The sequence below is a fragment of the Modestobacter sp. L9-4 genome, from assembly GCF_019112525.1.
Taxonomy (GTDB): Bacteria; Actinomycetota; Actinomycetes; order Mycobacteriales; family Geodermatophilaceae; genus Modestobacter.
This window is the reverse complement of the sequence record NZ_CP077800.1, coordinates 2,391,876-2,505,113: the sequence shown is the minus strand read 5'-3', so window position 1 is coordinate 2,505,113 and position 113,238 is coordinate 2,391,876. Positions and strand designations below refer to the sequence as shown.

The 113,238-nt window shown below is 75.2% G+C and carries 109 protein-coding genes (2 of these 109 running past the window's edge); 57 read left to right on the top strand and 52 right to left on the bottom strand.

The genetic code is table 11. The annotated features are described in order from the left end of the window. Positions 1-175, bottom strand: the 5' portion of a protein-coding gene (locus tag KUM42_RS11805; RefSeq protein WP_237492490.1) for a cysteine desulfurase-like protein. 1,043 nt of this gene lie to the left of the window's left edge; the window shows 175 of its 1,218 coding nt (coding positions 1-175); the start codon lies at positions 173-175; the stop codon falls past the left edge of the window. Between the two features lie 76 nt (positions 176-251). On the opposite strand from KUM42_RS11805, the gene KUM42_RS11800 reads away from it, so the two are divergent. Next, entirely contained in the window at positions 252-788 is a 537-nt protein-coding gene (locus tag KUM42_RS11800; RefSeq protein ID WP_237492488.1) for a bacterial proteasome activator family protein, read from the top strand. A 41-nt stretch (positions 789-829) separates the two neighbouring features. Here the strand turns inward: KUM42_RS11800 and KUM42_RS11795 are convergent, their stop codons facing one another. From KUM42_RS11795 to serS, 5 genes are all read right to left on the bottom strand, one after another. Beyond that, positions 830-2,365, bottom strand: coding sequence for a chemotaxis protein CheW (locus KUM42_RS11795; RefSeq protein WP_237492486.1), 1,536 nt, complete (start codon positions 2,363-2,365; stop codon positions 830-832). A gap of 4 nt (positions 2,366-2,369) precedes the next feature. Further along, positions 2,370-5,189: a PAS domain-containing methyl-accepting chemotaxis protein gene (locus tag KUM42_RS11790; protein ID WP_237492484.1), complete on the bottom strand. Its 2,820-nt coding sequence runs from the start codon at positions 5,187-5,189 to the stop codon at positions 2,370-2,372. A 275-nt stretch (positions 5,190-5,464) separates the two neighbouring features. Then, the gene (locus tag KUM42_RS11785) at positions 5,465-6,274 is read right to left on the bottom strand and encodes an HAD family hydrolase (protein WP_237492482.1); all 810 of its coding nucleotides are present in this window, start codon (positions 6,272-6,274) and stop codon (positions 5,465-5,467) included. Continuing rightward, positions 6,267-7,265, bottom strand: coding sequence for an HAD family hydrolase (locus KUM42_RS11780; protein ID WP_237492481.1), 999 nt, complete (start codon positions 7,263-7,265; stop codon positions 6,267-6,269). The genes KUM42_RS11785 and KUM42_RS11780 overlap by 8 nt, the downstream gene beginning before the upstream one ends. Beyond that, entirely contained in the window at positions 7,262-8,566 is a 1,305-nt protein-coding gene (gene serS, locus KUM42_RS11775; RefSeq protein ID WP_237492479.1) for a serine--tRNA ligase, read from the bottom strand. The genes KUM42_RS11780 and serS overlap by 4 nt, the downstream gene beginning before the upstream one ends. 192 nt (positions 8,567-8,758) lie before the next feature. On the opposite strand from serS, the gene KUM42_RS11770 reads away from it, so the two are divergent. The 4 genes from KUM42_RS11770 (at position 8,759) to KUM42_RS11755 (ending at position 11,356) form a co-directional block, all read left to right on the top strand. Then, the gene (locus tag KUM42_RS11770; protein WP_237492477.1) at positions 8,759-9,145 is read left to right on the top strand and encodes a cupin domain-containing protein; all 387 of its coding nucleotides are present in this window, start codon (positions 8,759-8,761) and stop codon (positions 9,143-9,145) included. 34 nt (positions 9,146-9,179) lie between these two features. After that, entirely contained in the window at positions 9,180-10,610 is a 1,431-nt protein-coding gene (locus KUM42_RS11765) for a GuaB1 family IMP dehydrogenase-related protein (protein ID WP_237492475.1), read from the top strand. Beyond that, positions 10,607-10,954: a metallopeptidase family protein gene (locus KUM42_RS11760; RefSeq protein ID WP_237492473.1), complete on the top strand. Its 348-nt coding sequence runs from the start codon at positions 10,607-10,609 to the stop codon at positions 10,952-10,954. Before KUM42_RS11765 ends, KUM42_RS11760 begins: the two co-directional genes overlap by 4 nt. Before the next feature lie 78 nt (positions 10,955-11,032). Then, positions 11,033-11,356 (top strand): co-chaperone GroES, encoded by a 324-nt coding sequence (locus KUM42_RS11755; protein WP_237492471.1) that lies wholly within the window; start codon positions 11,033-11,035, stop codon positions 11,354-11,356. Here KUM42_RS11755 and KUM42_RS11750 read toward each other — a convergent pair. From KUM42_RS11750 to pheA, 4 genes are all read right to left on the bottom strand, one after another. After that, positions 11,347-11,838, bottom strand: a complete 492-nt coding sequence (locus KUM42_RS11750; RefSeq protein WP_237492468.1) for a MerR family transcriptional regulator — start codon at positions 11,836-11,838, stop codon at positions 11,347-11,349. The genes KUM42_RS11755 and KUM42_RS11750 overlap by 10 nt on opposite strands. Positions 11,839-11,855: 17 nt before the next feature. Further along, complete coding sequence (locus KUM42_RS11745; protein ID WP_237492466.1) at positions 11,856-12,878, bottom strand: NAD(P)-dependent alcohol dehydrogenase; 1,023 nt, start codon at positions 12,876-12,878, stop codon at positions 11,856-11,858. A gap of 42 nt (positions 12,879-12,920) precedes the next feature. Beyond that, positions 12,921-13,856 (bottom strand): NADP-dependent oxidoreductase, encoded by a 936-nt coding sequence (locus tag KUM42_RS11740; protein WP_237492464.1) that lies wholly within the window; start codon positions 13,854-13,856, stop codon positions 12,921-12,923. Between the two features lie 198 nt (positions 13,857-14,054). Beyond that, positions 14,055-15,038 (bottom strand): prephenate dehydratase, encoded by a 984-nt coding sequence (pheA, locus tag KUM42_RS11735; protein ID WP_237492462.1) that lies wholly within the window; start codon positions 15,036-15,038, stop codon positions 14,055-14,057. 125 nt (positions 15,039-15,163) lie between these two features. Between pheA and KUM42_RS11730 the strand changes: the two genes are divergently transcribed. The 5 genes from KUM42_RS11730 (at position 15,164) to KUM42_RS11710 (ending at position 21,753) form a co-directional block, all read left to right on the top strand. After that, positions 15,164-16,930 (top strand): diguanylate cyclase, encoded by a 1,767-nt coding sequence (locus KUM42_RS11730; RefSeq protein ID WP_237492460.1) that lies wholly within the window; start codon positions 15,164-15,166, stop codon positions 16,928-16,930. A 25-nt stretch (positions 16,931-16,955) separates the two neighbouring features. After that, positions 16,956-19,934, top strand: coding sequence for a diguanylate cyclase domain-containing protein (locus tag KUM42_RS11725; protein WP_370629311.1), 2,979 nt, complete (start codon positions 16,956-16,958; stop codon positions 19,932-19,934). A gap of 218 nt (positions 19,935-20,152) precedes the next feature. Further along, positions 20,153-20,752, top strand: a complete 600-nt coding sequence (locus KUM42_RS11720; RefSeq protein ID WP_237492457.1) for a TMEM165/GDT1 family protein — start codon at positions 20,153-20,155, stop codon at positions 20,750-20,752. Positions 20,753-20,777: 25 nt separating this feature from the next. Beyond that, positions 20,778-21,041 (top strand): hypothetical protein, encoded by a 264-nt coding sequence (locus KUM42_RS11715; RefSeq protein WP_237492456.1) that lies wholly within the window; start codon positions 20,778-20,780, stop codon positions 21,039-21,041. Between the two features lie 124 nt (positions 21,042-21,165). Then, positions 21,166-21,753 carry a GGDEF domain-containing protein gene (locus KUM42_RS11710; RefSeq protein ID WP_237492455.1) on the top strand — a complete coding sequence of 196 codons (588 nt, stop codon included), beginning with the start codon at positions 21,166-21,168 and terminating at the stop codon, positions 21,751-21,753. 80 nt (positions 21,754-21,833) lie between these two features. Here KUM42_RS11710 and KUM42_RS11705 read toward each other — a convergent pair whose 3' ends face one another. Then, positions 21,834-22,742 (bottom strand): haloalkane dehalogenase, encoded by a 909-nt coding sequence (locus KUM42_RS11705; RefSeq protein ID WP_237492454.1) that lies wholly within the window; start codon positions 22,740-22,742, stop codon positions 21,834-21,836. 98 nt (positions 22,743-22,840) lie between these two features. On the opposite strand from KUM42_RS11705, the gene KUM42_RS11700 reads away from it, so the two are divergent. From KUM42_RS11700 to KUM42_RS11690, 3 genes are all read left to right on the top strand, one after another. Continuing rightward, a complete protein-coding gene (locus KUM42_RS11700; protein WP_237492453.1) occupies positions 22,841-23,602 on the top strand; it encodes a MerR family transcriptional regulator in 762 nt (253 codons plus the stop codon). 152 nt (positions 23,603-23,754) lie between these two features. Then, positions 23,755-25,002: an MFS transporter gene (locus tag KUM42_RS11695; RefSeq protein WP_237492452.1), complete on the top strand. Its 1,248-nt coding sequence runs from the start codon at positions 23,755-23,757 to the stop codon at positions 25,000-25,002. Between the two features lie 46 nt (positions 25,003-25,048). Then, complete coding sequence (locus KUM42_RS11690) at positions 25,049-25,381, top strand: TfoX/Sxy family protein (RefSeq protein ID WP_237492451.1); 333 nt, start codon at positions 25,049-25,051, stop codon at positions 25,379-25,381. Between the two features lie 162 nt (positions 25,382-25,543). On the opposite strand, the gene KUM42_RS11685 is transcribed toward KUM42_RS11690, so the two are convergent. Then, positions 25,544-26,359: a methyltransferase domain-containing protein gene (locus tag KUM42_RS11685; RefSeq protein ID WP_237492450.1), complete on the bottom strand. Its 816-nt coding sequence runs from the start codon at positions 26,357-26,359 to the stop codon at positions 25,544-25,546. Between the two features lie 89 nt (positions 26,360-26,448). On the opposite strand from KUM42_RS11685, the gene KUM42_RS11680 reads away from it, so the two are divergent. After that, positions 26,449-28,125 carry an FAD-binding oxidoreductase gene (locus KUM42_RS11680; protein WP_237492448.1) on the top strand — a complete coding sequence of 559 codons (1,677 nt, stop codon included), beginning with the start codon at positions 26,449-26,451 and terminating at the stop codon, positions 28,123-28,125. 37 nt (positions 28,126-28,162) lie between these two features. Then, the gene (locus tag KUM42_RS11675; protein WP_237492446.1) at positions 28,163-28,507 is read left to right on the top strand and encodes a lipid asymmetry maintenance protein MlaB; all 345 of its coding nucleotides are present in this window, start codon (positions 28,163-28,165) and stop codon (positions 28,505-28,507) included. A gap of 33 nt (positions 28,508-28,540) precedes the next feature. Here the strand turns inward: KUM42_RS11675 and KUM42_RS11670 are convergent, their stop codons facing one another. Continuing rightward, positions 28,541-29,398: an SDR family NAD(P)-dependent oxidoreductase gene (locus KUM42_RS11670; protein WP_237492444.1), complete on the bottom strand. Its 858-nt coding sequence runs from the start codon at positions 29,396-29,398 to the stop codon at positions 28,541-28,543. Between the two features lie 104 nt (positions 29,399-29,502). Between KUM42_RS11670 and KUM42_RS11665 the strand changes: the two genes are divergently transcribed. After that, complete coding sequence (locus KUM42_RS11665) at positions 29,503-30,165, top strand: TetR/AcrR family transcriptional regulator (protein ID WP_237492442.1); 663 nt, start codon at positions 29,503-29,505, stop codon at positions 30,163-30,165. Positions 30,166-30,229: 64 nt separating this feature from the next. Here KUM42_RS11665 and KUM42_RS11660 read toward each other — a convergent pair whose 3' ends face one another. After that, a complete protein-coding gene (locus tag KUM42_RS11660; RefSeq protein ID WP_237492440.1) occupies positions 30,230-30,481 on the bottom strand; it encodes a hypothetical protein in 252 nt (83 codons plus the stop codon). A 241-nt stretch (positions 30,482-30,722) separates the two neighbouring features. On the opposite strand from KUM42_RS11660, the gene KUM42_RS11655 reads away from it, so the two are divergent. Both KUM42_RS11655 and KUM42_RS11650 read left to right on the top strand, forming a co-directional pair. Continuing rightward, positions 30,723-32,222, top strand: a complete 1,500-nt coding sequence (locus KUM42_RS11655; protein WP_237492438.1) for a DUF3352 domain-containing protein — start codon at positions 30,723-30,725, stop codon at positions 32,220-32,222. 93 nt (positions 32,223-32,315) lie between these two features. Then, a complete protein-coding gene (locus tag KUM42_RS11650; protein WP_237492436.1) occupies positions 32,316-33,557 on the top strand; it encodes an arginine deiminase in 1,242 nt (413 codons plus the stop codon). A gap of 12 nt (positions 33,558-33,569) precedes the next feature. Here the strand turns inward: KUM42_RS11650 and KUM42_RS11645 are convergent, their stop codons facing one another. Beyond that, entirely contained in the window at positions 33,570-34,358 is a 789-nt protein-coding gene (locus KUM42_RS11645; RefSeq protein ID WP_237492434.1) for a zf-HC2 domain-containing protein, read from the bottom strand. Positions 34,359-34,406: 48 nt separating this feature from the next. On the opposite strand from KUM42_RS11645, the gene KUM42_RS11640 reads away from it, so the two are divergent. Next, on the top strand, positions 34,407-34,961 hold the full coding sequence (locus KUM42_RS11640; RefSeq protein WP_255557499.1) for a sigma-70 family RNA polymerase sigma factor: 555 nt from the start codon (positions 34,407-34,409) through the stop codon (positions 34,959-34,961). A gap of 113 nt (positions 34,962-35,074) precedes the next feature. Here the strand turns inward: KUM42_RS11640 and KUM42_RS11635 are convergent, their stop codons facing one another. Both KUM42_RS11635 and KUM42_RS11630 read right to left on the bottom strand, forming a co-directional pair. Then, a complete protein-coding gene (locus KUM42_RS11635) occupies positions 35,075-36,073 on the bottom strand; it encodes a cytochrome c oxidase assembly protein (protein WP_237492432.1) in 999 nt (332 codons plus the stop codon). Between the two features lie 190 nt (positions 36,074-36,263). After that, positions 36,264-37,199, bottom strand: coding sequence for a DUF5926 family protein (locus KUM42_RS11630; protein WP_237492429.1), 936 nt, complete (start codon positions 37,197-37,199; stop codon positions 36,264-36,266). Positions 37,200-37,275: 76 nt separating this feature from the next. On the opposite strand from KUM42_RS11630, the gene KUM42_RS11625 reads away from it, so the two are divergent. The 3 genes from KUM42_RS11625 to KUM42_RS11615 all read left to right on the top strand — a co-directional run bounded on the left by KUM42_RS11625 (position 37,276) and on the right by KUM42_RS11615 (position 40,079). Further along, positions 37,276-38,487, top strand: a complete 1,212-nt coding sequence (locus KUM42_RS11625) for a cytochrome P450 (protein WP_237492427.1) — start codon at positions 37,276-37,278, stop codon at positions 38,485-38,487. A gap of 84 nt (positions 38,488-38,571) precedes the next feature. Further along, positions 38,572-39,105 carry a SigE family RNA polymerase sigma factor gene (locus KUM42_RS11620; protein WP_237492425.1) on the top strand — a complete coding sequence of 178 codons (534 nt, stop codon included), beginning with the start codon at positions 38,572-38,574 and terminating at the stop codon, positions 39,103-39,105. Beyond that, a complete protein-coding gene (locus KUM42_RS11615; protein WP_237492423.1) occupies positions 39,102-40,079 on the top strand; it encodes a hypothetical protein in 978 nt (325 codons plus the stop codon). The genes KUM42_RS11620 and KUM42_RS11615 overlap by 4 nt, the downstream gene beginning before the upstream one ends. A 75-nt stretch (positions 40,080-40,154) precedes the next feature. Here the strand turns inward: KUM42_RS11615 and KUM42_RS11610 are convergent, their stop codons facing one another. Further along, positions 40,155-40,742, bottom strand: coding sequence for a TetR/AcrR family transcriptional regulator (locus KUM42_RS11610; protein WP_237492421.1), 588 nt, complete (start codon positions 40,740-40,742; stop codon positions 40,155-40,157). A 140-nt stretch (positions 40,743-40,882) separates the two neighbouring features. Between KUM42_RS11610 and KUM42_RS11605 the strand changes: the two genes are divergently transcribed. Continuing rightward, a complete protein-coding gene (locus tag KUM42_RS11605) occupies positions 40,883-41,245 on the top strand; it encodes a DUF4267 domain-containing protein (RefSeq protein ID WP_237492419.1) in 363 nt (120 codons plus the stop codon). Positions 41,246-41,359: 114 nt separating this feature from the next. Continuing rightward, on the top strand, positions 41,360-41,803 hold the full coding sequence (locus KUM42_RS11600) for an ester cyclase (RefSeq protein ID WP_237492417.1): 444 nt from the start codon (positions 41,360-41,362) through the stop codon (positions 41,801-41,803). 175 nt (positions 41,804-41,978) lie between these two features. Here the strand turns inward: KUM42_RS11600 and KUM42_RS11595 are convergent, their stop codons facing one another. After that, positions 41,979-42,974, bottom strand: a complete 996-nt coding sequence (locus KUM42_RS11595; protein ID WP_237492415.1) for an SDR family oxidoreductase — start codon at positions 42,972-42,974, stop codon at positions 41,979-41,981. 204 nt (positions 42,975-43,178) lie between these two features. On the opposite strand from KUM42_RS11595, the gene KUM42_RS11590 reads away from it, so the two are divergent. From KUM42_RS11590 to KUM42_RS11580, 3 genes are all read left to right on the top strand, one after another. Next, positions 43,179-44,057, top strand: coding sequence for a helix-turn-helix transcriptional regulator (locus KUM42_RS11590; RefSeq protein WP_237492413.1), 879 nt, complete (start codon positions 43,179-43,181; stop codon positions 44,055-44,057). 61 nt (positions 44,058-44,118) lie between these two features. Continuing rightward, positions 44,119-44,505, top strand: a complete 387-nt coding sequence (locus KUM42_RS11585; protein ID WP_237492411.1) for a hypothetical protein — start codon at positions 44,119-44,121, stop codon at positions 44,503-44,505. Then, positions 44,502-45,170 (top strand): hypothetical protein, encoded by a 669-nt coding sequence (locus tag KUM42_RS11580; RefSeq protein WP_237492409.1) that lies wholly within the window; start codon positions 44,502-44,504, stop codon positions 45,168-45,170. The genes KUM42_RS11585 and KUM42_RS11580 overlap by 4 nt, the downstream gene beginning before the upstream one ends. Before the next feature lie 116 nt (positions 45,171-45,286). Here the strand turns inward: KUM42_RS11580 and araA are convergent, their stop codons facing one another. From araA to KUM42_RS11530, 10 genes are all read right to left on the bottom strand, one after another. Further along, entirely contained in the window at positions 45,287-46,789 is a 1,503-nt protein-coding gene (araA, locus tag KUM42_RS11575; RefSeq protein ID WP_237492407.1) for an L-arabinose isomerase, read from the bottom strand. 17 nt (positions 46,790-46,806) lie between these two features. After that, a complete protein-coding gene (locus tag KUM42_RS11570) occupies positions 46,807-47,481 on the bottom strand; it encodes an L-ribulose-5-phosphate 4-epimerase (RefSeq protein WP_237492405.1) in 675 nt (224 codons plus the stop codon). Then, a complete protein-coding gene (locus KUM42_RS11565) occupies positions 47,478-49,118 on the bottom strand; it encodes a xylulokinase (protein ID WP_237492403.1) in 1,641 nt (546 codons plus the stop codon). Before KUM42_RS11565 ends, KUM42_RS11570 begins: the two co-directional genes overlap by 4 nt. A 117-nt stretch (positions 49,119-49,235) precedes the next feature. Further along, on the bottom strand, positions 49,236-50,273 hold the full coding sequence (locus tag KUM42_RS11560; RefSeq protein WP_237492401.1) for a LacI family DNA-binding transcriptional regulator: 1,038 nt from the start codon (positions 50,271-50,273) through the stop codon (positions 49,236-49,238). Between the two features lie 90 nt (positions 50,274-50,363). Next, positions 50,364-51,620 (bottom strand): multiple monosaccharide ABC transporter permease, encoded by a 1,257-nt coding sequence (mmsB, locus tag KUM42_RS11555; protein WP_237492399.1) that lies wholly within the window; start codon positions 51,618-51,620, stop codon positions 50,364-50,366. Beyond that, positions 51,617-53,155, bottom strand: coding sequence for a multiple monosaccharide ABC transporter ATP-binding protein (mmsA, locus tag KUM42_RS11550; RefSeq protein ID WP_237492398.1), 1,539 nt, complete (start codon positions 53,153-53,155; stop codon positions 51,617-51,619). Before mmsA ends, mmsB begins: the two co-directional genes overlap by 4 nt. Positions 53,156-53,322: 167 nt before the next feature. After that, the gene (gene chvE, locus KUM42_RS11545; RefSeq protein ID WP_237492396.1) at positions 53,323-54,456 is read right to left on the bottom strand and encodes a multiple monosaccharide ABC transporter substrate-binding protein; all 1,134 of its coding nucleotides are present in this window, start codon (positions 54,454-54,456) and stop codon (positions 53,323-53,325) included. Between the two features lie 238 nt (positions 54,457-54,694). Continuing rightward, the gene (locus KUM42_RS11540; RefSeq protein WP_237492394.1) at positions 54,695-57,220 is read right to left on the bottom strand and encodes an ABC transporter permease; all 2,526 of its coding nucleotides are present in this window, start codon (positions 57,218-57,220) and stop codon (positions 54,695-54,697) included. Continuing rightward, positions 57,217-58,035 (bottom strand): ABC transporter ATP-binding protein, encoded by an 819-nt coding sequence (locus KUM42_RS11535; RefSeq protein ID WP_237492392.1) that lies wholly within the window; start codon positions 58,033-58,035, stop codon positions 57,217-57,219. The genes KUM42_RS11540 and KUM42_RS11535 overlap by 4 nt, the downstream gene beginning before the upstream one ends. A 186-nt stretch (positions 58,036-58,221) precedes the next feature. After that, positions 58,222-59,625: a glycoside hydrolase family 5 protein gene (locus KUM42_RS11530; RefSeq protein WP_237492390.1), complete on the bottom strand. Its 1,404-nt coding sequence runs from the start codon at positions 59,623-59,625 to the stop codon at positions 58,222-58,224. A 14-nt stretch (positions 59,626-59,639) separates the two neighbouring features. Here KUM42_RS11530 and KUM42_RS11525 point away from each other — a divergent pair, with 14 nt between their 5' ends. Continuing rightward, entirely contained in the window at positions 59,640-61,289 is a 1,650-nt protein-coding gene (locus KUM42_RS11525; protein ID WP_237492389.1) for a long-chain fatty acid--CoA ligase, read from the top strand. 48 nt (positions 61,290-61,337) lie between these two features. Here the strand turns inward: KUM42_RS11525 and KUM42_RS11520 are convergent, their stop codons facing one another. The 6 genes from KUM42_RS11520 to KUM42_RS11495 all read right to left on the bottom strand — a co-directional run bounded on the left by KUM42_RS11520 (position 61,338) and on the right by KUM42_RS11495 (position 68,941). After that, on the bottom strand, positions 61,338-63,206 hold the full coding sequence (locus tag KUM42_RS11520; RefSeq protein ID WP_237492387.1) for a hypothetical protein: 1,869 nt from the start codon (positions 63,204-63,206) through the stop codon (positions 61,338-61,340). After that, the gene (locus KUM42_RS11515) at positions 63,203-64,513 is read right to left on the bottom strand and encodes a lipopolysaccharide assembly protein LapB (RefSeq protein ID WP_237492385.1); all 1,311 of its coding nucleotides are present in this window, start codon (positions 64,511-64,513) and stop codon (positions 63,203-63,205) included. The genes KUM42_RS11520 and KUM42_RS11515 overlap by 4 nt, the downstream gene beginning before the upstream one ends. Position 64,514: 1 nt before the next feature. After that, positions 64,515-65,312 (bottom strand): class F sortase, encoded by a 798-nt coding sequence (locus KUM42_RS11510; RefSeq protein ID WP_237492383.1) that lies wholly within the window; start codon positions 65,310-65,312, stop codon positions 64,515-64,517. 81 nt (positions 65,313-65,393) lie between these two features. Further along, a complete protein-coding gene (locus KUM42_RS11505; protein WP_237492381.1) occupies positions 65,394-67,178 on the bottom strand; it encodes a DUF4331 domain-containing protein in 1,785 nt (594 codons plus the stop codon). A gap of 316 nt (positions 67,179-67,494) precedes the next feature. After that, the gene (locus KUM42_RS11500; protein ID WP_237492380.1) at positions 67,495-68,343 is read right to left on the bottom strand and encodes a hypothetical protein; all 849 of its coding nucleotides are present in this window, start codon (positions 68,341-68,343) and stop codon (positions 67,495-67,497) included. Positions 68,344-68,608: 265 nt separating this feature from the next. Continuing rightward, positions 68,609-68,941: a rhodanese-like domain-containing protein gene (locus tag KUM42_RS11495; protein WP_237496671.1), complete on the bottom strand. Its 333-nt coding sequence runs from the start codon at positions 68,939-68,941 to the stop codon at positions 68,609-68,611. Between the two features lie 83 nt (positions 68,942-69,024). Here KUM42_RS11495 and KUM42_RS11490 point away from each other — a divergent pair, with 83 nt between their 5' ends. Both KUM42_RS11490 and KUM42_RS11485 read left to right on the top strand, forming a co-directional pair. Continuing rightward, positions 69,025-69,540, top strand: a complete 516-nt coding sequence (locus KUM42_RS11490) for a PH domain-containing protein (RefSeq protein WP_237492378.1) — start codon at positions 69,025-69,027, stop codon at positions 69,538-69,540. Then, the gene (locus KUM42_RS11485; RefSeq protein WP_237492376.1) at positions 69,537-71,024 is read left to right on the top strand and encodes a PH domain-containing protein; all 1,488 of its coding nucleotides are present in this window, start codon (positions 69,537-69,539) and stop codon (positions 71,022-71,024) included. Before KUM42_RS11490 ends, KUM42_RS11485 begins: the two co-directional genes overlap by 4 nt. A gap of 148 nt (positions 71,025-71,172) precedes the next feature. Here KUM42_RS11485 and KUM42_RS11480 read toward each other — a convergent pair whose 3' ends face one another. Continuing rightward, entirely contained in the window at positions 71,173-71,814 is a 642-nt protein-coding gene (locus KUM42_RS11480) for a response regulator transcription factor (RefSeq protein ID WP_237492373.1), read from the bottom strand. Between the two features lie 115 nt (positions 71,815-71,929). On the opposite strand from KUM42_RS11480, the gene KUM42_RS11475 reads away from it, so the two are divergent. Then, positions 71,930-72,646: a sensor histidine kinase KdpD gene (locus tag KUM42_RS11475; RefSeq protein ID WP_237492371.1), complete on the top strand. Its 717-nt coding sequence runs from the start codon at positions 71,930-71,932 to the stop codon at positions 72,644-72,646. 100 nt (positions 72,647-72,746) lie between these two features. On the opposite strand, the gene KUM42_RS11470 is transcribed toward KUM42_RS11475, so the two are convergent. After that, positions 72,747-73,337, bottom strand: a complete 591-nt coding sequence (locus tag KUM42_RS11470; protein WP_237492369.1) for a TetR/AcrR family transcriptional regulator — start codon at positions 73,335-73,337, stop codon at positions 72,747-72,749. Positions 73,338-73,404: 67 nt separating this feature from the next. On the opposite strand from KUM42_RS11470, the gene KUM42_RS11465 reads away from it, so the two are divergent. From KUM42_RS11465 to KUM42_RS11455, 3 genes are all read left to right on the top strand, one after another. Then, positions 73,405-73,950, top strand: coding sequence for a hypothetical protein (locus KUM42_RS11465; protein ID WP_237492367.1), 546 nt, complete (start codon positions 73,405-73,407; stop codon positions 73,948-73,950). Positions 73,951-74,061: 111 nt separating this feature from the next. Then, on the top strand, positions 74,062-74,925 hold the full coding sequence (locus tag KUM42_RS11460) for a manganese catalase family protein (RefSeq protein ID WP_237492365.1): 864 nt from the start codon (positions 74,062-74,064) through the stop codon (positions 74,923-74,925). A gap of 111 nt (positions 74,926-75,036) precedes the next feature. Further along, complete coding sequence (locus KUM42_RS11455; protein ID WP_237492363.1) at positions 75,037-75,327, top strand: hypothetical protein; 291 nt, start codon at positions 75,037-75,039, stop codon at positions 75,325-75,327. A 192-nt stretch (positions 75,328-75,519) separates the two neighbouring features. On the opposite strand, the gene KUM42_RS11450 is transcribed toward KUM42_RS11455, so the two are convergent. Together KUM42_RS11450 and KUM42_RS11445 are read right to left on the bottom strand one after the other, a co-directional pair. After that, positions 75,520-77,172 carry a cation acetate symporter gene (locus tag KUM42_RS11450; protein WP_237492362.1) on the bottom strand — a complete coding sequence of 551 codons (1,653 nt, stop codon included), beginning with the start codon at positions 77,170-77,172 and terminating at the stop codon, positions 75,520-75,522. Further along, positions 77,165-77,545 (bottom strand): DUF485 domain-containing protein, encoded by a 381-nt coding sequence (locus KUM42_RS11445; protein WP_237492360.1) that lies wholly within the window; start codon positions 77,543-77,545, stop codon positions 77,165-77,167. Before KUM42_RS11445 ends, KUM42_RS11450 begins: the two co-directional genes overlap by 8 nt. Before the next feature lie 168 nt (positions 77,546-77,713). Here KUM42_RS11445 and KUM42_RS11440 point away from each other — a divergent pair, with 168 nt between their 5' ends. Next, entirely contained in the window at positions 77,714-78,988 is a 1,275-nt protein-coding gene (locus KUM42_RS11440; RefSeq protein WP_237492358.1) for a Rieske 2Fe-2S domain-containing protein, read from the top strand. A 46-nt stretch (positions 78,989-79,034) separates the two neighbouring features. Further along, a complete protein-coding gene (locus KUM42_RS11435; RefSeq protein ID WP_237492356.1) occupies positions 79,035-79,505 on the top strand; it encodes a universal stress protein in 471 nt (156 codons plus the stop codon). Between the two features lie 3 nt (positions 79,506-79,508). On the opposite strand, the gene KUM42_RS11430 is transcribed toward KUM42_RS11435, so the two are convergent. Beyond that, on the bottom strand, positions 79,509-80,750 hold the full coding sequence (locus tag KUM42_RS11430) for an MFS transporter (protein WP_237492354.1): 1,242 nt from the start codon (positions 80,748-80,750) through the stop codon (positions 79,509-79,511). A gap of 179 nt (positions 80,751-80,929) precedes the next feature. On the opposite strand from KUM42_RS11430, the gene KUM42_RS11425 reads away from it, so the two are divergent. From KUM42_RS11425 to KUM42_RS11400, 6 genes are all read left to right on the top strand, one after another. Continuing rightward, positions 80,930-82,630 (top strand): sensor histidine kinase, encoded by a 1,701-nt coding sequence (locus tag KUM42_RS11425; RefSeq protein WP_237492352.1) that lies wholly within the window; start codon positions 80,930-80,932, stop codon positions 82,628-82,630. Beyond that, positions 82,627-83,331: a response regulator transcription factor gene (locus KUM42_RS11420; protein ID WP_237492349.1), complete on the top strand. Its 705-nt coding sequence runs from the start codon at positions 82,627-82,629 to the stop codon at positions 83,329-83,331. The genes KUM42_RS11425 and KUM42_RS11420 overlap by 4 nt, the downstream gene beginning before the upstream one ends. 259 nt (positions 83,332-83,590) lie before the next feature. After that, the gene (locus KUM42_RS11415; RefSeq protein ID WP_370629360.1) at positions 83,591-84,346 is read left to right on the top strand and encodes an ABC transporter ATP-binding protein; all 756 of its coding nucleotides are present in this window, start codon (positions 83,591-83,593) and stop codon (positions 84,344-84,346) included. 5 nt (positions 84,347-84,351) lie between these two features. Further along, entirely contained in the window at positions 84,352-86,811 is a 2,460-nt protein-coding gene (locus tag KUM42_RS11410; protein ID WP_237492344.1) for an ABC transporter permease, read from the top strand. Positions 86,812-86,948: 137 nt separating this feature from the next. Next, positions 86,949-88,142: an MBL fold metallo-hydrolase gene (locus KUM42_RS11405; protein ID WP_237492343.1), complete on the top strand. Its 1,194-nt coding sequence runs from the start codon at positions 86,949-86,951 to the stop codon at positions 88,140-88,142. 143 nt (positions 88,143-88,285) lie between these two features. Continuing rightward, entirely contained in the window at positions 88,286-89,410 is a 1,125-nt protein-coding gene (locus KUM42_RS11400) for a hypothetical protein (protein WP_237492341.1), read from the top strand. 42 nt (positions 89,411-89,452) lie between these two features. Here the strand turns inward: KUM42_RS11400 and KUM42_RS11395 are convergent, their stop codons facing one another. Continuing rightward, positions 89,453-90,322, bottom strand: coding sequence for an Fpg/Nei family DNA glycosylase (locus KUM42_RS11395; protein ID WP_237492340.1), 870 nt, complete (start codon positions 90,320-90,322; stop codon positions 89,453-89,455). Positions 90,323-90,457: 135 nt separating this feature from the next. On the opposite strand from KUM42_RS11395, the gene KUM42_RS11390 reads away from it, so the two are divergent. Next, complete coding sequence (locus KUM42_RS11390; protein WP_237492338.1) at positions 90,458-90,742, top strand: DUF6412 domain-containing protein; 285 nt, start codon at positions 90,458-90,460, stop codon at positions 90,740-90,742. 141 nt (positions 90,743-90,883) lie between these two features. Continuing rightward, entirely contained in the window at positions 90,884-91,669 is a 786-nt protein-coding gene (yidC, locus tag KUM42_RS11385) for a membrane protein insertase YidC (protein WP_237492336.1), read from the top strand. A gap of 9 nt (positions 91,670-91,678) precedes the next feature. Here the strand turns inward: yidC and KUM42_RS11380 are convergent, their stop codons facing one another. Together KUM42_RS11380 and KUM42_RS11375 are read right to left on the bottom strand one after the other, a co-directional pair. Continuing rightward, positions 91,679-92,158 carry a DUF309 domain-containing protein gene (locus KUM42_RS11380; RefSeq protein WP_237492334.1) on the bottom strand — a complete coding sequence of 160 codons (480 nt, stop codon included), beginning with the start codon at positions 92,156-92,158 and terminating at the stop codon, positions 91,679-91,681. A gap of 1 nt (position 92,159) precedes the next feature. Beyond that, positions 92,160-93,119 carry an anti-sigma factor RsbA family regulatory protein gene (locus KUM42_RS11375; protein ID WP_237492332.1) on the bottom strand — a complete coding sequence of 320 codons (960 nt, stop codon included), beginning with the start codon at positions 93,117-93,119 and terminating at the stop codon, positions 92,160-92,162. A gap of 138 nt (positions 93,120-93,257) precedes the next feature. Between KUM42_RS11375 and egtE the strand changes: the two genes are divergently transcribed. The 5 genes from egtE (at position 93,258) to KUM42_RS11350 (ending at position 97,431) form a co-directional block, all read left to right on the top strand. Then, positions 93,258-94,400: an ergothioneine biosynthesis PLP-dependent enzyme EgtE gene (egtE, locus tag KUM42_RS11370; protein WP_237492330.1), complete on the top strand. Its 1,143-nt coding sequence runs from the start codon at positions 93,258-93,260 to the stop codon at positions 94,398-94,400. A gap of 208 nt (positions 94,401-94,608) precedes the next feature. Further along, positions 94,609-95,430: a DUF4397 domain-containing protein gene (locus KUM42_RS11365; protein ID WP_237492328.1), complete on the top strand. Its 822-nt coding sequence runs from the start codon at positions 94,609-94,611 to the stop codon at positions 95,428-95,430. A gap of 24 nt (positions 95,431-95,454) precedes the next feature. Further along, a complete protein-coding gene (locus tag KUM42_RS11360; protein WP_237492327.1) occupies positions 95,455-96,123 on the top strand; it encodes a class F sortase in 669 nt (222 codons plus the stop codon). After that, the gene (locus KUM42_RS11355) at positions 96,120-96,758 is read left to right on the top strand and encodes an RNA polymerase sigma factor (protein WP_237492324.1); all 639 of its coding nucleotides are present in this window, start codon (positions 96,120-96,122) and stop codon (positions 96,756-96,758) included. Before KUM42_RS11360 ends, KUM42_RS11355 begins: the two co-directional genes overlap by 4 nt. After that, on the top strand, positions 96,739-97,431 hold the full coding sequence (locus KUM42_RS11350; protein WP_237492322.1) for an anti-sigma factor: 693 nt from the start codon (positions 96,739-96,741) through the stop codon (positions 97,429-97,431). The genes KUM42_RS11355 and KUM42_RS11350 overlap by 20 nt, the downstream gene beginning before the upstream one ends. Positions 97,432-97,626: 195 nt before the next feature. Here KUM42_RS11350 and KUM42_RS11345 read toward each other — a convergent pair whose 3' ends face one another. Beyond that, positions 97,627-98,397: an SDR family oxidoreductase gene (locus KUM42_RS11345; protein WP_237492321.1), complete on the bottom strand. Its 771-nt coding sequence runs from the start codon at positions 98,395-98,397 to the stop codon at positions 97,627-97,629. 110 nt (positions 98,398-98,507) lie between these two features. On the opposite strand from KUM42_RS11345, the gene KUM42_RS11340 reads away from it, so the two are divergent. Continuing rightward, positions 98,508-98,909, top strand: a complete 402-nt coding sequence (locus KUM42_RS11340; protein ID WP_237492318.1) for a universal stress protein — start codon at positions 98,508-98,510, stop codon at positions 98,907-98,909. A gap of 77 nt (positions 98,910-98,986) precedes the next feature. On the opposite strand, the gene KUM42_RS11335 is transcribed toward KUM42_RS11340, so the two are convergent. Beyond that, positions 98,987-99,526: a CGNR zinc finger domain-containing protein gene (locus tag KUM42_RS11335; protein ID WP_237492315.1), complete on the bottom strand. Its 540-nt coding sequence runs from the start codon at positions 99,524-99,526 to the stop codon at positions 98,987-98,989. 74 nt (positions 99,527-99,600) lie between these two features. Between KUM42_RS11335 and KUM42_RS11330 the strand changes: the two genes are divergently transcribed. Then, entirely contained in the window at positions 99,601-100,551 is a 951-nt protein-coding gene (locus KUM42_RS11330; protein WP_237492314.1) for a DMT family transporter, read from the top strand. A 6-nt stretch (positions 100,552-100,557) separates the two neighbouring features. Here KUM42_RS11330 and KUM42_RS11325 read toward each other — a convergent pair whose 3' ends face one another. Next, positions 100,558-101,412 carry a DMT family transporter gene (locus KUM42_RS11325; RefSeq protein WP_237492313.1) on the bottom strand — a complete coding sequence of 285 codons (855 nt, stop codon included), beginning with the start codon at positions 101,410-101,412 and terminating at the stop codon, positions 100,558-100,560. A 113-nt stretch (positions 101,413-101,525) separates the two neighbouring features. Here KUM42_RS11325 and KUM42_RS11320 point away from each other — a divergent pair, with 113 nt between their 5' ends. Next, positions 101,526-102,413 carry a LysR family transcriptional regulator gene (locus KUM42_RS11320; RefSeq protein ID WP_237492312.1) on the top strand — a complete coding sequence of 296 codons (888 nt, stop codon included), beginning with the start codon at positions 101,526-101,528 and terminating at the stop codon, positions 102,411-102,413. Positions 102,414-102,690: 277 nt separating this feature from the next. Here KUM42_RS11320 and KUM42_RS11315 read toward each other — a convergent pair whose 3' ends face one another. After that, on the bottom strand, positions 102,691-104,061 hold the full coding sequence (locus KUM42_RS11315) for an 8-oxoguanine deaminase (RefSeq protein WP_237492311.1): 1,371 nt from the start codon (positions 104,059-104,061) through the stop codon (positions 102,691-102,693). A 105-nt stretch (positions 104,062-104,166) separates the two neighbouring features. Between KUM42_RS11315 and KUM42_RS11310 the strand changes: the two genes are divergently transcribed. From KUM42_RS11310 to KUM42_RS11295, 4 genes are read left to right on the top strand one after another with little or no spacing between them, the layout of a single operon-like run. Next, positions 104,167-105,003: a xanthine dehydrogenase family protein subunit M gene (locus KUM42_RS11310; protein WP_237492310.1), complete on the top strand. Its 837-nt coding sequence runs from the start codon at positions 104,167-104,169 to the stop codon at positions 105,001-105,003. Then, positions 105,000-105,548, top strand: coding sequence for a (2Fe-2S)-binding protein (locus tag KUM42_RS11305; protein ID WP_237492309.1), 549 nt, complete (start codon positions 105,000-105,002; stop codon positions 105,546-105,548). Before KUM42_RS11310 ends, KUM42_RS11305 begins: the two co-directional genes overlap by 4 nt. Further along, positions 105,548-107,893, top strand: coding sequence for a xanthine dehydrogenase subunit D (pucD, locus tag KUM42_RS11300; protein ID WP_237492308.1), 2,346 nt, complete (start codon positions 105,548-105,550; stop codon positions 107,891-107,893). The genes KUM42_RS11305 and pucD overlap by 1 nt, the downstream gene beginning before the upstream one ends. Before the next feature lie 21 nt (positions 107,894-107,914). Continuing rightward, complete coding sequence (locus KUM42_RS11295) at positions 107,915-108,283, top strand: VOC family protein (RefSeq protein ID WP_237492307.1); 369 nt, start codon at positions 107,915-107,917, stop codon at positions 108,281-108,283. 75 nt (positions 108,284-108,358) lie between these two features. Here KUM42_RS11295 and alc read toward each other — a convergent pair whose 3' ends face one another. Further along, entirely contained in the window at positions 108,359-109,492 is a 1,134-nt protein-coding gene (gene alc / locus KUM42_RS11290; RefSeq protein WP_237492306.1) for an allantoicase, read from the bottom strand. 95 nt (positions 109,493-109,587) lie between these two features. Here alc and KUM42_RS11285 point away from each other — a divergent pair, with 95 nt between their 5' ends. Further along, positions 109,588-109,743 carry a hypothetical protein gene (locus tag KUM42_RS11285; protein ID WP_237492305.1) on the top strand — a complete coding sequence of 52 codons (156 nt, stop codon included), beginning with the start codon at positions 109,588-109,590 and terminating at the stop codon, positions 109,741-109,743. Positions 109,744-109,788: 45 nt separating this feature from the next. Here the strand turns inward: KUM42_RS11285 and allB are convergent, their stop codons facing one another. The 4 genes from allB to KUM42_RS11265 all read right to left on the bottom strand — a co-directional run. Beyond that, a complete protein-coding gene (allB, locus tag KUM42_RS11280; RefSeq protein ID WP_237492304.1) occupies positions 109,789-111,114 on the bottom strand; it encodes an allantoinase AllB in 1,326 nt (441 codons plus the stop codon). Continuing rightward, complete coding sequence (locus KUM42_RS11275) at positions 111,111-111,827, bottom strand: urease accessory protein UreD (protein WP_237492302.1); 717 nt, start codon at positions 111,825-111,827, stop codon at positions 111,111-111,113. Before KUM42_RS11275 ends, allB begins: the two co-directional genes overlap by 4 nt. A 73-nt stretch (positions 111,828-111,900) precedes the next feature. Next, the gene (ureG, locus tag KUM42_RS11270; protein WP_237492300.1) at positions 111,901-112,578 is read right to left on the bottom strand and encodes an urease accessory protein UreG; all 678 of its coding nucleotides are present in this window, start codon (positions 112,576-112,578) and stop codon (positions 111,901-111,903) included. Between the two features lie 18 nt (positions 112,579-112,596). After that, positions 112,597-113,238, bottom strand: the 3' portion of a protein-coding gene (locus KUM42_RS11265) for an urease accessory protein UreF (RefSeq protein WP_237492298.1). Its footprint extends 21 nt past the window's final position; only the last 642 of its 663 coding nucleotides appear in the window; its start codon lies beyond the right edge, outside the window — the gene reads right to left on this strand; its stop codon occupies positions 112,597-112,599.

Here is a 113,238-nt window from a genome sequence, read left to right as displayed (position 1 = left end):
CGAACACCCCGCCGCGGTCGGCGATCGGCACCCGCATCGCCTGCGAGACCGCCCGCACCACGCTCTCGGGCACCAGCGAGCCACCGGGCCCGTCGGCGTGCACCAGGCCGTCGGACAGCCCTGGGAACAGCCCCCGGACCCGGGCCACGTCCAGCAGGCCCTCCCCCGACGCCATGCCGGGAGCGTAGTTCGGCCGGGGGCCGCTCCGGGCGCCTCGGCGTGTCCGTCGCGGCGCGGGGCAGGATGGGGGCATGACAGCACCCGGCAGCGGTGACCCCCGCGCGCAGCAGGTCCTGGTCGTGGGCCCGGACGGCCAGCCCGTCGGGGAGTCGCAGATGTCCTACGACGACCACGACGGCGACGGCACCGGCGGCATCGGCGACCTGGTCGAGCAGCCGGCGAAGGTCATGCGGATCGGCACGATGATCAAGCAGCTGCTGGAGGAGGTGCGCGCCGCGCCCCTGGACGACGCCAGCCGCAACCGGCTGCGCGACATCCACGCCTCCTCGATCCGCGAGCTCGAGCAGGGCCTGGCGCCGGAGCTGCGCGAGGAGCTGGAGCGGATCGCGCTGCCGTTCAACGAGGACGAGACGCCCTCGGACGCCGAGCTGCGGATCGCCCAGGCCCAGCTGGTCGGCTGGCTGGAGGGGGTCTTCCACGGGATCCAGACCGCGCTGTTCGCCCAGCAGATGGCCGCCCGCGCGCAGCTGGAGGAGATGCGGCGCAAGGCGCTGCCCGGCGGCCCCACCGGCGCTGAGACCCGCCCGGGCGGCGGCCAGTACCTGTAGTCGTCCTGACCACCGGCCGGGGCTCGGCCCCCGGCCGGTGGTCAGCCGGCGACCAGCTCCGCCGTGACCGGCGAGAGCGGGACCGGGACGACGACCGGCCCCCGGACGGCGCGGGCCACCCGCTGCAGGTCCAGCCCGGGCAGCAGCCGGGTCTCCCCGCCCACCTGCACCAGCGGCGAGGTCTGCAGCACCCGCTCGAGCTGGTCGGCCCCGCGGTCGCGGACCTGGTCGGGGTCGGTCCAGGTCAGCGGTTCGATGCTGCGCAGCGCGTCCACGGAGAAGGCGACCTGCTCACCGTCGACGTCCACCAGCAGCAGACAGGTCTCCGCCGTCAGCGTGCGGCTCGGCAGACCGATCAGCGTGGCCAGGCACAGCACCGGCACCACCGAGCGGCGGTGCGTCACCAGCCCGAGCAGCCCGTGGACCGACGTCCGGGTGAGCGTCCCGGGGAACGGCAGGATCTCGCTGACCTGCTCGAGCGGCGTGGCGACGTCCAGCCCGATCGAGTAGGTCAGGTACGCCGGCGCGCCGCTGGCGGCGGCGGTCGCCGCGGACGTCGTCGGCTCGTCGCCGGTGCTGCTGGACGCCAGGGCGGTGTTCACCGACGCGAAGCCGGACAGCTGCGGGTCGGCCAGCAGCATCTCCCCGTCCAGCACCAGGCAGTCACCGAACCCCTCGACCTGCACCATCCCGCCCAGCAGGTCCGGCCGGGGCAGCGCGAAGGACGGCGTGGGCAGCACGTCCCCGGGGCCGACGTGGGCCAGCTCGAGCAGCTCGCTGAGCGCCAGCACCACGTAGCCGTGCCCGAGGTCGAGCACCAGCCCCGCGCCGGTGTCGGCGCGGGCGAGCTCCCCCAGCCCGAGCAGGACCAGCGGGTCCACGACCGGCACCTCCCGGTCGTCGTACTCGACCGTGCCCGGGCACATCCGGCTGGTCAGCACCGAGGAGCGCAGGTCCGGTGTGGGGATCGTGGTGTGCACGTGCTCGGCGTCGATCGCCAGCCGGTACTCCCCGCACCGCAGCACCGTGAGGGTGCGCCGGCCGGCGGCCGGGCCGCCGTCCCGCACCGCGGCGGGCGCCCGGGTCACGTCGCTGACCGTGGGCACGCCGGGCAGGGCCAGGACCGCGGCGGCGTCCAGCACGCTGTAGGCCCGCCCGGTGTCGGGGTGGCGGAAGGTGTGGGAGAACAGCAGCCCGCCGCCGTGCGCGTGTGCGGCGACCAGGCTGTCGGCGGCGACCGGGCAGATGCCCTGCACCTGGTCGGCCAGCAGCCCGAGGACCCGGTCGCCCGAGGCGACCACGACGACGACCTGGTCCGGGCGCCGTTCCTGGCCGCGGCCGGTGACCGCCTGCAGGTCGAGGACGGGGAGGACCAGCCGGCGCAGCTCGATCGCCCCGAGCAGCCCCGGCGCCACCGCGGGCAGCCCGGCCAGCTCGGCCGGGCACGGCACGACCTCCCGCAGCGCCGACAGCGGCAGGGCGACGTCCATCCCGGCCAGCCGCAGCAGGCCGTGGACGACGTCCCCGCCGGCGTCGTCCACGGACGCGGCGCGCAGGTCCTCCAGCGAGGTGGTCACCGCGTCAGTCCGCGGAGGCGAGCTGGGCGATGAGCTCGTCGACCTCGCGGGAGGCGGCCTGCTGCAGCTGCGTGGACTCCGAGATCGACAGGATCGTGTCGTTGGTGCGGGTGACGCTGCTGACGATCCGCTCGAAGGCGTTCTCGGCCCGCTTGGACACCTCGGAGCCCTGCGCGACCCGGTCGGCGGACTCCTCGATGAGCTTCCCGATCTGCTGGGAGGCGGTGAAGGAGCGTTCGGCGAGCTTGCGCACCTCGCCGGCGACGATGGAGAAGCCCACCCCGTGCTCACCGGCCCGGGCCGCCTCGATCGAGGCGTTGAAGGCCAGCAGGTTGGTCTGGTTGGCGATCTCGCCCATGACCCGGACGATCTCGGTGATCGAGTTCGACGACTTCTGGATCAGCGCGATGGCCTCGAGCGAGGCACGCAGCGCCTCCACGCCCTGCCGCGCGTTGTCCTGGGTCTCGGCGGCCAGCCCGGTCGCGGTCTGGGAGCTGCGGGCGATGTCCTCGATGGACGCCGACAGGTGCCGCACCGAGGCGGTCATGTCCTTGGTGCCCAGCGCGATCCGGCGCTCCCGCTCGACGTCGGCGGTGACGTCGTAGGCGAACTTGACCACCTTGAACGGGTTCCCGGTCAGGTCGAGGATCGGGTTGTAGGTGGCCTGGATGTGCACGTCGCGGCCGTACTTGCCCTTGCGGTGGAACCGCCCGGCCAGCACCTCGCCCGCGCCGAGCCGGATCCAGAAGTCCCGGTACTCCGGTGAGCGGATGTAGGCGTCGTCGCAGAACTCGCTGTGGTGGTGGCCGACCACCTCGCGGCGCGAGTAGCCCATGGTCCGCAGGAAGTTGTCGTTGGCGGCGAGGACGTTGCCCTCGAGGTCGAACTCGATGACCGCCTGGGCCCGGTCGACGGCGTTGACCCGCGCCTCGATCTCGGCGCTGCGCAGCTTGGCCGTGGTGACGTCGCTGGCGAACTTGACCACCTTGAAGGGCCGGCCGGCGTCGTCGAGGATCGGGTTGTAGGTGGCCTGGATCCACACGTCGCGGCCGCTCTTGTGGATGCGCCGGTACTCACCGGTGTGGAAGTCGCCGCTGCCCAGCTTCTCCCAGAAGTCCCGGTACTCCTGGCTGCCGGCGTACACCGGGTCGCAGAAGACCCGGTGGTGCTTGCCCTGCACCTCCGACAGCGTGTAGCCCAGCGCGTCGAGGAAGTTCTGGTTCGCGGTGAGGATCGTGCCGTCGAGGTCGAACTCGATCACGGCCTGGGCGCGCTCGATCGCGGTCACCTTGCCGGTGAACTCGGCGTTCTGCCGCTTGGCCCGGGTGATGTCGGAGGCGAACTTGACCACCTTCACGACGCGGCCGGAGTCGTCGAGGATGGGGTTGTAGGTGGCCTGCAGCCACACCTCGCGCCCGTCCTTGTCGCGCCGCTTGTACTCACCGGCCTCGTAGTGGCCCTGGCCGAGGCGGGCCCAGAACTCCGCGTACTCGTCGGAGGCGGCGTAGGCGGGCTCGCAGAACATCCGGTGGTGCTTGCCGCGGATCTCGTTGAGCGGGTAGCCCATGGTGTCGACGAAGTTCTGGTTGGCGGTGAGGACGCGGCCGCTGAGGTCGAACTCGATGACCGCCTGGGCGCGCTCGATCGCGGCCACCTTGCCCCGGGCCTCGGCACCGGCGAACTTGGCGTCGGTGATGTCGCTGGCGAACTTGACGATCTTGATCGGCTTGCCGGTGTCGTCGAGGATCGGGTTGTAGGTGGCCTGCAGCCACACCTCGCGGCCGTCCTTGGCCAGCCGCTTGAACTCGCCGGACTCGTACGCGCCGCTGGCCAGCCGCGCCCAGAACTCCTCGTACTCGGCGCTGGCGGCCAGGGCCGGCTCGCAGAAGACCCGGTGGTGCTTGCCCACGATCTCGTGCAGGGCGTAGCCCATGGTCTCGAGGAAGTTGGCGTTCGCGCCGAGCACCGTGCCGTCGATCTTGAACTCGATGACCGCCTGGGCCCGGTCGATGGCGGCGACCTTGCCGCGGGACTCGGCGTCGGCCAGGCGCGCGACGGTGATGTCGCTGGCGAACTTGACCACCTTCACCGGGTGGCCGTCGTCGTCCAGGATCGGGTTGTAGGTGGCCTGCAGCCACACCTCGCGGCCGCCCTTGGCCAGCCGCTTGTAGATCCCGCCCTCGAACTGGCCGGTCCCCAGCCGCTGCCAGAACTCGGCGTACTCGGCGCTGGCGGCGACCGCGGGCTCGACGAACATGCGGTGGTGCTTGCCGCGCACCTCCGGGAGCGTGTAGCCCATCGCGTCGAGGAAGTTCCTGTTGGCGGTGAGCACGGTGCCGTCGGGGGCGAACTCGATGACGGCCTGCGACCGGTCGAGGGCCACGGCCTGGCTCTGCCGCTCGAGCGCGGCCACCTTGCCCTCGGTGATGTCGGTGGCCAGCACGACGACCTTCACCGGCCGGCCCGAGGCGTCGGGCATCGGGATGTAGGAGCCGCGCAGCCACACCTCGCGACCGCCCTTGCCCCGCCGCTTGACCACCACGCCCGCGTCGACCTCGCCGGCGGCCATCCGTTCCCAGAACGCGGTGTACTCGGGGGACGCGGCGTGCACGGGGTCGCAGACCATCCGGTGGTGCTGGCCGATCAGCTCGGCGGCCGTGTACCCCATGACGTCGAGGTAGTGCTGGTTCGCCGTCAGCACGGTCCCGTCCAGCGCGAGCTCGACCATCGCGGACGAGTCCCGCATGGCGACCGCGATCCGGCGCAGTTCGACGTCGTCGGGCACTGCGGCCGACGTACGGGCCGGGACGGGTCGATCGGGCACGAGGAGCCTCCGGGCTGGCACAGGGGTGTCGGGGTCCGGCCGCGTCGCCGACCGGTGTCCCCCTCCTCATCGGCAGTGTCACCGCCCGGATGACCGGTACCGGCCAGTCCGGTCGCCCACAACCGGACGGGGCCCGGGTGGGTGCGGACGCAGGTCGTCGCTCACCCGGGACGGCGCGGACGCGAGCGCCGGGGGCCGGCGACCGCTGGTCGACCCGCGCCGACCCGGCGGCCGTCCGGGTGAGGTGCCCGGCCGGACGGGGTCGTCCCCCGGTCTCAGCGCGGCAACGACGCCAGGAAGGCCGCGACCCCGTCGGCGGTGTGCGCGTCGGTCACGTCGGTGGCCGCGGCGAGCACGTCCGGGTGGGCGTTGGCCATGGCCACGGCCCGGCCGCCGCCCTCCCGCACCCAGTCGAAGGCGGCCAGGTCGTTGGGCATGTCGCCGAAGTAGACGACGTCGGCCGGGCCCAGCCCGCGCTCGGCGGCGACCCGGGCCAGCCCGGTGGCCTTGGTGACCCCCCGTGCGGAGATCTCGGCCAGCGCGTCGGTGGAGGAGTTGGTGACGGTGGCGGTGTCGGCGACCACCTCGGCGACCAGCTCGACGAACACCTCGCGCGGGACGTGCTCGTGACGGGCGAGCAGCTTGGCCACCGGCTGGGCGACCATCTCCTCCAGCGTGGCGACCGAGACGCCGGGGGCGTCGACGTCCCAGCGCGGCTGGTACACCGGCTCGTGCCGGAACTGGTCGCCGTACTCGACGGCGAACCAGGTGCCCGGCTCGCGGCGGCGCAGCTCACCGGTGACCGCCCGGAGCACCTCGGTGGTGACCGGGTGCTCCTCCAGCACGGTGAACGGGTCGAGGTCCAGCAGCACCGCGCCGTTGCAGCAGATCGCGAGGCCGCTGCCCAGCTGCTCGCGGATGCCGTGCATCCACCGCGGCGGCCGGCCGGTGGCGAGCACCAGCGGCACACCGGCGTCGGCCCAGCGGCCCAGCTCGGCCAGGGTGTGGTCGCTGATGACCTCGTCGCGGCCCAGCAGGGTGCCGTCGATGTCGCTGGCGATCAGCGAGGGGCGCCAGTCAGCCACGGTGCACCCCCAGTGCGCTGTCGTCGAGCGCGAGGAGGGCCTCGAGGTAGCGGGCGACCCCGTCGGCGTCGTGACCGCTGGTGCGGTCGTCGGCCGCGGCGCGCACGGCGGGGTGCGCGTTGGCCATGGCGACCGACCGCCCGCCGGCGGCGGTGACCGCCTCGATCATCGGCAGGTCGTTGGGCATGTCGCCGAAGACCAGCACGTCGGACAGCTCCAGGCCCAGGTCGGCCAGGACGACGGCGAGGCCGGTGGCCTTCGTGACCCCCGGCGGCAGCACCTCGATGAACCCCAGCCCGGCGTGGGTCAGCTCGGCGACCTGCGGGTCGACCACGGTTCGGGCCAGGGCGACCAGCTCGTCCTCCGCCAGCCGGGGCGAGCGCAGGAACACCTTGAGCACGGCCCCGACCGGGAAGACCTCGTCCCGGGGCAGCAGCTGGGCCGGCTCCGGGTAGGGCCAGTCGAAGCCGTGCTGGACCCGCAGCGGGCGCAGCGCCTCGACCTGCTCGGCGGCGTCCTCGACGGCCACGACCAGCTCGCCGGTGACCTCCTCGATCGCGGCGATGACCCCGGTGGCGACGTCCCGGGGCATGCCCACCGTGCGCAGCACCTCGTCGGGCGCCCCACCGGTGCCGAACCGGACGACGTACCCGCCCTGGGCCAGGACGGCGAGGCCCTCTCCGGCGAGCGCCTCCCGGACGCTGTCCAGCAGTCGCGGGCCGCGGCCGGTCGCCCCGACCACCGGCAGCCCGGCGGCCCGGCAGGCGGCGACGGCGGCGTGCGTGCGCGGGCTCACCACGCCGGCGCCGTCCAGCAGGGTCCCGTCCATGTCGCTGACCACGACCCGGGGCCGCCAGCCGCCCAGCCGGGCCCCGAGGTCGCCCAGGTCGACGACGTCGCGGGCCAGGGCGACCCCCGACGGCGCCGTCAGGCCGGCGCCGGTCGGGACGCCCAGCACCGGGGCGACGGCGTCGGGCTGAGGGCTGCTCATGCGGGCAGGCCCGGCCCGGCCACCGCGGCCAGCGACATGCCGGGGGTGAGCACGGCGTGCCCGCCCAGCCAGGGGCGCAGCGCGGCCGGGACGTGCACCGAGCCGTCGGCCTGCTGGTGCACCTCGAGCAGGCAGGCGATGGTGCGTGCGATCGCGCACAGCGTGCCGTTGAGGGTGGCCAGTGGCTGCGGCTTCCCGTCGGCGTCGCGGGAGCGGATCGCGAGCCGGCGGGACTGGAACGTGGTGCAGTCCGAGGTGCTGGTGAGCTCGCGGTAGGCGCCCTGGCTGGGGAACCACGCCTCGATGTCGAACTTGCGCGCGGCACTGGTGCCCAGGTCACCGGCAGCGATGTCGACGACCCGGTAGGGCAGCTCGAGGAGCTGGAGGAACTCCTCCTCCCACTGCAGCAGCCGGCGGTGCTCGGCCTCGGCCTCCTCGGGCGGGCAGAAGCTGAACATCTCGACCTTGTCGAACCAGTGCACGCGGATGATGCCGCGGGTGTCCTTGCCGTAGGACCCGGCCTCGCGGCGGAAGCAGGAGGACCAGCCGGCATAGCGGCGGGGCCCGGCGGAGAGGTCGAGCACCTCCTTGCTGTGCATCCCGGCCAGCGCCACCTCGGAGGTGCCGACGAGGTAGAGGTCGTCGCGCTCGACGCGGTAGATCTCCTCGTCGTGCTCGCCGGTGAAGCCGGTGCCCTCCATGGCCTCGGGCTTGACCAGCGCCGGGGCGATCACCGGGATGAAGCCGGCGGCCACCGCGCGGGTGATCGCCAGCTGGGCGAGGGCGAACTCGAGCAGCGCGCCGGGGCCGGTGAGGAAGTAGAAGCGGGCGCCGGAGACCTTCGCGCCGCGCTCCATGTCGATGGCGCCGAGGGCCTCACCGATCTGCAGGTGGTCGCGCACCTCGAAGTCGTAGGTGGGCACCTCGCCGACGGTGCGCAGCGTGACGGCGTCGTCCTCGCCGCCCGGCGGCACGTCGGGGTGGACGACGTTGGGGATGCGCAGGTGCGCCTGACGCAGCACGTCGTCGGCGGCGCGCTCGGCCTCCTCGGCCTCCTTCACCGCGGCGGCCAGCGCCTTGGCCTTCTCCAGGACAGCCGGGCGCTCCTCCCTGGAGGCGCTGCGGACGGCGAGGGAGGCGGCCTTCTGCTCCCCGCGCAGCTCGTCGGCGGCCTTGACCGCGGTGCGACGGTCGGCGTCGGCAGCCAGCAGGGCGTCGACCAGGGACTCGTCTGCCCCCCGGGCACGCTGGGAGGCGCGGACGAGGTCGGGGTTCTCGCGGACGAGGCGCAGGTCGATCACACGCTGATCGTAGGTGGCCGACCGCGGCGCTCCCGGCGCAGCGCCGGGGCACGGACTCCCGTCCCGGCCGGCGGCGGCGTGCGCTCCCCGGAACGTGACTGCGCTCCGGTCGTCACCGCGTCGGAACGCCGGGCGCCGATGATCGCCGCCGAGGCGCCGCACCCGGGGCGCCCCGCCCCCGTGGAGGACCGGATGACCAGCACCGCCCAGCCCGTGGACCTGACCGTCGTCGACACCACGACCACGGAGTGGGGTGCCTTCCCGGTCCCGGAACTGGGGGTGGAGCTGCCCGTCATCCCGCTGGTCGACGACCCGGACACCGGCATGTCCGTGCTGAAGATGACCTACCGGGCCGGCTTCACCAACCCGTGGCACAGCCACCCGTGCGCGCACGGGGTCTACGTGCTGGAAGGCCGGCTCCGCACCCACCAGGGCACCTTCGGCGCTGGCAGCTTCGTGTGGTTCCCCGAGGGCGGGGTCATGGAGCACGGCGCCACCGACGATGCCGACGTGGTCTTCCTGTTCATCACCAACAAGCCGTTCGACATCCACTTCCACCCCGAGCACGTCGCGACCTGACCGACCGGCAGCCGACTCCTGGGACACTGGGGGCATGCGCTTCCTGGGCGACCGCCGTCCCGACCACGACCTGACCTACGCCGACGTCTTCATGGTGCCGGGGCACTCGACGGTCGGCTCACGGCTCGAGGTCGACCTGACCACGCCGGACCGGGTCGGCACCACGGTGCCGATCGTGGTCGCCAACATGACCGCGATCTCCGGCCGCCGGATGGCCGAGACCATCGCCCGGCGCGGCGGGGTCGCGGTGCTGCCGCAGGACATCCCGGTCGACGTCATCGGTGAGGTCGTCTCCTGGCTCAAGGCCCGGCACCCGGTCTACGACACCCCGATCACGCTGGGCCGCACCGCCACGGTGTCGGAGGCGCTGTCGCTGATGGGCAAGCGCGCGCACGGCGTCGTGGTCGTGGTCGAGGACGGCCGGCCGATCGGCGTGGTCACCGACGGCGCCTGCCAGGACGTCGACCGGTTCACCCAGCTGTCGGAGGTCATGACCCCCGACCCGCTGACCATCCCCGCCGGCACCGACCTGCCCAAGGTGTTCGACGTGCTGTCCGAGGAGCGGGTCAACGCCGCCCCCGTGGTCGACGGCGACCGGCTGGTCGGCCTGATCACCCGCAAGGGCGCGCTGCGCTCGGCCATCTACACCCCGGCGCTGGACGGCGACGGGCGGCTGCTGACCTCGGCGGCCGTGGGCATCAACGGCGACGTGGCCGGCAAGGCCGAGGCGCTGCTGGCCCACGGCGTCGACGTCCTCGTCGTCGACACCGCGCACGGCCACCAGGAGAAGGCCATCGAGGCGGTGCGCGCCGTCCGCGCCGTCGCGGGGTCGGTGCCGGTGGTGGCCGGCAACGTGGTCACCGCCGAGGGCACCCGTGACCTCGTCGAGGCCGGCGCGGACGTCGTGAAGGTCGGCGTCGGCCCGGGCGCGATGTGCACCACCCGGATGATGACCGGCGTCGGGCGCCCGCAGTTCTCCGCCGTCGAGGAGTGCGCCGCCGCCGCCCGCGAGCTGGGCAAGCACGTGTGGGCCGACGGCGGGGTCAAGCACCCCCGCGACGTGGCGCTGGCCCTGGCCGCGGGTGCCGCCAACGTCATGGTCGGCTCCTGGTTCGCCGGCACGTACGAGAGCGCCGGTGACCTCTACGACGACGGCGGGCGCAAGTACAAGGAGAGCTTCGGCATGGCCTCCGCGCGCGCCGTGAAGGCCCGCACCTCGAACCAGAGCGGCTTCGACCGGGCCCGCGCCGGCATGTTCGAGGAGGGCATCAGCGCCTCGCGGATGTACCTGGACCCGGCCCGCCCGGGCGTCGAGGACCTCGTCGACTCGATCGTGGCGGGCGTGCGGTCCTCGGCGACGTACGCCGGTGCCCGCACCATCGACGAGCTGCACGAGCGGGCGGTGCTGGGCGTGCAGAGCGCGGCCGGCTACGACGAGGGCCGCCCGCAGCCCACCAGCTGGTGAACGCGCTCCCGCTCCCGCGCTTCGAGGAGCTGGTCGCCGACGCCCTCGACGAGGTCCCGGTCCAGCTGATGGACCTGCTGGACAACGTCGTCGTCCTGGTCGAGGACCGCCACCCCGACGAGCCGGACCTGCTGGGCATCTACGAGGGGTTCGCGCTCACCGAGCGGGGCGCGGACTACGGCGGCACCCTGCCGGACCGGATCATGATCTACCGCGAGGCCATCTGCGACATCTGCGAGGACGAGGAGCAGGTGGCCGAGGAGGTCACGATCACCGTCGTCCACGAGATCGCGCACCACTTCGGCATCGACGAGGAGAAGCTCCACGCCCTCGGCTGGGGATGATCGGAGGACCCCCGTGCCCCCACCCCTCACAGGCTCGGGGCGGGCCCCTGCACGGGGGCCGACGGGTAACTTCAGGACGTGCCCGAGGACGCCCGTCTGCCGATCAAGATGCTGCACGACCGTCTGCTGGTGTCCCTCCGCAAGGAGGACGGCGACCGGCGGTCCACCGGCGGCATCCTGATCCCGGCGACCGCGCAGGTGGCCAAGCGGCTGGTCTGGGGCGAGGCGCGCGGGGTCGGGCCGAACGTCCGCCAGGTCGCGGTGGGCGACCAGGTGCTGTTCTCCCCGGAGGACCAGCACGAGGTCGAGGTCCACGGCGAGGACCTGATCATCCTGCGCGAGCGCGACGTGCACGCCGTCGCCGCCGAGCGGATCGAGGAGTCGACCGGCCTCTACCTGTAGCCGGCAGACCCCGGAGCTGGGGTCTCCGGCAGCAGCCCGGCGAGCAGGCCGTCGTCGCGCATCCGGTCGAGCAGGTCCTCGGGGACGTCGTCCTCGCAGTCCAGGCCGTGGTCGATGAGCCGGCGGTAGGAGCCGATCTTGGCCTGCACCACCGCCATGTCGTCCTGCAGCTCGGCGAGTCGCTGTTCGATGGCGACGCACTGCCGCTCCAGCAGGGCCATCCGCCCCGCGTGGTTGGCCAGTTCGCCGCCGCCGGCCTCGACGAACGCCCGCACGTCGGCCACCGGCATGCCGGTGCGGCGCAGGGCCTGCACCACCCGGATGAACCGCAGTGCCCCCGGCGGGTAGCGCCGCTGGCCGCTCGCGCTGCGCTCGACCAGCGGCAGCAGGCCCTCGCGCTCGTACCAGCGCAGCGTGTCGACGCTCAGCCCGGTCTCCTCCGAGACCTGCCCGATGCCGAGGGTGTCCGGGGACGCGACCATGCCCCCCACGCTAGGCCTCAGAGCGCCAGGACGAACCGGTACCGGACGTCGTTGCGCGCCAGCCGCTCGAACGCGGTGTTGACCTGGTCGAACGGCAGCACCTCGACGTCGGCGGTGAGCCCGTGCTCGCCGCAGAAGTCCAGCATCGCCTGGGTCTCGGCGGTGCCGCCGGAGCCGGAGACGGTGAGGCTGCGGCCGAGCAGGCCCATCGGCAAGACCGTGTAGCTCTCCGGCAGACCGAGCACGCACAGCGTCCCGTCCAGCCGCAGCGCACCCAGGTAGGGGCCGAGGTCGTGGGCGCCGGAGGCGGTGTCCAGCACGAAGTCCAGCCGTCCGGCGACCGCGGCCATCGCCCCGGCGTCGGTGGAGACGACCACGTCGTGCGCGCCGAGGGCCCGGGCGTCGTCCGCCTTGGCCGCCGAGGTGGTGAACACCGTGACCCGGGCGCCCAGGGCGACGGCGAACTTGACCGCCAGGTGGCCGAGGCCGCCCAGGCCCACGATGCCGACCTGCGTGCCCGGCCCGATGCCGGCCCGGCTGAGTGGCGACCAGGTGGTCACCCCGGCGCACATCAGCGGGGCGACCGCCGCCGGGTCGAGCCCGGCGGGCAGCGCGTACACGAACGCGTCGCGGACGACGTACTCGGTGGAGTACGCCCCCTGGGTCGGGGTGCCGTCGCGCAGGTCGCGGCCGCCGTAGGTGGTGGCGGGGAACTGCCGGCAGTAGGGCTCGCGGTGGGCCAGGCAGTTGTCGCACTCCCCGCACGAGTCGACGATGTTGCCCACCGCGACGGCGTCACCGACGGCGAAGCGGGTGACGCCGTCGCCGACCGCGGTCACCTCGCCGGTGAACTCGTGGCCGGGCACCAGCGGCGGGGCGCCGGCGGGCAGCCCCTCGACGGCGTGCAGGTCGCTGTGGCAGACGCCGACGTGGGTCACCCGGACGGCGACGTCGTCGGCCCGCAGGTCGCGGCGGGTGAACTCGATGGGCCGCAGCGGCTCGGCCGCTGCGTACGCGGCGAACCCGGTGACTGTCCTCATGCGCAGCGACGCTAGGAGCTGGAGTGCACTCCAGCGCAAGGGTCAGGGCAGCAGCGCGAGCTTCCCGCCCGGGTGGCCGCCCATGAGCAGCTCCAGCGCGGCCCGTGCCTCGCTCAGCGGGAACGTGCGGGCCATCGGGACGACGAGCCGTCCCTCGCCCGCCAGCTCGACCAGCCGCGCCCGCGCCGCGTCCCGGAACGCCCTGCTGTCCGGCATCGCCCCGGCGATCACCCGGATCCCGTCGCGCTCGGCGCGGCCCATCGCGGCGATGGTGACGATCCGCTGCCGGTCGGCGACCAGTTCCAGCGAGACGTCGACGGCCTCGTCGGTGCCCACGGCGTCGAGCGCGGCGGCCACCCCGTCCGGCGCCAGCGCACGCACCCGGTCGGCCAGCCCGTCGCCGTGGCGCACCGGCTCGCCGCCGAACCGGGCGACGACGTCGGCGCCGGTCTCCCCCGCGGTGCCGATCACCCGGGCGCCGAGCAGCGCGGCCTGCTGCAGCACGCTCACCCCGACCGCGCCGGAGGCCCCGTGCAGCAGCACCGTGTCGCCCGCGCGGACGCCGGTGACGTGCAGCATCTCCGCGGCCGTCGTCCCGGCGAGCAGCAGGTTGGCCGCCTCCTCGGGGGCGAGCGCCGGCGGCCGGGCGAAGACCGCCGAGGCGGGCACGGTGACCTCGGTGGCGTACCCACCGCTGATCCGGAAGGCGAGCACCTCGTCGCCCACCTCCCCGCCGCCGGAGGCGATCTCGGTGTCCGGGCCGAGCGCGGTGACCCGGCCGGCGACCTCGTAGCCGATCGCGATCGGCAGCTGGGACCGGTCGCCGGGGCGGGCGACGTGCTTGGCGTCGGCGGGGTTCATGCCCGCGGCGGTGACCGCGATCGTCACCTCACCGGGCCCGGGAGCCGGGACGTCGACGTCCACCAGCTCGAACACGTCGAGCCCACCGAAGTCCGTCGCCACCCAGTGCTGTGCCATGCGCTCCCCATGCCCGGGACCGCAGCCGGGCGAACCCCGCCGGTGTGCGCTCACAGCTGTCTCCCGGCCGAGGAGGCGACCGGGAGCGCACGACGGCGGGCGGATGTGACCGATCGGTCCCGAGGGGGTGTGCTCAGCGTCCTCGGAGCGGCACACTGGGTGATCATGGGGCTCAGCAGCGGGGACGAGGAGCGGGCGTCAGCCCGCCGCGCCCTCGCGCACCCGCGCCAGCCAGGCCTGCGCCTCGGCGAAGGCGGTGTCCCCCACCCGGTCGGCGACCGGCTTGCCGGGCAGCGCGTCGGCCCGCGGGTAGGAGCCGAGGAAGCGCACCTCGGCCGACTGCCGGTGCAGCGCGGCGAGCGCGTCGCCCACCCGGGCGTCGGCGACGTGGCCCTCGCAGTCGATGGAGAACGAGTAGACGCCCAGCCGCTCCCGGGTCGGCCGAGACTCGATCCGGGTGAGGCTGATGCCGCGGACGGCGAACTCGGTGAGCAGGTCCAGCAGGGCACCGGTGCGGTCGGGCACCACCGCGGTGACGGTCGTCTTGTCCGCGCCGGTGGGCGCGGGCAGCGCTCCGGGGCGCTCGACCAGCACGAACCGGGTCACCGCGCCCGGGTGGTCGGCCAGGTCGGCCGACAGGACCTCCAGGCCGTACCGCTCGGCGGCGATGGCCGCGCAGACGGCGGCGTCGTGCTCGCCCCCGGCGACCCGGCGGGCGGCGTCGGCGGTCGAGGACGTCGGGAGGACGTCGGCCGCGGGCAGCAGTGCGGCGAGCCGGCCGCGGGTCTGCGCCAGCGCGTGCGGGTGGCTGGCCACGGTGTGCACGTCGGCCAGCGCCACCCCGGGTCGCACCGCGAGCACGAAGCCCACCTCGAGGAAGACCTCCCGGGTGACCACCAGCGGCGCGCCGTCGACCAGGCCGTCCATGGTGGCCGGGACCGACCCCTCGACCGAGTTCTCCAGCGGCACCAGGGCGGCCGCGCACTCCCCCGCACGGACGGCGTCCAGCGCCGCGCCGATGCCCGCCGCGGGGCGGTCCACGCCCTCGGCCCCGCCCCCGTGCACGCCGGTCGTCGTCCCCAGCGAGGCCACGAGGATGCGGAGCGCGGCCTCGGCGAAGGTACCCTCGGGCCCCAGATAGGCGAACCTCGTCGGCGCTGTGCTGCGAACTGCACTCGGCATCCGGTGAGGGTAGTGCGGCCGTACCGGGTCCCGGCTCGTGTCGGGGCCCCGGTGCGGGGGGAGCTGCCTCGTCACCGGCAGGGCACGTGTGCGTCGCGGCCCGTGAGCGCTGACTGGAGGGACGCGTGACCCCCGGAGCCCGGACCGTCGACGAGCACCTCCTCGCCACCGCGCGCTGGCGGCTGCTCGCCGTCAGCGGCACCGAGCACGCGCACGTCTTCGCCGCCGAGCTGGCCGCCACCGGCGACGTCCTGGCCGCGGCCGAGGAGCCCTGCTGGCGTGCCTGGACGGCGGCCTTCACCGCGCGCGCCGCACTGCTGGCCGGCGACCGCGAGGGCGCGGCCGACGGCGTCACCACCGCCCGGGCGGAGCTGGAGCGCTGCCTGCCCACCGCCGAGCACGCCCTGGGGCTGGCCTACCTGGCCCACCTGGAGGCGGTCTCGGACCGCTTCGACGCCGCCCTGCACCTGGCCGTCGACGCCAGCCTGCTCGCCGACCAGGTCGCCTCCGCCGCACCCAGCCGGGAGCTGCACCAGGCCCACCTGTGGCTGTCCCTGGCGCTGACCCGCCTCGACCTCGAGGAGCTCGCGGTCGACCAGGCCCTGGCCGGCACCCGGGTCGCGGCCGCGCTGCCCGACCTCGACGACCGCTGGCAGCTGCTGCGGCTGGCCGCCCAGCAGCACGCCGAGCTGGCCCAGACGGTGCACCGCCGCGGTGACCTGCCGCGCTCCCGCGAGCTCGCCGCGGTGGCCCTGCGCTGCGCGACCGCCGCCCGGGAGCTGCCCGTCGAGCCAAGCGACGACGACCAGGACCTGCTCGACGTCGTCCAGGCCTGGGCGCTGACCCTGGCCGGCCGGCTCGACGACGCCCTCCCCCCGCTGCGGCGGGTGCACCGGCACCTGGCCACCGGGGAGCTGCGCACCTGGCTGACCGGCTACGCCGACCTGGTGCTGGCCCGTCTGCTGTCGCAGCGCTGCGCGGTCGACCTGGACCCCGACCACCCCCAGGGCGACGAGGCGGTGCAGCGGCTGGTGTCGGCGTCCGGCGCGTTCGCCGCCGTCGGCGACCGGCGGCGGTACCGGCAGTGCCTGCTGGAGCTCGGCCGGGCCAGCGCCGCGCTGGGCGCCACGAACGAGGCCCTGCACTGGCTGGAGGCCTACCGCACCGAGACCAGCCGCACCCACCTGTACGGCCGCGAGCTGTGGGCGGAGATGTTCGTCCGGCGCAGCCGGCTGCGGGAGGCCGAGCGGCAGACCGCGGTGCTCCGCCGGCACGCCCTCGAGGACACCCTGACCGGGCTGGGCAACCGGCGCAGCGCCGAGCACCGGATGGACGACCTGCGGATCGACCGTGAGCCGGTGTCGCTGGCCGTGGTCGACGTCGACGGGTTCAAGTCGGTCAACGACCAGAACTCCCACCTGCACGGCGACGAGGTGCTGCGCCGGGTCGCCGAGCTGCTGCGCCAGCACAGCCGCACCGGCGACGAGGTGTTCCGCTGGGCCGGCGACGAGTTCGTCGTCGTCCTGCCCGACACCACCCAGGCCCAGGCCGTCGTCGCCATGGAGCGGCTGCGCACCGCCATCGCCGACGCCGACTGGGGCGACATGGACGTCCCGGTGCGGGTGACGGTGAGCATCGGCGTGGCCACCGCCGGCCCCGGCGGCGCGACCGGCCCGCGGTCGTGGCGCGAGCTGTTCGACAGCGCCGACCTGCACCTGTTCGGCGCCAAGAGCAGCGGCCGCAACCGGGTGCGCGCCGCCCTGGGCGGCACCCTGCCCCCGGCGCCGGTGGTGCGCCCGGCCGGGTCGATCGACGAGCTGGTGGCCGAGGTGCTCAGCACCTCGCCGCGCCGGCCGGGCTGGGCCTTCGAGGACGGCGAGGTCGCCTCGTGAGCGGCACCCCGCGCGGGGCGACCCGGTGAGCCTGCTGCGTCCTCGTGAGGCGGGTGAGGCAGGTGTGCGGCGGAGGCGTGGTCAGCCGACCCCGCAGCGTGACAGTTCCGCGGACAGCAGGCAGAGTGCCCTCGTGCCGCCGGGACCCCTGCACCAGCAGGTGAGCTCAGCACTGTCCAGTTGGCAGCTCGACGCCGCCGAGGCCCTGCTCCGCGAGGTCGACGGCGAGGCGACCGCCGCCGACCGGACCGCCGCCCCGCTGACCTCGCTGGCCCGCGCCTGGGCCGACACGCTTCGCGCCGAGCTGCTCGTGCGCCGGCTGCGGCTGGCCGGCTACTCGCTGCTGGGCGACCCCCTGGTCGACGGTGGCCCGGAGCAGGACGGCCCGCTGGACCTGCACGACGGCGCCGGCCCGGCCTCCGACGTCCCCGTCGACCGGGACACCCGCTCGGAGTCCGCGACGCACGCCGCGCTGGCCATCTCCCTCGTCCGCTCCGCCCGCGCCGCCTTCGACGCCCAGGACGACGACCTGCAGCGCGCCGCCGGCCTGGCCCGGCACGCGCGCATCGAGCTGCTGTCCCGCCGCGTCGACGCCGCCATGGACGAGGCGGTGGAGGCCGCGAGCCTGCTGGACCCCGGCCTGGCGCCCAGTCCGCTGCTGGTGCACACGCTGGGCTCGCTGGCCGCCGTCCTGGCCGACCTGGAGCTGATGCCGCTGGCGCTGGACTACCAGCGCCGTGCCGCCGACGTCGCCGCCGGCCTGGCGGGCCGCACGACCGGGGCCGACGACCCCGCCGACCGCGAGCTGCTCACCCGGCTGGCCGGGGAGACCGCCACCCGGCTGGCCGCGCTGTGCGCCGAGCTGGGCGAGGGCCTGCTCGAGGACGACCGCACCGAGGCCGCCGCCCCGCACTTCGCCGAGGCGCGCGACCTCGCCGTCCGGGCGCTGGCGCAGCTGCCGCCCACCGACGCCGGGGTGCTCGACGCCCAGGTGGTGCACGGCTGGGCGCTGGTCGGGCTGGGCGAGCACGCCGCAGCGGCGTCGCTGCTGTGCGCCGTCGTGCGGCGGGCCGCCGAGGACCGGGCGCTGCTGGCGTCGGCGGAGCTGGGGCTGGGCCGCGCCCTGCGCCGGGCCGGTGACCCGCGGGCCGCCGACGACCACCTGGCCGCCGCGCTGGCGCTGGCCACCGAGCACGGCCTGCCCCGGCTGCGCCGGGCCGCGCTGCGCGAGCTGTGCACGCTGCACGCCGACCTCGACGACGCCGCCCGGGCCCTGCCCTACCTGCAGGCCTACCTCGCCGACGAGCTGGACCGCGTCGACGAGCGGCGCACCCGCTGGGTGGAGCTGTTCGGCCGGCGCAAGAGCCTGCTGGAGACCGAGCGGGCCGCCGGGCAGCTGCGCCGGCAGGCCTACGAGGACCCGCTGACCCACCTGCCCAACCGCCGCTACGCCGAGGCCCGCCTCGACGGGCTGCTGTCGGCCGGGTCCGTGCCGGCGCTCGCGGTCGTCGACATCGACCGGTTTAAGGCGATCAACGACGCCGCGGGCCACCCCGGCGGGGACGCCGTGCTGCGTGCGGTCGGCCAGCTGCTGGTCGAGGGCTGCCGCGGCAACGACGAGGTCTGCCGCTGGGCCGGCGACGAGTTCGTCATCCTGCTGCCCGACACCACCGCCGAGCAGGCCGAGCGGGCGATGGAGCGCATCCGCCGCTCGATCGCCGGGCACGACTGGTCGGCGCTGGGCGTGAGCGTGCCGGTGCGGATCAGCGTCGGCATCGCCCAGGCCGCGCGCGGCGACGACCGGCGCACCCTGTTCGCCGCCGCCGACGGGGTGCTCTACGACGCCAAGCGGGCCGGCCGGGACCGCGTCGTCCGGCTGTCGGGGGTCACCCAGACCCGGGCCGCCGAGGACGCCGCGGCGACGATCGAGGGCATCGCGGGCACCGCCGTCGACACGCCGATCGCGGCTGCCTCGGCGGCGACCGCGACGCCTATGGTCGGCGACGTGACGGTCTCCCCGCGGTTCGACGGCCCCGACGAGCACGACGGCGACCCGGCCGACGCCGCCGGTGGCTTCGCCGCACTGCTGGTCGAGCCCCCCGAGGAGCCGCCCGCCGCGGCAGCCCCCAGCGACACGGCACCCACCGGGACCGAGCGCACCGACACGGACGCCTCGGCGCCCGTCGGTGAGGAGCCGGTCCGCACGCGCACCCCCCTCGACGAGCTCTTCGGCGGGCCGCTGCGCCGCCCCGCCGGGCGCCGGATCGGTCCGGCCGAGCCCGCCCCGGCCGCCGCCGAGCCGGTGCCCGCCGCCCCGGTGAGCACCCCGGTCACCCCGCCCGCCCCCGCGCCCACCGCGGTCCCCGCGGCCCGGGAGCCGGGGCTGCCCGCCGGTCCCGACGTCATCTGGGGCACCGGCCGCAGCACCGAGCAGGTCCTGGCCCTGGTGCGCGAGGCGCGCCGCGACCACCCCGACCACCCGGCGGTCGTCGTCCGGGCCAGTGCCGACACCCTCGTCGCCCTGGCCAGCGAGCACGACGCGTACACGACCATGGACGCCGCGGCGATGTCGGCCGCGGTGGGCCCGGTGCCCGAGCCGCGCGGCCGGGTCGCCGTGCTGTGCGCCAGCACCGGCGACACCCCGATCGCCGCCGAGGCCGCCTTCGTCGCCCGGGTGAGCGGCACCGAGGTCGTGCGGGTCGACGACGTCGGCGGCAGCCGGATCCGCCCGCTGCTGGCCGACCGCTCGCTGCTCACCGACGTCGACTGCCTGGTCGTCGTGGCGGGCCTGGACGCCGCGCTGGCCAGCGTGGTCAGCGGGCTGACCGAGGTGCCGGTCGTCGCCGTCCCCACCTCGACCGGCGCCGGGGCCTCCTTCGGCGGCTTCGGTGCACTGCTGACGATGCTCAACTCCGCCGCGCCCGGCGTCGTGGTCAGCAACATCGACAACGGCTGGTCGGCCGGCGTCTTCGCCGCCCGGATCGCCCGCCGCACCGCACGCTGAACCGTCGGCCCACCCGGGTCCGCTACCCTCCTCCTCGAGAAGGGGAGTAGCCCCCCGACCGCTGGTCGACATGCTGGCGCGTTCGCGCGCCCGGTCAGCGGGCCCGCACCCCGGTGCAGGTGGGCGAGACCTTCGGCCCTGCAGTCACCCCTCGGTGCTGCCGGTCGGAGGCCGTCTGCGCACTCGACCGGGAGCGCGCGCACAGAGAAGAGCTCCCCGTGGTCCTGTCGGTCGTGCTGGCCGCCTTCGTGTTGATCCTGCCCGTCGAGCTGCCGGACAAGACGCTCTTCGCCACCCTGGTGCTGGCCACCCGCTTCCCGCCGCTGCCGGTGTTCGTCGGCGTCGGCGCGGCGTTCGGCCTGCAGACCGCCATCGCGGTGACCGCCGGCAGCCTGCTGTCGCTGCTGCCCGGCGCGCTGGTCAGCGGGGTGGTCGCCGTGCTGTTCCTCGTTGGCGCCGCACTGCTGTGGCGCGAGGCGCGGTCCGGCGGCGAGGACGACGGCGAGGACGCCCAGCCGCGCGAGCGCACCTCCTTCGTGCGGGCGGCGGCGATCTCCTTCGGCATCCTCTTCGCCGCCGAGTGGGGCGACCTGTCCCAGCTGGCCACCGCCGGGCTGGCCGCGCGCTACGCCGAGCCGGTGTCGGTCTTCGTCGGTTCCTGGGCGGCGCTGCTGGTCATCTCCGCGCTGGCGGCCTTCCTGGGGCGCAAGCTGGCCGACCGGCTGCCCCTCGCGCTGCTGCACCGGGTCGCCGCGGGGCTGTTCGTGGTGTTCGCTGCGGTCGCAGTGGTGGAGACCGTCCGCGCACTGACGAGCTGACCGGACACGACGCGAGAGGACCCCGATGGACAGCGACGACGCGGTGCGGATGCTGGTCGCCGCGCACGCCCGGCAGGACCGGCGGCGCTACGTGCGCGTGCACGCCCGGCTGCACCCCGGCGAGCCGCTGCCGCCCGAACCCCGGCGCACCCGCGAGGTCGAGGTCTTCGGCCGGGTGTTCCGGGAGTGGATGCGGTTGCGCACCTCCGCGGAGCGGGCGGTCACCGCGGCCACCGTGGTCGCGGCCGAGGACGCGGCGTTCACCCAGGCCCGGTCCCTGCCCGACTGAGGCCGGCCCGGTCGCGGCACGGCCCTCGTCGGGGTCAGCCCCTCCGCCGCTGCTCAAGCACCCGCGCCGCCCTGCCGACATGGGGTGGGAACGGCCGGGACCGGCCGCGGCGAGGGGAGAGGCCATGGACACCATCCGGCTCGAGGAGCAGCAGGACGTGCTGGTGCAGACGGCTGCGGTCGTCGCCGCCCAGCACCAGTTCGCGCAGCGGCTGCGGCAGCGGACGGTGCCCGACCCGCTCACCGGCCTCCCGGTGCGCAGCCTGCTCATCGACCGCCTCGAGCTCGCGCTGGCCGCGGCCGGCACGGACACCGGCCTGCTGGGCGTGCTGTCCTGCGACCTCGACGGCATCACCGCCCTGGAGGACGTGCACGGCCGCGCCGTCGCCGACGCCGCCCGCGCCGAGGCCGCCGGCCGGCTGGTCACCGCCGTGCGCCAGGGGGACGTCGTCGCCCGGGTCAGCGCGCAGACCTTCGTCCTGCTCTGCCCCGCCATCACCGACGCCGCCGACGCGCACGGCATCGCGCGCCGGATCACCACCGCCTTCGACGAGCCGCTGCACCCCCGCGCCGGCCTCGCACACCGCGTCCGGCTGAGCGTGGGGGTCGCCCTGTCCGGGCGCGCCTCGACCGCCGAGTCGCTCATCGCCGCAGCCGACGAGGCGATGACCCGGGTCCGTCAGGAGCGCCAGGGCACCGGCCGCCACGGCTGAACGGAGTGGGTACGTCGGCCTGACGTCGACGGACCCACTCCGTTGTCCCGCCGCGCGTGCTAGCGGTGGGGGGTCCTCCCTCAGGTCAGGGTCGGGATCCAGCCGGCCAGTGCACGGCCCAGGTCGTCGGGCGCGTCCTCGGCGACCAGCCGCCCGGCCGGCAGCGTGACCTCGGTCAGCGCCGGCCAGCGCTTGACCACCCGGCGCATCCGGTAGCTGCGCGGCGCGGCGGGCTCCGTGTCGACGAACAGCTTGGGCACCTCGCTGTGCGCCATCCACTGCCCGGCCTTGTCGACGATGTCGTGCACGTCCGGCGGCGAGTGGTCGATCGGCAGCTGCCGGGTCCACTCCAGGGTGGGCCAGCGGTCGGCCGGCTCGCGGTAGGGCTGCCGGTAGCGGTCGAGTTCCTCGGCCGTGAGCCCGCGCCGCACCGACGCCGGCAGCAGCTCCTCCACCACCGGGTCCTCCTCCAGCCCGTGCCGCTCGCCGTCGCGCCCGCGCAGCCGCTGGTACACCAGCTTCGTGTCGTCGGGGACGTCGGCCCAGATGACCGGCTGCACCACCGGCTCCATGAACGCGATGCCCCGCACGGCGCCGGGGTTCTTGCGCGCCCAGTCGAAGGCCAGCGCCGACCCCCACTCCGAGCCGACGAGGGTGACCCGGTGGGTGGCCTCGATCTTCTCCAGGAACTGCGCCAGCACCCGGGCGTGCCGGTCGAACGAGTAGCTGCCCGGCCCCGGGTGCGGCAGCTTGCTGGACTCGCCCATGCCGATCAGGTCGACCGCGATGCACCGGCCCAGCTGCCGCACGTACGGGACGACGTTGCGCCACAGGTGGGACGAGGTCGGGTTGCCGTGCAGGAAGACGATCGGGTCGCCCTGCCCGACCTCGTAATAGGCCAGCTCCAGCTCCGCGTCGTCCTCCCGCCCCAGGCGCACCCGCGACCGGGGGAAGGGGTCGTCGACGGGGACGGGGAGGAGGTCGGTCATGCCCGGGTGGTGCCCCGTCGTCCCGCGGTCCGAAACCGCCCCCTTGACCCTGACCCGGCGTCAGGCTGTTGCCTGGTCGGCGTCAGAGAGGCGGGGCGATGAGCTGGACGGTGGGCGAACTGGCCAGGCTGGCCGGGGTCACGGTGCGCACGCTGCACCACTACGACCGCATCGGGCTGCTGCAGCCCGGCGCGCGGACGGCGGCGGGCTACCGCAGCTACGACGTCCACGACCTGGACCGGCTGCACCAGGTGCTCGTGTACCGCGGGCTCGGGTTCCCCCTCGAGGAGGTCGCGACCCTGCTGGACGACCCCGACGCCGACCCCGCGGAGCACCTGCGCCGGCAGCACCGGCTGCTGCGGGAACGGCTCGAGGCCACCTCGGCGATGGTCGCGGCCGTCGAGAAGGAGATGGAGGCACGGCAGATGGGGATCTCCCTGACCCCGGAGGAACGGTTCGCGGTGTTCGGCGACCGGCTCCCGGAGGAGCACGCCGCCGAGGCCGAGGAGCGGTGGGGCGAGACCGAGGCGTGGGCGCAGTCCCGGCGCCGGACGGCGGCGATGACGAAGGCGGACTGGCTGCAGGTCCAGGCCGAGACCGACGACGTCGAGGGCCGGTTCGCCGCGGCACTGGCCGCCGGGACGCCCGCGGACGCCCCCGGCCCGATGGACCTCGCCGAGGAGCACCGGCAGCACATCAGCCGGTGGTTCTACGACTGCTCGCCCGAGGTGCACGCCGGACTGGGGCGGATGTACGTCGAGGACGAGCGCTTCACCGCCCACTACGACCAGCGCGCCCCCGGCCTGGCGCAGTACGTGAGCACCGCCGTCCAGGCCAACGCCGCCCGCCAGGGCGGCTGACGCGCGAGTGCTGCGATCTCGTGGTCTCCCGGCACCGGAGGCCACGAGATCGCAGACCTCACGGGACGGCGACGCCCCGGGAGGGCAGGCGGCCTGCGCCCAGAGCGGAATGCGGACGACCGTGGACCGTGACGCGGCTAGGTTCCCTCCTCGTGAGCCGCCTCGCCGACGTCGTCGTCCCGCCCCGGCTGGGGCGGAGCTTCCGGTGGCTGCTCGCCTCGTCCTGGACCTCGAACCTCGGCGACGGGGTCGCGCTGGCGGCCGGGCCGCTGCTGGTCGCCTCGCTCACCCGCGACGCGTTCCTGGTCGCGCTGGCCGCGACCGTGCAGTGGCTGCCGCCGTTGCTGTTCTCCCTGGTCGCCGGTGCGCTCACCGACCGGCTGGACCGCCGGCTGATCGTCGTCACCGTCGACGTCGCACGCACCGCGGTGCTGGCCGTGCTCACCCTGGCCGTGGCCACCGACCGGGTGTCGATCGTCGCGGTGCTGGCCGCGCTGTTCGTGCTGGCCACCGCCGAGGTGTTCGCCGACAACAGCTCGCAGACGCTGGTGGCCGTGCTGGTGGCGCGCGAGGACCTGGCCGTCGCCAACTCCCGGCTGCAGACCGGCTTCATCACCGTCAACCAGCTCGCCGGGCCGCCGCTGGGCGCGGCGCTGTTCACCGCCGGCGCGGCCTGGGCGCTGGGCGCGCAGGCGGTGCTCATCGGGCTGGGGGCGGTGCTGGTCGCCCGCGTCGTCCTGCCCGCCCGGGAGCCCGCCGCCGGACCACCGCGGGCGCTGCGGCACGACATCGTCGAGGGGCTGCGCTGGGCGGTGGCGCACCCCGCCGTGCGCACGCTGGTGCTGACCATCGCCATCTTCAACGTCACCTTCGGCGCGGCCTGGTCGGTGCTCGTGCTCTACGCCACCGAGCGGCTGGGGCTGGGCGAGATCGGGTTCGGGCTGGTCACCACCGTCGGCGCGCTCGGGGGCCTGGCCGGCGGGCTCGTCTACGGCGCGATCACCCGCCGGGTCAGCCTCAGCGGCCTCATGCGGATCGGCCTGGTCATCGAGACGCTCACCCACCTGGCGCTGGCGCTGACGACCAGCCCGTGGGTCGCGCTGCCGGTCTTCTTCGTCTTCGGCGCGCACGCCTTCGTCTGGGGGACGACGTCGGTGGCCGTGCGGCAACGCGCCGTCCCGCTGGCGCTGCAGGGGCGGGTGGGCAGCGTCAACCAGGTCGGTGTCTACGGCGGGCTGGTGGTCGGCTCGGCCATCGGCGGCGTGCTCGCCCAGCACGCCGGGGTGACCGCGCCGTTCTGGTTCGCCTTCGCCGGGTCGGCGGTGTTCGTGGTGCTCATCTGGCGCTCGCTGCGGCACATCGCGCACACCGACGAGGCCCCGGTGCCGGCCACCGCCTGATCCGCGGGCGTCTTGCCGGGACGGCGGGCGGGCGGGACGCTGGGGCATGACGTACGACCGGGAGCTCGCCGACCGGCTGCGGGCCGAGCTGGCCGCCGACCCGCGGGTCAGCGAGCAGGCGATGTTCGGCGGGCTGGCGTTCCTGGTCGAGGGCGCCCTGGTGGTCGCCGCCAGTGGCCGGGGCGGGCTGATGGTGCGCTGCGACCCCGCACGCACCGAGGAGATGGTCGCGGCCGACGGGGTGGAACGGATGGTCATGCGCGGCCGCGAGCTCGACGGCTGGCTGCGGGTGGCCGCCGAGGTGGTGGACGACGACGCGGCGTTGCGGCACTGGGTCGCCGTCGGCCAGTCCGCCACCGCGGCCCTCCAGGACCGCTGACCCCGCCGCCCGGCCGCGCCACGACCGCCGCCTGGGCGCTCGGCCGCCGACTGTGTGCGCCTCGGCTGCCGAGTGGGCGCTCAGCGGGCTGCCGAGGCCCCGCCGACCCGCTGAGCGCACAGTCGCCACGCGCCGCGTCGGGACGACGGCGCGCCCTCGGCGTCAGACGCGGATGAGCAGCTCGCCGTGCAGCATGCCCAGCCAGCCGTCGTCGGACGCCGCCCACTCCAGCCAGGCCACGGCGAGCTCCTGCAGCTCGGCCGGCGTGGCCAGCCCGGCGGCCACCGCCTGCTCGGCGAAGGCCGACGCGGTGGCCCGGCCGGCCCAGGAGCTCCCCCACCACTCCCGCTCGGCCGGCGAGGCGTAGCACCAGGCGCCCGTGGTGGCCGTGACGTCGCGCAGCCCCGCGGCGTGCGCCCAGGACAGCAGCCGCCGGCCCGCGTCGGGTTCGGCGCCGTTGTGCCGGGCGACGGAGGAGTAGAGCTGCAGCCAGCGGTCCAGCCCCGGGTTGGCGGGGTGCCAGGTGGTGGCGGCGTAGTCGACGTCCCGCACCGCGACCAGCCCCCCGGGCCGGCAGACCCGCGCCATCTCCCGCAGGGCCGCGACCGGGTCGGTGAGGTGCTGCAGCACCTGGTGGGCGTGCACGACGTCGAAGGAGGCGTCGGCGTGCTCGAGCCGGTAGGCGTCGCCGACGGTGAACTCGACGGCGACGTCCTGCTGCGCGGCGAGTGCCCGTGCCTCGTCCAGTGGTGCGGCCGAGGCGTCCAGGCCCACGACCCGGCCCGGGGCGACCCGGGCGGCCAGGTCGACGGTGATCGTGCCGGGGCCGCAGCCGACGTCCAGGACGTCGAGGCCCGGCCGCAGGTGCGGCGCGAGGTACGCCGCCGAGTTCTCCACCGTGCGCCAGCGGTGCGACTGCAGCACCGCGTCGGCGTGCCCGTGCGTGTAGGTGTCCACGACGCCACCCTGGCGCGTCATCTCGCAGATTGGAACAGCCTTCCCATCCAGCGGGACGCCGTCCGAGCGACCTCCCGGACCGGGGGCCCGTGCACCGGCAGACTGAGGGCGTGGCCGACCGACCCGAACCGACCGACCAGGGCACGGGACCGACCGACGGCCGGGCCGCCACCGGGGCCGGGCAGGAGGGCACGGCCGAGGGCCGGGGGCCCACCTCCGACGCCGACCTCGCGGGCGCGCTGCCCAAGGCCGCGCGCCGGCACCTGGCCCGCGAGCTCGACTGGACGCCGCGGTCCACCCCGCCGGTCCCGCTGGAGCAGGTGCAGCTGTCGGCCTCCCGCCTCGCCCCGGCCGCCCGCGTGCACCTGGTCGCGCTGCTGGGGGCCGAGCACGTGGCCGACGACCGGGCGACCCGGCTGGCCCACACCGGCGGGCGCAGCTACCTGGACCTGCTGCGGCGCCGCGTCGGCGACGCCTCCGACGCCCCGGACGTCGTCGTCTCCCCCGCCGACACCGCGCAGGTCGCGGCGCTGCTGCACACCTGCAGCCAGCTCGGCGTGGTCGTCGTCCCGTACGGCGGCGGCGGCAGCGGGGTCGGCGGACTGGCCGGCACCGACGCCGACGACCGGCCCGTGGTCGCGGTCGACCTGCACCGGATGGCCGACGTGTCCGCGATCGACGCCCCCTCCTCCCTGGTCACCGTCGGCCCCGGGCTGCACTGCTCGGCGCTGGAGACCCGCCTGGCCACCGACGGGCTGACCCTCGGCGCCGCACCGGAGGGCTGGGGCCTGGCCACGGTGGGCGGCTGCGCGGCGAGCCGGTCGGCTGCCGGGCACGGCCACTTCGCCGACCTCGTCACCGGGCTGACCCTGGCCACCCCGACCGGCGTGCTGACCCTCGGCACGGTGGCCGGGGGCGCGGCAGGGCCGGATCTGCTCGGGCTCGCACTGGGCTCGGAGGGGACGCTCGGGGTGGTCACCGAGCTGCAGCTGCGGGTCCGCCCGGCACCGCGGCGCACCGAGCACGAGGGCTGGTCGTTCCGCAGCTGGGCCGCCGGGGTGGCCGCCGTCGCGCGCCTGGCCCGCCACGACCTGCTGCCCGACGTCGTCCGGCTGGCCGACCCGGCCGGCACCCGCGCCACCCTGCTGCAGGGGCGCGGTCCCGGCGCCCGGGCGCTGCGGACCCGGATGCGCGGGGAGTCCTGCCTGCTCGTCGTGGGCTGGTCGGGGCAGCCGACGATCGTCGCCGCCCGGCGGGCCGCGGCCGCCACGGTGCTGCGCGAGAGCGGGGCGACCCGACAGGGCACCCGCTCCGCAGCGGCCTGGCTGCGGGCGCGGGGCGCCGCCCCCGAGCTGCGCGACCGGCTGATGGACGCCGGGCTGCTGGTCGCCGAGCTCGACACCGCCGCCACCTGGACCCGGCTGCCGGCGGTCGCCGAGGCCGCCCGCCGGGCCCTGGTCGACCAGCTCTCGGCGTCGGGCCGGCGGCCGATGGTGCTGACCACGCTGTCCTCCCCCACCGCCACCGGGGCCGCGCTCGAGCTGACGGTGCTGGCCGACCGGGACGACGACCTGCCGCTGCAGCAGTGGCTGCTGGCCAAGCGCGCGGCGACCGACGCGGTGCTGGCCGCCGGCGGCACGCTCACCCACCACTCCGGGGTCGGCGCGGACCACCGGCCGTGGCTCACCGCGGCGGTCGGCGCCCCCGGGGTGGAGGTGCTCCGGGCGGTCAAGCGGCAGCTGGACCCGGCCGGGATCTGCCACCCCGGGGTGCTGCTGCCCGACTGAACGCGTTTGAGCAGCTCAGCAGGGGTACCGCAGTCCCATGACCGCCGGCGCACACCCTGCCGACGGGGCGGCCGCCGGTGAGGTCCGCTGGACCGAGGACGCCACCGGCCCGCTGCTGACCTTCACCGGGCGGATCGACCGCGAGACGGTGCGCCGCTTCCGGCTGCTCGTCCCGCCGGCGTCCTGGCCGGCGCGCGCCGACCTGTCCGCGGTGACCGCCCTGGACGTCGCGGGGCTGGAGCTGCTGGTGCACCTGGCCCGCAAGCCGGCCCGCACCGGGTCCCGGCTGCAGCTGCTCCACGTGCCTGAGCACCTGCGCCCGGCGCTCCAGCGGGCCGGCCTGTCCCAGCTGCTCGCCCGGCCGGACGCCACGCCGCACTGACGGCTCGTCCCCGGGCGGCGCCCACCGGCGCGGTCAGCGGGAGGCGGTCGCCGGCTGCTCGAAGTCGACCGACCGGCCCAGCGCGGCCCACGGCGCGATCGACTCCCGCAGCCCGTCGAGGACGCCGGGGAACAGCTCCACCGCGTCACTGCCCACGGGCAGGTGCAGCGGGGGCTCGGCCATGGCGGCGACGTCGAGGACGACCCGGGCGACCCGGTGCGGGTCGATCGGGGCCTGCTCCTGGGCACCCCGCAGCCACCCGCCGAGCGCGCCGACGGTGGCCTCGTACTCCGGCGCGACCGCCGGCACCTGCATCGACGACCCGGCCCAGTTCGTGCGCATGAGACCGGCCTCGAGGACGGTCACCCGGACGCCCAGCGGCCCGACCTCCTGGGCCAGGGCGGCCGAGAAGCCCTCGACGGCCATCTTGGCCGCCTGGTAGGACGCCAGTCCGGGACTGGCCACCCAGCCGCCGACCGAGCCGACCTGGACGACGTGGCCGGACCCCTGGGCGCGGAGGACGGGCAGCACCGCCTTGGTGACGTGCACGGTGCCGAAGAAGACGGTCTCCACCTGGCGGCGGACCTCGGCCAGGTCGGTCTCTTCGACCGGCGCCAGCGTGGCGTACCCGGCGTTGTTGACCACCACGTCGATCCGGTCGAACGCCGCGACCGCCGCGTCGACCGCCGCCTGGACGGCTGCGGGGTCGGTGACGTCGAGCTCGACGGCGAGCACCTGCCCCCCGTGCCGTCCGACGAGGTCGGCCAGCGACGCCACGTCCCGGGCCGTGGCCACCACCCGGTGTCCCGCAGCGAGCGCCTCCTCGACGAGGGCCCGCCCCAGCCCCCGGGAACTGCCGGTCACGAACCAGACCTGCGGTGCATCGGTCATCTCACGCCTCCTGTCGTCGGCGACACGGTGCCGCCGACACCTAGCGCAACACGCTTGCGTTGACAACGCAACGGACGTGCGCTGTGAGTTCCTATGCTGGTCGCGTGACGGGCGGGCACGAGTTCCAGCGGGCACGCTCGCCGCAGCACAAGGAGCGGCGCGCCGTCGACCTCCTGGCCGCCGCCCGCACGCTGGCCAGCACGCACGGCGCCCGCACCGTGACCCTGACGGCCATCGCGACCGGTGCCGGGATGCACGTCTCCGGCGTCCGCCGGTACTTCGACTCCCGCGAGGACATCCTGCTGGCGCTCGCCGCCGAGCAGTACGAGGAGTGGGCCGAGGCGGTCACCGGCGCGCTCGAGCTCGACACCGACGGCACCCCCGGGTCGGTCGCGGGCGTGCTCGCCGCGTCGCTCGCCGACCGCCCGCTGCTGTGTGACCTGCAGGCCCACGTGCCGCTGTCGCTGGAACGGGAGTCCTCCCCGGAGTCGGTCCGCGCCTTCAAGCTCACCGCGCTGACGGTGACCGGCCGGATGGCGGCGCGGATCAGCGCGGTGCTCCCGTCGCTGTCACCGGCGGCGGCCCTCGAGCTCGTGGGCGGGACGGTCATGATCGCCGCCCCGCTGTGGCAGATGGCCCACCCCAGCCCCGCGGCCGAGCGGGTCTACGCCGAGGACCCCCGGCTCGACGGCGCCGTGCTCGACTTCGTCCCCTGGCTCACCCGCCTGGTGACGGCGCTGGCGACCGGCCTGGCCACCGCTGGCTGACCCGTGGCGGCCGCCTCGGCGGACGACCGGTCGGGTGGCGCGGCCGGACCGTCGCCGGAGCGGCTCAGCCCCGCGGCGGGCGGCGGACGGCGGGCAGTCGCGGCGCCAGCTGACGGGTCACCCAGCCGCCTGCGAGCGCGGCGACCACGATCACCGCGACGAAGCCCAGCGAGCTGATCGTCTCCACCCCGACGGCGGACAGCACGACCAGCACCACCGCGGCCAGGACGAGCGAGATGCCCGCGGCCAGCAGGACCAGCAGCCAGCGCGGCGGGCCGGCCGGGGCGTCGGGACGGCGGGGGGTCGTCGGGCTCACCGCGGTAGTGGACCACGCCCGGGCACCCCGCCCGTGCCGCCGGCGGGCGGGACCGGCGCCGACGTCACCCGGCCGGATGACTCCCCGGGCACCGGCGGCCGCGTCGCGCCGGAACCGGGCCGGTTCCGGCCCCGGTCGTGCTAGAACGGCGCCACCGGCATCGAAACCCAGGGCACGACCTCGGGTGGACCACCAGCTGACCGCGGCGGCGGCCCGATGCCTCGACACCGGGAGACCCGACGTGACCCAGCCGCCACCGGCCGGCCCCACCCCGCCCCCCGGCCCCGGCTGGTCGGGCGCCGACGAGATCCACGACGGGCTGCCGTCGGCACCGGCCGAGCCGGGCGCCACCGGCGGGCGCCGTCTCCGCCGCGGCCTGCTCGTGGCCGGGGCCACCGCGGGTGTCCTCGTGATCGGTGGGACCGGCTACGCCGTCGCGTCCTACGTCTCCGGGGGTGGCGCGCAGCCCGAGGAGGCGCTGCCGGCCGACACCCTCGCCTTCGTCAAGGTCGACCTCGACCCCGCGGCCGGCCAGAAGATGGCCGTGTCGTCGCTGATGAAGAAGTTCCCGTCCCTGACCCAGGGCGGGGACGACGGCGACCTCAAGAGCACGCTGATCACCCCGCTGCTGGCCGACAACGACTGGGGCCTGACCTACGACCGGGACGTCGAGCCGTGGCTGGGCAACCGGATGGCCGTGGCCGCAGTCCCGGACCCGGGCTCGGAGGCCGGCGTGGCACCCGTCGTCGTCCTGGCCGTGACCGACGAGGACGAGATGACGAAGCGGCTCGGCGCCGTGACCGACGCCGACTTCGCCTTCGCGGTGCGCGACGACTTCGTGCTGCTCGGCCAGACCCAGGAGCTCGTCGACCGCCTCGCCGCCTCGAGCAGCACGCTGGACTCCGACGCCGACTACGACGCCGACCGCGACGCGCTCGACGGTGACCAGGTCGCCGTCGCGTGGGCCGACCTCGCCGGCCTGCAGGGCGTCGTCCCGATGGCCCAGCAGACCCTCGGCGACGAGAAGCTGAGCGGGCGGGTGGTGCTCGGCGTCCACGCCGAGGACGACGCGCTCGAGGTGACCGGCCTGGCCCGCGGCACGGCGCCGACGGCGGCGTCGGCGGCCGGCGGGCCCACCGCGCTCGTCACCGCCCTGCCCGCGGACTCGGTCGCCGCCCTGTCGGTCAGCGGTCTCGGGGAGTCGCTCACCAGCTCCTGGGGCCAGTTGGAGGACTCCGGCGCCCTGGCGGAGTTCCAGGACCAGATCGACGCGCTGGGCCTCGACCTGCCCGACGACCTGGGGGCGGTCCTGGGCAGCGACCTGGCCGTGGCCGTCTCCGGTGACCTGTCTGCTCCCTCCTTCGGCGCCCGGGTCCGCACCGACGACCCGCAGCGGGCCACCGACGTCCTGGACAGCCTGCTCGCCGACGCCGACCTCCCGGTCGGGGTGCTCCCGCTGGACGACGGCTACGTGCTGGCCAGCGACCAGGAGCTCGCCGACGCGCTGTCCGCCGACGGCGGGCTCGGGGACACCGCGTCGTTCCGCGCCGCCGTCCCCGACCTCGACGACGCCCGGGCCGTGGGCTTCGTCGACCTGGGCAGGGTCATCGACCAGGTGATCGCGCAGGGCGGGGACGACGCCACCCAGGCGCAGGACTACGCGGCCCTGGGCGCCGTCGGGTTCAGCGCCTCCACCGCCGACGACGGCGGCCGGTTCGTCCTGCGGGTCACCACCCGCTGACGCCTGCGGCCGGACGGGCCCCGTGCCCGCCCGGCCGCCCGGCCGGGTGACCCGGGCTGGCCCCGGTGATCGTGATCGGCGAGGCTCGACCGCATGACCGCCGCGAGCCAGACCTCCGCTCCCGTGGGCGTGCGCAGTGAGGTGGGCCGGCTGCGCACCGTGCTGCTGCACCGCCCCGGGGACGAGCTGCGGCGGCTGACCCCGCGCAACAACGACCAGCTGCTCTTCGACGGCGTGCCGTGGGTCGACCGCGCCCAGGAGGAGCACGACGCCTTCGCCGCGGCGCTCACCGACCGCGGCGTCGAGGTGCTGCACCTGGACCGGCTGCTCGCCGAGGTGATGTCGTTGCCGACCGCCCGCGCCGAGGTGATCGCCGCCGCCGTCGACGACCCGCGGCTGGGCGCGACGCTGCGGCACGCCACGACCGCGCACCTCGACGGCCTGGCACCCGAGGACCTGGCCCGGGCCCTGATCGTGGGGGTGGCCCACGACGAGCTGCGCGGTGGCCGCGGGCTCGCCTACCAGCTGATGGCTCGCGGGGAGTTCGTCGTCCCGCCGCTGCCCAACCTGATGTTCACCCGCGACTCCTCGGTGTGGGTGGGCGACCAGGTCGCGGTCACCTCGCTGGCGATGCCGGCCCGGGACCGGGAGAGCGCGCTCACCGCGGCGCTGTACACCCACCACCCGCGCTTCGCCGGGGTCGAGCAGCTCTACGGCGCGCACCTGGAGCACCTGGAGGGCGGCGACGTCCTGCTGCTGGCCCACGGTGTGCTGGCCGTCGGCGTCGGCGAGCGGACGACGGCCGGCGGTGCGGAGCGGCTGGCCCGGCGGGTGTTCGCCCGCGGGCTGGCGCACACCGTGCTCGTCGTCCCGATCGCCCAGGAGCGGGCCACCATGCACCTGGACACCATCGCCACGATGGTCGACGTCGACGCGCTGGTCATGTACCCCGCGGTGGCCGACCACCTGCAGGCGTGGACGGTGACCGCCGGCGAGCAGCTGCCCGACGACGCCGACACCACGGAGCTCTCCGTCACGGGCCCGCAGCCGTTCCTGATCGCGGCCGCCGCGGCCATGCGGATCGACCGGCTCCGGCTGATCGACACCGGGCTGGACCCGGTGACCGCCGAGCGCGAGCAGTGGGACGACGGCAACAACACCCTCGCCCTGGCGCCGCGGCTGGCGGTGGCCTACGAGCGCAACACCGTCACCAACGCCGCGCTGGAAGCTGCGGGCATCGAGGTGCTGGCGATCGCCGGGTCGGAGCTGGGCAGCGGCCGGGGCGGCCCGCGGTGCATGTCCTGCCCGGTGCTGCGGGAGCCGCTGCCGGCCTGACCGGCGGGCCGGTCAGGCCGCCTGCTGCTGCCCGTCCGCAGCCGCCGCCGGGCGCCGACCGTCCGAGGCGACAGCCTGGCCCCCCGCGGAGGCGACCGCGTCGCCCGGCCACGGGCCGGTGCGGGTCACCGCTGCGGGTGCCGCGCCGTCCGAGGCCGGGCGCCACCGCGCCGGCCACGCCGTGCCCGTGGGCCGCGGCCCGGTGCGCGCCGACCGGCCGCGGAACGCCAGGGCGCTGACCAGGACGGCGCCGGCGACCAGCAGCAGGTGCCCGGTGGCCCGGCCCTCGTGCACGTGGCCCGAGCCCAGGTCGCGCACGGTGACCCAGCTGAGCAGCACGGTGAACGACAGCAGGAACGGCAGCGAGCCCGGGGCGAGCCGGGGCAGCGCGGCGACGCCGAGGAAGCAGACGGCCAGGCCGAGGTTCCACGCACCGGTCTCGTGCGAGACGTGCACCGAGCCGGACATGTCCATCGCCCCGGTGAGCGCCGGCCACCCGACGGCGAGCTGCCCCACGCCGACGAGGAGCAGGGCCGCCCGCAGCGCCATGCCGGTCACGCGGCCGCGGCGGCCCACCGCCCGGCCGCCCTCGGGCAGCCGGGCCAGGACCGCGGCCGTGACGTCGGGCACTGCGGTCGCCGGGGCCAGCCGGGCCCGCCGGGTCACCTCGGCGGCGGCGTCGGCCCAGTTCCGGCAGGCCGGGCAGCCGGCGAGGTGGGCGTCGAGCCGCTCCTGGGGCATCCCGAGCGGCTCGCCGTCCAGACCGGCCGAGACGGCCTCTCGAAACGAAGCACAGTGCACGCTGGCATAGTCGCCCATGACAGGTGATGAGTTCCCGGGAGGCACCACGTGGGGCAGCTGGAGGACCTGGCGGCCCGTGCTGCCCAGGGCGACCCTGCCGCGCAGGCGGCGCTGATCCGGGAGACCCAGGTCGACGTGTGGCGGCTGTGCGCCCACCTGGCCGACCGGCAGGTCGCCGAGGACCTCGTCCAGGAGACCTACCTGCGGGCGCTGCCGGCGCTGGTCCGGTTCGAGGGCCGCTCGTCGCTGCGCACCTGGCTGCTGTCGATCGCCCGCCGCGTGTGCGCCGACCACCTGCGCAGCCGCAAGCGGCGCGGGCTGGTGCTCGTGGCCGACGACACCGACCTGGCCGCACTGGAGCGGGACACGCCTGCCGACGAGGTGGGCGGCACGGTCGCGGCCCAGGACGTGCTGGACCGGCTGGACCCCGAGCGCCGCGAGGCGTTCGTGCTCACCCAGCTGATCGGGCTCCCCTACGCCGAGGCGGCCGAGGTGGTGGGCTGCCCGATCGGCACCATCCGCTCCCGCGTCGCGCGCGCCCGCGCCGACCTGGTCGAGGCCCTGCAGGCCGCCGAGCACCCCCGCAGCCGCCGTCCGTCCTGAGGCGGAGCCGGCCGCTGAGTGGAGTCCCAGGCTCGGGAACTGATGCGCTGGGACTCCATCACGCGCCGACCGGAGTGGACCCGCCGCGGTGACCGCGGCGGACCCACTCCACCTCAGGGGTTCTGGGCGGCCAGCCGGCGCAGGCGCTCGTTGTAGGCGACCAGCGCCGGGTCGTCGCCGCTCTCGCCGCGGGCGATGGCGCGGTCGCGCTCGCGGTCCACGGCCTTGTTCGACCGCTCCTCCGACTTGGCCCACTGGAAGAACACGACCGCCAGCACCAGCACGGTCGGGAACTCACCGAAGGACCAGGCGATGCCGCCGGCCGAGCCCTGGTCGAACATCGGGTTCACGTCCCAGGACGCCGGCACCTCGGCGAAGCTCTTCAGCAGCTCGGTGTTGGTCATCATCACGGTGACGCCGAAGAAGGCGTGGAACGGGGCCGGCAGCAGCAGCTCGAGCATCCGGGCGCCGTGGCCCGAGCGGCGCGGCCACGGGTCGATGGCCATGATCGGACCGAAGAACAGCATCCCGGTGGTCAGGAAGTGCAGCAGCATGAAGGTGTGGCCCGGTGTCGTCGACATCAGGTCGTCGAAGATCGGGGTGAAGTAGACGCCGTAGAGGCTGGCGATGAACAGCGGCACGGTGAAGAACGGGGAGGAGACGAGCTGCCCCAGCCGGCTGTGCAGGGCGGTGAGCAGCAGCCGGCGCGGCATGCCGGCGGTGCCCTGGCTGGTCGGCAGCGCGCGCAGCGCCAGGGTGACCGGAGCGCCGAGCAGCAGCAGGATCGGCGTGATCATCGTCAGGATCATGTGCTGGACCATGTGCACGCTGAACAGGGCCATGCCATAGGTCTGCAGGCCGCTGGCGGTGACCCAGAACAGGCTCGCGGCACCTGCCAGGAACGAGACGGTGCGCGTGGGCGCCCACCGGACACCGCGCTGGTGCAGCCGGACCAGGCCCGCGACGTAGGCCGCGGCCAGCAGGACGGCGAGCCAGGCGATCGGTGAGGCGTGGGCCAGGTCCAGCGAGATCACCCGGCCCAGGGTCGGGCCGAGCTCGGGGACGTACATGTGTCCCATGCCGCCCATGCCGCCCATGTCGTGCTCCGGCACCGTCGTCCTCCTCAGTCCAGGCGTACCGCCCCCACGGTAGGCCGGTCGCCTGGGCGGCGTCCGGCACCCGTGCAGTCGTCTGCGGCGGGCCCCCGGTTCCCCGGGCGGCGCACCGGCAGCCGCGTGACGGACCCCTCACCCCCGACCGCGGTGGTCCCGCGCAGGGGCCCGGCCGGGGGTGAGGGGGACGTCAGCGGAGGGTGACCTGCCGGGAGAGCAGACCGGCGCGGGCGCGGCGCTCGTCGGTGGTCAGCGGCTCGGTCACGGCCAGCGCGTCGGTCAGCCGGGCGTGCAGCTCGGCCGACGGGCCGGCCCAGTCGGCGCCGGGGGTCTCCGCCGGGACGTCCCACACCGGGACGACGAGACCCAGCGCGCGGAAGGCGCCGGCGTAACGGGTGCCCTCGCCGAGGGTGAGCTGCTCGGCGGCCGACAGCCGGGCCAGCGCGTCCAGCAGCGCCTCCTCCGGCTCCGGGCGGGCCCACCGCACGTGCGCACGGTCGGTGCTCGGGCGGCACCAGTAGGCAGCCTCCAGCCCGGCGAGCCGCACGGTCGGCATGACCATCTCGTTGGCCTGCTCGAGCCCGGCCCGGGTGGCGGCGTCGAGCTCGGCGCCCTCCAGCCAGAAGCCGAAGTCGTCGTGCACGGTGACCTCGAACGGCGCGGAGAGGTCGAGCAGCTCCTGCAGCCGCGGGCCGGCCGAACCCGCGCCGCCGACCGGGCCCGGGTCGACCGGTGCGCCGGCGGGGGCCTGCAGGGCGGCGGCCAGCGCGGTCCCGAGGTCGCGGCTGACGTCGTCGGAGGAGGTGGGCAGCTGGACGCCGAGCAGGATCTCGCCACCGGCGCGCACGAGCGCCGGGACGGCGCCGGGCAGCACGCTGGCCAGGGTGACCGAGCGGCCCTCGGTGGTGGTGAGGGTCGCCGTGGCGGCCGGGACCAGCTCGCGCATCGCGACCCAGTCGGCCTCGCCGGGCAGGCCCTCGAACGGGCGCAGCACGGGCTGGGCGTAGCCCGAGCCGTGGCAGTGCTTGTAGCGGCGGCCGGAGCCACAGGGGCAGGGGGCCTTCGGGTTGATCTCGCCCTCGGCCACGGGGGCGGCAGCGGGACGGCGGGTAGCGGTGCGGGCCATGCGCTCCAGGCTATGCGGCCCGGTCCGGGTCCTCGTGCCGAGCCGGGCCGCCGGGGCCGGTCCGTAGGCTCCGGCCGTGACGCTCGCGCCCCCGCCGCTGGACCTCACCGACCCCGCCGTCGTCGCCGACCCCTATCCCGCGTTCGCCGCGGCCCGCGCGCAGGCGCCGGTGCAGTGGTCGGCGGAGATGGGCATCTGGCTGGCGTTCACCCACGCGGAGTCCAACGCCGTCCTGCGCGACCGGCGGCTGGGCCGCATCTGGTCGGACAAGGAGCCGGCGCAGCGGTTCGAGAGCTTCAACCTGATCCACCGCAACGCCATCCTGGAGATGGAACCGCCCACCCACACCCGGCTGCGGCGGCTGATCAGCGCGGCCTTCGCCCGCGGCCACGTCGAGCGGCTGCGCCCCTGGGTGCAGGAGCTGGCCGACTCCCTCGTCGACGGGCTCGTGGAGCGCTCCGCCGGTCACACCCCGGTCGACGTCCTGTCCGGGATGGCCGAGGAGCTGCCGGTCGCGGTGATCGCCGAGCTGCTGGGCGTCCCGGCCGCCGACCGGCCGCTGCTCCGCCCGTGGTCCAACGCGATCGTGAAGATGTACGAGTACGGCCGGACGACGGCCACCGAGGACGGCGCCGAGCGCGCCGCCGCGGAGTTCGTGGCCTACCTCCGCGGGCTGGCCGCCGAGCGCCGCCTGGCCCCGGGCGAGGACCTGCTCAGCCACCTGGTCACCGTGCGCGACTCCGACGGCGACAAGCTCACCGAGGACGAGCTGGTCACCACCTGCATCCTGCTGCTCAACGCCGGCCACGAGGCGACCGTCAACGTCAGCGGCAACGGCCTGCTGGCGCTGCTGGAGAACCCCGACCAGCTGCAGCGCCTGCGCGACGACCCCGCGCTGCTGCCCACGGCGATCGAGGAGCTGATGCGGTACGACTCCCCGCTGCAGCTCTTCGAGCGCACCGCCACCGAGGACGTCGCCATCGGCGGCATCACCGTCGAGCGGGGGCAGAAGATCGCCGCCCTGCTGGGCGCCGGCAACCGCGACCCGCAGGTGTTCACCGACCCCGACACGCTCGACGTCGGCCGCACCGACAACCCGCACATCACCTTCGGCGCCGGGGTGCACTTCTGCATCGGGGCACCGCTGGCCCGGGTCGAGCTGCAGGCCTCCTTCGGCGCACTGCTGAGCCGCACGTCGTCGCTGGAGCTGGGTGCCCCGGCGGTGCGCCGTCCCGAGTTCGTCATCCGTGGCCTCGCCGACCTGCCGGTGGTGCTCACCGCCCGCTGACCGTGACCGGATCGTGACCGGACGGCATGGGGTCCGGCCGCGCTGCCGATGCGTCTCCCCAGTAGGACCGGGGAGAGGACACGGGTGACGGAGCAGGACGAGGAGTTCACCGACTTCGTCGGTGCGCACGGGCCGCGGCTGCTGCGCACCGCCGTGCTCCTGACCGGCGACCTCGGCCGGGGTGAGGACCTGCTCCAGACCGCCCTCGCCCGCGCCTACGGCCGCTGGGGCACCGTCTCCCGGGCCGAGGACCCGGTCGCCTACGTGCGGAAGATGCTGGTCAACGGCCACCTGAGCTGGCTGCGGCGGCTGAGCAACAGCGAGCAGGTGGTCGAGCAGCTGCCCGACATCGGCAGCTGGGACGACCTGCAGGCCGCGCACGCCGAGGCCGACGAGCTGCGCACCGCGCTGCGCCGGCTCAGCCCCCGGGTGCGCACCGCGGTGGTGCTGCGCTACCTCGACGACCTGACCGAGGCCGACACCGCACGCCTGATGGGCTGCTCGGTGAGCACGGTCGGCAAGCACACCGCCCGCGGGCTCGCCGTGCTGCGCACCGTCCTCGACCGCTCCCCCGACGACTCGACCGACCCGTCACGCTCCGCCAGGAGGCCCGCATGACCGAGCTCGAGCGCGATCTCGCCCACCGGCTGCACGGCCTGGCCGACGAGCTGGCCGGCGGTCACGGTGCGGACGCCGACGGCGCGGTGACCCGCTGGCGCCGACGGCGGCGGACCCGGCACACGCTCACCGCGGTCGCTGCCGTGGTGGCGGCGGTCGCCATCGGGGTGCCGGTGGCCGCCGGGTCGCTGTCCTCCTCCCCCGCCGCGGTCGACGTCGCCCGGCCGGGACCCAGCACGACCGCCCCTGCGCCGACGCCGACGCCGACGGCGCCCGCCCTGCCGACCGACCACCCGGTCACCGCGGACTCCGGGGACGCCGTCCTCACCGGCGGCGCGACCGACGCCTACGGCAAGGCCGCCCGGTCCGCCGCGCTGGACGCCGATGCGCTGGAGCGCCTGGCCGCCGTGCAGGCGACCGTGGGCCGACTGCAGGCGGAGCTCACCGAGCCCGTGCAGTTGACGTCACCCACCGAGTGGGACCGGTGGCTCCCGGGGAGCAAGCCCTACCCGGGAGCGGACACCGCGGACGACCTCTCCACGTGCCCGGTGCTCTCCGACCGGCTCGGCACCGCCCTGGGGAAGCGGGTGAGCTACTGGACGGGGACCCTGCCGAGCGGCCCGGTGGGCTGCACCTGGGCGCCGGTGCCCCTGCAGTACGACACCATCGACTACCCGTTCACCGTCAGCGTGGGCTTCCTCGGCGACGGCACCACGCCCGAGCAGCTGGCCGGCAGCGCGGTCAGCGTCGCCGGGGACCAGCCGACCAGCTGCCCGCGCGCCGACCTGCCCGGCGGCGGCGTCCTGTACGGGTGCTGGTCCACCCACGGCGTCACCGACCTGTGGCTCGCCGTGCCCGACGTCCGCGGGGCCGGGGTGTGGGTCGTCAACGGCACGGCGGACGACGACTCACCCGTGGCCGCGGCCGACGCGTTCACCGCGGTGCTCGACGGCGTCGTCCGCGCCTACGGGTGAGACCTCCACGCACCGGCCAGTGGGTCCCGGCCGGGGCGTGCGGGTGGGGTCCGGTCACGTCGTCCGGTGCCGTGGTCAGCGGAGCAGGCTGGTGAGGACCTGGTCGATGCGGTCGGCACGCGAGCCGGGCAGGGCGTCGGGGCCGGCGAGGTGGTCGGTCCACGCGTGGAGCTGGGCGGCGCCGCAGAACATCACGGCGAGCGCGGCAGCGTCGGCGGCCGGGTCGAGCGCCCCCTGCTGCTGCCAGGCGGCGAGGTAGCCGGTCATCTGCTGGACGGCGATCTGCGGGCCGGTCCCGTTGGCGGTGTTCGCCGCGCGGTAGGCCTCGAAGAGGGCGGCGTCGGCGACGGCGCCGGCGATCAGCGGCAGCGAGGCGGCGTAGAAGTCGATGGCCGCGTCCGCAGCCCGGGTCAGTGCTGCCCGGAGGTCCTCGGGCCGAGACGTGGGCGGGGTGAGCGCGTCGCGCCAGGCCACCGTCTCGGGCAGGTCGCTGGACAACAGCGCGGTGAGCAGCCCGAGCTTGCCGCCGAAGTTCTTGGTGATCGAGCCCTCGGCGGCGTCCGCGGCCTGGGCGATCTCGCGGGTGGTCAGCCGGGCGATGCCCTTCTCCTTCAGGAGCCGGGCGGTGGCGTCGAGGATCCGCTGCCGGGCAGGTGCAGCCATGTCGTTCTCCGCTTCTTCGAATCCGTGTCGGGCATCGCTTGACAAGTGAGGTGAGCGCGCACCACAGTATCACCAGCCGCACTGAATGCGGTGAGCGCGCACCTCACTCAGGGTGCGCATCCTGACCCGGAGGCCCCCCCATGACCACTGCCGCGCTCGTCGTCCTCTTCCTCGCCTGCCTCGGCATCGTCGCCGTCGGCATCCGCTTCCTCCTGGCCCCCCGGGTCGCGATGGCCGGCTACGGCGTCGCCCCGGACAGCCTCCGCGCCCTCACCGAGATCAAGGGCGTCCGGGACATCGCCTCCGGGGTGGTGCTCCTGGTCGTCTGGGCCACCGCCGGCCACAGCGCACTCGGCTGGGCGATGGTCGCCGCCGCTCTCACCCCCGTCGCCGACGCGCTGATCGTGCTGCGCAACGGCGGCAGGCTCCCCACCGCACTCGGGGTCCACGGGGTCACCGCAGCGCTGCTGCTCGCCGCCGGCCTGACCCTCGCCCTCGTCTGACCGACCGCGGGGCTCAGCGACCCGCCGAGCCCCGCGGGGACGACGCCGCTCAGGCGACCGTCCACCTCCCGCACGACCCGCCCACCACCCACCCCGCACCGAGGAGCACCTGCCATGACCAGCACCGCCCAGTCCGTCGCCGACGTCGTCCGCGCCTTCTACGAGCCCTTCCGCACCGGCGACACCTCCACCTACGACCAGGTCCTCAGCCCCGACTGGGTCGACCTCCCCCTGGCCCCCGGCCAGCAGCAGGGACCCACCGGCATGGCCGCCCAGATCGCCCTGTTCCGTGCGGCCATGCCCGACTACCAGGTCGAGCACCAGGACGTCCTCGTCGACGGCGAGAAGGTCGCCGTCCGCAACACCGTCAGCGGCACGCACCAGGGCGCATTCATGGGCATCGCGCCCACCGGCCGGCGCATCGAGATGCGCACGATGGACCTCCACCAGGTCCGCGACGGGAGGATCGTCACCACCTGGCACCTGGAGGACTTCGCCGGCCTCATGGCGCAGCTCACCGCCCCGGCCGACGCCCCCGTCCGGCCCGCCTGGTCCTGACCCGACCGGGTCGCCCGGACCGCGGGCGACCCGGTCCGGCACGACCAGGACCGCACCCCGGGCACGGACGCGTGCAGGGCCACGGTGGGGGACCCGCCTGCCGGAGGTCCGGGTCCCCGCCGCCGGCGGGGACCACTCATGACCGGTCACGGGGTCGCTGAGGCGGCTCCGCCGGTCAGGCCGTCAGGCCGCGGTCACGGACGAGGTCGAGCGCAGGCCGCTCCCCCGCGCCCGCAGCGGAGGGGAACGACACGCCCGTCAGCTGCTCGGACAGCTCCCAGATGCGCTGGGCGTCCTCGACGCTGCGCAGCGGCCGGTACAGCTCCTGCTCGGCCGGCACCCCGCTCATGTGCTGGAAGCGGCTCGGACCGTAGAAGCGCCCACCGGCGTCCGGAGAGGTCGCAGCGAGCAGCGCCGGGAGCGCGGCGGTCTCCGGCGTCCCCACCACGCCCATCGCCGACAGCCGCCGGATCAGCCGGATCTCCCGGGACTCACCGGACCGGCCGATCTCCGGCCGGGCGGCGAGCAGGCTGGTGGGGGCGATGCCGGGGTGGGACAGGTTGCTGGTGATGCCCCAGCCGTGCGCGACGCTGCGGCGGTCGAGCTCGAGGGCGACGAGGCTCCCGGCGATCTTGGAGGAGCTGTAGGCGCGCGCCGCCCGGTAGGAGCGCGCCCAGTCCAGGTCGTCCCAGTGGACGGCGCCGCTCCTCGCCGCGACGCTGGACTGCGAGGTGACCCGCGCCCGGCCGGCGACCAGCAGCGGCATCAGGTGCCCCACGAGGGCGAAGTGGCCGAGGTGGTTGGTCGCGAGCTGTAGCTCGTGGCCGTCGACGGTCACCTGGCGCTCCGGCGGGGTCATCACCCCGGCGTTGGCGATCAGGACGTCGATCGGCCGCCCCTCGGCGAGCAGTGCGCCGGCGAAGGCGGCGACGGAGGCGAGCGAGGACAGGTCCGTCGTGTGCAGGGTGATCCGCCCGCCGGGGACGCGGGACCGGATCTCGGAGACGGCCGCCTCGCCCTTGCCGCGGTTGCGGACCGGGAGGACGAGGTCGGCGCCCGCTGCGGCCAGTCGGCGGGCGATCACCAGGCCGATGCCGTCGCTGCCGCCGGTGAGCACGGCGCGCTTCCCGGTCAGGTCGGGGACGGTGATGTCGATCGGGGTGCGGGCCATGTCGGCTCCTGTCGTCGGTGACGCGCCGTTCGCGTCGTGACCACACCGTCCCCGGTGCCGGCAGCGGGTGGCAGGGCCCGTCGATCCCCCCGTCCGGGACGCGGAGAGGGGGATCGGCAGGACGTGGATGCGCTCGCACCGCGCCGGTAGACACAGCCGTGCCCCCCGTGCCGGTCGGCGCACCCCACCCCCAGGAGGACGAACGTGGCCATCGATCGAGCAGGTCTCGCGGAGTTCCTCCGGGGACGCCGAGGCGCACTGCAGCCCGAGGACGTCGGCCTCCCCCGTGGGCAGCGCCGCCGCACCGCCGGCCTGCGCCGCGAGGAGGTCGCCGCCCTGTGCCACATGTCGGCCGACTACTACACGCGACTGGAGCGCGAGCGCGGCCCGCACCCGTCGGCGCAGATGATCGCCTCGATCGCGCAGGGGCTGCACCTGTCCCTCGACGAACGGGACCACCTGTTCCGCCTCGCCGGGCACCAGCCCCCCACCCGCGGGTCCGGCAGCGAGCACGTCAGCCCCGGCCTGCTGCGGATCTTCGACCGCCTCGGTGACACCCCCGCCGAGATAGTCACCGAGGTCGGGGAGACCCTGCGGCAGACCCCGCTGGGGATCGCCCTCGTCGGCGACGCGATGCGTTACACCGGGCCGGCGCGCAGCCGGGGGTACCGCTGGTTCACCGACCCGGCGGCCCGGGACCGCCACGTCGCCGAGGACCACGCCCACATGTCGCGGACGTACGCCGCCGGGCTCCGGGCCCTGCTCGCCGTCCGAGGGCCGGGGTCACGCGCGGCCCACCTGGCCGATCTGCTGCTGGCGGAGAGCGAGGAGTTCCGCACGCTGTGGGAGGTCCATGAGGTCGGCGTCCACCTCGACGAGGTCAAGCGCTACCAGCACCCCGAGGTCGGTCGGCTGGAGGTGAACTGCCAGACCCTCATCGACCCCCACCAGGCCCACCGCCTGATGGTCTACACCGCGGCTCCAGGCACCGAGGACCACGACAAGCTGGAGATGCTCGCGGTGATCGGCGCCCAGTCCCTCTCCCCGGGCGCCGTCGACACCGGTCCCGGGGGCCAGCGGTGACCCGTCGCCCGGGCCGCGTGCAGCCCACCCGGGGCGCACCCGTGCCGCAGGGGGTGCGCTCGTGATCGAGGTGGGCTCACGGCGGCGCGACCAGCCGGCCCCGCCGCACGTGCTCCACGAGGCGCTGACCGAGCCGGACCGCGACCCGGCCCGCCCGTGCCTGCTGCTGCTCGACGACGAGGTGCGGCCCGGGATCGTCACGGCCGAGCCGCCGGGCCTGGTGGTGTGGTCGTCGCTGTGGCAGCGCAGGCTCGACGCACGGATCCGCTTCGAGCTGCCCGGTGACCGCAGCGGCCACGGCACCGACCTGCGCTGGCAGCTGCTCGTCGAGGGACCCCCACCCGACGCCTCGCTGCTGGGGCACCCGCGACGGCGGCTCGACGAGCTGGTCAACGCCGAGCGACACACCTCCGGCCAGCAGGCCCACCCTCACGAGACCAGACGGTGACGATCCACGGGTGTGCCCGCGTCCCCGCCGGGCACCTGCTCGCCATGACGCCGCCCGAGACGACTGGTGCCGCCGTCCCGGTGGCACCCCCGACCGCCGAGGACCCCGACCGGACCGTCGACGGGGGTCCCGCGCCGACGGCCGATCCGGTGGACTCCGGTCGGCCGGACCTGGTGACCGGCATCGCCATCGGCATCCTCGTCGAGCGGTACCGCATCGCACCCGCGCGTGCCGCCGTCGAGCTGGACACGCTCATCCACCGTCACGGCCTCCCCGCCGAGCAGGTGATCGACATGCTCACCGGGTCCCGAGGCGAGTCGCGGGCGGAGGCCGGGCCGGCGTCACCCCCGCTGCGCGAGGCCACGCCGGGCTACATCAGCGCCGACCGTGACGCTCGTGGGCCGGTGCTGGTGTTCACCGGGGAGGTCACCAAGGACACCGTGAGCCGCTACCGGCTCCTGGAGCGGCCGGCCTCCTGGCCCCAGCACGTGGACCTGCGTGCCGCGACGTTGCTCAGCGCGGCGGCGCTGAACCTGCTGCGACACATGGCGGAGCGGCAGCGGCGCCTGGGCCACCGGCTGCACGTCACCGTCACCGACTCGGTCGTGCGCCACCAGCTGCTGGCCACCGGCCTCAACACGCTCGCCAGGATCTCGACCGACTGACCGCTCCCCCGCCGGGGACACGACGACGCCCCGGCCAGCAGGTGCTGGCCGGGGCGTCGAGGTGGGGTCCGGTCACCCGCGGCGACTCGGGGGGTGCCGCCGCGGGTGACCGGGGATCAGAGGCGCGCGGCCAGCCGGTGGTACGCCGCGCTCCAGCGCAGCTCCTTGGCCAGCGTGCGCCGGGTGGTGTCGGCGTCGATCAGCACCAGCTCGGTGTCGAAGACCTCGGCCAGGTCGGTGAGCTCCTCGGCCCCCAGCTGGGTGGACAGCACCGTGTGGTGCGGCCCGCCGGCGGTCAGCCAGCCCTCGGTGGCGGTCTCGAAGTCCGGACGGGGCTCCCAGACGGCGCGGGCGACGGGGAGGTTCGGCAGCGGCTCGGAGGGCTCGACGACGTCGATCTCGTTGGCCACCCACCGGAACCGGTCGCCCAGGTCTGACCAGCCCAGCGTGATGCCCTCGCCGGGGGCGGCGGTGAAGACCAGACGGGCCGGGTCCTCGCGGCCGCCGATGCCCAGCGGGTGCACCTCCAGGCGCGGCTTCTCCCCCGCGATCGTCGGGCACACCTCGAGCATGTGCGCGCCCAGGATCTTCGGGGTGTCGCTGGCCAGGTCGTAGGTGTAGTCCTCCATGAAGGAGGTGCCACCGGGCAGGCCCTGCGCGGCGGTCTTGAGCACCCGCAGCAGCGCCGAGGTCTTCCAGTCGCCCTCGCCACCGAAGCCGTACCCGTCGGCCATCAGCCGCTGGACGGCGAGGCCCGGCAGCTGGCGCAGCCCGCCGAGGTCCTCGAAGTTGGTGGTGAACGCGCCGAAGCCACCGTCGGTCAGGAACGACCGCAGGGCCACCTCGATGCGGGCCTGGTACCGGACGCTGTGGTGCCGGTCGCCGCCGGGACGCAGGTCGTCGTCCATGTCGTACAGGTCGCCGTACTCGGCGATCACGGCGTCGACGGCCGAGTCGCCCACGCGCTCGACGACGGCCACCAGGTCGTTGACACCCCAGGTGTTGACCGACATGCCGAAGCGGATCTCCGCCTCGACCTTGTCGCCCTCGGTCACCGCGACGTTGCGCATGTTGTCGCCGAACCGGGCCAGCTTGAGGCCGCGGGCGGCGGCGGCACCGGCGGCCGCACGGGCCCAGGAGCCGACGCGGGCCTGCACCCGCGGGCTGCCCGCGTGGCCGGCGACGGTGGTGCGCGGGGTGCGCAGCCGGGTGAGCATGAACCCGTACTCCCGGTCGCCGTGGGCGGCCTGGTTGAGGTTCATGAAGTCCATGTCGATGGTCGACCACGGCAGCGCCGCGTCGGCCTGGGTGTGCAGGTGCAGCAGCGGCTTGCGCAGCGCGTCCAGCCCGCTGATCCACATCTTCGCCGGGGAGAAGGTGTGCATCCAGGTGATGACGCCGAGGCAGTTCGGGTCCTCGTTCGCCGCGCCCATCATCGAGCGGATGGCGCCGGAGTCGGTGAGCACCGGCTTCCAGACCACCCGCACCGGGACGTCGGGAGCGCCGTCGAGGGTCTCGGCGACCCGCTGGGACTGCTCCGCCACCTGCTGGAGGGTCTCCTCGCCGTACAGCCCCTGGCTGCCGGTGAGGAACCAGATCTCCTGGCCTTCGAATGCCACGTGGTGCTCCTTCGGGGTCAACGCTGTCCGTAGACGTTCTGGTAACGCGCGTACAGCGAGTCGATGTCCGCCTGCGCGATCGGGATGGGCTCCCCCAGCTGGCGGGAGAGGTGCACGGTGCGGGCGACGTCCTCGGTCATGACGGCGGCCTTGACCGCTGCCTTCGCCGAGGGCCCGATGGTGAAGACGCCGTGGTTCTTCATGAGCACCGCAGGTGAGCGGTGCCCCTGGAGCGTCTCCACGATGCCCTGGCCGATGGAGTCGTCGCCGATGAGGGCGAACGGCCCCACCGGGATCGGCCCGCCGAACTCGTCGGCCATGGCCGTGAGCACGCAGGGGATCTCCTCGTGCCGGGCGGCCCAGGCTGCGGCGTAGGTGCTGTGCGTGTGCACCTGGCCGTTGACCTGCGGCATGGCCCGGTAGACGTAGGCGTGCGCCGCGGTGTCGCTGGAGGGGGCCCGGACGCCGTCGACGGGGTTGCCGTCCAGGTCGCAGACGGTGATGCCCTCCCAGGTCAGGTCGTCGTACTCGACGCCGCTGCCCTTGATGACGAACAGGTCCTCGCCGGGCACCCGCTCGGACACGTTGCCCGAGGTCCAGGTGACCAGCTCGTAGCGGGTCAGGTACGAGTGCAGGTTCGCGACGTGCTCGCGCTGCACCTGGTGGGTGCCGTGCTCGGTGGGGGCGGTCATGCCGGCTGCTCCTGCTCCTCGGTGGTGGTGGGTACGCCGACGGCCACGTGCTCGACGGCGGCCCGCTCGACCGGGAGGCCGGCGAGGTACCGCTGCATGAAGGCGTCGAAGCCCGCGACGTCGGCGGGGTCGGGCTCCACGGTCTGCAGGCTCGTCCCCACGAAGACCGCGGTGTCCAGGTAGTCGGCCAGGCCCTGCTCGGGGCCGCGGCCGGCGGCGAAGGCGGCCAGGACGGCGATGCCCCAGGCACCGCCCTCGGCGGCCACGTCCCCGACGGAGACCGGGGTGTCGATGGCGGCGGCGAGGAACCGCTGCGCCACGCCCGCCGTCTTGAACAGGCCGCCGTGGGCGAACATCCGGTCCAGCCGCGCGTGCTCGGCCTTCTGCAGCACGTCCATGCCGATCCGCAGCGTCGCCAGCGACGAGTACAGGTGGGCGCGCATGAAGGAGCCGAGGTCCAGCGGGCTGTCCGGGGACCGCAGGACCAGCGGGCGGCCCTCCTCGAAGTCGGTGATCGGCTCACCGGAGAGGTAGTTGTAGGCCAGCACGCCGCCGCCGTCGGCCGCGCCGTCCAGCGCGGCGGTGAACAGGGTCCGGAACACCGTGGCGGAGTCGGCCTCGACGCCCAGCGCGCGGGCGAACTGGCCGAAGAGCCCGGCCCAGGCGTCGAGCTCGCTGGCGCCGTTGTTGCAGTGCACCATCGCGACCGGGTCGCCGGCCGGCGTGGTCACCATGTCCAGCTCGCGGTGCACCGCACCCAGCGCGCCCTCGAGCACCACCATGGCGAAGATCGACGTCCCGGCGGAGACGTTGCCGGTGCGGGGCGCGACCGAGTTGGTGGCCACCATGCCCGTGCCGGCGTCGCCCTCGGGCGGGCACAGGAGGGCGCCGGGCCGCAGCCGGCCACTGGGGTCGAGCAGCCGGGCACCGGCCTCGGTGAGCGTGCCGGCCGGCTCGCCGGCGACGGCGACGGCCGGCAGCAGGGCGGCCAGGTCCAGCGGGGCACCGGCCTCGGCCGCGAGCTCGCCGAACCGGGCCAGCATGGTGGCGTCGTAGCCGCCGGTGGCGGCGTCGATGGGGAACATGCCGCTGGCGTCGCCGACGCCGAGGACCTTCTCACCCGTGAGCTGCCAGTGCACGTACCCGGCGAGGGTGGTCAGGTGGTCGATCCGGCCGACGTGCTCCTCGCGGTCCAGGACCGCCTGGAACAGGTGGGCGACGCTCCACCGGTGCGGGATGTTGACCCCGAACTCCGCGCTCAGCCGCTCGGTCGCCGGGCCGGTGCTGGTGTTCCGCCAGGTGCGGAACGGGGTGAGCAGCTCACCGTCGGCGTCGAAGGGGAGGTAGCCGTGCATCATCGCCGACACCCCGAGCGCACCCACGCCGGTCAGCTCGACGCCGTGGCGGCGCTGCACGTCCGCGGTCAGCGCCGCGACGCTGTCCTGCAGCCCGGCCCACACGGCGTCGAGGGAGTAGGTCCAGACCCGGTCGACGAGCTGGTTCTCCCAGTCGGAGCTGCCGACGGCGAGCGGCGCGTGGTCCGGGCCGATCAGCACCGCCTTGATGCGGGTCGAGCCGAGCTCGATGCCCAGGGCCGTGCGGCCCGAGGTGATCGCTGCGGCAGCGTCGATCGCCACGTGTGGCGCTCCTTGTCCGCCCACCGGAGGCGGGCTGGTCTCAACAGTCGGGAGAGCCGCCGACCGCGGCACGGTTGTCGATTGTTAGCGTTAACAACATGTCCGTCAAACCCTGCGTCACCCGCGTGGGGGCACCGGTCCGGTGGTGCTGCGCACGACGAGCTGGGGCAGCACCGGCTCGGCCTCGGCGACCTGCCCGCGCAGCCGGGCCAGCACCAGCTGGACGCCGCGACGGCCCAGCTCGGCGAAGTCCTGCCGCACCGTGGTCAGCGGCGGGGTGAAGTAGCCGGCCTCCGGCACGTCGTCGAAGCCGACGACGCTCACGTCACCGGGCACCGACAGCCCCTCGGCGTGCAGCGCGTTGAGCAGGCCCAGCGCCATCTGGTCGTTGGCCACGAAGACGGCGGTGACCGCGGGCCCGTCGCCGCTGCGCAGCCGGGCGGCCAGCTCGAGACCGGCCTGGTGCCCGGACTCGGGCCACCAGTCGCCGCAGACCACCTCGGGCACCGGGGCGCCGGCGGCCAGCAGCTCCGAGCGCCACCCCATCAGCCGTCCCCGGGCCTCCATGGAGTCGGTGGGACCGGTGACGTGGTGGACCGTGCGGTGACCGAGCTCGAGCAGGTGCCGGGTGGCCAGCGCCGCTCCGACCTCCTGGTCGACCCACACCGTGGGCCGGGCCTGGTCACGGCCCACCTGGACGGCGATCAGCGGCACCGGCGACTCGAAGCGCCGCAGCGCCTCGACCGCCTGGCCGTAGGTGGACAGCGCGATCACCGCGTCGACGGACTGGGCGACGAAGCGGTCGACGGCCTCGCGCATCGCCAGCTCGCTGTCCTCGTCGAGGACGGCGACGCTGAGCGAGTAGCCCGCGGCCCGGGCGGCCTTCTCCAACCCCAGCAGGGTCTGGGCCGGGCCGTACTGGTTGATGTGCGAGGTGACCAGGCCCAGCGTCCGGGTCGACCCGGTCACCAGGGCACGTGCGGCCGCGTTGGGCCGGTAACCCAGCTCGGCGATGGCCTGCTGCACCCGTTCCCTGGTCGCCGGGGCGACGTTCGGGTGCCCGTTGACCACCCGGGACACCGTCTGGTGCGAGACACCTGCGCGCGCGGCGACGTCGGACAGGCCGAGCGCGCGCGTAACTCCCTCGGGCAGCACGGATCTCCCTCCGAGGAGGCGGCACCATTGCCGCCCCCGGTGTGGGGGGCGGCAATGGTGCCGCCCCCCGGCCGGTGGACCGGCCCTGACTCAGCGGGAGGAGCCGGCGCGCCGCTTGTTGTAGACGTCGAAGGCGACGGCCAGGAGCAGCACGAGGCCCTTGACGACCGACTGGATCTGCTGCTCGACGCCCATGAGCTGCATGCCGTTGCTCATGACGCCGACGAGCAGACCACCGACCATCGCGCCGACGACCGTGCCGACACCACCGGTGACGGCAGCGCCACCGATGAAGGCCGCCGCGATGGCGTCGAGCTCGAAGCTGTTGCCCGCGCCGGGCTGGGCACCGTTGGAACGCGAGGAGAAGATGATCCCCGCGACCGCGGCCAGGAAGCCCATGTTGACGAAGATCCAGAAGTTGACGACCTTCACCTTGACGCCGGACAGCGTCGCCGCGGCCAGGTTGCCGCCGATGGCGTAGACCTGACGGCCGAACACCGAGCGCTTGGTGATCGTGGAGTAGGCCAGGATCAGCACGCCGAGGATGATCAGCACGATCGGCAGGCCCCGGGCGTGGGCCAGCTGCCAGGCGAACGCCATGACCACGACGGCCACGAGCACGACCCGGGCGATGAAGAGCGGGAAGCTCTCGACCGGCTGCTTGTAGCGGACCCGGGCGGTGCGGGTGCGGAAGCCGCTGACCGCGTAGCCGACGACCGCGAGCGCGCCGATCAGCAGGGTGAAGGCGTCGTAGCCGTTTCCGCCGATGAGGCCGTTGAGGAAGCCGCTGGCGACCTTCTGGTACTCGGCCGGGAAGGGCGACAGCGAGGTGTTGTTCAGCACCTGCTGGGTCGCACCGCGGAAGATCAGCATGCCCGCGAGGGTCACGATGAAGGCGGGGATGCCGACGTAGGCGACCCAGAAGCCCTGCCACATGCCCACTGCGATGCCGACGGCGAGCGCGGCGAGGATGCCGACCCACCAGGGCGCGCCGTTCTTGATCACCAGGACGGCGGAGACCGCACCGGAGAGCGCGACGACCGAGCCCACCGAGAGGTCGATGTGGCCGGCGATGATCACGATGACCATGCCGATCGCCAGCACCAGCACGTAGGAGTACTGCAGGACGATGTTGGTGATGTTGCCCGGGCTCAGCGACGTGCCGCCGGTGAGGATGGCGAAGAGCACGACCACCGCGAAGAACGCGATGTAGATGCCGCTCTGCCGCAGGTTCCGGGTGAGCAGGTCGCGCAGGTCGCTCGTCCCGGTCTTCAGGGCCTTCGCCGAGGCGTCGGGCACCTCGGGCGGGGTGTTGTTGGTCTGGGTGGAACCCACGGACGTGCTCATGCTGCGAGCTCCCTCTCCTTGGTCATCAGCTTCATGAGGCTCTCCTGGGTGGCCTCGCGCACCGACTGCTCGCCGGTGATGCGCCCGGCCGAGAGCGTGTAGATGCGGTCACAGGTCCCGAGCAGCTCAGGGAGCTCGGAGGAGATGATGATGACGGCCTTCCCGGCCGCCACCAGCTTGTTGATGATCGTGTAGATCTCGTACTTCGCGCCGACGTCGATGCCGCGGGTGGGCTCGTCGAGGATCAGCACGTCAGGGTCGGTGAACAGCCACTTGGACAGCACGACCTTCTGCTGGTTGCCACCGGACAGCTTCCCGACGACCGAGGACACGCTGGGTGCCTTGATGTTCATGTCGCGACGGCTGTCCTCGGCGACCTTGGTCTCCTCGTTGCCGTTGACCCAGCCGCCCTTGGCGAGCTTGGCCAGCGCGGCCGCCGAGACGTTGCGCCGGATGTCCTCGATGAGGTTGAGGCCGTACTTCTTGCGGTCCTCGGTGGCGTAGGCGATGCCGGCGTCGATGGCCTCGGACACGTTGCGCGCCTTGACCTCACGGCCGTGCACGTAGACGGTGCCGGACTCGTAGCGGCCGTAGGAGCGACCGAAGACGCTCATCGCCAGCTCGGTGCGGCCGGCGCCCATGAGGCCGGCGATGCCGATGACCTCACCGGCGCGGACGTTGAGGTTCGCGTGGTCGACGACGAGGCGGTCCTGGCTGGGGTGGCGGACCGTCCAGTCCACCAGACGGAGCACCTCCTCGCCCGGGTGCGACTCGCGCTCGGGGTAGTAGGACTCCAGGTCGCGGCCGACCATGCCGCGGATGATCCGGTCGGTGTCCACGTCCGGGGCGCTCATGTCGAGCGTCTCCACCGTGTGGCCGTCGCGGATGATCGTCGTGTGCTGGGCGATCGCCACGATCTCGTTCAGCTTGTGCGAGATGATGATCGAGGTGATGCCGCGGTCGCGCAGCCGCCGGAGCAGGTCCAGCAGGTGCGCGGAGTCGTCGTCGTTGAGCGCAGCGGTGGGCTCGTCGAGGATGAGCAGCTTCACGTCCTTGGAGAGCGCCTTGGCGATCTCGACCAGCTGCTGCTTGCCCACGCCCAGGGAGCCGACCGGGGTCACGGCGTTCTCCGCCAGCCCGACCTCGTCGAGCAGCGCGGCGGCGTCGGCGTTGGCCTTGTTCCAGTCGATCAGGCCGCCGCGGCCCTTGCGCTCGTTGCCCAGGAACATGTTCTCGGCGATGGAGAGGTAGGGGACCAGCGCGAGCTCCTGGTGGATGATCACGATCCCCTTGTCCTCGCTGTCGCGGATGCCGCTGAAGCGCTGCACCTCGCCGTCGAAGACGATCTCGCCCTCGTACTGGCCGGCGCCGTAGACGCCGGAGAGGACCTTCATCAGCGTCGACTTGCCGGCGCCGTTCTCGCCACAGATCGCGTGGACCTCACCGCGCCGCACCTGCAGCGTGACCTCGCTCAGCGCCTTGACGCCGGGGAAGGTCTTGGTGATGGAGCGCATCTCCAGGATGTTGTCGCTCATGGACTCCGTCGTCCTCGCCCTTTCCGGATGGGTGGGCCGGGGTCTCTTCACCCGGCCCTGAGATCACGAGTGCCCGGCCGCCCGGGCTGCCCCGGGAGGACCGGGGGAGGTGGTGCGGCCGGGCCCGGCAGACGTGCTGCCGGGCCCGGCCAGGTCGTGCGCGGGTCCTACTTGTCGGCCTGGCCCTTGGCGACCTCGTCGGCCGTCCAGTAACCGGAGTCGATCAGCTTCGACTGGATGTCGGCCTTGTAGACCGTCTCCACGGGGAGCAGGTAGGACGGGACGACCTTCACACCGTTGTTGTAGGTGGTGGTGTCGTTCGCCTCGGGGGTCTGGTCCTTGAGGAACGCCTCGGCGGCCGTGACGGCCTGCGAGGCCAGCGCGCGGGTGTCCTTGAAGATCGTCGAGGACTGCACACCGTCGTTGATGAGCTTGACGGAGGCGATCTCGGCGTCCTGGCCGGTCACGATCGGCAGCGGGGTGGTGTAGCCGTTGCCCTGCAGGGCGGTGATGATGCCGCGCGAGATGCCGTCGTAGGGCGAGAGGACGCCGTCGACCTTGGTGCCGTCGCTGTAGCTGCCGGTGAGGAGGTCCTCCATGCGCTTCTGGGCCGTCTCCTGGGCCCAGCGCAGGGTGGCGGCCTGCTCGATCGTGGTCTGGCCCGACTTCACCACGAGGGTGCCGTCGTCGATCTTGGGCTGCAGCACCGACATCGCGCCGTCGAAGAAGAACCCGGCGTTGTTGTCGTCCAGCGAGCCGGCGAACAGCTCGATGTTGAACGGCCCGGTCTTGGTGCCGGCGGAGCCGTCGGCGTTGAGGACGCCGAGGCCGGTCAGGAGGGCGGTGCCCTGCGCGACGCCGACCTTGAAGTTGTCGAAGCTGACGTAGAAGTCGACGTTCGGCGTCTCACGGATCAGGCGGTCGTAGCTGATGACCTTGACGTTGGCGTCGGCCGCGGCCTGGAGCTGGCTGCTGAGCGCGGTGCCGTCGATCGCCGCGACGATCAGCAGGTCGGCGCCCTGGGTCAGCATCTGGTCGATCTGCTGGCCCTGGGTCGGGATGTCGTCGTTCGCGTACTGCAGCTCGACCTTGTAGCCGGCCTTCTCGAGCTGGGACTTGACGGCGTTGCCGTCGGCGATCCAGCGCTCGGAGGTCTGCGTCGGCATCGAGACGCCGATGGTCAGGTCGTCGGCGGCCGCGGTCGCGGTGCTCTCGTTGCTGCCGGCGCCGCCGCCGCCACAGGCCGTGAGGCCGATCGCGAGAGTCGCGCCCAGGGCGGTCAGCCCGAGCTTCTTGTTCACTGCCACATCTCTCCTTCGAGACATCTGCCACCCGGAGGACGGCAGGCCCGCCGCTGTGCGGGCCGACACAGTGTGAGCGCTAACAACCCCGGTCCGTCAAGTCTGCAGGACCAAGTCCACCGTCACGTTCGCGTAACGGCCCGTTCATCCGGGCCCCGGCCTGCGGCGATGCCGGACGGGGGTCCTCCGGACGGGTGACGGCCCCCGCGAGGGGCCGTCACCGACGAGAACGGGCCGGTCACTCACGTGTACCGGGCGACCCCGCGCGGGCGCCGCGCAGCACCACCCGGGTGGGCAGCCCGGTGCACACCAGCGCCAGTACGACCACCCCGGCGAGCACGGCCGCGGTCAGCAGCGGCGGCACGTACGGACCGGCGCCGGTCGCGCCGCGCACCGACGGCAGCAGGGTGCCCCAGGCGATGACCGCCCCCAGGACGACGGCGGCGCCGGCCACCACGAGGGCCTCCAGCCGGGCCGTGCGCAGCACCTGGCGGCGGGTGGCGCCGACCATGCCGAGCAGCCCCACCTCGCGGCGCCGGGCCAGGGTGATCATGACCAGCGTGTTGGCCGCCGCGATCGCGGCGAAGCCGGCCAGGCCGACGGCGAACACGGTGTCCAGCCAGCTCTCCGAGGCCCCGTCGGCCGCCCGGGGCGCGCCGTCCGGGCCGGGGCCGGCCACGAGCGCGGAGGGACCGACCGCGGTGCGCAGTGCGGTGAGGTCGGCGGTCTGCACCGGGCCGTCGTGGCGCACCAGCAGCTCGGTGAGCACCGGCGTCGTCAGGTGCGGACGCAGCGTCTCGGCCGGCAGCAGCGCCGCGGCCACGCCCAGTCCCCGGCCGTAGAGCGCCACCACCGTGGGGCGGATCGTCGCGCCGTCGGGGGCGATCAGCTCGACGGGTGCGCCGACGCGGGCGTCGAGGGAGTCGGCCAGCAGGACGTCGAGGGCGACCGTGCCGTCGCCGCCGGGGCGCAGGGCGGCGAGGTCGCCGTCCCGGACGCCGACGTCGAGGGCGCGGGAGAGCACGGCCGGGTCGCCGGTGACCCCGGCCGCAGTGTGCGGCAGGAGCTCCCCCATCGACGGGGTCGCCACCGAGCCGGGCAGCACGCCGACCGCGGCGCCGACCCCGGGCAGCGCGGCCACCTGCGCCGGGAGGTCGACCGGAAGCCCGGCCGGGCCGGCGGAGACCACCGTGTCTGCCACGACGGCGGCCTCGCGCTGGGTCGTGGTGGCCCGGTCGACGCTGCCCTGGAGCATGGACATCGTGCCGGCGAAGGCGACGGCCATGACCAGCGGCGTGATCGCCGAGCCGAGCCGGCGGGCGTTGCTGCGGCCGTTCGCGGCAGCCAGCCGGCCGGGTGCGCCGAGCCGGTCGAGCACCGGCCGGGCGACCCGGGACACCAGCCCGGCGACGACGGGGCCGAGCAGGCCGACGGCCAGGAGCAGGGTGAGCACCACGGTCGCGGCCAGCCCCATGCCGAGCTCGCCGGGGACGGTCGCCGACACGATCGCCAGCGGCACGCTGCCGGCCAGTGCGGTCAGGCCCAGCACCCAGCGCGTCCGGCCGAGCCGGCTGCCGGCCAGGCTCGCCTCGCGCAGCGCCTCCGCCGGGCGGATCCGCGCCGGACGGCGGGCGGCCAGCAGCCCGGCCGCCATCGCGGCGCCGGCCACCATCAGCACCGTGCCCAGGAGCGCGAGCGGCCCGGTGTCCAGCGCGAGCCCGGGCGGCAGGTAGCCGCGGTCGGTCATGGCGCCCAGCAGCCAGCGGGCCAGGAACAGCCCCGGCGCCAGGCCCAGCGGGGCGGCCAGCAGGGCGACCAGGGCGGTCTCGGTGGCCACCGTGCGCCGCAGCTGGCGGGGCGTCGCGCCGATCGCGCGGAGCAGGGCCAGCTCGCGGGAGCGCTGCTCGACCGCCAGCGAGGTGGTGGACACGACCACGAACAGCGCGACCATCAGCAGCACGCCGCCCAGCGAGCCGCCGATCGCGGTCAGCGTCTCCTTCGTGGCGCCGAAGCCGGCGGTCTCGACCTCGCCGCGCTCGTCACCGGTCGCGACCACCAGCCCGGTCGGCGGTGCGGGGGCGCCGACCAGCGCCTGCCGGACCGCGCCGCGCAGCTGCGCCGTCGACGTGCCCTCGACCGCGCGGACGGCGAGTGCGTCGACCCGGCCCGGGTGGCCGGCGACCGCCGCGGCGTCGGCGTCGGCGACCCAGACGTCGGGGCCGCCGGCGACCGTGCGCAGGGCCGACACGGTGACCTCGCGGGTGCCACCCGGCGTCCGCAGCTCCAGCGCGTCGCCCACCCCGACCCCGGCGGCCGCGGCGGCCGCCGGGCTGACCACCACCTCACCGGGGCGCGGGCCGCCGCCGGCCACGGTGGTCGCGCCCGGCTCCAGCGCGGTGCGCGACCAGCCCGCGGCCGACCAGGTCGCCGTCCCCGCGGTGACGGTGGCCGACACGTCGGGCACGACGGCGGCGACGCCGGGGACGGCGGCCAGCCGGTCGGCCAGGGCGGCGTCGACGAGCGGGCGCTGCTCCAGCGGCATGGTCGTCTCCCAGTCGCCCTCGCCCCGGCGCACCTCGTCGTCGGCCGCGACCACCACCGCGGCGTCGGCGTAGCGCACCGGCTGGGCGGAGAGGGTGATGCCGCTCTGCAGGAACAGCGCGCTGGCCGAGACGACGATGCTGGCGAACAGCAGCGCCACGAACGCCCCGGCGAAGGAGGTCGGGCGGGCTCGGACCGAGGCGCGGGCCAGGCCGTTGCTCATGCCCGTGCCCCCGTCGCGACCAGCGCACCGGCCCCGCGGCTCAGCGCGATCATCCGGTCGGCGATCTCGTGCACCGAGGGGTGGTCCAGGTCGGCGACCAGCCCGCCGTCGGCGAGGAAGACCACCCGGTCGGCGACGGACGCCGCGAGCGGGTCGTGGGTCACCATCACCACGGTCGCCCCCTCGGCGTCGACGATGCCGCGCAGCAGCCCGAGCACGTCGGCGGCCGTCCCGCTGTCCAGCGCACCGGTCGGCTCGTCGCCGAAGACGACGTCGGGTGCGGTGACCAGCGCCCGGGCGATGGCCACCCGCTGCTGCTGGCCACCGGACAGCTCCGCGGGGCGGCGGTGCCCGTGGGCGCCCAGGCCGACCCGGTCGAGGGCCGCCTCGGCGTCCCGCCGGCCCGCCGGCCGGCCGGCCAGCCGCAGCGGGAGCAGCACGTTCTCCGCCGCGGTCAGCGAGGGCAGCAGGTTGAAGGACTGGAAGACGAACCCGATCCGCTCGCGCCGCAGCCGGGTCAGCTCGTCCTCCGACAGCCCGGTCAGCTCGGTACCACCGATCCGCACCGAGCCCGAGGTCGGGCGGTCCAGGCCGGCGGCGGCCTGCAGGAACGTGCTCTTGCCCGAGCCGGAGGGGCCCATCACCGCCGTGAACGACCCGCGCGGCATCCCGACCGTCACGTCCCGCAGGGCGTGCACCGTCGCATCACCGCTGCCGTAGGTGCGGCCGACCCCGGTCAGGGAGACCACGTCCGACGTCGGGTCGACGCCCCCCGTGGTCACCGCGTCGCCGCGCGTCCGTCGCCAGGTCCTCATGGTCGCTCCCCGCACCGGGCCCCGGACCCGGTCCTCTGCTGGACCGGCCGGGGCCAGGACGCCGCAGCACGGCGCCCGCACCCAGCCTGGGCGGACCGGGACGCGACCACGATGCCGCCAGCAGGTGTCCCGGGGTCGGGCTGGCCCGACCCCGGGACGTGCCGCGAGCTGGAACGAACCGGCAGCTCAGGAGGCCGAGGACGCCCGCAGCAGCTGGGCGAGCTGCTCCCGCTGGGTGCAGCGGTCGAAGGCGAAGTCGCCGGCGAGCTCCGCCGCCTCGTCGGGGGTGACGCCCTCGAAGACCCGCCCGAAGTCACCGACCATCGCCTCGGCGAGCGCCACGTGCCGCACGATGCCGTGCAGCCAGCGGTGCTGGCCCCACGGGTAGGGCTGGAAGTCGGGGAACTCGCGGGTGAACAGCTCCTCCAGCGGCCCCAGGACGTCGCGGACACCGGCGTCGGTCGACCCCCAGGAGTCCACGCCGAGGCGGGCCTTCTTCTCCAGCACCGGGGCGATGCGCTGCTGGTAGGGCGCGGACGGCGGCACCGTGACCAGGCCCTGCAGGCCGATGTCCTTGTAGGTCCACAGCGCCCAGCTGGCGCCGTGCTCGCGGTAGACCTCCAGCTGGTCGGCCAGCAGCTGGTACCGCATGGCGTCGCGCTCGGGGTCGCCGGTGTAGACCGGGCCGAACTCACCGACCCAGATCGGCGTCCCGGTCTGGCGCATGTACGCCGTCCGCTCGAGGAACGTCGCCTCGACGACGTCGCGGTCGACGAACTCCCCACGGCTGACGCCCGGGTAGGGCCCGCCGTCGGCGAAGCCGGGCAGCGCGTAGTCGTGCGCGGTGTAGACGGTGTTGGGCAGCGGGTCGCCGAGCTGGTCGAACTGGGTGGAGTACCGGTTGCCGTCCAGGAACAGCACGTGCCGGGGGTCGACCGCCCGGATGGCCTTCTCCAGCCGCCGGTAGAACGGGCCGATCGCCTCGCCGACGGCGTCGCCGGGCTCGTTGACCGGGTTGTAGCCGGCCACCCACGGGTTGTCCTGGTAGTGGTCGGCGAGGGCCTCCCACAGGTGCACGACGCGGTCTTGGAAGTGCCGGTGGGTCCAGAAGTGCGCCCAGTGCGTGGGGTTGTCGCTGTGCCAGTGCTGGTTCTGCGCACCGGGGACGGCGTGCAGGTCCAGGATCGAGTAGATGCCTGCCCGCGCGCAGGCCTCCACCGCCTGGTCGAGGCGGCGGAAGCCCTCCTCCTTCAGCTCACCGGGGCGGTCGTCGTCCTCGAAGTGGTGGTAGTTGAACGGGATGCGCACGCAGTTGAGGCCGAGCGAGGCCAGGTGCTCGGCGTCCGCGTCGGCGAAGAAGTCGGTGAGGAAGCGGTCGAAGAAGCGCTGGTACCCCTCCTCGCCGAGGGCCTTCCGCAGGGCCGCGCGCTGCTGGGACTCCGTCCCCGGGTAGCCGGAGATGAAGTTCTCCATGTTCATCCAGCCGCCCAGCCCGACCCCGCGCAGCACGATCGGGCTGCCGTCGGGCAGCACGAGCCGATCGCCGTCGACCTGGATGATCCCGTCGTCCACTCTCGGTGCGTTGCTCACGCCACCAGTAGATCGTGAGCCGCGTCACTGGCAACATGCGGCCCATGCTCGGGCTGATGCAGGACGTCCCCCTGACCGTCGACATGATCTTCCGGCACGTCGAGCAGCACCACGGCGACGTCCCGATCGTCACCAACGGGCCCGGCGGCGTCGTCCGCAGCACCTACGCCGAGTGGGCCGACCGCACCCGCCGGCTGGGCGGTGTGCTGGACACCCTCGGCGTCAGCGCCGACGGTCGGGTGGGCACGTTCGCCTGGAACAGCCAGCGGCACCTGGAGCTGTACTACGCCGTCCCGAGCACCGGCCGGGTGCTGCACACCCTCAACATCCGGCTGTTCCCGGAGCAGCTGACCTACATCGTCAACCACGGCGAGGACGAGGTGGTCTTCGTCGACCGCACCGTGCTGCCGCTGCTGTGGCCGCTCATCGACACGATGCCGACGGTGCACACGGTGGTCGTGATGGACGACGGCGGCACCAACGAGGTGCCCGACGACCCGCGGGTGCGCGACTACGAGACGCTGCTGGCCGCCGCCGAGCCGGTCGGGTTCGGCGTCGTCCGGGACGAGAACACGGCCGCCTCGATGTGCTACACGTCGGGCACGACCGGCAACCCCAAGGGCGTCCTGTACTCCCACCGCTCGACCGTGCTGCACGCCATGGCGGTGGTCGCCCCCAACGGCTTCGGCATCGGGGTCGACGACGTCGCGATGCCGGTCGTGCCGATGTTCCACGCCAACGCCTGGGGCCTGGCCCAGGCCGCCCCGATGGCCGGCGCGGCGATGGTCTTCCCCGGCGCGATGATGCAGCCGCAGGCGCTGGCCGACCTGATCGTCGCCGAGGGCGTCACCTTCACCGCCGGCGTGCCCACGATCTGGCAGGGCATGCTGCCGCACCTGGCCGGCCGCGAGCACCGGCTGCGCAAGATCGGCTGCGGCGGGTCCGCGGTGCCCGCGGCGCTGTCCGAGGCCTACCGGGAGCAGGTCGGCCTGCCCATCTACCAGGCCTGGGGCATGACCGAGACCCACCCGGTGGCCTCCGGCGGCACGCTGGCCCGCCGCTTCGACGGTGCCGACGAGGAGACGAAGGCCGCCCGCCGGGCACGGCAGGGCGTGCCGCTGTTCGGCGTCCAGGCGCGGGTGGTCACCGCAGGGACCACCGACGAGCTGCCCTGGGACGACGTCTCGACCGGCGAGCTGCAGGTGCGCGGGCCGTGGTGCGCCGCCGACTACCACCGCCCGGACCCCGGCACCGAGCTGAGCACCGAGGACGGCTGGATGAGGACCGGGGACATCGCCGCCCTCGACGAGTTCGGCAGCATCCGCATCGCCGACCGCACCAAGGACCTGATCAAGTCCGGCGGCGAGTGGATCTCCTCGGTCGACCTGGAGAACGCGATCATGAGCCACCCCGCCGTGGCCGAGGCCGCGGTGGTGGCGGTGCCGAGCCCGACGTGGGGCGAGCGGCCGCTGGCCTGCGTCGTGGTCAAGCCGGGCGAGACGCTGACCGAGCAGGAGGTGCTGGACCACCTGCGGCCGCTGGTGGCCTCCTGGTGGGTGCCCGACGCCGTGGAGTTCATCGACGAGGTGCCCAAGACGAGCGTCGGCAAGTTCTCCAAGAAGGACCTGCGGGCCCGGTTCGGGGCGCGGCCCACCGGCAGCTGAGGCCCGTCCGCGCCCCGCTGCCCACCCGGTGGGCGGCAGGGCGGCTCCTCAGGCGCCGTACAGGGCGCCGCGGACGGCGAGGGACAGCCCGACGAGGAGCACCAGGCTCGCGGTGAGCACCGGCGCGAGCCGGACGACGGCGACCAGCGCGCGGGACCTGCCCAGGACCGAGACCCGCCGCTCCAGCCGGCCGCGCAGCTTCACCAGCAGCAGGCCGACGACGGTCAGGGTGCCGGCCATGCCCAGCCCGTAGGCCAGCACGAGCACGACGCCGAACACGGTGCGGCCGAGGCCGATCGAGGCGAGCAGCACCAGCAGCGCCGATGGACTGGGCACCAGGCCGCCGGCGATGCCCATGCCGACCAGGCCACTGCGTCCCGAGCCCGGCCCGTGGGTGTGTCCACCGGGTCCGTGCGTGTGCCCGCCGGGCCCGTGGTCGTGCCCGCCGGACCACCAGCTGCCGCGGCTGTGCGGGTGATCGTGCGCGCCCTCGTGCGGGTGCGGGTGGTCGTGCTGGTGGTCGTGGCCGCCGTCGTGCGGGTGCTCGTGCGGATGCGGGTGGTCGTGGCCGCCGTCGTGCGGGTGCTCGTGCGGATGCGGGTGGTCGTGGCCGCCGTCGTGCGGGTGCTCGTGCGGATGCGGGTGGTCGTGGCCGCCGTCGTGCGGGTGCTCGTGCGGATGCTGGTGGTCGTGGCCACCAGCGTCCGGGTGCGGGTGGGGGTGCAGGTGCTCGTGGCCGCCGTCGTGCGGGTGGTCGTGGTCGCCGTGCGGGTGCGTGTGCGGCACAGCTGCGCGGGCGACGTCCCGGCTCGAGCCGCTCGCGGCGGCCACGAGCACTGCCTCGGGGACCGTGTCGATGGCCGACGCCCCGACCGCGGGCCGCCGGCGCAGGGCGCCGCGGAGCATGGACAGTCCGATGCCGGCGACGAGCAGCCCGCTGGCGACCCCGAGCCAGCGGATGACCTGGTCACCGGCGAGCGAGCTGGACACCGAGATGGCGAGCCCGAGCACGAGCACGCCCACCGTGTGGGTCGCGGTGACGGTCGCACCGACGACGACGGCGTCGCGGCTGCGCCCCCGGCGGGCGGCCAGGTAGGCGGCCATCACGGTCTTGCCGTGTCCCGGGAGCAGGGCGTGGCCGCAGCCGAGGAGGACGGCGAGCAGCACGGCCAGCGCGCCGACCGCCACGGTCAGGTCGTCGGAGCCGATCAGCCCCTCGAACCGTCGGTCCAGCCCGGCGACGACGTCGGTGAACGGGTCCCCGGAGCCGGGGACGATGGTGGCGCCGGTGCCGGTGGTCACCCCCGGCCGGGTCGCGACGGTGAACGACCGCACGTCGACCGGGGAGGCCAGCAGGTCCACCGGGTAGGTGCGCAGCTCGTCGCTGACGCTGGCCACGGGCACCGGGGAGTCCAGGAGGGCCACCCCGTCACCGACGGCGGTCATCTCCCGCCAGCCGACCCGGTCGGTCAGGTAGGTGTCGGCGGCGCTGACCTGTGACTCGCCGTCGAGGTCGGCCTCGGCCCGGAACCCGCAGCTCAGCCGGAGGGTCGGCAGCCCGGCAGCGCCTGGGACGGTCTCCAGCGTGCTGCCGGTGGCCCTCCACTCCAGGGCCCGACCGTCGACGGAGACCTGGACGGCGGCACCGACCTCGGCACACTCGGGCTCGGCCGCCGTGGCGGCCTCCGCCTCGGTGAGCACGTCCCCGGCGGCGATCGAGGGCAGCAGCTGGGCGGTCGGGATCTCGGCCCGGTCGACGATCGCGGTCAGCCGCACCTCGCCGGGCGCGAGCTCCAGGTGGTCGTAGTGGTTGACGGTGAAGTTGCCCAGCGGGTGTGCCGACGCGACCCCCGCCGGGACGACGGCCCACAGGGCCGCTGCTGCCAGCAGGACCGCCGGGAGCCGGCGGCGGGTCACGGGCGCCCGCCGAGCGACTCCAGCAGCTGCGCGGCCCGCGGGGCCAGCAGCGGTGAGAAGTGCGGGTTGGTGTCCAGGGCACCGGCCAGGGTCGCGCGGGCGTCGTCGGTACGGCCCAGGGCCGCCTCGATCGCGCCCCGGTGGTACTGGGCAACCGCGCTCGCCCCGCCCAGCGACGTGGCCTGCTGCGCCAGCGGCAGGGCCTCGTCGTCCCGACCGGCGCTGTGCAGCGCCCAGGCCAGGGCGTCCTGCGCGTCGGTGTTCTGCCGCCGGTCGTACTCGGCCTGCGCGGCCGCGAGCGCGGTCGCCGGGTCGTCGTGGTCGGCGGCGAACAACGCCGTCGACAGGTCGTCCTGCACACCGCTGGCGGCGAAGAGCGTGCGGACCGTCCCGACCAGCCGGTACTGCTCGTCGGCCTCGTCCTGGCGGCCCAGCGACTCCAGGTACTCGCCGTACTCGACGAGGTTCTCCGGCAGCGGCCGGGCCGCCACGACCGCGGCGAACCCGGCGACCGCTCGGTCGACGTCCCCGCGGGCGGCGTCGACCCGGGCCCGACCCAGCAGGAGTGCGGGCTCGTCGGGGTCGTCGGCCAGACCGGCGTCGTAGCTGGCAGCGGCACCGTCCAGGTCGCCGTGGGAGAAGGCGAGGGCACCCAGGTAGGTGCGGCAGTAGGCGGCCGAGGAGCGGTCCTGCGTGGAGTCCAGCGCCTGCTGCAGCGCGGACCGGGCGGCGTCGAGGTCGCCGTGCAGCTCGGCGTCGTAGGAGGCGCGGGTGAACGACGCGATGCCGGGCCGGAGCGCGAGCATGCGCTGCAGCGCCTCGGTGGCGCCGACGTGGTCACCGAGCTGGGTGCGGGCGTCGGTCAGCACGCCCCATGCGGTGGCGTCGTAGTCGTCGATCGCGAGGGCGGCCTCGGCGGCGTCGCGGGCGGCGGCGAAGTCGTGCCGCGCGTTGGCCAGCGCGCCCTTGCCGGTCAGCGCCGCGTCGTTGCCCTCGGGGCGGAGCTCGAGGGACTTCGCGAGCGCGCCGTCGGCCTTGTCGTAGAACGAGGGGTCGGCGGTGATCCGGGCCTGCTCGACGTAGGCCGAGCCGAGCTGGGCCCAGGTGACCCAGTCACCGGGCACCTCGGTCAGCCGCTGCTGTGCCGCTGCGATCGCGGTGACCAGCGGGTCGGCCGGGGCGGGGACGTCCTGGGTCTGCGCGACGACCGTCTGGCGGTCGACGGAGACCGCGTAGAAGCCGGCGATGGACAGCAGGAGCAGCACCGCCCCGGCGACGACCGCGCTGACCGCGGTGCGACGGCGCACGTCAGACGTTCGGCAGGTCGCCGGCGGGCGCCGCCGCTCCACCGGAGACCCGCGCCGCGGTCTCCTCCTGGGACCGTTCGACGTCCAGGACCGCGCGCACCACCAGGTTGTCCCGGTAGGACCGGACGCTCTCGTCGAAGCTGCCGGTGCAGGTGATGAGCACGAGCTCGGAGTCGTCGACCGGCGCGTAGACCTGGTCGGCCGGGAAGGCGTTCTTCGGGTACTGCTGCGACCCGGTCACGGTGAAGACCGCGACGGTGTTGTCAGCCCGGGTGACCTCGACCTCGTCGCCGGCGGTGAGGTCGCCGAGCCGGTAGAAGACCGCGGGGCCGGTGTAGTCGTCGACGTGGCCGGCGATGAGCGCCGGCGGGCCGGAGGGGGCACCGGGGAGGTTGCCGCCGGTGAACCAGCCGGCCTTGGCGAAGTCGGTGGGCACCTCGAGGGTGCGGTCGGGGTTCAGACCCAGGTCGACGAGCGAGGACTGGACGTCGATGGCCGGGATCTCGACGGCCACCGGCTCGGCCTGGGTCAGCGGGCTCGAGGGGGCGGCCGGCGCCGGGCCCGTCGCCGGGGCGGAGCTGGCGGGGGCGGACGCTGCCGCGACGGGCGCGTCACCGCCACCGCCGAAGAGGAGTGCCCCGACGAGCACGCCGCCCACGCCGGCCGCGACCGTGGGCACCAGCCACGGCGGCACCCGCCGGTGGGCCGGGGCGCCGGCACCGCCGTCGTCCTGCAGCTCCTCCTCGAGGAACGGGGGCTGGTCGTCGGCACCGTGCGGGTGGTCCTGGGCACCGGTCACGGTGTCCTCCTTGTCTGGCTGGCGGAAGGGCCGCCCACGTCGGTCGACGTGGGCGGCCCTCCTGGACTGGCTGGGACCGACTCAGGCGAGCGTGCCCGGGCCCGCGGCGCGACGCCGCAGGCTGCGGGAACGCAGGAGCGAGCCGGCGCCGGCCCCGATCAGCAGCATCGCAGCGCCACCGGTCAGCGCCGGGATGAGGGTGTGGGTCAGACCACCCTCACCGGTCTCGACGCCACCCACGGGGTAGCCGTTGGCCGAGCCCTGCGGCGCGGCGGCCGCGGGGGCACCGGCGGAGGGAGCAGCGGCCGGAGGGGCCATGGCGGCCGGCGGGGTCACCGGGTTGCCGTTGCCGGTGGGCAGGTCGGTACCACCGGCGCCGGTGCCACCGCCCTTGTTGACGGCCTGGGTGTTCGGGCCGGCGATGTAGGGGAACGTGCCGCTGAACGCGTTGTCGTTGGAGTCGACACCGTCACCGGCGGCGAGGGCCGAGGCGGGGTCCGCCGGGGTCACCTTGGAGACGTCGAAGACGCCCTCGAGGGCCAGCAGCTCGATGTCGACGACGTCGTCGGCCAGGCGGCGACCGTTCGGGAAGCCCTGGATGTCACCACCGACGACGCCGAGCCGGCTGGCCTGCGCCAGCGGCTGACCGTCGAGACCGGTCGGCTCCGTGATGGACATGTTCAGCCGCAGCATCTCCGACGGCTGGAAGGCAGCCGGGTCGGCACCGGCGTTGAGGACCTGGGAGTTCAGGTCCACGTCGATCGGGTTGGCCGTGGCGGCGTCGCCGTCGACGTCGTGCTTCGCGGTCGAGACGATGCCGGTGAGGAACGTCTCGAAGATGTCGTAGCGCGGGGCCTCCGGCGCCGGGACGCCGTAGATGCCCTCGACCAGCTTGGGCACCTCGGGGTCGAGCACCCGCTGCACGACGGCACCGCCGGCGGCGGCGGCGTCCTGGTCGGGGCTGATCGAGTTGAAGGCGTCCTTCAGGCCGGTCGGGACGACGACCTCGTTGACCAGCGGCTGGCCGAGGCGGGAGACCTGGGTGTAGCCGGCGCCCGCAGCGGCGGTGCCGTCGGCGTTGCGCAGCGTCGGGCGGGTCGTGGTGCTCCACACGCCGATCACCGGGTTGCCGGCGGCGTCGTTGTCGATGGCCACCTCGGACTTCGGCAGCTCCAGCACGATCGAGTTCACGTTGTAACCGGCGAGGGTGTCCTGGCCCGTCTCGGAGAGGTCGCCGCCGTAGAGCAGGTCGAAGACGCGCAGGTCGAGGAAGAAGGAGTCCTCGGCCTGGGTCGTGAGGGTGCGGCCGCCGCCGGGCAGGGTCGTGATCGCGGGGGTCCGCAGGTTGTCGACGTAGTCCTGCGAGGTGCCCATGCTGCCCGGGCCGGTGTAGGACGGCGCGACGGGGCCGGTGGCGATCGGGGCGCCGTAGGTGGTGCCGCCGTCGGTGCTCACGTCGAGGGTGAAGCTCTGCCGGAACAGCAGGTTGTCGTCGGTGAGCGAGTCGACCGGGCCGTTGTTGTACAGGAACGTGTCGGTGCTGCGCCGGTCGTCGGTGGTGAACCTCCACCGGTAGACCAGGTCGGCGAGCGCGTCGCCGTCGTTGTCGATGTTCACCAGGTACTCGGCGTCGTCGGACCACGGGTAGAAGTTGGGTCCGCCGTTGGGCTCCTCGAAGGGCACCCAGTTGGCCACGATGGCGACGTTGGCGTCGTTCTCGGGGCTGGAGAAGGCGTAGACGTCGGTGTTGTCGACGGCCGGGTCGGCGGCGATGAGCGGCGCCTCCCGGTGGCTGGAGGCCCCGGCCGTGGTGGGCAGCAGCCCGATCACGGTGGTGCCGGCCAGCAGGCCGCCGGCGATGAGCATCGCCGCGGAACGCGGGCCTCGGCTCGTTCCCTGTCGTTCGGTCATGTCACGTCCCTGTTCGGTCCCGGTACGGGAGTCGGTCAACCTGGTTGCACACGTCGATGGAGGCAGCCGCACGGCCGACACAGGGATCGTCGTCTCGTCGCTGCAGGCACATTCCCGTGCACTGCGATCGGGCAGAACGTAGGGGCGGCGCACGACTGGATGGCGCGCGACAGGCCGATGGAATCGCTGTTCAGGCGCGTTGTTCACGCTGAGCGGTTCCTGTGGGACGGAGGTGCACACGAGGTGCGCGTGTGACGTCCCCGGGCGCCGGTCAGGACGCGACGGACGTGACCTCACGGAACCGCTCACGACCCACCTCGACGGTCGGGCGGGCACCCCCGGCCGGTCCCGGCACCGGGCGCAGCCAGACCGGCACGAAGCCGGTGCGGCGCTGGAAGTACCGGGTGCCGGCGCTGGTCAGGAACATCGAGCCGGAGACGGTGACCATCCGGACGCCGCAGCCGATCAGGTCCGCCACGGTCTCGACGTGCAGCAGGTAGCGCAGCACCTGGCTGTCGCCCTCGCCGGGCACGGTGACCAGCACGGCCAGCCCGGCCCACTCGCCGTCCAGCCAGGTCTCGCTGAGCGCCACGGGCTCCCCCGCGGCGTCCCGGGCGACGGTGAACCGCCGGGGCACGGCCGGGTCGAGGTCCTGGCGGATCATCGTCGCCGGGTCCTGCCCGCGGCGGCCGGCCACGTGCGCCACCACCTCGGCCAGCTCGGCCGGGTCCGTGACGGGGGCGCAGCGGATGCCCATGGCGGTGGCCCGGCTGACGTTGGTGCGCAGGGCCTGCCGGGGCCGGCCGCGCAGGTACTCCTCCCGGGTGTCGGGCAGCCGCAGCAGGGCCACCGGCGCCCGGCCGAGGAACAGGCCGCGGCCGTAGGCGAACCAGTTGCGCAGCTCACGGCCGCCCGGGCCGTCAGTGAACGGCGCATCGACCACCGGGAGCGACCGCAGCACCGTGACCAGGGCGGCGATGCCGGGCCGGTAGAGGCCGGCGCGCAGCACGGACGTCGAACGCGCCGAGGCCCGGACGGCGCTGATGTAGCGGGCCGCCGTCTCCAGCTCCTCGTCGCACGTCCAGTCCGACGTCCGACGTGACTGCTGCGTCTGCCCCATGACCGCTCCCCCGTGTCCTGCGCGGCCCCGGACGGCGTCGCGCGAGCGGAACGTAGGGCGCGGGGCGACCCGCCCGGACCCGAACGCGCCGACCCGCGGGTGAACTCACAGCGAACGGTGATCCGGCGCCCCACCAGCACCGTCCGTGCCGGTCCGACCCCGCTGCAGGGGCCCGCGGCGAGCTCGCGAGTGGTGGGGTCGGGCCCCGTCCAGGGCACCGGCCCGAGCTCGCGAGGGGTGGGAGGACGGGGTCCTCCGACCTCCCTCAGACGACGTAGGGCGGGCGGCCGGTCTCGCTGACCATCGGGCGGCCGGCGGCGTCCCACTCCCCCATGCCACCGCCCACGTTGACCGCGTCGTAGCCGTTCTGGTTCAGCCAGGCGGCGACGCGGGCCGAGCGCCCGCCCCCGCGGCACGTGACGTAGAGCGGGTCGCCCTCGGGCAGCTCGTCGAGCCGGGCCGGGACCTCGCCCATCGGGATGTGCGTCGCGCCCTCGACGTGGCCGGCGGCCCACTCGTCGTCCTCGCGCACGTCCAGGACGACGGCGTCCTCGGGGACCTCGGCGGCGGGGACGGTCGGCACCTGCTGGGGCATCATCACGCGAACCATCGTGGCACGCAGCGCACCGCCGCCGCCGCGGTGCGGCCCGGCTCACACCCCGCCCTGCCAGGATGACGGCGATGTCCACCGCCCGGCAGGCCCCCGCCCGCGAACCCGCGTGGTCGCTGTCCCGCTCGGCGATCGGGCTGTGGATCGCCCAGGGCGTGGTGGTCACGGTCGTCGAGGCGCTGGCGGTCGCCGCGCTCATCGTGTTCGTCCCGTCCGACGCCGGCCTGTGGACGGTCCTGGTGCGCTGGGTCGCCCCGGTGGGCGTGCTGGTCACCGGGGTGGTCGACATCGGGGTGCGACCGCGGCTGCGCTACCGGGTGCACCGCTGGGAGGTCACCGAGGACGCCGTCTACACCCTCACCGGCTGGCTGGACCGCACCTGGACGCTGGTGCCGATCAGCCGGATCCAGACCGTCGACGTCAACCGCGGCCTGGTGCAGCAGCTCTTCGGCCTGGCCACGGTGGCGGTGCTGACCGCCTCCTCGCAGGGCACCGTGCGCATCCCGCACCTGGAGGCCGACGTGGCCCGCCGCGTCGCCGAGGACCTCGCCCGGCGGGCCGAGCAGGTGCGGGACGAGGCCACGTGAGCGACCCGGCCGGCCTCGGCGCGCAGCGGACGTCGCGCTGGGTGCTGCTGCTGCACACGGTCACGTTCCGGCAGGCCCGCGCCCTGGTGCCCGCCGTCCTGGGGATCGGTGCGGCCCGCGGCTTCCAGGGCGGGACGGTCACCGTCGTCGCACTGGTGGTGGGCGTGACCCTGCTGTCGCTGCTGTGGGCGGCGCTGTCGTGGTGGCGGTTCAGCTACGCCGTCGGGGAGACCTCGGTGGTGGTGACCCGCGGGCTGCTGTCCCGGTCGGTGCGCACCGTGCCGCTGGACCGCGTGCGCGGCGTGGAGGTGGAGGCGCCCGCCCTGCACCGGCTGTTCGGGCTGGTGCGGGTGGAGATCGACGCGGCCGCCGGCTCGGTGGGCGCGAAGGGCGAGGAGCTCGTGGTCGACGGGGTGTCCCGTGCCGAGGGCGACCGGCTGCGCGCCCGGCTGCTGGCCCGCCGGGCCGCGGTCACCGGCGTGGCCCCCGACGCGCACCCCGGGGACGTCGCCGCGCCGGTCGAGGAGGCCGAGGAGGTCATCAGCCGCTTCGACCCCCGCTGGCTGCGCTACTCGCCGCTGGTGGGCAGCTACCTGGCCGTGCCGATGGCCGCGGCCGGCGCGCTGTTCCGGCTGCTGGACGAGGTGCCCGACCGGTTCCTGCCCGACCTCGGCCGGCCCGGCGTCCCCGACGGTCTGCTGGCCGCGCTGGTGCTGCTCGGCGGGCTGGTCCTCCTCGTCCTCGGCTCGATCGTGGGCAGCGCGGTCGTCAACTGGCACTTCCTGCTGGTGCGCCGGGGCGGGTCGCTCGTCGCCACCCGCGGGCTGGTCACCCGGCGGCACACCGAGCTGGAGGTCGACCGGATCCGCGGGTGCACGGTGGGCCAGGGCGTGGGCATGCGGCTGGTCGGCGCGGCCCGGGCCAGCGCCCTGGTCACCGGGCTCGGGGACGCCGCCCGCCGCGGCCAGCTGCTGCCGCTGGGGCCCGAGGACGAGGCGTGGTCGCTGGCCGGCCGGCTGGTCGAGCCCACCGGGCCGCTGCAGGCCCACCCGCTCGCGGCGCGCCGCCGGTCGGTGGTGCGCTCCGTCGTCCCGGGGGCGCTGGTGCTCGTGGCGGGCGTCGTGCTGACCGCGACGTCCGGGTGGTGGCCGCTGCTGGTGGCCGGGGCGGTGCTCACCGCCCTCGGCGTCCCGCTGGGGCGGGCCCGCTACGCCGCGACCGGGCACGCCACCGGGCCGCGGTCGTTCGCGGTCCGCTCGGGCTGGCTGGTGCGCGAGCACGCGGTCCTGCAGCGCCGGGCCGTGGTGGGCTGGCAGGTGCGCCAGTCGGTGTTCCAGCGCCGCGCGGGCCTGGCCACCGTGCTGGCCTGCGTGGGTGCGGGCAGTGGCGGTTACGCGGCGCGGGACATGGCCGCCGACGAGGCCGCCGCCTTCGCCCGCGCCGCCTCCGGCCCCTGGGCCGGCACCCTCACGACGGCGGCCTGAGCACGGCGGGTCCCACCGGCCGGAGGCCCGCCGCACCGGTGGTCAGCGCCCCCCGCGGCGGCGGGTCGGACCGCGCCGGCTGACCGGAACCGTCCGGTCCGCGAGTGGGCGGCGTACCGGGGGGTAACCCGGGCCCGATGCCCCCTGCTCAGCGTCCTGTCTCCGCGGTGTCCGCGACCAGGCCCACCCGGCCGGCCAGCGCCGCGGCCTCCACGCGCGTGGACACCCGAAGCTGGCGGAGCAGGTTGGCCACCAGCCGCTTCACCGTGCGGTCGGAGACGTGCAGCGTCGTGGCGATGTCGACGGTGCTGGTGCCGGCGGCCACGAGCCGCCACAGCCGCCGGTCGTCGGCGGACAGCTGCGCGGCGATGCCCTGGTCGTCGGTCGGGGCCGCGTCGTCGAGCAGCTGGCGCAGCAGCGACTCCGGGATCACCGACCACCCGTCGAGGACGGCGAGCAGGGGGCGCACCAGCGCCTCGGGGCTGGTGCTCTTCGGCAGGAACGCGCTCGCCCCGGCCCGCAGCGCCTCCAGCGCCGCGTCCGCCTCGGCCAGTCCGGACAGCGCGACGATCCGCACCAGCGGCTGGGTGCGCCGGATGGCCGCGATCGCCCGGGTGCCCCCGGGCGGCGGCATGTGCAGGTCGACGATCGCGACGTCGGCGTTGTACCGGCGCACCAGCGCCGCGGCGGCCGAGGCGTCGTCCGTCGTCCCGACGACGCGCACCCGGCCGTTGCTCTCCGGGGGCAGGAGCAGTTCCAGACCCCGGCTGAACAAGGGGTGGTCGTCCACGACCACCACGTCCACAGGGGGCCGGTGCCCAGCCTCGGCGTCAGCGCCCTCCACGTCACTCCCCAAGATCGGCTGCGCCCGGCGTGGCTGACCGACCGCTCTCCCGGAGGTGCCCGTGACCCTCGCTGCCGACACACGACCTGCCGCCCTGCCCGGACTGTTCACCGACCTGGTGCGCCTGGTGCGCAGCCGGCTCCCCCACGCGACGCCCCAGGCGGTGAGCACCGGGGACGCCCTGGTGCGCGCCATGTGCCACGACATGCGCAGCCCGCTGGCCGCGCTGGAGCAGGTGCTGGACCACTTCGACCGGGACGACCCCCAGGGCCCGGAGATGCTGGAGCTGGCCCGCGCCCAGGCCCACCACCTCTCCTCCATGCTGCGCACCGCCGACGCCACCGGGGGTGCCACCGAGCGCCGGGGCGTCCGCACGCTGGCCGACGTGGTGCGGGCCTCGGTGGCCGCATCCGGACTGCCGACGCAGCAGCTGGACCTGCGGCTGGACGAGGCTGCCGCCGACGTGACCGTCGGTGACGCCCGGGTGCAGCGCATCCTCACCAACCTGCTGGAGAACGCCCACCGGCACGGGCAGGGGCGCCGGGTGCGCCTGCGGGCCGACTGCCGCGGCGACTGGGTCGACCTCTCGCTCACCCAGCCCGGGGTGCCGGCCGAGCGGGTGCTCGGCCACCTGAGCCGCACCGCACCGCCGGTCGACCTGACCGGGCTCGGGCTGTGGTCGGTGCAGCGGCAGACCCGCGAGCTCGGTGGCCGGCTGGCCTGGAGCCAGGGGGACGACGGCGACTTCACCCTCGTCGTCCGCCTGCCCGACCGCTGACGGGTCCCTGAGCAGGCGGAGGAACGCGTACCTGCGCTCCTCGGCCCAGGACGCGTGCTCTGGTCCCTCCGCCTGACGCGGCGGCGCACGACCGGGCCGGTCAGGCGCGGAGCTCGTCCAGGTGGGCGGTGAGGACGTCGGGGGCCCAGCCCGTGGGTGCACCGGCGTCCTGGCGGACCAGGTGCAGGGCCAGGCCGTCGATGAGCGCGTGCAGGCGCCGGGCCTCCAGCGGGAGGTCGAGGTCGGCACGCGCCCAGCCGGCCTGCACCAGTGACCCCAGCACGCCTGCCGTGAAGGCCGCCAGCTCCTGGTGGGCGGACTCGTGGACGTCCCGGAGCGCGCCGCCCGCGGCGACCAGGGACCCCAGGTGGAGCCAGACCTCCATCTCCAGCCGTCGCGCGGCGTCGAGCGGCAGGAGCTCGCAGAGCGCGGCCAGCTGGGGTGCCGGCGGGGCGGGTGAGGCGTCGAGCGCCCGTACCCGATCCCGCACGCGCCGGGCCACCAGCTCCAGCGAGAAGACCAGCAGCGCGTCCTGGGTGGGGAACGCCCGGCGCAGCGATCCGGTGGCCAGCCCTGCCTCGGCGGCCACCGTGCGCACCGACAGCGCCCCGACCCCCCGGGTCGACAGCACCCGCCAGGCGGCCTCTGCCACCTCCACCTCGCGGGCGGCGTGGTCGATGAGGCGGGGCACGCCCGGAATGTACACAGTCGTGCTAACTTGCGCTTGTGAACACGACTGTGCCAACAAGGAGGCAGCTGTGGTCCTGACCGTGATCGTGGCCTGCGAGATCGGCTTCTGGGTCGCGGTGCTGGGCGGGCTGGCCGCCCGCTACCTGCTGCACCGCCGCCGGCTCAGCGTCGTCCTGCTGCTGGCGGCACCCCTGCTGGACGTCGTCCTGCTCGTCGCCACCGCGACGGACCTGCGGTCGGGGGCGACGGCCTCGCTCGAGCACGGCCTGGCCGCGCTCTACCTCGGCTTCTCCGTCGCCTACGGGCACCGACTGGTGCACTGGGCCGACGTGCGCTTCGCCCACCGGTTCGCCGGCGGCCCGGCGCCGGTGCGGCTCACCGGGACGGCGTACACCCGCGCGTGCTGGGCCGACGTCGCCCGGACGACGCTGGCGGTGTCGGTCGCCGCCGTCGTCCTGCTCGGCCTCATCGGCTGGGTCGACGTCCCCGAGCGCACCGAGGCGCTGCGGGCGGAGTTCCCGCTGCTCGGGCTCATCCTGGGTCTGGAGCTCCTGTGGGCGGCCAGTTACACGGTCTGGCCGCGGCGTCCGGCAGAGGCCGCTACTGCCCGCTGAGCAGGTCGGCCCCTGCGGGCCACCGGACGGCACCGGGGTGACAGCGGGCGTGGGCATCTGTCCGTTGTCGACGCGAGAGCGGCGGCACCGACGACGCAGAGGGAGAACGACGTGTTCACGCACACTCACGCACTCCAGTTCGAGGCCAAGCCCGACGGGCCCGACGCCGACTTCGCCCGCAAGATGCAGGAGGTGCTGGGCGGCCAGTGGGGCGAGATGACCGTCGCCACCCAGTACCTGCTCCAGGGCTGGAACTGCCGCCTCCCCGGCAAGTACAAGGACATGCTCCTGGCCATCGGCACCGAGGAGCTGGCCCACGTCGAGATGATCGTGACGATGATCGACCGGCTGCTGGACCACATGCCGCTCAAGCCCGACGCCTCCGACCGCACCAAGGAGGCCGCGGCGGCCTACGGCCAGCACAACCCGCAGCACCCGATCGCCAACGGTGGCGGCGCCTCCTACATGGACTCCATGGGCAACCCGTGGACCGGCGCCTACGTGACCGCCTCGGGCAACCTGATGGCGGACTTCTCCTACAACGCCACCGCCGAGATGCAGGGCCGCCTCCAGGTCGCCCGCCTGTGGAACATGACCGACGACCCGGGCGTGAAGGACCTCCTCCGCTTCCTGCTGACCCGCGACCACATGCACCAGCAGCAGTGGCTCGCCGCGATGGAGGAGCTCAAGGCCGACGGTCTCGACGGCATCCCGGTGCCCGAGGCCTTCCCGCTGAGCGAGGAGCTCCCCGAGTTCGCCTACACCTTCATCGACGCCTCCGACGGCCCGGACGCCGCTGCCGGCCGCTGGGCGAACGGCCCGGCCCTCGACGGGACGGACAACGTGTTCCGCGCCGCCCCGATCGCCGCGACCGCCGACGCCCCGATCCTGCCCCCGGGCGACCCGCGCCTCTACGGCACGCCGCCGGCCCCGATGACCGGCCTGCTCCAGAAGGCCAAGGACGCCCTCAAGTGAGGTACCGCCTCCCCTGACCGGGAGGCACCCCGTTGCGCCGTCGCCGTGCCGGCGCCCCGGTCCGCTCCTGCGGTCCCGGGTCGCCGGCCCGGCGGGCGTCCACCCCACCTGATGGAGGTCCCCGCCGTGCACCTGTCCGTGCCCACCGCGTCCACGCCGCGACTGCCCGCACTGCACGTCCCCGCGCTGCACCTGCCCCGCGGGCTGACGGCATCGGCCGCGCTGCTGACGCTGCTCTACGTCGCCGCGGTCGTCGTCGCCCTGACCGCCCCCGGGCAGCACGCCGTCGCCGGCGCCGTGGTGCTCCTCGGGCTGACCGCCCGCTCGGTCGCCCGCCGACACCGCCCCGTCGCCGCCGTCCTGCCGCAGCGGGAGAACGCCCCGGCCACCCTCACCGCCTGACCCGCACCACCGGACGCCCTGCGTCCCACCCACCGCGCCTGCTCCTGGCCCACGTCCCAGCCTGGACCAGGAGCAGACACGACACGAGGCGCGTCCCCAGCCGGGGACGCGCCTCGCGCGTTGTTCCTGGCCCCCTTCAGAGGCTCACCCTGAGCGTGCGGAGGGTGAGGAGAACGGGGTCCTTCTACTTCTTCAGTGCGGGACGGCCTTCTCCGCACCGATGCCGGTCAGCGACCGGACCTCGAGCTCGGCGTACTTGTCGACGTCCGGGCGCTCCTTGGACAGCTTCGTGCCCAGCCAGCCGAGGAGGAACGACAGCGGGATGGAGACGATCGCCGGGTTGTTGAGCGGGAACCAGGAGAAGTCCACGCCCTGGATGAGCGAGGTGCTCTTGCCCGTCGTGGGGTTGACCTTCGCCCCGGAGACGACCGGGGAGAAGACGATCAGCGTGACGCAGGCGATGAGCCCGCCGTAGATCGACCACAGCGCGCCCCGGGTGGTGAAGCCCTTCCAGAACAGCGTGTAGAGGATCGTCGGCAGGTTCGCCGACGCGGCCACCGCGAAGGCCAGCGCCACCAGGAACGCGATGTTCAGGCCGGCCTGCAGCGCCAGGATGCCCAGCCCGATCGCGACCGCGCCGATCACGATGGCGGCGATCCGGGCGACCCGGACCTCCGACTCCGGCGACGTCTGCCCCTTCTTGATCACCGAGGCGTAGACGTCGTGGGCGAAGGACGCCGACGCGGTGATCGTCAGCCCGGCGACCACGGCCAGGATGGTGGCGAACGCGACGCCGGCGATGATGCCCAGCAGCGCCGTGCCACCGAGCTCGAAGGCCAGCAGCGGGGCCGCGGCGTTCACGCCGCCGGGGGCGGCCAGGATCCGGTCGGCCCCCACGAGGGCGCCGGAGCCGTAACCGATGACCAGGCTGAACAGGTAGAAGACGCCGATCAGCCAGATCGCCCAGACGACGGACTTCCGGGCGTCCTTGGCGGTGGGCACCGTGTAGAAGCGCATCAGCACGTGCGGCAGGCCGGCGGTGCCGAGCACCAGGGCCAGGCCCAGGGAGATGAAGTCGAGCTTCGACGTCCCGGTGGCGCCGTACTGGGCGCCGGGGCTGAGCACCTGGCGCGGGGTCTTGGCGGCGTCCGCGCTGTCCTGTGCGGCACCGAGCAGCGAGGACAGGTTGAACCCGTACTTGCCCAGCACCCAGACGGTCATGACGAAGGCGCCGATGATGAGCAGCGTCGCCTTGATGAGCTGCACGTACGTGGTGCCGCGCATGCCGCCGACGAGGACGTAGAAGATCATCAGCGCACCGACGACGACGACGGTGGCGGCCTGCGCGGCCTCACCGGTCACGCCGAGGAGCAGCGTCACCAGGCCACCGGCACCGGCCATCTGGGCCAGCAGGTAGAAGAGGCTGACCACCAGGGTGGACAGCGCGGCCGCGGTGCGCACCGGGCCCTGCCGCATCCGGAAGGCCAGGACGTCGGCCATGGTGAAGCGGGCGGTGTTGCGCAGCAGCTCGGCCACCAGCAGCAGCGCCACCAGCCAGGCGACGAGGAAGCCGATCGAGTAGAGGAAGCCGTCGTAGCCGTAGACGGCGATGGCCCCGGCGATGCCCAGGAACGAGGCGGCCGACAGGTAGTCACCGGCGATGGCGAGCCCGTTCTGGGTGCCGCTGATGTTGCGGCCGGCGGCGTAGAAGTCCGCGGCGCTCTTGTTGTTCCGGCTGGCCTTGAACGTGATCACCAGGGTGATCAGCACGAACACCCCGAAGATCGAGATGTTGACGGCCGGCTCGCCGATGGTGGCGGCGTCGGCGGCGATCACGTCATGCACGGGTGGCTCCCTTGCTGCCGCTGCGCGGAGCGGAGAAGTCGCGGTCCTCGAGGCGCTCGCGCATCTCGTCGGCGATCGGGTCGGTGGTGCGGCCGGAGTACCGGACGTAGAGCGTGGTGATGGCGAAGGTGGACACGAACTGCCCCAGGCCCAGCAGCAGGCCGAGGTTGACGTTGCCGAACACCTCGGTGGACATGAAGTCGTGCGCGTAGGTGCTGAGCAGCACGTAGAGCAGGTACCAGGCCAGGAACGCCACGGTCATCGGGACGGCGAAGCGACGGAACCGGCGGCGCAGCTCGGCGAACTCCGGGGAGTCCTGCGCGGCTCGGTACTCCTGCGGGGTCAAGAGCTTGCGTTCGGTCGGTGGGGTCACGGTGGCACCTCACTGTGCGTAGCCTGAGTGGTGATCGCGGTCACCCTAGGGTGTGCAGGCTCACATCGGCAGGGTTCGTGTCCTGATGGTTACGGAGCCGGACCGGAATGTCCCGAGAGTGCATCCGACCGCAATCGCGGGGAAACGGCGGCCTGGTGCCATGGGTCCATGGCCTCCTCCTGGACCGTGCGTCCCCGGCCCGGGGCCGCCGCGCCGGCCACCGGCTGGTACCCGGTGGCCCGCTCCGCGCAGGTCGGGACGACGCCGCTCCCGGTGGGCGCCGGCGGGCGGGCCTGGGTCGTCCTGCGGCTGCGGCCGGGGGCCGAGGTGACCGCCCTGCCACCCCGCTGCCCGCACCGCCTCGTGCCGCTGGTGCACGCGACGGTCGTCGACGGCCGGCTCCAGTGCCCGTACCACGGCTGGCAGTTCACCGCGGAGGGCCGCTGCGCCGAGATCCCCTCGCTCGGCCCGGCCGGCACCCCGCCGCCGCGCGCCGACCTCACCGGGCCCTGGGCGGTGGAGGAGCGCGACGGCTGGGTCTGGCTGGCCCCCGAGCGCACGTCCACCGTGCGGCCGCCGAGGTCCGGGGGCGCGGTGCCCACGCCGGAGCCGGTGCCGGCGTTGCCGACCCCGGCCGGGCCGGTCCTGGGCAACCTCGATCCGTCCCTGGAGCACGCCTGGCACCCGGTCGCGCTGGCCGAGGAGCTGCACGAGGGCGGGTACGTCCAGGTGCGGCTGCTCGGCCGGAACTGGACGGTGCACCGCCGCGGCGGCGTGCTGGACGCCGACCCGCCCGCCTGGGGCGTCGTCGAGCGGCACGGCCTGGTCTGGATCGCGCCGGCCGAGCCGCGGGACGCCCCGCTCACCGTGCCCGAGGCCACCGACCCGCGGGCGGTGCGCGCCTGGCTGCCCACCACCCGCAGCGGCGCGCCCGCCGGCCCGCTGACCGACCTCCTCCTCGACGCGGCGCACGTCCCCGTCGTCCACCCGGGCACCGCCGGCGCGCACGAGCCGGTCACCGAGGTGACGCCACAGGCGGGCGGGTCGACCAGCGTGGTGTCCACCGGCCCGGGGCGCCGCACCACCGCCGTCCACCGGGCGCCGTTCCGGCTGCGGCTGCGCACGGACGAGCTCGACACCGGCGCCGCCCGCACCACGCTGTTCCTCCTGCAGCCCGAGGACGACGACTCCACCCGGGTCTTCAGCTGCCTGTTCCTCACCCCGCCACCCGGGACGACGCTCACCGCCGACGAGGTCGCGGCCGAGGTGGCCGCGGCGAGCGCCGTCCTGGCCGGGGACCTGGAGCTGGCCGCCGGGCTGGAGAGCACCGGCCTGCCGCTGCTGCCCCGCGACGAGCTGCACGTGCCGGCGGACGCCCCCGGGGTCGCACTGCGCCGCACGCTCGCCGACTTCGCCGCCGGACCACTGCGCCGGTCGGCCTGACGGCCCGGTCGCACGGCGCCGGGACGGGCGGGGGACGATCCACCGCGTGAGCACGCCCCGACCCTCCGAGCACGGGCCCTTCGAGCGGGGCACCGACGGCCCCCGGGTGATCCTGGTGGGGCTGGACGGGTCACCGACCTCCATGCGGGCCGCGGCCTACGCCGCCGGACTCGCCCGCCGGCAGCGGGCCCGGCTGGTCGTGGTCTTCGTGGCCGAGGGCGGACCGGCGATGGCCGGGCTGGTGCCCGGCGCGGGCGCCGTCGTCCGGGAGGCCAACACCGAGGTCGGCACCCGGCTGCGCGAGGAGCTGATGCCGCTGGCGCACGAGCTCGGGGTCGAGGTCGACTTCCGCATCCAGCGTGGCGACCCGGTCGGGGAGATCACCCGCACGGCCGACGAGGTCCTCGCCGACGCCGTGCTGGTGGGCGCCTCCGAGCAGGCCGGGCACCGGGTGGTCGGGTCGGTGGCGGTGCGGCTGGTGCGGGCCGGCCGCTGGCCGGTCACCGTCGTCCCCTAGACCTCAGGCCGGGGCGGGTTGCGGGTCGGCGGCGAAGGTGGTGCCGACCAGGTCGCGGTGCACGGTGAGCATCCGCCAGAGCACCAGCGAGAGCAGCAGCAGCCCGGCGCCGGAGACCGCGAACACCGTGGGCACGCTGGTGGCGCCGGCGAGCAGCCCGCCGGCCAGCGTCCCGAGCGGGATGCAGCCCCAGACCAGCGTGCGGTAGCCGCCCTGGACCCGGCCGAAGAGGACCTCGGGGATGAGCGCCTGGCGCAGCGACATGGTCAGCACGTTCCAGAACATGACGCCCGCGGTGCTGGCCGCGAACAGGACGCCGGCCACGACCGCGTTGCCGGTGGCCGACATCCCGATGATCGCCAGCGCGCTGAGCACCGAGCCGGCGACGAGGGTGGCGGTGCGGCCGATCCGCCCGGCCAGCGGCGCGGCCCCGAGCCCGCCGAGGACGGCGCCGACGCCGGCCGCGGTGAGCAGCAGCCCGTACCCGGCGTCGCTGACCCCCAGCTCGTCGAGCGCGTAGAGCACGAGCAGGCCGCTGGTCATCGACTGCACCAGGGCCGTGGCCGCCGAGACGAGCGTGAGCCCGCGGAGGAAGCGGTGCCGCCACAGCCAGCCGACCCCCTCGGCGACGTCCCGGCGGATCGTGGTGCGGGGGCCGTCGGCGCGGGCGGGGCGGTGCCGGCCGGCGATGCCCAGCACGAGGACGGCGGCGAGCAGGAAGCCGCCCGCGGTGGTGAGCAGCGGGACGGCGACCGCGAGGGCGAACAGCAGCGAGCCCAGCGGTGCGCCGAGGAAGCCCTGGCTGGCCTCCTCGGCGGTGGTCAGCAGCCCGTTGCCCCGGTCGAGCTGCTCGCGGGCCACGACCTGCGGCAGCATCGCGCGGGCGGCGCTGTCGTAGACGGTCTCGGCCACGCCGATGGCGAACGCGACCGCGTAGAGCACCGGCAGCGAGGTCGTGCCGGTGAGCGCGGTCGCCGCCAGCGCGCCCAGGGCCAGCGCCCGGACGGCGTTGGCGACGGCCATCGCGCGCTTGCGGTCGACCCGGTCGACGACGGCGCCGGCCGGCAGCGCGAACAGCAGCCACGGCAGGAAGGACAGCGAGGCGAGCGCGGCCACCTGCACCGGGTCGCGGGTCAGGGTGGTCGCCAGCAGCGGCAGCGCCACCCGGTTGACCCCGTCGGCGAGGTTGGAGGCAGCGCTGGCGGCGTAGAGCCGCCAGAACGCCGGGCCGAGGGGCGTGGACACACCGGCGACCCTGCCAGGCCGGGACGACGGGACGCGGGTGCGCCGTTCAGCCCAGCGCAGAAGACCGCGCCCGTGGACCCGTGCCCGGCCGCCACCGGCAGCCCTCATCCCGCGGGTGGACACGCGGTTCACCCCGCAGGACGACGACCGCGCCCGAGTGCGTCCCTACGCTCGCTGACGTGGACCGCCGGCTGCTCGAACCCGCGGCGACGCGGCGGCAGCACGACCAGCGCGTCGACGTCGCGATCGCCGCCACGGTCGGGGTGGCGTGCGTCCTGCTCCAGTTCGGGGCGGTCAACGGCGGCTGGGCGACCGGCCTGCTGCTGACCGTCGTGCTCAGCGGGGCGCTGGCCTGGCGGCGCAGCGAGCCGGTGGCGGCGGCGGCGGCCGTGGTGGCGGCCTGCCTGATCGAGCTGGTGGTCCTGCGGCACGAGTTCCTGCCGGCCAACGTCGCCGCGCCGGTGATGGTCCACGCGCTGGCCGCGTACGGCCCGCCGTGGGCCGGCCGCGCCGGGCTCGTGGTCGGTCTGCTGGGCGCCGCCCTCGCCGCCACGGTGTTCTTCGGGTCGTACTCGGCCGACGGCCTCGCGCTGGCGCTGGTGGCGCTGATGGTCATCGGCGGCATCGTCGTCGCGTCCTGGAGCGCGGGCCGCTGGCGCCGCCGGGCGGAGACCCGGGACCCCGACGTCCCGTGGACACCGACCGAACCGCTGCTGGAACGGACCGCCCGCTGGTTGCGCGAGCACCCGTTCGGGGTCGACGCCACGCTCGCCGGGCTGGGCGTGCTCGGCCTGGTGCTCGCCCCGGCGTCCGGGTACGAGCCCGCCGGACGGGCGGTCCTCATCGGTCTGCTGCTGGTGGTCCCGCTGGCCTGGCGCCGGCGCCGGCCCGTCCGCGCGGCGACCGTGGTCGTGGCCGCCTGCCTGGTGGAGCTGGTCGTCCTCCCCGCCGACTTCCTGCCCGCCAACGTGGCCGCCCCGGTGGTGGTCTACTCGCTGGCCGCCTACGCGCCGCGGTGGGCCAGCCGGGCCGGGCTGGCGCTGGGCCTCGTCGGCGCGCTGCTGGCCGCCGTCACCGTCGCCTCGTACTCCCGCGGGGTCGACTTCCTCGCCGCCTCGATCGGCATCGGCGTCCTGGTGGTCGCCGCCTGGGCGCTGGGCGACCTGCGCCGGGCCCGGCTGCAGCAGGTGGCCGGACTGGAGGAGCGCGCCCGGCTGCTGGAGCTGGAACGGGAGCAGGAGATGCAGCTGGCCGCCTCGACCGAGCGGGCCCGGATCGCTCGGGAGATGCACGACGTGGTCGCCCACTCCCTGTCGGTGGTCATCGCCCAGGCCGACGGCGGGCGGTACGCCGGGCAGGCCGACCCGGTGGCGGCCACTGCGGCGCTGGAGCAGATCTCCTCCACCGGCCGGCAGGCGCTGGCCGAGATGCGCAAGCTGCTCGGGGTGCTGCGCGAGGGCGACGGGCAGGAGTTCGCCCCGCAGCCCGACGTCGCCGCCATCGACCAGCTGGTCGCCGACGTCCGCTCCAGCGGCCTGGACGTCGACCTGGTGGTGGAGGGCGCGCCCCAGCCGATGCCCGCCGGCCCGCAGCTGGCCGCCTACCGCATCGTGCAGGAGTCGCTGACCAACGTGCTCAAGCACGCCGGCCCGGCCGGGCGGGCCGAGGTGCGCCTGCACTGGGGCCGGGACGCCCTCGAGCTGTCCGTGACCGACGACGGGCGGGGCGCGGCGGCGGTCGTGGAGGCCGACGGGCAGGGACACGGCCTGCTGGGCATGCGCGAGCGGGCCCAGCTGCACGGCGGGCGGCTGACCGCCGGCCCGCGGACCGGCGGGGGTTTCGGCGTCGAGGCCGTCCTGCCCTACCGTGCGTCCCGATGACCGACAACCAGATCCGCGTGGTCCTCGTCGACGACCAGCAGCTGGTCCGCGCCGGCTTCCGCATGGTGATCGACTCCCAGCCCGACCTCACCGTCGTCGGCGAGGCGGGGGACGGCGCCGCGGCGGTGGAGCTGCTGCGCCGCACGCCGGCCGACGTCGTCCTGATGGACGTGCGGATGCCCGGGATGGACGGCATCGCCGCCACCGAGCAGGTGACCGCGCTGCCCGAGCCGCCGCGGGTCGTGGTGCTGACCACCTTCGACCTCGACGAGTACGTGGTGGCCGCGATCGGCGCCGGGGCCAGCGGCTTCCTGCTCAAGGACGCCCCGCCGGAGGAGATGCTGGCCGCGGTGCGCACCGTGCACTCCGGCGACTCGGTGATCGCGGCCAGCTCCACCCGGCGGCTGCTGCAGCACGTCGCACCGATCCTGCGGGGCGCGGGCGGTGCCGCCGACAGCGCGCCGGCCGACGCCTCGGCGCTGGCGGAGCTGACGCCACGGGAGAAGGAGGTGCTGGTGCAGATGGCCTACGGCGCCTCCAACACCGAGATCGCCGCGCAGCTGTTCGTCAGCGAGGCGACGGTGAAGACCCACGTCGGGCGGGTGCTGTTCAAGACCGGCTCGCGGGACCGGGTGCAGGCCGTCGTCCTGGCCTACCGCACCGGCCTCGTCGCCCCCGCCGACCTGCTGCGCAACGCCTAGGGGCCGTGCCGGGGTGACGGTGTGCGCCCGGGCCGGGTGACCGGTCCCGCAACCCGGCCTCGGCGCACACCGTCGACCTGACCGCCGGGCGGCTGCACCGACGGCAGGTCAGCCCAGGGGATGACGTCGGGTCATCCCCCGGCCCCAGGCAGGTGCCGACGAGGACCCACCTGTGCGGCGACGCGGGAGGAGGGCTCCGGGCGAGAGCGTGATCACGACCTGATCACCGCTCTTGGAGGCCGAAGTGTCCGTCCCCGTCATGACCGTCCCGGGCGAGCCGGCGTCGGTGTCCACCGCCGCCGTCCGCGCCACCGACCTGCGCAAGACCTACGGCTCCGGTGAGACCGCCGTGCACGCGCTGGCCGGTGTCGACGTGGCCTTCGAGCGGGGTGCCTTCACCGCCATCATGGGGCCCTCGGGCTCGGGCAAGTCCACCCTCATGCACTGCCTGGCCGGCCTGGACACCGCCAGCGCCGGGCAGGTGTGGCTGGGTGACACCGAGCTCACCCGGCTGCGCGATGACCAGCTGACCAAGCTGCGCCGCGAGCGGATCGGCTTCGTCTTCCAGTCCTTCAACCTCCTGCCCGTGCTCAACGCGCAGGAGAACATGCTGCTGCCGATGCAGCTGGCCGGCCAGCGCCCCGACCGCGCCTGGATGGACTCCGTCATCGCCCGCCTGGGTCTGCGCGAGCGCCTCGCCCACCGCCCCTACGAGCTCTCCGGTGGGCAGCAGCAGCGCGTCGCCGTCGCCCGCGCACTCCTCCCCCGCCCCGACGTCGTGTTCGCCGACGAGCCCACCGGCAACCTGGACTCCCGCGCCGGGGCGGAGGTGCTGGACCTGCTGCGCTCCAGCGTCCGCGAGACCGGCCAGACCGTCGTCATGGTCACCCACGACCCCGTCGCGGCCGCCTACGCCGACCGCGTCGTCCTGCTCGCCGACGGCCGGCTCGCCGGTGAGGTCCACCAGCCCACCACCGACTCCATCATCAACGCCCTCCGCGGACTCGGGGCCTGACCGGCATGCGCGCCGTCACCCTCGCCAGCATCCGCGCCCACCTGCCCCGGCTGGTCGCCTCCACCCTCGCCATCGTCATCGCCGTCGGCTTCGTCGTGGCCACCCTCGTGCTCAACGAGACGATGAAGGCCACCGTCAGCGAGGCCGCCGGCGCCCGCTACGTCGACGCCGACGCCGTCGTCACCTCCGCGGACGGCAGCGGCCTGGCCGGCCAGGTCGCCCCCCTCAGCGCACTGGCCGGCGTCCGCGCCGTCGACCCGGGCTACGAGACGTCCGTGTCGGCCGTCGTCCCGGGGCGTACCGGCGCCCAGTACCTGTCCGTCGAGTCGGTCGCGGCCGACCCGCAGCTGCGCTGGCAGCACCTGAGCGCCGGCGCGTTGCCGACGGGGCCGGGCCAGGCCGCGGTCAGCGAGCGCGTCGGGGCCGCCCTCGGCGACGTCCTGCCGATCACCACCTACGGCGAGGACGGCCAGGAGTCGACCAGCGAGGTCACCGTGGTCGGCATCGTCGACCTGCGCGGGGACCCCACCGCCGACGTCTACGGCCGGCTCTACGCCACCGCCGACCAGGCCGTGGCCTGGGGCGCGCGGGAGCCCGAGGAGCTGCGGGTCGCCGGTGCCGAGGGCAGCGACCCGGCCACGGTCGCCGCGACGGTCAGCAGCGCACTGGCCGGGACGCCGCTGACGGTGCGCACCGGCGAGCAGCAGGCGCAGAAGGCGGTGGACGACCTGACCGGCGACGCCGACTTCCTGACCACCGGCCTGCTGCTCTTCGCCGGTATCGCGGTGCTGGTCGCCGGGCTGGTCATCGCCAACACCTTCGCCGTCCTGCTGGCCCAGCGCACCCGTGACCTGGCGCTGCTGCGCTGCGTCGGCGCCACCGCCCAGCAGGTCCGCCGCAGCGTCCTCGGCGAGGCCCTGGTCACCGGCCTGGCCGCCTCCGTCCTCGGGGTGCTGGCCGGGGTCGGGCTCGCCGCCGGCGTCTCGGCGTTCGTCGGAACCGACTCGCCGATCCCGCTGGCGGGGGTGTCCGTGCCCCTCTACGTCGTCCTGACCGGGCTCGCCGTCGGCACGCTGACCACGCTGCTCGCCGCGCTGGCCCCGGCCCGGGCCGCCACCCGGGTCGCCCCGCTGGCCGCCCTGCGGCCGACCGACCCGACCCCCCTCCGCTCCCGCGGCGGGGTGGCCCGGCTCGTCACCGGGCTGCTGCTGGTCCTGCCCGGGGGAGGCCTCATGGCCCTCGGCGTCGTGGTGCACGAGGTGCTCATCGCCTTCCCCGGCGTCGTGCTCACCTCCCTCGGCGGCCTGCTGCTCGCCCAGCGGATGGTGCCGCCGGTCGTCGCCGCCGCCGGCCGGCTCGTCGGCCGGGTCGGTGGGCTGCCGGCCCGCCTGGCCGCCGGCAACGCCACCCGCAACCCGCGCCGGACGGCGGCCACCGCCACCGCGCTGCTGATCGGCGTCACCCTCACCACCGCCATGGTCGTGGGCGCGAGCTCGACCCGGGCCACGGCGCAGGCCGGGCTGGCCGCCGCCTACCCCACCGACGTCACGGTCCAGGGCAACGGCGACCCGCTGCCGGCCGGCGTCCTGGACCAGCTGCGGGCGGTGGACGGCGTGGTCGCCGGGACGGCGCTGACCAGCGCCACCCTCACCGGCCCGCAGGGTGACGAGTACTCCGTGCTGGGCGTGGACGCCGCGCAGGCGCTGCCGGTGCTGCGGTCCACCACGCAGCTGAGGCTGCCCGAGCCGGGCACCGTCGTCCTGCCCGGCTGGGCGGAGGAGTCGTGGGGCGTGCCAGTCGGCCAGACCGTCACGTTCAGCGGCCCCGGGGGGTCGCGCACGCTGACCGCGGTGAGCGGGGAGACCGACGAACCGCTCATGGCCGCGGCCGACGTGGCGGCGCTGTCCCCCGACGCCGCCGCCGGGACGCTGTGGCTGCGGCTGGCCGACGACGTCGACCAGAACGACGTCGTCGACGAGGTCACCGACATCGCCGGCACCGCCGTCCCGAACGCCTGGGTCAGCGGCATGGCCGCCGAGCGGGCGGCGATCGACCAGGTCGTCGACGTCCTCCTGCTCATCGTGACCGGCCTGCTCGGTGTCGCTGTGCTCATCGCCCTGATCGGGGTGGGCAACACCCTCGCGCTCTCCGTGGTCGAGCGGCGTCAGGAGAGCGGGCTGCTGCGGGCCCTGGGCCTGACCCGCGGCCAGCTGCGCGGGCTGCTGGCCTGGGAGGCCGCTCTCGTCGCCGGGGTCGCCGCGGTGCTCGGCGTCGTGGTCGGCGGGGTGTTCGGCCTGGTCGGGGTGTCCTCGGCACTGCAGGACGTCGGCGAGCTGGCGATCAGCGTCCCGTGGCTGCAGATCGCGGCGATCGTGGTCGTCGCGACGGCGGCCGGGCTGCTGGCCTCGGTGCTCCCGGCCCGCCGGGCCGCGATGACGCCGCCGGTGGCCGCCATCGCCGGCTGACCCGGGCCCCGGCCTCCCGGGGACGCCGTCGGCCACGCTCGTGCCCTCCTGCCCCACCGGCAGCAGGGCACGGGCGTCGCCACGTCCGACGCGCGGGGCGCTGGCCGGGCCACAGCCGTCCGGGGGATGCTGGTGCCGTGCCGTTCCTCCGTCGCACCGCCACCGTCACCGCCACCGCCGCCCTGCTCGGCGGGGCCAGCTGGGTCGCCCGCGCCGCCTGGGGCATCCCCACCGCGCTGGGCGCCAGCCGCCGCCAGCTGCGCCCGACCGTCACGGGGTCGGCGCAGTTCCGCGAGGGCAAGTTCCACAACTCGCTGCCCACCCCCGCGATGAGCCCGGCCAACGCCCGCGACGGGCTGCTCCGGCAGTGGCACCAGGAGCGGCACAAGGGGCTGCCCGGCGGCCCGATCCCGCTGGTCGACAGCGACCTCCCGGCCGAGGCCGGCGAGCTCGCCGTCACCTGGTTCGGCCACTCCAGCGCCCTCCTCGAGGTCGACGGGCGGCGGGTGCTGGTCGACCCGGTGTGGGGTGAGCGCGTCTCCCCCTCCCCGACCATCGGCCCCACCCGGCTGCACGAGCCGCCGGTGCCGCTGGAGAGCCTGCCGCCGGTCGACGCCGTGCTGATCAGCCACGACCACTACGACCACCTCGACCTGCCCAGCGTGCGGGTCCTGATCCGCACGCAGACGGCGCCCTTCGTCGTCCCGCTCGGCATCGGGGCGCACCTGCGCGGCTGGGGCGTGCCCGAGGACCGGATCGTCGAGCTCGACTGGGACGGCGCCACCACCGTCGCGGGGCTGACCCTGACCTGCACCGAGGCCCGGCACTTCTCCGGCCGCTTCCTCGCCCGGGACACCACGCTGTGGTCGTCCTGGGTGGTCGCCGGCCCGCGGCACCGGGTGTTCTTCGGCGGTGACACCGGCTACACCCCGGCCTTCGCCGGCATCGGCGCCCGGCTGGGCCCCTTCGACCTGGCCCTGCAGCCGATCGGGGCCTACAACCACAACTGGCACGCCATCCACATGGACCCCGAGGAGGCGGTGCGCGCGCACGGCGACCTCGGCGGCAAGGTGCTCATGCCGATCCACTGGGCCACCTTCAACCTGGCCTTCCACCGCTGGGCCGAGCCGGTGCAGCGGCTGCTGGTCGCGGCGGCCGCGCACGACGTGCAGGTCGTCGTCCCCCGGCCCGGCGAGCGGGTCGACGTCCTCGCGCCGCCGCCGCTGCACGACTGGTGGACCGAGGTCGGTTCGGCCGAGGACGACGGCGGCGACCCGGTGCCGTCGGTGCGACGGACCGGTCCCGGACCCGGGGTCAGCCCCCGCCGCTGAGCCGTCCGGGGCGCCGACCAGCAGGTCAGCGCCCCGTCCGGGCGGGCGGCGCTTGATCATCCCGGTGCGCGGGAGGGTTGGCGGGCCCCACAGCGGGCACCCAGGCTGCCGACGATCCAGCCCGGGTCACCAGGAGGCACGCCATGGCAGCGCACAGCGACAGCTCGTCCGATCCGGCCCCCACCGAGTCCCTGGGGAGCACGGCGGCCGGCGCCCACGCCGCCCCCGGCGGGGCATCAGCGCTCACCAACCGGATCGTGGCCCCCGACCGGGACGCGACCAACGCGATCCCGGTCGACCGCACGGCCGGACGTGACCACGAGGAGACGTCGGAGCGCACCGCCGCCATCCCGGCCGCCGACCACGGCACGTCGTCCGAGCGCACCGCCGCCATCCCCGCCGCCGACCACGGCACGACGTCCGAGCGCACCCAGGCGATCCCGGCCACCGACCACGGTGCCGACGCCACCCAGGCGATCACCTCGCGGTCCGCCCGACCCGCCGCGGGCCTCTCCGACGACACCACCGCCCAGCAGCCGGCCGTCGACCCGACGCCGACGGCGGGCCACTCGACCCTCCCGGCGATCGCCGCACCGGCCGCCGCGGCCACCGTCGCCGCGCCCGCCCCGGCCGGGGGCCCGGACACCGGGGACACCGCCCGGCACCGCGTGCCCGACCCGGTCGAGCCCCCCGTCGCCCCCACCGGCGAGGCCGCCCGCAAGCAGGTGGTCGCCGCCCAGAAGGAGCGCTTCGGCGGCATCTCGTGGGGCTCGGCCTTCTTCGGCTGGCTGTCGGCCAACGGCATGGCGGTGCTGCTCATCGCGCTGCTGTCGGCCGGCGGGCTCGCCTTCGGCCTGTCCGACAAGGTCGCCTCGGTCGACGCGGCCGCCGACTCCGCCACCTCCGGCATCGGCCTGGGGGCCGGCATCGCGCTGCTGGTCGCGCTGTTCCTCGCCTACCTGGCCGGCGGCTACGTGGCCGGGCGGATGGCGCGCTTCGACGGCGGCAAGCAGGGCCTCGCGGTCTGGGTGATCGGCCTGGTCGTCGTCGTCCTGCTGGCGCTGGCCGGTCTGGTGTTCGGCGCGCAGTACAACGTGCTGGCCCAGCTCGACCTGCCGCGCATCCCGATCGACGAGGGCACCGCCACCACGGCCGGGATCATCGCGCTGGTCGCCGTCCTGCTGGCCACGCTGCTGGGCGCCGTCCTGGGCGGGCTGCTCGGCACCCGCTACCACCGCAAGGTCGACCGCGTCGGCTTCGACGCCTGAGCGGAGTGGATCCGTGCCGGTGACCGGCACGGATCCACTCCATCAGCGCAGGAGCTTGGACATCCGGCGGTCGGCCAGCGGCTTGCCGCCGGTCTGGCAGGTCGGGCAGTACTGCAGCGACGTGTCGGCGAAGGACACCTCGCGCACGGTGTCCCCGCACACCGGGCAGGGCAGGCCGGTGCGGGCGTGCACCTGCAGGCCGGCGCGCTTCTCGCCCTTGAGCGTGGCGGCCCGCTGGCCGAGCTGACGCTCCAGCGCCCCGGTGAGCGTCTCGCGCATCGCGGCGTGCAGGCGCAGCAGCTCGTCGTCGGTGAGCTTGTCGGCCGACTTGAACGGCGACAGCTTGGCGGTGTGCAGGATCTCGTCGGAGTAGGCGTTGCCGATGCCGGCGAGCACGGTCTGGTCGGTGAGCGTGCCCTTGAGCTGGGTGTGCCGGCCGGTCAGCAGCGCACTGAGGGCCTCGGCGTCCAGCTCGAGGGCGTCGGGGCCGAGCCGGGCGATGCCGGGCACCTCGGCGGCGGACCGGACGACGTAGACCGCCAGCCCCTTGCGGGTGCCCTGCTCGGTGAGGTCGAAGCCCGAGGGCAGCTCCCCCTCGGCCGGCTCCAGGTGCACCCGCAGCGCCAGCGGGCCCTTGCCCGGCTTGGGCGGCGTGGTGGGCAGGTTCTCCCGCCAGTGCAGCCACCCCGCCCGGGCCAGGTGCACGACCAGGTGGACACCGGAGACGTCGAGGTCGAGGAACTTCCCGTGCCGCGAGGCGCCGGTCAGCTCCAGGCCGGCCAGCGCCGACAGCGGCGGGTCGAAGGTCTTGATCGCCTGGACGGCGGCCAGGTCCACGCGCGTGACCACACGGCCGACGGCGTTCTCGCGGAGGAACGCCGCCAGGGCCTCCACCTCGGGCAACTCGGGCATCCACCCATGATCCACGCGGAACCGGCCCGGCGTCCTGCGCGCGTCCCCCGTGCGGGGTACCTCCGGCAGCGGTCTTGCGACCCCGGGGCGGCCGGGCCACACTCGCGGCGACGACCGGAGGGAGGGGCTGGCCAGGTGACGCACGTCCTGTCGCTCCTCCTCGGCGTCAGCGCCCTGCTGGCGCTCGTCACCGACGGCAGCGCGCTCCCGGGCGCCGCTGCCGTGACCACCACCCTGGCCCTCACCCTGCTGGCCACGGTCCTGGCCCGCGTGGCCCCGGTCGTCCCGCAGGTGCGCCTGGTCGGCCCGTCGTCCGGCGTCCCGGCCCGCGAGGAGCGCTGCCGCCGCGGCGTGTTCCGCCGCCAGGTGAGCCCCAACGCGCCCGGACGCATCCGCCCGCGCGCGCCGCAGGCCGGCTGACCCGCTCCCTGCGCGTCTGCGCCCCGGCCGTCGCCGAGGGTGCCGTCCCGTCCGCCCCGCTGCTGCGGCGCGGCGGTCACCCGTCCGCCTGCGCTGCTGCGCGCGGACCCCCTGCTGCTCCTCCTGACCTGTGAGGTCGTCGTGCTCGATCCCCTGTACACCGCCGTCGCCTGGGTGCTCGCCCGGTGGCACGACCTGCTCTCCGTCGTCCTCGACCCGGCCGGTGGGGCCACCTGGACGGCGGCGATCGTCCTGCTGGTGCTCACCGTCCGGGGGCTGCTGCTGCCGCTGGTCCTCCGCCAGCAGTCGTCCCAGCGCGCCGCCCAGCTCCTGCAGCCCGAGGTCGAGGAGCTGCGCCGCCGGCACGGCAGCGACCGGGCCGGCTTCGCCCTGGCGGTGCGGGAGCTCCAGCGCGAGCGGGGCGTCAGCCCGCTGGCCGGCTGCCTGCCCGGGCTCCTGCAGCTCCCGGTGTTCCTCGCCCTCTTCCACGTGCTCCGCCGGCTCGCACCCGGCCGGCCGGGCCGCTACGGCTGGGACGACGCGCTCACCGACCAGGCTGCCCGGGCCGAGCTCTTCGGCGCACCGATCTCGGCCTCCTGGACCGGCCACGGCCCGGGCGGCGAGGCCGCCCGCCACCTCGCCGCCCTGGGCGACGTCCGGGTGGTGAGCACCGTCCTGGTCCTGGCGCTGTGCGCGGTCACGTACCTGGGCCAGCGCGCGGCGCTGCGGCGGAGCGGTCCTGCGACGGGGCAGGCCGCCACCGTGCAGCGGGTGCTGCTCTACGGGGCGCCCGCCGGGTTCCTGCTCACCGGGTTCGTCCTGCCGATCGGCGTCCTCGTCTACTGGACGATCAACAGCCTGGTCACGTGGGCGCAGCAACGGCTCGGGCCGCCCGCGCCACCCCCGGTCGCCCCGGCCGCGGTCTGACCCGGCCGGTCAGCCGGCGCGCAGCTGCGGTGGGGTGAGGTCCATCGCGGTGTCACCGACGGCGGCCGCGCCCAGCCGGGCGGCCCAGCGCACCAGCCCGGCGTCGTCGACGCCGTGCCGGGCGGCGGTCTCGCCCGCGGTGCCCAGCGACCGGGCGCCGCGGGCGAGCAGCGTGGCCGCACCGGCCCGGTTGCCGCGCGCGGCGTGGGTCAGCCCGACGGCGAGCTGGGCCAGGCCGCGCCACAGGTCGCGCTCGTCGTCCGGACCGGTCTTCCAGGCGTCCTCGAGGACCTCGTGGGCGTGGAAGGGCCGCCCGGCGTCCAGCAGCTCCTGCGCCTCGCGCAGCGTGTCCGCCGGCGTGCGGACGACGCCCTCCGGGGCCCGCGGCTCCCCCGGTTCGCCGTAGGGCAGCGGACGGCCGAGCGCGTCGCGGGGCCGGGCGCTGCGGGCGCGCCCGGTCTCGTCGCGGTCGCGGCGCGGGTCGGTCACGTCAGGGGAGGTCGGTGGTGAGCCGGACCCGCACGCCGTCCTCGGCCGTCGTGATGTCCACGTGGTCGCAGAGCTGGCGGGCCAGCCACAGGCCCATGCCGCCCAGGGACAGGTCGGCGCCGTGCGCCGGGCCGTAGCCGATGAACGGGTCCTGCAGGCCGGCGCCGTGGTCGGTGATGGTGCAGACCAGCCGCTTCTCACCGGCCCACAGCCGCAGGTCGACCGGCGGCCGGCCGTGGCGCAGCGCGTTGGTGGTCATCTCGTCGACGGCCAGCAGGAAGTCCTCCAGCGCCGGACCGGACCCCTCCGGCAGCGTCGCGTCGGACGCGCGCACCGACAGGTCACGGCGCAGGCCGCGCAGGTCACGCACCCCGTCGGCGCTCACCAGCGGCTCGGTGGACTCCAGCGGCTCGGCCGGCACCGGCAGCGCGAGCAGGTAGGCCTCCGCGTCGACGTGGCCGGGGTTGGGCTGCTGCTGACCGTCGACCTGCAGCGACGGGTGGGTGGCGCGCGCGGCCTCGACGAGCGGCTCGGGGACCCGGCGGGTGTCGCACAGGCAGAGCACCTGCAGCGGGTCGTCGCCGAGCAGCTCGGCCTCGTGGAGCTGGTGGTCCAGCACGGCGTCGTAGCGCTGCCACTCCCGCCAGGAGTCCGGGTCGGGGTCGGCGAACGGCTCGAGGACCAGCCGCACCACGGCCACGCCGTCGGCCCGGTGCCGCTCGCCCAGCCGGCGGACGGCGGTGATCGCCGCGGCCGGGCCGTTGCCGTAGACGTCGTCCCACTCGACCCAGACCACCTCGGGGTGGTCGGCCAGCGCCTTCTGCAGCAGCTCGCCGGTCACCGCGGTGCAGGCGACGACGACGGGCTCGCCGTGGTCGAGTCCCGCCTCCACGAAGGCGGTGGTGCCCTCGGTCAGCGCAGCGTCGGAGGCGCCGATCAGTGCCCGGTGTGTGCCGGACACGGCTGCCCCGTCCATCTGCGCTGGTCCCCGTCCTGCCGGTGCTGGGCCGCCGTGGTGGCAGCCGTGGCCAGGGACTCCCTACCCGTTCAGCGCGCACCTAGGCGTGTGGCCGTGCGCACCTGCCCTAACGTGCTGCCGGTGAGCCCCCTCCCCCACGACGACCTGGGCGACCGCTGGCGGGCCGCCCGCCCGGCCGCGGCCGGCGTCCACCTCGACAGCGCGTCCTGCGGCCGGCAGAGCGAGGCGGTGCTCGACGCTGTCGCCCGGCACGCCCGGCACGAGGCAGAGATCGGCGGCTACGTCGCGCAGGGCGCGGCCGACGGGCTGCTGCAGCAGGGCCGCTCGGTGCTGGCCGGCCTGGTCGGGATGGCCGCCGCGGACGTCGCGTTCACCGAGAGCGCCACGTCCGCGGTGCGCACGCTGCTGTCCGCCTGGCGGCTGCCGGCCGGCAGCCGGGTCGCGGTCCTCCCCGGTGAGTACTGGCACAACGTCGCGGCGATCGAGGCCGCCGGGTGCGTCCCGGTGCTCCTGCCGGCCGACGACCTGGGCCGGGCGGACGTCGAGGGGGTGGCGCGGCTGCTGCGCACCGACCCGCCGGCGCTGGTGCACCTGACCCTGGTCGCCAGCCACCGCGGCGTCGTCCAGCCCGGCCGCGAGGTGGCCGCGCTCTGCCGGGCCGCCGGCGTCCCCCTGGTGCTCGACGTCGCCCAGGCACTCGGCCACGTCGACTGCGACCTGGGCGCCGACGCCGCCTACGGCACCTCGCGCAAGTGGCTGGCCGGACCGCGCGGCGTCGGCTTCCTGGTGGTGCGGCCCTCGGTCACCGCCCGGCTCACCCCCGTCACCGACCCCGGCCGGTACGACGACGGCGGCGCGGGTGTCGACCACGCCCGCTGGTACGAGTCAGGCGAGGGGCACGTCGCCGGGCGGGTCGGGCTGACCCTGGCGCTCGGTGAGCACCTGGCGGCGGGGCCCGACCGGGTGCGGGAGCGGCTGTCGGCGCTGGGCCGGGCCACCCGCGAGCGGCTCGACGGCCGCGGCGGCTGGCGGGTGGCCGAGCCGCTGGAGGAGCCGACGGCGATCACCACCCTCACCGCACCGGACGGCGTCGACGTCCGGGGGGTCTCCGCGAGGCTGCGCACCGAGCTGGGCGTGCTCACCACCGCGCCGGGCCGGGAACGGGCACCGCGCGAGCTGACCGGCCCCGTGCTGCGCGTCTCCCCGCACCTGGACGCCACCCTCGACCAGCTCGACGCCCTCGCCACCGCCCTGGCCCCCTGAGGCCGACAGGCACAGGTACCAACACCTACGTCCTGCGCCGTCCTGGTGCAGGACGCAGGTGTTGGTACCTGCGTCCACGGCGCCGTACCGCACGCATCGGTACCAGTGCCTGCGCTGAGGAACAGCTGCATCCGGGAGCGGGGCACCGGCGGAAGAGGGGGTGGAAGGCCGCCCAGCCGGGAGGCCCCGCCCTCGGAAGGACACTCACGTGACCCGCACCCGCCCGCTCGCGCTCGTCGCCGGCACCACCGGCGCGCTCGCACTCGTCCTCGCCTCCGCCACGCCCGCCTCGGCCGCCGACACGGCCACGGTCTCGGTCCTGCACGCCGTGCCGGACACCCCGGTCGACGTCTACGCCAACGGCGAGGAGCTGCTGTCGGACTTCCAGCCCGGCACGCTCACCGACCCGCTGACGCTCCCCGCCGGTGAGTACGACCTGAAGGTCTTCCCGGCCGGTGCCGACCCGGCGACCGCCTCCCCGGCCATCTCCGCCGACGACGTCGCCGTCCCGGCCGGCGCGAATGCCACCGTGGTCGCGCACCTGACCGCCGACGGCAAGCCCACGCTGACGCCCTTCGTCAACGACCTGTCCGCGGTGGCCGCCGGTGACGCGCGGCTGACCGTCCGCCACACCGCCGCCGCTCCCGCCGTCGACGTGCGGGCCGGTGGCGCGGTCGTCGTCCCGGGGCTGACGAACCCGAAGGAGGCGTCGCTGACCGTCCCGGCCGGGACCGTCTCCGCCGACGTCGCCCTCGCCGGCACCAGCACCGTCGCGATCGGCCCGGCCGACCTGACCCTGGCCGAGGGCACCGCGACCGTCGTCTACGCCTGGGGTTCGGGTGAGGCCGGCTACGAGCTGGCCGTGCAGACCTTCACCGGCCTGCACTCCTCGCCCTCCGGCGTCCCCGGTGGCTCGGCCGGCCTGGCCACCGACGACGCCGGCCTGCCCCTGCCCGTCGTCGCGCTGACCGCGCTGGGCCTGGGCGTCGCCGCCCTCGGCGCCCGCCGCGTGGTCTCCAGCCGGGTCTGACCCACCCGGACCCGGAGGACGACCGTGCGCACCCCCGTCGCCGTGCTGGCGCTGGGTCTCACCCTGGCGATCGGCACCCCGACCGCCTGGGCGCTGACCCGGCCCGAGCCGACGGCGGGGGTGCCGGTCGCCGCGGCCCTCGCCGCACCCGCCAGCACTCCTGCCGCCCCCACCGTCCCCGCCGCACCGGACGTCGCGCCGGCGGTGACCGCACGACCCGCGGCACCGGTCGCGGTGCCGGCCGTCGTCCCGCCGGTCCGGCTGTCCGTGCCCGCCCGCGGGATCGACGCGCCGGTCGACCCGGTCGGCGTCGAGCCGGCGGGTGAGATGACGCTGCCCGAGGACGTCGACCGGGTCGGCTGGTACCGCTTCGGCCCCACCCCGGGCGCCGCCGAGGGCGCAGCGGTGGTCGCCGGCCACGTGGACGACGCCGAGCAGGGCCTGGGCGCGCTGGCACCACTGCGGGAGACCCAGCCCGGCGACGAGGTCGTGGTCGAGGCCGCCGACGGCAGCACCACCCGGTGGACGGTCACCAGCCGGGAGACCATCGACAAGCCCGGCGTCCCGCTGGGCGACCTGTTCGCCCGCACCGGCGCGCCGCGCCTGGTGCTCATCACCTGCGGCGGCCCGTTCGACGCCGAGCTGCGCAGCTACCGCGACAACGTCGTCGTCGTCGCCGAGCCGAGGCCGTGACCGCGCTGGAGGACCGCAACGACCTCTACGGTCAGGACGTGCTGACCGGCCGGACGTCGCTGCGGCGGGCGACGGAACCGCCGGACGACGACGAGGTCGCCCGGCGGTTCCGGGACGGCGACGAGCAGGCGCTGGCACTCGCCTACGAGCGCTGGGGCGGCCAGCTGCACGGCATGGCGGTGCGCGCCTTCGGTCCCGGCCCGGACGCCGAGGACGTCACCCAGCAGACGTTCATCGCCGCCTGGACCGGGCGCAGCGGCTACACGCCCGGTTCCGGCCCGCTGCCCGCCTGGCTGGTGGGCATCTGCCGGCACAAGATCGCCGACGTGTGGGCCAAGCGGGACCGGCAGCGGCGGCAGTCCGAGGCGGTGGCCGCCGACGTCGCCTCCCGCCCCGGTTCCTCCGACGGCGTCGACAACCGCGTGGCCGACCGGGTGCTGCTGCTCGGCGAGCTGGACCGCCTGGGGCAACCGCAACGGGGGATCATCGAGCTCGCGTTCTTCGAGGACCTCACGCACCAGCAGATCGCGGCCCGCACCGGCATCCCGCTGGGCACGGTCAAGAGCCACATCAGGCGCACCCTCGAGCGCCTGCGGACCCGGTTGGAGGTGGACGGTGGAGCACTGCAGCCCTGAGCAGCTGGCGCTCGCCGCCCTCCGCGAGCCGCTGCCCGCTGCCGACGCGGCGCACCTGGCCGGGTGCGCCGCGTGCCGCGCCGAGGTCGCGTCCCTGCAGCGCGGGGTCGACGCCCTCGCCGTCCCGTCGCTGGCCGCCCCGACCGCCGAGGTGCCCCCGCCGCCGCGGGTGTGGGACGCGATCGCCGCGGCGACCGGTGTCTCCGCCACCCCCGCCGCCGAGCCGGTGCTGGCGCCGGTCGTCCCGCTGCGTTCCCGGCGCACCCGCTGGCTGGCGGTGGCCGCGGCGGCGGCCGTCGTCGCCGGCCTCACCGGGGCGGTCGCCCTCACCCGCGACGACGCCGGGGCGGTGGTCGCCGAGACCACGCTGGACCCGCTGGACGCCGACGAGTCCTCCGGCCGGGCCGAGGTGCGCGACCGCGACGGCGTCCGCTCGCTGGAGGTCGACCTGGACGCCCCGTCGCTGGGCGACGGCTACTACGAGGTGTGGCTGCTGCGGCCCGACGTGACCGGGCTGGTGCCGCTGGGCGTCGTCCACCAGGGCACCAACGTCGTCCCGCTGCCCGACGGCCTCGACCTGTCCGCCTACCCGGTCGTCGACGTCTCGGTCGAGCCGCTGGACGGCGACCCCCAGCACTCCGGCGTCTCGGTCGCCCGCGGCTCGCTCTCCTGACGCGGAGTGGACACGTCGCGCTGACGCCGACGGACCCACTCCGCCCGCGACGCCCGAACGCGGCACTGTGCGCCGGGTGCCCACTCCAGCCGAGGACCGGGCACCCGCTGCACAGTGCTGCCCATCCGACCGGGCGAGCGGCTTCGGACCGGCACGGACGGTCGCACCGTCGAGACGATGCGGGTCGGGCGACGCTCAGAGCACCGAGGACATCCCGCCGTCCACGTAGAGCACCTGACCGTGCACGAACGCCGACGCCGGGCTGACCAGGAACAGCAGGGCGCCGACGAGGTCCTCGACGCGGCCCCAGCGGCCGGCCGGGGTGTGCGCCCGCACCCAGGCGCTGAACTGCTCGTCGGCCACCAGCGGCGCGGTCAGCTCGGTCTCGATGTAGCCGGGGCCGATCGCGTTGACACCGATCCCGCTGCCGGCGAGGTCGGCGCACATGCCCTTGGTGAGCATCTTGATCGCGCCCTTGGTGGCGGCGTACGGCGTGATGCCGGGGCGGGTGACCTCGCTCTGCAGCGAGGCGATGTTGACGATCCGGCCGCGTCCGCGCGGCACCATCCGTCTAGCCACCTCACGGCCGACGAGGAACGCGCTGGTCAGGTTGGTGTCGAGCAGGCGGTACCAGTCCTCGTCGGTCACCTCGGTGAACGGGGCCCGCGACTGCACGCCGGTGTTGTTGACCAGGACGTCGAGCGGCCCGACCTCGTCCTCGATCCGGGCGACGCCCGCGCGCACGGCCACCGGGTCGGTGACGTCGAACGGGACGGCGACCACCCGGTCCGGCGCACCGCCGGCGAGCTCGGCGCGGGTCCGCTCGAGCCGGTCGGCGTCCCGGCCGTTGAGGACGACGGTGCACCCCGCGTCCAGCAGCCCGGCGGCGAGCGCGCGGCCGATGCCCCGGCTGGAGCCGGTCACCAGGGCGGTGGAGCCGCTGACGTCGAACATCCCCACGGTCACCACAGCACCCCCGGCTCGTCGCACGCGGTCGGCGCAGCGCCGCCGACCGCTGGTGGACCCTACGATGACCTGGGGTGCTCGGCCCCGCCGAACAGGAAGAGGTCGCTGTCGTGAGCGTGGTCGTGGGATACGTGCCGGATGCGACGGGCTACCTGGCCGTCACGGAGGCCGCGCGCCAGGCGCAGTGGCGGGGGACGAACGTGATCGTCGTCAACGCCGTCGACGGCAGCGGCTACGTGCGCCCGACCGCCGCCGACGAGCGCGACATCGACGCCCTGGACGCCAAGCTCACCGCCGACGGCGTGCCGCACGAGATCCGGCACCTGGACGTCGGCACCGCGCGCGCCGCCGAGGTCATCCTCGGGGTGGTCGAGGAGGTCTCCGCCGAGCTGGTCGTCGTGGGCATCCACCGCCGCTCCCCGGTCGGCAAGATGCTGCTGGGCAGCACCGCGCAGCGGATCCTGCTCGACGCCCCGTGCCCGGTCCTCGCCGTGCGGGCCCCCGAGGCCTGACGGCAGATCCGCAAGGCCTGACGGCGACTCCGGACGCCTGACGGCGACGCCGCAGGCCTGACGACGGCGCCGCCGGGTCAGCCGGCGGCGCGGCGGGCGCGGTAGGCGGCCGCGTGCTCGCGGTTGGCGCAGGTGGTGTCGCAGAACCGGCGGCTGGCGTTCTTGGTGAGGTCGACCAGCACGTCGTTGCAGCCGCCGGCCGCACACCGGTGCAGCCGGTCGAGCGCACCGGCGCGCACGACGTCGGCCAGGGCCATCGCCGCCTCCACGCCCATCCGGTCGGCCAGCGAGGCGGTCGGCTCGGTGGCGTGCACGTGGTAGCCCCAGCCGTCGTGCCGGACGAGCTGCGGCAGCGCCTGCCCGTCGCGGAGCAGCCGGTTGACCACGGCGACCACGCCGTCCTCGTCGGTGTCCCAGATGCCGGAGAGCACGGTGCGCAGCCGGTGCACCGCGGCCAGTTCGGCCGCGTCCCCGGCCCGGCTGCCGGTGAACCCCCACTCGTCGAGCAGCTCGACCAGGGACGGCGGGTCGGGCAACCGCTCCTGACCGTCCGCCGAGGTGTTCACCAGCGCGGCTGCAGCGGCCAGCGCCACCTCGGTGTCATGGGCAAACAGCATGTGACTCCTGACTCTGCTACGGTCCCGCCATCAGGAGCGTACGTCCCTTGACTCCTGACGAGGGGGTGGCTGCCGTGCTCGACCGCCGTACCGGCCTGACCGGACTGCTGCTGGCCGTGGTGTCGGCCGCCGCCTTCGGCACGGCTGGCTCCTTCGCCACCGCCCTGCTCGACGCCGGGTGGAGCGCGGGCGCCGCCGTGACCGTGCGGATGGGCCTGGCCGCGATGGCGCTGACCGTCCCCGCCGTCCTCCAGCTGCACGGTCGGTGGCACCTGCTCCGGGCCAACGTCCGGCCCGTCCTGGCCTTCGGGGCCCTCGCCGTCGCCCTGCCCCAGCTGGCCTACTTCTCCGCCGTCACCCGGCTCTCGGTGGGCGTGGCCCTGCTGCTGGAGTACTCCGGCGTCCTGCTCGTGGTGCTGTGGACCTGGGCGCGGCTCGGCCAGCGGCCCAGCGCGCTCACCGGCGCCGGGGTGATCGTCGCGCTCGGTGGCCTGGTGCTGGTGCTCGACGTCGCCAGCGGCGCCCGCATCGACCCGGTCGGTGTGGTGTGGGGTCTGGTGGCCGCCGTGGGGCTGGCGTCCTACTTCGTGCTGTCGGCCCACGCCGAGGACCAGCTCCCCCCGCTGGTCAGCGCCTGGGCCGGGCTGGCCGTCGGCGCGCTCGTGCTGGGCGTCGCCGCACTGGTCGGCGTCGTCCCGTGGCGGACGGCCACCACCGACGTCGACTTCGCCGGCCGGTCGACCAGCTGGCTGGTGCCGGTCCTCGGCCTGTCGCTGCTGGCGGCCGCCTTCGCCTACGCCACCGGCATCGCCGCCGTCCGCCACCTGGGCTCGCGGCTGAGCTCGTTCGTGGGACTCAGCGAGGTGCTGTTCGCCGTGCTGATCGCCTGGCTGGCGCTCGGGCAGCAGCCCGGGCCGGTGCAGCTCCTCGGCGGGGTCGTCGTCCTGGCCGGCATCGTGCTCGTCCGCCTGGGCGAGCGACCGGCCGACGAGCCGGCCACGGTCGACCCCGTCCCGGCCGGCTGACCGGGCTCAGACCGGCACGGCCTGGCGGTGAGCGCTCTCGACGCGCTGGCCGTACCAGGTGGCGGCGAGGACCAGGACCGCACCGACGGCGGCGACCGCGGTCAGCCGCTCCCCGCCGATGCTGACCCCGACGGCGACGGCCCACAGCGGCTCGGTGCCCATGAGCAGGCTCGCGCGGCTGGGTGAGGTGCGCCGGACGGCCCAGGTCTGGGCGAGGAAGGCGAAGACGGTGCACGCCAGCGCCAGGTACGCCAGCTGCGCCCACGCGGCCGGGGGCAGGTGCACGACGGATCCCAGCTGCGGTGCCGCGGCAACGCTCAGGAGCACCGCGCCGACCGTCGACTGGACCGTGGTCAGCACCAGCGAGCTGACCGGGCGGTCGGCGGTGAGCCGGCCGATGAGGCTGACGTGCACCGCGCGCACCGCCGCGGCCACCAGCATCAGCCCGTCGCCCCACCCGGGCGCCCGGACGCCGTCGCCGGAGACCAGCAGCCCGACGCCCACCACGGCGACGGCGGTGGCGGCGAAGAAGGGCGCCGGCAGCGCGGTGCGCCCCCACGCACCGTCCAGCAGCGGGGTGAACACCACGGTCAGGCTGATGATCAGGCCGGCGTTGGTGGCGGAGGTGCCGGCGACGCCGAAGGTCTCCAGCGTGAGGACGGCGGCCTGCGTGCACCCGAGCAGGACGCCGACGGCCAGGTCGCGCCCGCGCGGCACCCGCCCGCGGGCCCGCCGGCACACGACCCCTAACGCGGCCGCGGAGAGGACGTAGCGCAGCGCGAGCACCACCAGCACGGGTGCGGCGACGGTGAGGTCCTTGGCCACCAGGTAGCTGCTGCCCCAGACGAGGGCCACTCCCATGAGGACGGCGTCCGTCGCCCGGTCCCGCCCCGTTGCTCGCACGCCTCGACCCTGCAGTCACCGTCCCTGAAGAACAACGACCAGTTGCTCAACCTCCGATGTAGCGTCGCTTCATGGACGTGCGCCAGCTGTCGATCCTCCGCGAGCTCGGGGACCGGGGCAGCGTGACCGCGGTGGCGCAGGCGCTGTTCATCACCCCGTCGGCGGTCTCCCAGCAGCTGGCCGTCCTGCAGCGGGGCGTGCCCGTGGCTCTCACCCAGCGCCGCGGCCGCAGCCTGGTGCTCACCGACGCCGGCCGCGCGCTGGCCGACGCCGCCACCGAGGTGGCCACCGCCCTGGCCCGCGCGGAGCTCGCCGTCGACGCGTTCCTGGACGACCCGCGCGGCACCGTACGCGTCGCCGCCTTCTCCAGCGCGGCCACCGCGTTCTTCCCGGCGCTGCTGCAGGCCGGCAGCCCGCCGGTCGAGTGCGCCGAGCACGACGTGTCGCAGTCCCGCTTCCCGGCACTGTGCGCCGACCACGACGTCGTGCTGGCGCACCGGCTCGACTCCAGCCCACCGTGGCCGACGACGATCGCGGTGACGCCACTGCTGCACGAACCGCTGGACGTCGCCGTCCCGGTGGGTCATGCCCTGGCCCGGCAGGAGAGCGTCATCGCCGAGCAGGTCGTCGCCGAGCCGTGGGTCGCGGTGCACGAGGGGTTCCCGCTGCTCGCCCCGCTCGAGGCGATCGCCGCCGCGGCCGGGCGGCCGATGACGATCGCGCACCGGATCAACGACCTGACCGTCGCCGCGAGCCTGGTGTCCGCGGGCGCCGGCCTGGCACTGATGCCCAGGTACACCGCGCCGTCGGTGCCCGGCGTCGTGCTGCGCCCGGTGCGCGGGATGGGACTCGCCCGGCACATCGACGCCCTCGTTCGCCCCGAACGCGCCCTACGCAGCTCGGTCCGGACGGTGCTCGCCGCCCTCACCTCGGCCGCGGACCACCTCACCGACAGCTGACCCGGCCCATCAGGACCTGGGCAGGCGGCACATCTGGTCCTCGCTCCGCTGGTCGTGGTCCTCCTCCCGAATGCAGGCCGCGCAGGCGAACAGCGTCGTCGACCCAGGAGCCGGGTGCGCGGCCTCCGGGTGACCGCACTGCCGGCAGTCAAACTCCGGAGGGCCGCCCGGCGGCACCGTCGGCGGTGTGACGGCCGGCCAGCGCGGACGGTCCCGCTCCCGCCGCCACCACCGCATCACGTCGGCCACCGTGCCACGGCCTGCCTGGACCCCACCGTCAGTCCAGCGCGGCCTGCATGCGCGCCGACACCCGCCGGTGCACGGCGAGCTGCTCGTCCAGCCCCGGGTGCGCCACGACGCCACCCTCGACCACCACCCGCCCGCCGACGACGGTCTCCTGTGCCGACACCGGCCCGCACCGCAGCCACGCCTCGACCGGGTCCGACAACGCACCGGCGAACCGCACTCCCTCCAGTGACCAGACCGCCAGGTCGCCGCACGCCCCGACCGAGAGCTGCCCGATCTCGCCCGTCCGCCCGAGGCACGCCGCCCCGCCGCGGGTGGCGATCTCCAGGGCGTCCCGCGCCGACATCGCGGCCGCGCCGTGCCGCAGCTTGCCCTGCAGCATCGCCGTCCGGGCCTCCAGCCACAGCGACGCGGAGTCCGCCGATGCCGAGCCGTCCACGCCCAGCCCGACCGGGGCGCCCGCCGCCCGCAGCTCGGCGACCGGGGCGAGACCGCTGCCCAGGATCATGTTCGACGACGGGCAGTGCGCCGCCCCGACCCCCGCCGCCCCCAGCCGCACGATCTCTGACTCAGAGGGCCAGACCACGTGCGCCAGCCAGGTCCGCGAGGTCATCCAGCCGACGTCGGCCAGGTAGTCGACCGGCCGCCGGCCGAAGGTGGCCAGGCAGAACGCGTCCTCGTCCTGGGTCTCGGCCAGGTGGGTGTGCAGCCGGACGTCGAGGGTCTCGGCGAGCTCCGCGGTACGGGCCATCAGCTCCGTCGAGACGCTGAACGGCGAGCACGGCGCCAGCGCGATCCGGGTCATCGCCGTCGCCGACCGGTCGTGGTGCAGCTCGACCAGCCGCTGCGAGTCGGCCAGGATCTCGTCGTCGTCCTGGACGACGGAGTCCGGTGGCAAGCCACCGTCCTTGACCGACAGCGACATCGAGCCCCGCGTGGGGTGGAACCGGACGCCGAGCTCGCGGGCCGCGGCCACCTCGGCGCTGATCAGGTCGCCGGCGCCGCGCGGGTGCACGTAGGAGTGGTCGGTCGAGGTCGTGCAGCCCGACAGCGCCAGCTCGGCCAGCCCCACGTACGCGCTGACGTGGGCCGCCTCCTCGTCCAGCCGCGCCCACAGCGGGTAGAGCGTCACCAGCCACTCGAACAGCCCGCCGGTCAGCGCGGGCGCGTAGGCGCGGGTCAGGTTCTGGTACAGGTGGTGGTGCGTGTTGACCAGCCCCGGCGTGACCAGGCAACCGCGGGCGTCGATCCGCCGGACGGCGTCGGGCTGCGGGTCGCCCGGTCCGCCCAGGCCGCTGACCACCCCGTCGGTGACCGCGACCCACCCCCCGGCGATCTCCCGGCGGGCGTCGTCCACGGTGGCGATCAGCTCGGCGTCGTGCACGAGCAGGTCAGCGGTCACGGCGGCATCCTGCCGACCGTTTGTGTCCGGCAGCGCACCGACAGGTCCCGATTCGTAACACTCCGCGGTTAGCGTGGCCGTCCCCGTCGGAAGTCGAGGTCGTACGTGCTGCTGGAAGCTCCCCGGTTCGTCCTGCCCGAGACCCTCGCCGAGGCGCTGGCCGCCCGCGCCGAGCGCCCGGAGGCGGTCGTCGTCGCCGGCGGCACCGAGGTGATGCCCGACCTGCTCTGGCGGAACCGGACGGCGGCCGGCTTCCTCTCCCTGCGCCGCGTCGCGGCCCTGCGCGGGACGACGACCGACGGCGGCGACCTGGTCATCGGCGCCGGCACCCCGGTCGCCGCGCTCACCACCGCACCGGACGGCGGCCTGCGCGCGGCCGCGTCGTCGCTGGGCACGCCGCTGGTGCGCACCGAGGCCACGATCGGCGGCAACGTGGTGAGCGCGCTCCCCTACCGCAACCTGCTGCCCACGCTGCTGGCCGGCGGCGCCACCCTCGAGCTGACCTCGGCCGCCGGCACCCGCGTCGTCCCCTTCGACGGCTTCGTCACCGCGCCCGGCGTCACCGGGCTGCGCGAGGGGGAGCTGCTGACCGCCGTCCGGCTGCCGGCGCACGTCGGGTTCGCCGACTACGCCAAGGTCGGCCGGCGCAACGCCCAGTTCGTCGCCACCGTCAGCGCGGCGGTCGTCTCCCGGGACGGCGTCGCCCGGCTGGCGTTCGGCAACGCCGGCCCCATCCCGTTGCGCTCGGACGCCGTCGACACCGCCGCGACCGCCCTGCTCGACGGCCAGGCGACCGCCGACGACCTGCGGTCCACGGTCGCCGCCGCGGTCGACCCACCGGAGGACGCGGTCGCCTCGGCCGACTACCGCCGGCACGCCCTCGGGGTGCTCGCCGTCCGGCTGGTCACCCGGGCGGCCGTCGACGCGGGGCTGGGCTCGTGACCGCCGTCGAGGACCCCCGACCGGAGGTCGCCGGGGGCACCGACGGACCGGACTCCTCCGTCACGTTCGCCCTCACCGTCGACGGGACGGCGCACGAGGTCACCGCCCGCTGGGACGAGTCGCTGCTGACCGTGCTGCGCGACCGGCTCGGCGTCCGGGGCCCCAAGACCGGCTGCGCGCACGGCCGGTGCGGCGCCTGCGCGGTGAAGGCCGACCTCGGCGACGGCGGGCACGTGCTGTGCTCCTGCCTGGTGCCCGCCGCGACCGCCGCCGGGGGCACCGTGGAGACCATCGCCTCGATCGGCGGCCCGGACGGCGCGCTGTCCGACGTCCAGGAGGCCTTCCTCGCCGAGGGCGCCGTGCAGTGCGGCATCTGCACGTCCGGGTTCGTCACCGCCGCGACCGAGCTGCTGGACACCAACCCCGACCCGACACGCACCGAGATCGAGGCCGCCCTCTACGGCAACCTCTGCCGCTGCACCGGCTACGGCCGGATCGTCGCCGCGGTGGAGACCGCTGCCCGCACCCGCCGCGGTGACGCCTGATGGACGGCGGGATCGGCAGCTCGGTCCGGCGGCCGGACGGGCCGGCGAAGGTGCGCGGCGAGTTCTCCTACGCCGGCGACCTCACCGCGGACGGGATGCTCGTCGGGGTCACGCTGCGGTCGCCGCACCCGCACGCCCGCATCCTCCGGCTCGACACCGCAGCGGCCCGGGCGATGGACGGCGTGCACGCCGTCCTCACCTGCGACGACGTGCCGGGTGACCGGCAGTTCGGGCTGGTGCTGCGCGACGAGCCGGTGCTCGCCGACGGCGTCGTGCGGTACGCCGGGGAGCCGGTGGCGGTCGTGGCCGCGGTCGACGCCGCCACCGCCCGCCGGGCCGCCCGCGCGGTCGAGGTCGACTACGAGGTGCTGCCGGCGCTCACCGACCCGCAGCTGTCACTGACCGCTGCCTCCGTCCACCCAGACGGCAACGTCTACCGGCACGTCTCCTACAGCTGCGGCGACCCCGACGCCCGCGGCGTGGTCACGGTGGAGAACACCTACCGGATCGGCATGCAGGACCCCGCCTTCCTCGCACCGGAGGCCGGCCTGGCCCGGCCCACCCCGGACGGCGGGGTGGCGATCGAGGTGGCGACCCAGTGGCTGCACTCGGACCAGAGGCAGATCGGCTGGGCGACCGGCCTGCCGCCGGAGAAGGTGCACGTGTCCCTCGCCGGCGTCGGCGGCGCGTTCGGCGGCCGCGAGGACGTGACCCTGCAGGTGCACGCCTGCCTGCTGGCGCTGGCCACCGGCCGTCCGGTGAAGATCGAGTACACCCGGGAGGAGTCCTTCCTCGCCCACCGGCAGCGGCACCCGGGCACCATCTGGCTGCGGCACTCCGCGGACGCCGACGGGCGGATCGTCAGCGTCGAGGGCCGGGTGCTGCTCGACGGCGGCGCCTACGCCAGCACCTCCCCGGTGGTCATCACCAACACCGTCACCTTGCTGCAGGGCCCCTACCGCGTGGACAACGGCCGGTTCGAGGGCTGGTCGGTGCGCACCAACAACCCCAGCTGCGGGGCGATGCGCGGGTTCGGCGTCCCGCAGGCGGCCTTCGCGCACGAGGCGCAGCTGGACGCGCTCGCCGCCGCCCTGGGCATCGACCCGGTGGAGATCCGGCTGACCAACGCCCTGCAGCGCGGCGACGTGGCCACCTTCGGGCAGCGCTTCGACGCCCCCACCCCCGTCCGCGAGGTCATCGAGGGGCTGCGCGCGGTCCCGCTGCCCAGCGGCCCGGCCAAACCGCCGGGCGGGGTCGGGCGGTCCGGCGGCGGGGAGGTGCGCCGCGGCGTCGGCTGGGCCGTCTCGATCAAGAACCTGGCCTTCAGCGAGGGCCACGTGGACGAGTCCACCGCCGAGGTGAGCCTGCGCGACGGGCACGCCACGGTGCACACCGCCTGCGCCGAGGTCGGCCAGGGCTTCGTCACCGTCGCCGAGCAGGTCGCCCGCACCGTGCTCGGCGCCACCAGCGTCGACGTCGTCCAGCCCGACACCCTGGTCGCCTCCGCCGGGTCGACCAGCGCCTCCCGGCAGACCATGGCCTCCGGGACGGCAGTGCACCGCGCCTGCCTCGCCGTCCGCGACCGGATGCTCGGCCGGGTCGCCCGCGCACACGGCCTGGACGCCGCCACCCTGACGGTCGCCGACGGCGTGGTCTGTGCCGCCGGTCGGCCGCTGGGGCCCGTCGCCACGGCGGCACCCGGTCAGACGTTCCGGGCCACCGAGCACTTCCAGCACCCGGCCACCCACCCGCTCGGCTCGGGCGCGGGCGGCATGTACGTGGCGTTCGGCTTCTCCGCGCAGCGGGCGGTGGTCGACGTCGACGTCGAGCTCGGGCTGGTCAGCGTCGTCCAGATCGCCTCGTGCCAGGACGTCGGCACGGTCGTGAACCCCACGCAGCTGCTCGGCCAGATCGAGGGCGGCATCGTGCAGGGCATGGGGCTGGCGCTGATGGAGGAGGTGGTGGTCGTCGGCGGGCTGATCACCAACCCGGACCTCCAGGACTACCTGATCCCCACGATCGTCGACGCCCCCGAGATCGTCTCCACCTACGTCACCGACCCCGAACCGGGCATGCCGCATGGCTGGAAGGGCGTCGGGGAGCCGCCGCTCGTGACCGCGGTGCCGGTGGTCGCCGCCGCCGTCCGTGCCGCGACCGGGCTGCCGCTGCCCGCGGTGCCGATCAGGCCCGAGCACATCGCCCTGGGCATCGGGCAGGCCCCGACCGTCACCTGGACGACGCCGCGCGCGGCCGACCCCGACCGCCCGCGCGGCCCTGTGGTCGACGAGGAGCCGCACGACGCTCCCGGCACGATGGCCGAGGAGGGCGCCCCGGCCGGCGGTTGACCGGCTGAGGAGGCTCGGGCCATGAGCGGGATCGCGCCGTACGGGATGACCTTCGAGCTGCAGGTCGGCGACCTCGCGGCCGCCCGCGCCTTCTACACGGCGCTGTTCGGCCGGCCGCCCGAGCTGGAGCCGGACGAGGGCCTGCTCGAGTGGGCCGTCGTCCCCGGTCAGGAGACCTGGCTGCAGGTGGCGGGCGTGGCGGCACCGCAGCCCCTGCGCGCCCGGCTGCGCTTCGCCGTCCGCGACCTGCCCGGGACCCGGGATGCGCTGCTCGCCTCGGGGGTCGAGGTCTCGGTGGCCGAGTCGGTGCCCGGCGTCGTCTCCTGGTGCGACCTCGACGACCCGTGGGGCAACCGCCTGGGCCTGTACACAGACCTCTCCGGCAGCTGACCGCCCCGGGGACGTCGTCCCTGGGACGACCCCGTGACCCGGGGGCGGGAGCGGCCACTCCCGCCCCCGGGCGGGTCAGGTGCCGAGGAGGGGGCGCAGGGCGTCGGGGACGTCGGTGCCCAGCGGGCGGGCGCCGATGAGGCGGCCGGCCTCGGAGGGGTCGATGCCGAGGGTGCCCAGCACCTGCAGCGCCTGGACGTCGGGCAGCGCGTCGAACCAGCGCCGTCCCAGCGCGGCGCGGCCGGCGACGGTGGGACGGCCCCAGAGCCGCAACCGGGCCATGCCGCCGTCGGGGAAGACGTCCAGCCGCACCGAGCTCACGCCCGTCGTCCCGTCGAGGACGAACTGGTGCCGGGTGTCGGGCTGCAGCCGGGTGCGCGGCAGCAGCTCGACCTCGGTGCCGTCGGCGGTGCGGCCGGTGAGCGAGGCGGTGCCGGGCGCGTTGCCGAGGAACCACGAGGTGTCCAGCTCGGCCAGGGTGATGACGCCCTCGCAGGCCAGCGCGACGTCGACCCAGTCGTTGCCGGGGCCGCGGCGGCGGGCGTTCTCCCAGCCCTCGCCCATCGAGCGGGCCAGTCCGCGGCCGATCAGCTGCAGCGGGCTGCCGTAGTGGGCGTTGCTGACCCCGGTGACCTGCCCGCCGTTCTCCAGCGCCGCCAGGTCGAACGGGCCGGCGTCGACCAGCCGCGGGTCCGGGACGACGGTGCCGTGCACCCGCAGCCGCGCGACGCCGCCGTCCGGGTGGATGGTCAGCCGCACGTGCGTCACCCGCCGGTCGGAGTGGACGGCGAAGCTGTTCGCGGTGTCACCGGCGAGGTCCGACAGCGGCACGAGCGGCTGCCAGTCGGCCCGGGTGAGCTCCTCGACCGAGGGGTGGCCCTCGACCGCGGCGCCCTCGACCGACGCTTGGGCCGGGAAGTTGCCGGTGAAGAAGGCGGTGTCGACGACGACGCCGGCCACGATCCCCGGGGCGCCGAGCCTCACGATCGCCCAGTCGTGGCCCGCGGTGCGCCGGCGGCGGGTCTCCCAGCCGTCGTACTCCTTGCCCTTGTGGCCGAACTCGGTGCGCGCGACGGCCGGGTGCGGGAGCACCAGGTTCTCCCGGGCGGCGAAGAACTCGTCGTTGGCGGCCACCACCGCACCGCCGAGGTCACGGCGGGCGAGGTCGGGCAGGTGCACGAACGCGGGGCTGAGCTCAGCGTGTCTCATCGCTCTCCAGAAACTGGCGGGACGTTCGGGGGTTCACCTGCGGAGCGAGGGTAGGGGACGGTCACGGCACACCGACGACCTGTGGGAGGCACCGCATGACCAGCCACGAGGACGACCTGAAGGCCCGCGCCAAGGCGCACATCGAGCAGCTCCCGGCCGAGACCGCGCTGGGCAACGCCGACCCCGCCGGCGGCGTGGACGACGACCCGAAGATCCTCGACGAGGCCGCTCGCGAGGAGCCGCAGAGCTGAGGGCGGACCCCCTCGCACTCACCGGGACCCTGCGAGGGGACCGGGTCATCGCCCCCCAGGACGGGTCAACCGGCCCTGGGGGGCGGCGTCGTCTCCCACGACCTGCCCGCGCAGCCAGGTCCGCCGCACCACACCGGTCAGCTCCCGGCCGGCGTAGGGCGTCACCGGGTTGCGGTGGTGCAGCGCCCCGACCCGCCACTGCTCGTCGGGGGCGAACGCCACCAGGTCGGCGTCCCGGCCGACGGTGATCCCGCCCTTGGCGGTGAGCCCGGTGAGCCGGGCCGGCGCCTCCGTCATCCACCGGACGACGTCACCGAGCCCCAGCCCCCGCGCCCGGGCACCCGTCCACACCGCCGGCAGCGTGACCTGCAGCCCGGCGATCCCACCCCAGGCCAGCCCGAAGTCGCCCACGTCGAGCCGCTTGAGCTCCGGGGTGCACGGTGAGTGGTCGCTGACCACCAGGTCGATGTCGCCGGCCGCCAGCGCCGCCCACAGCGCCTCGCGGTGGTGTGCCTCCCGGATCGGCGGGCAGCACTTGAACGCGGTGTCGCCGTCGGGCACGTCCTCGGCGGCGAAGGTCAGGTAGTGCGGGCAGGTCTCCACGGTGATCCGGACGCCGTCGGCCCGCGCCGCCCGCAGCATCGGCAGCGCCCCGGCGTCGGCGAGGTGGACGACGTGCACGCGGGCGCCGGTGTCCCGGGCGGCGGCGATGAGCCGGCCGATCGCGGTCTCCTCCGCTGCACCCGGGCGGGAGGCCAGGAACGCCGGGTAGCTCGTGCCCGCCGGGTCGGGGGCCGCGGCGATGACGTCGTCGTCCTCGCAGTGGGCGATGAGCAGCCCGTCGACCTCCGCCAGCGCGGTGAGCGCGGCGCGCAGGCCGGCGTCGTCCAGCGGCGGGAACTCCGGCACCCCGGAGTCGAGCAGGAAGCACTTCACCCCGACGGCGCCGTCGGCGAGCAGCCGGGTCAGCTGGCTCGCGTTGCCGGGCACGGCACCGCCCCAGAAGGCGACGTCGACGCTGACCTGCCCCTCGGCCGCCTGTCGTTTCACGTGCAACGCCTCCACGTCCACCGTGGGCGGGACCGAGTTGAGCGGCATGTCGACGATCGTGGTGACCCCGCCGGCGGCCGCGGCCCGGGTCGCGGAGGCGAAGCCCTCCCACTCGGTGCGGCCCGGCTCGTTGACGTGCACGTGGCTGTCGACCAGGCCGGGGATCAGCACCTCGTCCTCGGCCAGGGTGACCGGGGCGTCACCGGCGTCGTCGAAGCCGGTGACCGCGGTGACCACGCCGTCGGTGACGTGCACCGCCGCCGCACGTTCCCCGTCGGGAAGCACCACCCGGCGCGCCCGGACCACCAGCGACCCGCTCACCGGGCCACCTCCAGCAGCTCGACGTCCTCGGTCACGGACGCCATCGCAGCGACGGCGTCGTGCAGCTCCCCCGCCCACGCGGTGCCCACCCAGCCACCGGGCAGCGGCAGCCGGACGGCGTCGACGCCCGTGCGGACGTCGGTCCCGGGCGTGCCGATCGAGACGGTGGAGACGTAGGCGCGGGGTGCGACCGGCGGCAGCCAGGCGGGTGCGCCGGGACCCAGCCCGACGGTGCTGTGCAGCACCGCGCGTCCGCCGACCTCCACCCGGGTGGTGCCGGTCCAGCGGCCGGGGTCCTCACCCCGCCGGCCGAGCAGCACCTGCTCGGTGACGGTCAGCTCCGCCGCCTCGGCGAGCTGGACGCGTACCTCGGCGCGGTGGTCGGCGCGGGCGGTGACCACCGTCGGCTCCGGCGCGAGGTCCAGCGCCCCGGCGACCTCGGCCCGCACGACCTGCCGGGACGGCGGCGACTCCCCGCGCGCGGGCAGCACGACGGCCGCGGCCACCGAGCGGACGCTGAGCCGGGCACCCTCCTCGACGACCAGCCGGATCTCCGCGTCGTCCCCGCCGAGCGGGCCGAACGCGGTGCCGACCAGGTGCACGGTGGTGGGCCCGGTGCGGCGGACCGCCAGCTGGCCGCTGGCCCGCAGGAGCGGCAGCACGGTGCGACCGCGCGCGTCGCACCGTGCCACCACCTCGACGAGGGTCCTCATCCGGCTGCTCCACCCCGCGGTCGCACCGCTCCCCGGTCGGCGCTCCCTCCGGTGCCCACGACCGCGTGCCCGCTCACGCCTCCTGCAGCGCCCGCGCCCGCACCTGCTGGCGCACCCACTCGGCCACCTCGGTGGCGGCCGGGTCCTCCCGCAGCGAGATCAGGAGGGTGGGCTTGTCGCCGCGCACCGCGTCGGAGTCCCGGCGCATGACGCCCAGGTCGGCGCCGACCATCGGGGCGAGGTCGGTCTTGTTGACCACCAGCAGGTCCGAGGCCGTCACACCCGGCCCGCCCTTGCGCGGCACCTTGTCCCCGCCGGCGACGTCGATGACGAAGATCTGCACGTCGACCAGCCCGTAGCTGAACGACGCGGTCAGGTTGTCGCCACCGGACTCGACGAGGACGAGCTCCAGCCCCGGGTGCCGGCCCTCCAGCAGCTCGACGGCGTCCAGGTTGGCGGTGATGTCGTCACGGATGGCGGTGTGCGGGCAGCAGCCGGTCTGCACCGCCTCGATCCGGTCGTCGGGCAGCACGGCGTTGCGGCGCAGGAAGTCGGCGTCCTCGGTCGTGTAGATGTCGTTGGTGACGACGGCGAGGTCGTACTCGGCGCCCAGCGTGCGGCACAGGGCCGCGGCGAGCGCCGTCTTCCCCGAGCCGACCGGGCCGCCGAGCCCCACCCGCAGCGGACCGCCGTGGCGGTGTCCGGGACTGTAGGGGTCGACGTAGTCGTCCAGGTTGTGGTCAGGCGGCATCGGAGCACTCCTTCGTTCTCATGAGGCGAAGAACCGGTCGTTGCGGGCGGCGTGGACCTCGGCGAGCAGGTCCAGCAGCGGGTCGGTGCCGGCCGGCAGCTCACCGGCCGCAGCGGCGGCGGCGGAGTCGGCCGCCGCGTCGGCCACCTGGTCGATCTCCGGCGACAGCCGGGCGGTGACCGCCGCGACGGTGATCGGGTCCATCGCCAGCAGGCGCTGGGCAGCGGTGGCCGGGCCGCTGATGGCGAGGTAGGCGGCGGCGTGCGCGGCGTCCCGGGGCGTGAGCCCGGCGGTCGCGGCCGCCACCCCGAGGGCGAGCGGGTGGTGCGGCTGGGCAGGCAGCGCGGCCCAGGCCGGGTGCGGCCAGGCGCGGCCGGCCACCCGCACCAGGCCGCGGCCCTGCTGCCGGGAGGCGGCCCGCTGCGCGGGGGACGGCGTCCGGGCGTCGGCCTCGTCGTCCAGGGCGGCGAGCGCGGCTGCGTCGTCCGCCGACCGGCAGGCTGCCGCGGCGAGCCCGGCCGCCACCGCGCCGGCCGTGGTCAGCCGCCGGCGGAGGAAGCCGGCCAGCGACACCGGGTCGAGGACCACCCCCGTGGTGATGGCCTGCTCGACCCCGCCGGAGTGCGCGTGACCCCCGGCGGGGAGCCGGGAGTCGGCCAG

Excerpts from the sequence above, each read along its gene's own strand:
- KUM42_RS11800 (WP_237492488.1), top strand. The coding sequence starts at position 252 with ATGACAGCACCCGGCAGCGGTGACCCCCGCGCGCAGCAGGTCCTGGTC.
- KUM42_RS11780 (WP_237492481.1), bottom strand. The coding sequence starts at position 7,265 with ATGAGCAGCCCTCAGCCCGACGCCGTCGCCCCGGTGCTGGGCGTCCCG.
- KUM42_RS11770 (WP_237492477.1), top strand. The coding sequence starts at position 8,759 with ATGACCAGCACCGCCCAGCCCGTGGACCTGACCGTCGTCGACACCACG.
- KUM42_RS11765 (WP_237492475.1), top strand. The coding sequence starts at position 9,180 with ATGCGCTTCCTGGGCGACCGCCGTCCCGACCACGACCTGACCTACGCC.
- KUM42_RS11750 (WP_237492468.1), bottom strand. The coding sequence starts at position 11,838 with ATGGTCGCGTCCCCGGACACCCTCGGCATCGGGCAGGTCTCGGAGGAG.
- KUM42_RS11745 (WP_237492466.1), bottom strand. The coding sequence starts at position 12,878 with ATGAGGACAGTCACCGGGTTCGCCGCGTACGCAGCGGCCGAGCCGCTG.
- KUM42_RS11740 (WP_237492464.1), bottom strand. The coding sequence starts at position 13,856 with ATGGCACAGCACTGGGTGGCGACGGACTTCGGTGGGCTCGACGTGTTC.
- pheA (WP_237492462.1), bottom strand. The coding sequence starts at position 15,038 with ATGCCGAGTGCAGTTCGCAGCACAGCGCCGACGAGGTTCGCCTATCTG.
- KUM42_RS11715 (WP_237492456.1), top strand. The coding sequence starts at position 20,778 with ATGGACAGCGACGACGCGGTGCGGATGCTGGTCGCCGCGCACGCCCGG.
- KUM42_RS11710 (WP_237492455.1), top strand. The coding sequence starts at position 21,166 with ATGGACACCATCCGGCTCGAGGAGCAGCAGGACGTGCTGGTGCAGACG.
- KUM42_RS11705 (WP_237492454.1), bottom strand. The coding sequence starts at position 22,742 with ATGACCGACCTCCTCCCCGTCCCCGTCGACGACCCCTTCCCCCGGTCG.
- KUM42_RS11700 (WP_237492453.1), top strand. The coding sequence starts at position 22,841 with ATGAGCTGGACGGTGGGCGAACTGGCCAGGCTGGCCGGGGTCACGGTG.
- KUM42_RS11690 (WP_237492451.1), top strand. The coding sequence starts at position 25,049 with ATGACGTACGACCGGGAGCTCGCCGACCGGCTGCGGGCCGAGCTGGCC.
- KUM42_RS11685 (WP_237492450.1), bottom strand. The coding sequence starts at position 26,359 with ATGACGCGCCAGGGTGGCGTCGTGGACACCTACACGCACGGGCACGCC.
- KUM42_RS11675 (WP_237492446.1), top strand. The coding sequence starts at position 28,163 with ATGACCGCCGGCGCACACCCTGCCGACGGGGCGGCCGCCGGTGAGGTC.
- KUM42_RS11670 (WP_237492444.1), bottom strand. The coding sequence starts at position 29,398 with ATGACCGATGCACCGCAGGTCTGGTTCGTGACCGGCAGTTCCCGGGGG.
- KUM42_RS11650 (WP_237492436.1), top strand. The coding sequence starts at position 32,316 with ATGACCGCCGCGAGCCAGACCTCCGCTCCCGTGGGCGTGCGCAGTGAG.
- KUM42_RS11630 (WP_237492429.1), bottom strand. The coding sequence starts at position 37,199 with ATGGCCCGCACCGCTACCCGCCGTCCCGCTGCCGCCCCCGTGGCCGAG.
- KUM42_RS11615 (WP_237492423.1), top strand. The coding sequence starts at position 39,102 with ATGACCGAGCTCGAGCGCGATCTCGCCCACCGGCTGCACGGCCTGGCC.
- KUM42_RS11610 (WP_237492421.1), bottom strand. The coding sequence starts at position 40,742 with ATGGCTGCACCTGCCCGGCAGCGGATCCTCGACGCCACCGCCCGGCTC.
- KUM42_RS11605 (WP_237492419.1), top strand. The coding sequence starts at position 40,883 with ATGACCACTGCCGCGCTCGTCGTCCTCTTCCTCGCCTGCCTCGGCATC.
- KUM42_RS11600 (WP_237492417.1), top strand. The coding sequence starts at position 41,360 with ATGACCAGCACCGCCCAGTCCGTCGCCGACGTCGTCCGCGCCTTCTAC.
- KUM42_RS11595 (WP_237492415.1), bottom strand. The coding sequence starts at position 42,974 with ATGGCCCGCACCCCGATCGACATCACCGTCCCCGACCTGACCGGGAAG.
- KUM42_RS11570 (WP_237492405.1), bottom strand. The coding sequence starts at position 47,481 with ATGACCGCCCCCACCGAGCACGGCACCCACCAGGTGCAGCGCGAGCAC.
- mmsB (WP_237492399.1), bottom strand. The coding sequence starts at position 51,620 with ATGAGCACGTCCGTGGGTTCCACCCAGACCAACAACACCCCGCCCGAG.
- mmsA (WP_237492398.1), bottom strand. The coding sequence starts at position 53,155 with ATGAGCGACAACATCCTGGAGATGCGCTCCATCACCAAGACCTTCCCC.
- KUM42_RS11540 (WP_237492394.1), bottom strand. The coding sequence starts at position 57,220 with ATGAGCAACGGCCTGGCCCGCGCCTCGGTCCGAGCCCGCCCGACCTCC.
- KUM42_RS11535 (WP_237492392.1), bottom strand. The coding sequence starts at position 58,035 with ATGAGGACCTGGCGACGGACGCGCGGCGACGCGGTGACCACGGGGGGC.
- KUM42_RS11505 (WP_237492381.1), bottom strand. The coding sequence starts at position 67,178 with ATGCTCATCGCCGGCGGCCTGCTGGCCGGCACCACCGTGATCGGGCTG.
- KUM42_RS11500 (WP_237492380.1), bottom strand. The coding sequence starts at position 68,343 with ATGGGGCAGACGCAGCAGTCACGTCGGACGTCGGACTGGACGTGCGAC.
- KUM42_RS11495 (WP_237496671.1), bottom strand. The coding sequence starts at position 68,941 with ATGATGCCCCAGCAGGTGCCGACCGTCCCCGCCGCCGAGGTCCCCGAG.
- KUM42_RS11490 (WP_237492378.1), top strand. The coding sequence starts at position 69,025 with ATGTCCACCGCCCGGCAGGCCCCCGCCCGCGAACCCGCGTGGTCGCTG.
- KUM42_RS11455 (WP_237492363.1), top strand. The coding sequence starts at position 75,037 with ATGGAGGTCCCCGCCGTGCACCTGTCCGTGCCCACCGCGTCCACGCCG.
- KUM42_RS11440 (WP_237492358.1), top strand. The coding sequence starts at position 77,714 with ATGGCCTCCTCCTGGACCGTGCGTCCCCGGCCCGGGGCCGCCGCGCCG.
- KUM42_RS11420 (WP_237492349.1), top strand. The coding sequence starts at position 82,627 with ATGACCGACAACCAGATCCGCGTGGTCCTCGTCGACGACCAGCAGCTG.
- KUM42_RS11415 (WP_370629360.1), top strand. The coding sequence starts at position 83,591 with ATGACCGTCCCGGGCGAGCCGGCGTCGGTGTCCACCGCCGCCGTCCGC.
- KUM42_RS11410 (WP_237492344.1), top strand. The coding sequence starts at position 84,352 with ATGCGCGCCGTCACCCTCGCCAGCATCCGCGCCCACCTGCCCCGGCTG.
- KUM42_RS11400 (WP_237492341.1), top strand. The coding sequence starts at position 88,286 with ATGGCAGCGCACAGCGACAGCTCGTCCGATCCGGCCCCCACCGAGTCC.
- KUM42_RS11395 (WP_237492340.1), bottom strand. The coding sequence starts at position 90,322 with ATGCCCGAGTTGCCCGAGGTGGAGGCCCTGGCGGCGTTCCTCCGCGAG.
- KUM42_RS11335 (WP_237492315.1), bottom strand. The coding sequence starts at position 99,526 with ATGCTGTTTGCCCATGACACCGAGGTGGCGCTGGCCGCTGCAGCCGCG.
- KUM42_RS11325 (WP_237492313.1), bottom strand. The coding sequence starts at position 101,412 with ATGGGAGTGGCCCTCGTCTGGGGCAGCAGCTACCTGGTGGCCAAGGAC.
- KUM42_RS11320 (WP_237492312.1), top strand. The coding sequence starts at position 101,526 with ATGGACGTGCGCCAGCTGTCGATCCTCCGCGAGCTCGGGGACCGGGGC.
- pucD (WP_237492308.1), top strand. The coding sequence starts at position 105,548 with ATGGACGGCGGGATCGGCAGCTCGGTCCGGCGGCCGGACGGGCCGGCG.
- KUM42_RS11295 (WP_237492307.1), top strand. The coding sequence starts at position 107,915 with ATGAGCGGGATCGCGCCGTACGGGATGACCTTCGAGCTGCAGGTCGGC.
- alc (WP_237492306.1), bottom strand. The coding sequence starts at position 109,492 with ATGAGACACGCTGAGCTCAGCCCCGCGTTCGTGCACCTGCCCGACCTC.
- KUM42_RS11285 (WP_237492305.1), top strand. The coding sequence starts at position 109,588 with ATGACCAGCCACGAGGACGACCTGAAGGCCCGCGCCAAGGCGCACATC.
- KUM42_RS11275 (WP_237492302.1), bottom strand. The coding sequence starts at position 111,827 with ATGAGGACCCTCGTCGAGGTGGTGGCACGGTGCGACGCGCGCGGTCGC.
- ureG (WP_237492300.1), bottom strand. The coding sequence starts at position 112,578 with ATGCCGCCTGACCACAACCTGGACGACTACGTCGACCCCTACAGTCCC.